At 74.3% G+C, this 86,135-nt stretch carries 76 protein-coding genes, 1 tRNA gene and 2 riboswitches (1 of these 79 only partly in view); of the genes, 32 read left to right on the top strand and 45 right to left on the bottom strand.

Annotation, left to right across the window (positions count from 1 at the left end; translation table 11 throughout):
• The first annotated feature begins 149 nt into the window (after positions 1-149).
• Positions 150-1,559 carry a M20/M25/M40 family metallo-hydrolase gene (locus tag NJC10_RS03350; protein ID WP_298712553.1) on the top strand — a complete coding sequence of 470 codons (1,410 nt, stop codon included), beginning with the start codon at positions 150-152 and terminating at the stop codon, positions 1,557-1,559.
• 135 nt (positions 1,560-1,694) lie between these two features.
• Here the strand turns inward: NJC10_RS03350 and clpB are convergent, their stop codons facing one another.
• A complete protein-coding gene (gene clpB, locus NJC10_RS03345; RefSeq protein ID WP_319074573.1) occupies positions 1,695-4,298 on the bottom strand; it encodes an ATP-dependent chaperone ClpB in 2,604 nt (867 codons plus the stop codon).
• A 150-nt stretch (positions 4,299-4,448) separates the two neighbouring features.
• On the opposite strand from clpB, the gene NJC10_RS03340 reads away from it, so the two are divergent.
• From NJC10_RS03340 to NJC10_RS03325, 4 genes are all read left to right on the top strand, one after another.
• Positions 4,449-5,648 (top strand): YihY/virulence factor BrkB family protein, encoded by a 1,200-nt coding sequence (locus NJC10_RS03340; protein ID WP_319074572.1) that lies wholly within the window; start codon positions 4,449-4,451, stop codon positions 5,646-5,648.
• 97 nt (positions 5,649-5,745) lie between these two features.
• On the top strand, positions 5,746-6,567 hold the full coding sequence (locus tag NJC10_RS03335) for an ABC transporter substrate-binding protein (RefSeq protein ID WP_319074571.1): 822 nt from the start codon (positions 5,746-5,748) through the stop codon (positions 6,565-6,567).
• Positions 6,564-7,406, top strand: coding sequence for an amino acid ABC transporter permease (locus tag NJC10_RS03330; protein ID WP_319074569.1), 843 nt, complete (start codon positions 6,564-6,566; stop codon positions 7,404-7,406). The genes NJC10_RS03335 and NJC10_RS03330 overlap by 4 nt, the downstream gene beginning before the upstream one ends.
• A gap of 1 nt (position 7,407) precedes the next feature.
• On the top strand, positions 7,408-8,274 hold the full coding sequence (locus NJC10_RS03325) for an amino acid ABC transporter ATP-binding protein (RefSeq protein ID WP_319074568.1): 867 nt from the start codon (positions 7,408-7,410) through the stop codon (positions 8,272-8,274).
• 100 nt (positions 8,275-8,374) lie between these two features.
• Here NJC10_RS03325 and NJC10_RS03320 read toward each other — a convergent pair whose 3' ends face one another.
• Positions 8,375-8,968, bottom strand: a complete 594-nt coding sequence (locus NJC10_RS03320; RefSeq protein WP_319074565.1) for a hypothetical protein — start codon at positions 8,966-8,968, stop codon at positions 8,375-8,377.
• A 146-nt stretch (positions 8,969-9,114) separates the two neighbouring features.
• Here NJC10_RS03320 and NJC10_RS03315 point away from each other — a divergent pair, with 146 nt between their 5' ends.
• The 4 genes from NJC10_RS03315 to trmB all read left to right on the top strand — a co-directional run bounded on the left by NJC10_RS03315 (position 9,115) and on the right by trmB (position 13,849).
• Complete coding sequence (locus NJC10_RS03315) at positions 9,115-9,870, top strand: DedA family protein (protein ID WP_413466374.1); 756 nt, start codon at positions 9,115-9,117, stop codon at positions 9,868-9,870.
• 5 nt (positions 9,871-9,875) lie between these two features.
• Positions 9,876-11,309, top strand: coding sequence for a hypothetical protein (locus NJC10_RS03310; RefSeq protein WP_319074563.1), 1,434 nt, complete (start codon positions 9,876-9,878; stop codon positions 11,307-11,309).
• Between the two features lie 124 nt (positions 11,310-11,433).
• On the top strand, positions 11,434-12,849 hold the full coding sequence (locus tag NJC10_RS03305; protein WP_319074561.1) for a polysaccharide deacetylase family protein: 1,416 nt from the start codon (positions 11,434-11,436) through the stop codon (positions 12,847-12,849).
• 25 nt (positions 12,850-12,874) lie between these two features.
• Positions 12,875-13,849, top strand: coding sequence for a tRNA (guanosine(46)-N7)-methyltransferase TrmB (gene trmB / locus NJC10_RS03300; protein WP_319074560.1), 975 nt, complete (start codon positions 12,875-12,877; stop codon positions 13,847-13,849).
• Here the strand turns inward: trmB and NJC10_RS03295 are convergent.
• From NJC10_RS03295 to dnaK, 5 genes are all read right to left on the bottom strand, one after another.
• The gene (locus tag NJC10_RS03295; RefSeq protein ID WP_319074559.1) at positions 13,834-14,856 is read right to left on the bottom strand and encodes an alpha/beta hydrolase; all 1,023 of its coding nucleotides are present in this window, start codon (positions 14,854-14,856) and stop codon (positions 13,834-13,836) included. The genes trmB and NJC10_RS03295 overlap by 16 nt on opposite strands.
• A complete protein-coding gene (locus NJC10_RS03290; RefSeq protein ID WP_319074558.1) occupies positions 14,835-15,425 on the bottom strand; it encodes a heat shock protein transcriptional repressor HspR in 591 nt (196 codons plus the stop codon). The genes NJC10_RS03295 and NJC10_RS03290 overlap by 22 nt, the downstream gene beginning before the upstream one ends.
• On the bottom strand, positions 15,422-16,402 hold the full coding sequence (locus NJC10_RS03285; RefSeq protein WP_248116332.1) for a DnaJ C-terminal domain-containing protein: 981 nt from the start codon (positions 16,400-16,402) through the stop codon (positions 15,422-15,424). The genes NJC10_RS03290 and NJC10_RS03285 overlap by 4 nt, the downstream gene beginning before the upstream one ends.
• A 53-nt stretch (positions 16,403-16,455) precedes the next feature.
• Complete coding sequence (locus NJC10_RS03280) at positions 16,456-17,130, bottom strand: nucleotide exchange factor GrpE (protein WP_319074557.1); 675 nt, start codon at positions 17,128-17,130, stop codon at positions 16,456-16,458.
• A gap of 172 nt (positions 17,131-17,302) precedes the next feature.
• Positions 17,303-19,159: a molecular chaperone DnaK gene (gene dnaK, locus NJC10_RS03275; RefSeq protein WP_319074556.1), complete on the bottom strand. Its 1,857-nt coding sequence runs from the start codon at positions 19,157-19,159 to the stop codon at positions 17,303-17,305.
• A 327-nt stretch (positions 19,160-19,486) separates the two neighbouring features.
• On the opposite strand from dnaK, the gene NJC10_RS03270 reads away from it, so the two are divergent.
• On the top strand, positions 19,487-20,149 hold the full coding sequence (locus NJC10_RS03270; RefSeq protein WP_319074555.1) for a Dps family protein: 663 nt from the start codon (positions 19,487-19,489) through the stop codon (positions 20,147-20,149).
• An 87-nt stretch (positions 20,150-20,236) separates the two neighbouring features.
• Here the strand turns inward: NJC10_RS03270 and NJC10_RS03265 are convergent, their stop codons facing one another.
• Positions 20,237-22,594: an MMPL family transporter gene (locus NJC10_RS03265; protein ID WP_319074554.1), complete on the bottom strand. Its 2,358-nt coding sequence runs from the start codon at positions 22,592-22,594 to the stop codon at positions 20,237-20,239.
• Positions 22,595-22,658: 64 nt separating this feature from the next.
• Here NJC10_RS03265 and NJC10_RS03260 point away from each other — a divergent pair, with 64 nt between their 5' ends.
• Positions 22,659-23,135, top strand: coding sequence for a MarR family winged helix-turn-helix transcriptional regulator (locus tag NJC10_RS03260; protein ID WP_248116322.1), 477 nt, complete (start codon positions 22,659-22,661; stop codon positions 23,133-23,135).
• Positions 23,132-23,659 carry a hypothetical protein gene (locus NJC10_RS03255; RefSeq protein WP_248116320.1) on the top strand — a complete coding sequence of 176 codons (528 nt, stop codon included), beginning with the start codon at positions 23,132-23,134 and terminating at the stop codon, positions 23,657-23,659. Before NJC10_RS03260 ends, NJC10_RS03255 begins: the two co-directional genes overlap by 4 nt.
• A gap of 36 nt (positions 23,660-23,695) precedes the next feature.
• On the opposite strand, the gene NJC10_RS03250 is transcribed toward NJC10_RS03255, so the two are convergent.
• Positions 23,696-24,340: a TetR/AcrR family transcriptional regulator gene (locus tag NJC10_RS03250; protein ID WP_248116318.1), complete on the bottom strand. Its 645-nt coding sequence runs from the start codon at positions 24,338-24,340 to the stop codon at positions 23,696-23,698.
• A gap of 207 nt (positions 24,341-24,547) precedes the next feature.
• On the opposite strand from NJC10_RS03250, the gene NJC10_RS03245 reads away from it, so the two are divergent.
• Genes NJC10_RS03245 through NJC10_RS03235 form a run of 3 tightly spaced genes read left to right on the top strand, consistent with a single transcriptional unit; the run spans position 24,548 to position 29,265 of the window.
• Positions 24,548-27,898, top strand: a complete 3,351-nt coding sequence (locus NJC10_RS03245) for an MMPL family transporter (protein WP_319074553.1) — start codon at positions 24,548-24,550, stop codon at positions 27,896-27,898.
• Between the two features lie 29 nt (positions 27,899-27,927).
• Entirely contained in the window at positions 27,928-28,932 is a 1,005-nt protein-coding gene (locus tag NJC10_RS03240) for an aminotransferase class IV (RefSeq protein ID WP_319074551.1), read from the top strand.
• A 54-nt stretch (positions 28,933-28,986) separates the two neighbouring features.
• Entirely contained in the window at positions 28,987-29,265 is a 279-nt protein-coding gene (locus tag NJC10_RS03235; RefSeq protein ID WP_248116311.1) for a DUF4235 domain-containing protein, read from the top strand.
• A gap of 17 nt (positions 29,266-29,282) precedes the next feature.
• Here NJC10_RS03235 and mnhG read toward each other — a convergent pair whose 3' ends face one another.
• The 8 genes from mnhG to dcd form a co-directional block, all read right to left on the bottom strand.
• A complete protein-coding gene (gene mnhG / locus NJC10_RS03230; RefSeq protein WP_319074549.1) occupies positions 29,283-29,741 on the bottom strand; it encodes a monovalent cation/H(+) antiporter subunit G in 459 nt (152 codons plus the stop codon).
• On the bottom strand, positions 29,738-30,097 hold the full coding sequence (locus NJC10_RS03225) for a monovalent cation/H+ antiporter complex subunit F (protein ID WP_298712486.1): 360 nt from the start codon (positions 30,095-30,097) through the stop codon (positions 29,738-29,740). The genes mnhG and NJC10_RS03225 overlap by 4 nt, the downstream gene beginning before the upstream one ends.
• A complete protein-coding gene (locus NJC10_RS03220; protein WP_319074547.1) occupies positions 30,094-30,846 on the bottom strand; it encodes a Na+/H+ antiporter subunit E in 753 nt (250 codons plus the stop codon). The genes NJC10_RS03225 and NJC10_RS03220 overlap by 4 nt, the downstream gene beginning before the upstream one ends.
• Positions 30,833-32,464, bottom strand: coding sequence for a Na+/H+ antiporter subunit D (locus tag NJC10_RS03215; protein WP_248116304.1), 1,632 nt, complete (start codon positions 32,462-32,464; stop codon positions 30,833-30,835). Before NJC10_RS03215 ends, NJC10_RS03220 begins: the two co-directional genes overlap by 14 nt.
• The gene (locus NJC10_RS03210; protein ID WP_248116302.1) at positions 32,461-33,036 is read right to left on the bottom strand and encodes a sodium:proton antiporter; all 576 of its coding nucleotides are present in this window, start codon (positions 33,034-33,036) and stop codon (positions 32,461-32,463) included. The genes NJC10_RS03215 and NJC10_RS03210 overlap by 4 nt, the downstream gene beginning before the upstream one ends.
• Entirely contained in the window at positions 33,033-36,149 is a 3,117-nt protein-coding gene (locus NJC10_RS03205; protein WP_319074544.1) for a Na+/H+ antiporter subunit A, read from the bottom strand. The genes NJC10_RS03210 and NJC10_RS03205 overlap by 4 nt, the downstream gene beginning before the upstream one ends.
• Positions 36,150-36,224: 75 nt before the next feature.
• A complete protein-coding gene (locus tag NJC10_RS03200) occupies positions 36,225-37,553 on the bottom strand; it encodes an MFS transporter (RefSeq protein ID WP_319074543.1) in 1,329 nt (442 codons plus the stop codon).
• 1 nt (position 37,554) lies between these two features.
• Positions 37,555-38,136, bottom strand: a complete 582-nt coding sequence (gene dcd, locus NJC10_RS03195; RefSeq protein ID WP_248116297.1) for a dCTP deaminase — start codon at positions 38,134-38,136, stop codon at positions 37,555-37,557.
• A gap of 33 nt (positions 38,137-38,169) precedes the next feature.
• On the opposite strand from dcd, the gene NJC10_RS03190 reads away from it, so the two are divergent.
• The 5 genes from NJC10_RS03190 to NJC10_RS03170 all read left to right on the top strand — a co-directional run bounded on the left by NJC10_RS03190 (position 38,170) and on the right by NJC10_RS03170 (position 42,993).
• A complete protein-coding gene (locus NJC10_RS03190; protein WP_248116295.1) occupies positions 38,170-38,649 on the top strand; it encodes a cation:proton antiporter regulatory subunit in 480 nt (159 codons plus the stop codon).
• Positions 38,650-38,717: 68 nt separating this feature from the next.
• Positions 38,718-39,959 (top strand): cation:proton antiporter, encoded by a 1,242-nt coding sequence (locus NJC10_RS03185; protein ID WP_319074541.1) that lies wholly within the window; start codon positions 38,718-38,720, stop codon positions 39,957-39,959.
• A gap of 56 nt (positions 39,960-40,015) precedes the next feature.
• Positions 40,016-40,089 (top strand) — tRNA-Gly (locus NJC10_RS03180).
• Between the two features lie 202 nt (positions 40,090-40,291).
• Positions 40,292-41,266: an AEC family transporter gene (locus tag NJC10_RS03175; RefSeq protein WP_319074540.1), complete on the top strand. Its 975-nt coding sequence runs from the start codon at positions 40,292-40,294 to the stop codon at positions 41,264-41,266.
• Between the two features lie 65 nt (positions 41,267-41,331).
• On the top strand, positions 41,332-42,993 hold the full coding sequence (locus NJC10_RS03170; protein WP_298712465.1) for a helicase HerA-like domain-containing protein: 1,662 nt from the start codon (positions 41,332-41,334) through the stop codon (positions 42,991-42,993).
• Between the two features lie 41 nt (positions 42,994-43,034).
• Here the strand turns inward: NJC10_RS03170 and NJC10_RS03165 are convergent, their stop codons facing one another.
• The 13 genes from NJC10_RS03165 to NJC10_RS03105 all read right to left on the bottom strand — a co-directional run bounded on the left by NJC10_RS03165 (position 43,035) and on the right by NJC10_RS03105 (position 55,094).
• Positions 43,035-43,514: a flavodoxin domain-containing protein gene (locus NJC10_RS03165; RefSeq protein ID WP_319074538.1), complete on the bottom strand. Its 480-nt coding sequence runs from the start codon at positions 43,512-43,514 to the stop codon at positions 43,035-43,037.
• Between the two features lie 40 nt (positions 43,515-43,554).
• A complete protein-coding gene (locus NJC10_RS03160; RefSeq protein ID WP_319074536.1) occupies positions 43,555-45,642 on the bottom strand; it encodes an NHL domain-containing thioredoxin family protein in 2,088 nt (695 codons plus the stop codon).
• A 131-nt stretch (positions 45,643-45,773) separates the two neighbouring features.
• Positions 45,774-46,616: a hypothetical protein gene (locus tag NJC10_RS03155; protein WP_319074534.1), complete on the bottom strand. Its 843-nt coding sequence runs from the start codon at positions 46,614-46,616 to the stop codon at positions 45,774-45,776.
• Positions 46,606-48,915 (bottom strand): cytochrome c oxidase assembly protein, encoded by a 2,310-nt coding sequence (locus NJC10_RS03150; protein ID WP_319074532.1) that lies wholly within the window; start codon positions 48,913-48,915, stop codon positions 46,606-46,608. The genes NJC10_RS03155 and NJC10_RS03150 overlap by 11 nt, the downstream gene beginning before the upstream one ends.
• A 30-nt stretch (positions 48,916-48,945) precedes the next feature.
• A complete protein-coding gene (locus NJC10_RS03145) occupies positions 48,946-50,277 on the bottom strand; it encodes a Dyp-type peroxidase (RefSeq protein ID WP_319074530.1) in 1,332 nt (443 codons plus the stop codon).
• Positions 50,264-50,995 (bottom strand): copper chaperone PCu(A)C, encoded by a 732-nt coding sequence (locus NJC10_RS03140; protein WP_319074529.1) that lies wholly within the window; start codon positions 50,993-50,995, stop codon positions 50,264-50,266. Before NJC10_RS03140 ends, NJC10_RS03145 begins: the two co-directional genes overlap by 14 nt.
• 118 nt (positions 50,996-51,113) lie before the next feature.
• Complete coding sequence (locus NJC10_RS03135; RefSeq protein ID WP_319074527.1) at positions 51,114-51,878, bottom strand: copper resistance protein CopC; 765 nt, start codon at positions 51,876-51,878, stop codon at positions 51,114-51,116.
• A gap of 98 nt (positions 51,879-51,976) precedes the next feature.
• Complete coding sequence (locus NJC10_RS03130; RefSeq protein ID WP_319074526.1) at positions 51,977-52,630, bottom strand: hypothetical protein; 654 nt, start codon at positions 52,628-52,630, stop codon at positions 51,977-51,979.
• A gap of 180 nt (positions 52,631-52,810) precedes the next feature.
• Positions 52,811-53,092 (bottom strand): HU family DNA-binding protein, encoded by a 282-nt coding sequence (locus NJC10_RS03125; RefSeq protein WP_248116273.1) that lies wholly within the window; start codon positions 53,090-53,092, stop codon positions 52,811-52,813.
• A gap of 262 nt (positions 53,093-53,354) precedes the next feature.
• Entirely contained in the window at positions 53,355-53,660 is a 306-nt protein-coding gene (rpsN, locus tag NJC10_RS03120; protein ID WP_248116271.1) for a 30S ribosomal protein S14, read from the bottom strand.
• 1 nt (position 53,661) lies between these two features.
• Positions 53,662-53,829: a 50S ribosomal protein L33 gene (gene rpmG / locus NJC10_RS03115; protein ID WP_017488899.1), complete on the bottom strand. Its 168-nt coding sequence runs from the start codon at positions 53,827-53,829 to the stop codon at positions 53,662-53,664.
• Between the two features lies 1 nt (position 53,830).
• Positions 53,831-54,067, bottom strand: coding sequence for a 50S ribosomal protein L28 (gene rpmB, locus NJC10_RS03110; RefSeq protein ID WP_248116269.1), 237 nt, complete (start codon positions 54,065-54,067; stop codon positions 53,831-53,833).
• Positions 54,068-54,464: 397 nt separating this feature from the next.
• Positions 54,465-55,094 (bottom strand): MarR family winged helix-turn-helix transcriptional regulator, encoded by a 630-nt coding sequence (locus NJC10_RS03105; RefSeq protein WP_319074523.1) that lies wholly within the window; start codon positions 55,092-55,094, stop codon positions 54,465-54,467.
• A gap of 205 nt (positions 55,095-55,299) precedes the next feature.
• On the opposite strand from NJC10_RS03105, the gene NJC10_RS03100 reads away from it, so the two are divergent.
• Complete coding sequence (locus NJC10_RS03100) at positions 55,300-56,568, top strand: NRAMP family divalent metal transporter (RefSeq protein ID WP_248116265.1); 1,269 nt, start codon at positions 55,300-55,302, stop codon at positions 56,566-56,568.
• 80 nt (positions 56,569-56,648) lie between these two features.
• Here NJC10_RS03100 and NJC10_RS03095 read toward each other — a convergent pair whose 3' ends face one another.
• The 8 genes from NJC10_RS03095 to NJC10_RS03060 form a co-directional block, all read right to left on the bottom strand.
• Positions 56,649-57,278, bottom strand: coding sequence for a GntR family transcriptional regulator (locus NJC10_RS03095; RefSeq protein ID WP_319074520.1), 630 nt, complete (start codon positions 57,276-57,278; stop codon positions 56,649-56,651).
• Positions 57,279-57,364: 86 nt separating this feature from the next.
• On the bottom strand, positions 57,365-59,116 hold the full coding sequence (locus NJC10_RS03090) for an acetyl/propionyl/methylcrotonyl-CoA carboxylase subunit alpha (RefSeq protein WP_319074518.1): 1,752 nt from the start codon (positions 59,114-59,116) through the stop codon (positions 57,365-57,367).
• Positions 59,117-59,119: 3 nt separating this feature from the next.
• Positions 59,120-60,916, bottom strand: coding sequence for a carboxyltransferase domain-containing protein (locus NJC10_RS03085; protein ID WP_319074516.1), 1,797 nt, complete (start codon positions 60,914-60,916; stop codon positions 59,120-59,122).
• Positions 60,913-61,668: a 5-oxoprolinase subunit PxpA gene (locus tag NJC10_RS03080; RefSeq protein ID WP_319074515.1), complete on the bottom strand. Its 756-nt coding sequence runs from the start codon at positions 61,666-61,668 to the stop codon at positions 60,913-60,915. The genes NJC10_RS03085 and NJC10_RS03080 overlap by 4 nt, the downstream gene beginning before the upstream one ends.
• 31 nt (positions 61,669-61,699) lie before the next feature.
• Entirely contained in the window at positions 61,700-61,864 is a 165-nt protein-coding gene (locus NJC10_RS03075; protein WP_248116255.1) for a hypothetical protein, read from the bottom strand.
• Positions 61,865-61,930: 66 nt separating this feature from the next.
• Positions 61,931-62,449 (bottom strand): DUF3253 domain-containing protein, encoded by a 519-nt coding sequence (locus NJC10_RS03070; RefSeq protein ID WP_248116253.1) that lies wholly within the window; start codon positions 62,447-62,449, stop codon positions 61,931-61,933.
• 16 nt (positions 62,450-62,465) lie between these two features.
• Positions 62,466-63,203 (bottom strand): VIT family protein, encoded by a 738-nt coding sequence (locus tag NJC10_RS03065; RefSeq protein ID WP_319074514.1) that lies wholly within the window; start codon positions 63,201-63,203, stop codon positions 62,466-62,468.
• Between the two features lie 64 nt (positions 63,204-63,267).
• The gene (locus tag NJC10_RS03060) at positions 63,268-64,398 is read right to left on the bottom strand and encodes a glutathione S-transferase family protein (protein ID WP_319074513.1); all 1,131 of its coding nucleotides are present in this window, start codon (positions 64,396-64,398) and stop codon (positions 63,268-63,270) included.
• 12 nt (positions 64,399-64,410) lie between these two features.
• Here NJC10_RS03060 and NJC10_RS03055 point away from each other — a divergent pair, with 12 nt between their 5' ends.
• Together NJC10_RS03055 and NJC10_RS03050 are read left to right on the top strand one after the other, a co-directional pair.
• Complete coding sequence (locus NJC10_RS03055) at positions 64,411-65,253, top strand: MBL fold metallo-hydrolase (protein ID WP_248116247.1); 843 nt, start codon at positions 64,411-64,413, stop codon at positions 65,251-65,253.
• Between the two features lie 39 nt (positions 65,254-65,292).
• Entirely contained in the window at positions 65,293-65,865 is a 573-nt protein-coding gene (locus tag NJC10_RS03050) for a universal stress protein (RefSeq protein WP_319074510.1), read from the top strand.
• Here the strand turns inward: NJC10_RS03050 and NJC10_RS03045 are convergent.
• Positions 65,814-67,340: a mechanosensitive ion channel family protein gene (locus NJC10_RS03045; RefSeq protein ID WP_319074508.1), complete on the bottom strand. Its 1,527-nt coding sequence runs from the start codon at positions 67,338-67,340 to the stop codon at positions 65,814-65,816. The two genes, NJC10_RS03050 and NJC10_RS03045, sit on opposite strands and share 52 nt — an antisense overlap.
• Positions 67,341-67,472: 132 nt before the next feature.
• Between NJC10_RS03045 and hisD the strand changes: the two genes are divergently transcribed.
• Together hisD and NJC10_RS03035 are read left to right on the top strand one after the other, a co-directional pair.
• Positions 67,473-68,792, top strand: a complete 1,320-nt coding sequence (hisD, locus tag NJC10_RS03040; protein ID WP_319074506.1) for a histidinol dehydrogenase — start codon at positions 67,473-67,475, stop codon at positions 68,790-68,792.
• A gap of 13 nt (positions 68,793-68,805) precedes the next feature.
• The gene (locus NJC10_RS03035; RefSeq protein WP_319074504.1) at positions 68,806-69,201 is read left to right on the top strand and encodes an RNA-binding S4 domain-containing protein; all 396 of its coding nucleotides are present in this window, start codon (positions 68,806-68,808) and stop codon (positions 69,199-69,201) included.
• A gap of 55 nt (positions 69,202-69,256) precedes the next feature.
• Here NJC10_RS03035 and NJC10_RS03030 read toward each other — a convergent pair whose 3' ends face one another.
• Positions 69,257-69,925: a hypothetical protein gene (locus NJC10_RS03030; protein ID WP_319074502.1), complete on the bottom strand. Its 669-nt coding sequence runs from the start codon at positions 69,923-69,925 to the stop codon at positions 69,257-69,259.
• A 272-nt stretch (positions 69,926-70,197) separates the two neighbouring features.
• Positions 70,198-70,317, top strand: a riboswitch (SAM riboswitch).
• Positions 70,318-70,394: 77 nt separating this feature from the next.
• Here NJC10_RS03030 and NJC10_RS03025 point away from each other — a divergent pair.
• Together NJC10_RS03025 and NJC10_RS03020 are read left to right on the top strand one after the other, a co-directional pair.
• Positions 70,395-70,946 carry a flavin reductase family protein gene (locus tag NJC10_RS03025; RefSeq protein ID WP_319074500.1) on the top strand — a complete coding sequence of 184 codons (552 nt, stop codon included), beginning with the start codon at positions 70,395-70,397 and terminating at the stop codon, positions 70,944-70,946.
• Positions 70,947-71,236: 290 nt separating this feature from the next.
• Positions 71,237-71,440 (top strand): cold-shock protein, encoded by a 204-nt coding sequence (locus NJC10_RS03020; RefSeq protein WP_319074499.1) that lies wholly within the window; start codon positions 71,237-71,239, stop codon positions 71,438-71,440.
• Positions 71,441-71,543: 103 nt separating this feature from the next.
• On the opposite strand, the gene NJC10_RS03015 is transcribed toward NJC10_RS03020, so the two are convergent.
• From NJC10_RS03015 to NJC10_RS03000, 4 genes are all read right to left on the bottom strand, one after another.
• On the bottom strand, positions 71,544-72,836 hold the full coding sequence (locus NJC10_RS03015; protein ID WP_319074498.1) for an MFS transporter: 1,293 nt from the start codon (positions 72,834-72,836) through the stop codon (positions 71,544-71,546).
• A 106-nt stretch (positions 72,837-72,942) separates the two neighbouring features.
• Positions 72,943-75,060 (bottom strand): FMN-binding glutamate synthase family protein, encoded by a 2,118-nt coding sequence (locus NJC10_RS03010; RefSeq protein WP_319074497.1) that lies wholly within the window; start codon positions 75,058-75,060, stop codon positions 72,943-72,945.
• 103 nt (positions 75,061-75,163) lie between these two features.
• Positions 75,164-78,823 carry a bifunctional proline dehydrogenase/L-glutamate gamma-semialdehyde dehydrogenase gene (locus NJC10_RS03005; RefSeq protein WP_319074496.1) on the bottom strand — a complete coding sequence of 1,220 codons (3,660 nt, stop codon included), beginning with the start codon at positions 78,821-78,823 and terminating at the stop codon, positions 75,164-75,166.
• Between the two features lie 101 nt (positions 78,824-78,924).
• Positions 78,925-79,503, bottom strand: a complete 579-nt coding sequence (locus NJC10_RS03000; RefSeq protein WP_248116221.1) for an acyl-CoA thioesterase — start codon at positions 79,501-79,503, stop codon at positions 78,925-78,927.
• Between the two features lie 55 nt (positions 79,504-79,558).
• Between NJC10_RS03000 and NJC10_RS02995 the strand changes: the two genes are divergently transcribed.
• The gene (locus NJC10_RS02995) at positions 79,559-80,632 is read left to right on the top strand and encodes an agmatine deiminase family protein (RefSeq protein WP_319074494.1); all 1,074 of its coding nucleotides are present in this window, start codon (positions 79,559-79,561) and stop codon (positions 80,630-80,632) included.
• On the opposite strand, the gene NJC10_RS02990 is transcribed toward NJC10_RS02995, so the two are convergent.
• Positions 80,526-81,923, bottom strand: coding sequence for an AI-2E family transporter (locus tag NJC10_RS02990; RefSeq protein WP_319074493.1), 1,398 nt, complete (start codon positions 81,921-81,923; stop codon positions 80,526-80,528). The genes NJC10_RS02995 and NJC10_RS02990 overlap by 107 nt on opposite strands.
• A gap of 45 nt (positions 81,924-81,968) precedes the next feature.
• Positions 81,969-82,074, top strand: a riboswitch (TPP riboswitch).
• A 60-nt stretch (positions 82,075-82,134) separates the two neighbouring features.
• On the opposite strand from NJC10_RS02990, the gene NJC10_RS02985 reads away from it, so the two are divergent.
• The 4 genes from NJC10_RS02985 to NJC10_RS02970 all read left to right on the top strand — a co-directional run.
• Positions 82,135-83,277, top strand: coding sequence for a thiamine ABC transporter substrate binding subunit (locus NJC10_RS02985; protein ID WP_319074491.1), 1,143 nt, complete (start codon positions 82,135-82,137; stop codon positions 83,275-83,277).
• The gene (locus NJC10_RS02980) at positions 83,274-85,028 is read left to right on the top strand and encodes an ABC transporter permease (RefSeq protein ID WP_413466373.1); all 1,755 of its coding nucleotides are present in this window, start codon (positions 83,274-83,276) and stop codon (positions 85,026-85,028) included. Before NJC10_RS02985 ends, NJC10_RS02980 begins: the two co-directional genes overlap by 4 nt.
• Before the next feature lie 104 nt (positions 85,029-85,132).
• On the top strand, positions 85,133-85,792 hold the full coding sequence (locus tag NJC10_RS02975) for an ABC transporter ATP-binding protein (RefSeq protein ID WP_319074490.1): 660 nt from the start codon (positions 85,133-85,135) through the stop codon (positions 85,790-85,792).
• Positions 85,793-85,802: 10 nt separating this feature from the next.
• Positions 85,803-86,135, top strand: partial view of a TetR family transcriptional regulator gene (locus tag NJC10_RS02970; protein ID WP_319074488.1) — the 5' portion only. Its footprint extends 186 nt past the window's final position; only the first 333 of its 519 coding nucleotides appear in the window; the start codon lies at positions 85,803-85,805; its stop codon lies off the right edge, out of view.

The following is an 86,135-nucleotide window of genomic DNA, read 5'->3' as shown; positions in this document are numbered from 1 at the left end:
GATCCCGCGGGCGACGTCGACTCGTCTCCCCCGCCGGAGCCGGTGGCCCGTCCGGCGGGACGGGCATGACGGAGCCCTCGCCCGCCTCCCCCGGGCCGCGCTATCTTGCGAGCGTCACACCCATCCGGACCGCTCGAACAGAGGACCCCATGCGCCGCACCCCCGCCCTGCTGGCCGCCGCCGCCCTGGCCGCCACGCTCGCCTCCGCCTCCGCCCCCGTCTCGCTCGCCGCCCCGGCTCACGTGCCTGCCGGCCACCCGGCCGCCGCGGGCCCCGCCGGCCTCGGCCCGGGCCTGAACCGCGCCGGCGGCAGCACGAACTCCCCGGAGAAGCTCGTGCGCGCGATCTCCGAGGAGAACCTGCGCCGCGACGTCGCGGCCTTCGCCGGCGTCGCGCAGGAGCACGGCAACCGCGCGGCCGGCACCCCTGGCTACCGCGCCTCCCTGGACCACGCCGTGGGCGAGCTGGAGAGGGCCGGCTACGACGTCGAGCTGCAGGAGTTCGAGATCACCTACACGGAGACCCTGGAGGACGTGCTGACCCAGTCAGGCCCCGTGGCCCGCGACCTCGAGCACACGGTCTTCACCTCCTCCCCCTCGGCCCACGTGGCCGCGGCCCCGCTGGCGGCCCCCGCGGGCGAGGCCACCGCCTGCACCCCGGCCGACTGGGCCGGGACGGACCTGACCGGGCAGGTCGCGCTCGTCTCGCGCGGCACGTGCTCCTTCGCCCAGAAGTCCCAGGCGGCCGCCGCGGCCGGCGCCGAGGCCGTGATCGTCTACAACAACGCCGACGGCGCGCTCAACGGCACGCTCGGGTCGGACGCGGCCGGCACGGTCGGGACGGTGGGCGTCACCCGCGAGCTCGGCCAGGAGCTGCTGGCCCAGGTCCGGGCCAGCGGCGCGAACGTCACTCTGGACCTCGAGCAGCTCGTGGAGCAGCGCCCCACCTGGAACGTGCTCGCCGAGACGCGCACGGGAAGCGACGACGACGTCGTCCTGGTGGGCGCGCACCTCGACGGCGTGCCGGCCGGCCCGGGCATCCACGACAACGCCTCGGGCGCCGCCACCGTGCTCGAGGTGGCCCGCCAGGCGGCCAAGGCCAACAAGGCCGAGTCGAAGGTGCGCTTCGCCCTGTGGGGCGCCGAGGAGATCGGCCTGCTGGGCTCGACGCACTACGTGGACTCGCTCTCCGCCGCCGAGCGCGAGGCGATCACCGTCTACACGAACCTGGACATGGTGGCCCCGCTGGACCACCAGAACGCCCTCGGGGTGCTGACCGCGGACTGGTCGATCGGCGCGGAGGCGCTGCTCGGCGCGCAGCTGGACCGGGACGGCCATCCGCATCAGGCGGAGGGGAGCAACGGCCGCTCCGACTACGCCCCGTTCGTGGAGGCCGGCATCCCGGCCACGGGCCTGCTGTCCCTCCACGACGACAACTACCACACGCCTCAGGACGACCTCGCCAACGTCTCGTTCACCACGCTGACCCACACGGCCCGCGCGGTGGCGCACCTGGTGGGCACGCTCCAGCAGGACGCCGACGCGCTCGGCGCCCGCTGACGCCGTCCCGGACACGGACACGGACACGGACACGGACACGGACGAGTCGACGCTTTTCGCGACCTCCCGCTCGGGGCAGCCGCAGAAAGCGTCGACTCGTCCGTCGGCGGAGGCGACGATGACGACGCCGGCACCTCAGCCCCGGCGCGCCTCCACGCTCAGCCCGTCGGCGTCCGCGCCCTCGGCACGGTCCACCAGCACCGTGTCGCCGTCGGCGATCGTGCCGCCCAGCAGGCCGCGGGCCAGCCGGTCGCCGATCTCCCGCTGCACGAGACGGCGCAGCGGGCGGGCGCCGTACGCCGGGTCGAACCCGGTCAGGGCAAGCCACTCGCGGGCCGCGTCCGTGACCTCGAGGTTCAGGCGGCGGCCGGTGAGCCGCTCCTGCATCGCGTCCACCTGCAGGTCCACGATCTTCGCGAGCTCGGCCACGCCGAGCGCGTCGAACAGGACGACCTCGTCCAGCCGGTTGAGGAACTCCGGCTTGAACGCCCCGCGGACCACGTTCATCACGGCGTCCTTGCGGGCCTGCTCCTGCATCGACGGGTCCACCAGGAACTGGCTGCCCAGGTTGGACGTGAGGATCAGGATCACATTGCGGAAGTCCACGGTGCGGCCCTGGCCGTCGGTGAGGCGGCCGTCGTCGAGCACCTGGAGCAGGATGTCGAAGACCTCGGGATGGGCCTTCTCCACCTCGTCCAGCAGCACCACGGAGTACGGGCGCCGCCGCACGGCCTCGGTGAGCTGGCCGCCCTCGTCGTAGCCGACGTACCCGGGAGGGGCGCCGACCAGGCGGGACACGGCGTGCTTCTCCGAGTACTCGGACATGTCGATGCGCACCATGGCGCGCTCGTCGTCGAAGAGGAACTCCGCGAGCGCCTTGGCGAGCTCGGTCTTGCCCACGCCCGTGGGGCCCAGGAAGAGGAACGAGCCGGTGGGGCGGTTGGGGTCCGAGATGCCGGCGCGGGCACGGCGCACCGCATCCGAGACGGCGACGACGGCGGCCCTCTGCCCGATCAGCCGCTCCCCGAGGTGCTCCTCCATGGTGAGCAGCTTCTCCGACTCGGAGGCCAGCATGCGCCCGGCGGGGATGCCGGTCCACGCGGAGATGACCTCGGCGATGTCGTCCGCGGTGACCTGCTCGGACACCATCGGCGAGACCTCGTCCTCGGGTGCCTCCTCGGCGCGGCGGTCGGCCTCCTCGAGCTGCTTCTCCAGCGCCGGGATCTCGCCGTACAGCAGGCGCGAGGCCTCGGCGAGGTCGCCGTCGCGCTGGGCCTTCTCGGCGAGCGAGCGCAGCTCGTCCACCTTGGCGCGCAGGTCGCCGGCCTCGTTGAGCGAGGCCTTCTCGGCCTCCCACCGGGCGGTGAGGGCGCGCAGCTCCTCCTCGCGGTCCGCCTTCTCGGCGCGCAGCCCCTCGAGGCGCTCCACCGAGCCCGGATCGGTCTCGCCGTCGAGGGCGAGCTCCTCCATGGTGATGCGGTCCACCTGGCGGCGCAGGACGTCGATCTCCACGGGGGCCGAGTCGATCTCCATGCGCAGGCGCGAGGCGGCCTCGTCCACGAGGTCGATGGCCTTGTCCGGCAGCTGGCGGCCCGTGATGTAGCGGTCCGAGAGGGTCGCGGCGGCCACGAGCGCCGAGTCCGCGATGGCCACCTTGTGGTGCGCCTCGTAGCGCTCCTTCAGGCCGCGCAGGATCGCGATCGAGTCGTCCACGGACGGCTCGCCCACGTACACCTGCTGGAAGCGGCGCTCCAGCGCGGGGTCCTTCTCGATGTTCTCGCGGTACTCGTCCAGCGTGGTGGCGCCGATGAGGCGCAGCTCGCCGCGGGCCAGCATGGGCTTGAGCATGTTGCCCGCGTCCATGGCGCCCTCGGAGGCACCCGCTCCCACCACGGTGTGGATCTCGTCGATGAACGTGACCACCTGGCCGTCCGACGCCTTGATCTCCTCGAGCACCGCCTTGAGCCGCTCCTCGAACTCGCCGCGGTACTTCGCGCCCGCGATCATCGCGCCGAGGTCCAGGCTGATGAGCCGCTTGCCGCGCAGCGACTCGGGCACGTCGCCCGCCACCATGCGCTGGGCCAGGCCCTCGACGACGGCGGTCTTGCCGACGCCCGGCTCGCCGATGAGCACGGGGTTGTTCTTGGTGCGGCGCGAGAGCACCTGCACGAGGCGGCGGATCTCCGAGTCGCGGCCGATCACGGGGTCGAGCTTGCCCGAGCGGGCGACCTCGGTGAGGTCCGTGCCGAACTTCTCCAGCGACTGGAAGGTGTTCTCCGGATCCGGGGAGGTCACACGGGTGTCCCCGCGGACGGCGGTGAGGGCAGCCGCGAGCGCCTCGGCGGTGGCTCCGGCGGAGCGCAGGGCCTCCCCGGCCTCGCCCGCGTCCCCGGCCAGGCCGAGGAGCAGGTGCTCGGTGGAGACGAAGTCGTCCTGACGCTGCTCGGCCTCGGTGCGCGCGTTCTGCACCACCTGCAGGCCGGCGCGGGAGAGCTGTGCCTGCGCCACGGTGGAGCCCTTGGAGGAGGGCAGGCGGCGGATGGCGGAGGACGCGGCCGTGGAGACGACGTCCGGGTCCGCGCCCGCGGCCTTCAGCACCGCGACGGCGACGGACTCCCGCTGGTCCATGAGGGCCTTGAGGAGATGGGCCGGCTCCACCTGCGGATTTCCGGCGGTGGAGGCGTTCATGGCCGCGGCCGAGAGCGCCTCCTGGCTCTTGGTGGTGAACTTGGCATCCATGTGCCTCGCTCCTTTCCTCCCCGACGACGGGGGTGTCTGGGCAACCGCCGCGCGGAGGCCTGATCCACCGCCCCGGCAAAGTTGAGTCTAATCAACTCAACCATGGGCGGCCAGGCTGTATTCCCGCCGGCGCCCACTACCGTTGACCCCATGGCCGGCTCCACCGCAGCGCTCCGCGATCCCCGCACGTACGAGCACCCGCGGCTCTCCCTCCTCTACGTCATCCGCCGCACCTTCCACCGCCTCATGGATCTCCAGGTGTGGGACGTGGCCGCCGCCATGAGCTTCTTCGGCGCGCTGTCCCTGCTCCCCATGGGCGTCGCCCTCCTCGCCCTCGTGTCGGTGCTGGGCGTGGAGGAGGAGACCGTGCGCACCGTCGCGACGCTCGCGGCCGACCTGTGGCCCACCCTCACGCAGGAGGACGTGCAGGCGTGGCTCCTCTCCCTCCACGCCTCGAACACGAGCGTCGTCGCCTTCACGCTGGGCCTGCTCGGCGCGGTCTTCTCCGCGTCCGGCGCCGTGGCCGCCTTCCACCGCGCGATGCACCGCATCCACGACACCCGGGAGGGTCGCCTCCTCCCCCATTTCCGGCTCGTCATCTTCCTCGAGACCCTCGCGGTCCTGGCCGGCACCGTCGTGGTCGTCGGCCTCGTGATCCTGGGCGGAGACCTCGCCGAGCTCCTCGGGGAGCTCATCGGCCTGCCGCGGGTGGCCGTGCAGGTCTGGAACATCGGGAAGTGGCCGGTCATCCTCGCGATCCTGGCCCTGGCCGTCACCCTCGCCTACCGGCTCGGCCCCAACGTCCGCTCCCCGCGCTACCGTCCCTTCTCCTCCGGCGGGGTGATCACGGTCTGCCTGCTCTTCGGCGCCACCCTCGCCCTCGGCTGGATCACGGCCACCTTCGGCCAGTTCGAGCTCGTGGGACGGATCAACTCCGTGATCGGCGTGCTCGGCCTCGCCTGGGCCGCCTGCATGGTCCTCGTGGCGGGGGCCGCGTACGACGCGGAGCGACTGCGCGCCCGCCAGGTCGCCGTCGGGGTGGACGCCTCCGCGGAGATCCAGCTGGCCACCCGCCACACCCGCGTGCTCGAGATGGCGGAGCGTCAGGAGGAGCGGGACCAGCAGCTCGCCGCGCTCGTGTGCGCCGCGGTCCTCTCCGGGGAGCCGCTGACGGCCGAGCGCACGCGGATGCTCACGGAGGCCGGCCACCCGTTCGCGGTGGAGGCACCGGGCCGCCGCCCCGAGGACCTCAGCTCCGGCCGCCCCTTCCACGCCTCGCCGCTCCGGGACGAGGCGCACCTGGGCGAGGACGTCGTCGTCCCTGAACCGCGCGGCCGCGGCTCCGCGTGACACACCGACAGGGAGGCGACCTCGGTCCGCCGGACGCCTAGGATGTGCTCCAGTTCACACGGCCTGCACCCCACGGCCCGCCCCGGAAGGCTCCCCCATGCTCCGCACCCCATCCCGCGCGGTCGGCGCGCTGACGCTCGGCGTCGGCGCCCTGGCCCTCAGCGGCTGCGCCGTGATCGGCGGCGACGCCGGAACGGCCGGCGTCGTCTCCGACGCCGACCTGTCCTCCACGTACGGACTCGTCTCCCCGGGGACGCTCACGGTCTGCTCGGACATCCCCTACCCACCGTTCGAGTTCGAGCAGGACGGCGAGCTCACCGGCTATGACATCGACCTCGTGGAGGCGGTCGCGGAGGAGCTCGGCCTCGGGCTGAACGTGATCGACTCCTCCTTCGAGGCCATCGAGTCCGGCGCCTCGCTCACCGGCTGCGACCTGAACACGTCCTCGATCTCCATCACCGAGCCTCGCCAGCGCGTCATGGCCTTCACCCTCCCCTACCTCGACGACGACCTCGTCCTCATGGCGCGGAAGGGCTCGGGCATCACGTCCGTGGAGTCGGCCCAGGGCAAGCGCGTGGGCGTGCAGGCCGCCACCACCGGCGAGGAGTACGCCCAGGAGAACGGCCTGAGCCCCGTCCAGTTCGAGGACGGCGGCGTGCAGATCCAGGCGCTGCAGGCCGGCACGGTGGACGCCCTGCTGGGCAACCAGTCCGTTCTCCTGTACACGCTCAAGGACGACGACCGCTTCGAGGTGGTCGAGTCCCTGCCCACCGGCGAACAGCTCGGCATGGCCGTCTCCCCGCAGAAGGCGCAGCTCAGCTCCGCCGTGAACCGCGCGCTCCTCACGCTGCGCAACGACGGCACGCTCGCCGAGCTCCAGGAACGCTGGTTCGGCCTCGCCCAGGAGGACTACCGATGAGCACGCAGACCCCCGTCCCGGCCACCGCCGCCCGCGAGGCGTCCCCGACGCCGGGGCGCGCGCGTCGGCGTCGCACCCGCTCCGTGGCGATCCAGGCCTCCGTCTTCGTCCTCGCGCTGGTGGCCCTCGCCCTGGCCATGGACTGGCAGGCGATCGGCGAGAACGTCCTGAACTTCGCCGCCGCGGCCCCCCTGTTCCCCAACGTGATCCTCGTCGGGCTGGGCAACACGCTCTTCTACACGGCGACGGCCTTCGTGGTCGGCCTCCTGGGCGGCATCCTGCTGGCCCTGATGCGGATGAGCTCGTTCGCCCCCTACCGCTGGCTCGCCACCGCGTACATCGAGTTCTTCCGCGGCGTGCCGGCCCTGCTCGTCTTCCTGGCGTTCGGCTACGGCGTCCCCTTCGCGTTCGGGATCACCTGGCCGATCCCCGTCGTCGTCATGCTGGCCCTGGGCATGGTGGCCGCCGCGTACATCGCGGAGACCCTGCGCGCGGGCCTGCAGGCCGTGCCGAAGGGCCAGATGGAGGCCGCCCGCTCGCTCGGCATGCCGCACTGGCGCGCCATGGTGACCATCGTCATCCCCCAGGCGTTCCGGATCGTGCTGCCGCCGCTCACCAACGAGGTCATCCTCCTCACGAAGGACTCCTCCCTCGTGTACGTGCTCGGCCTGGCCGCCCACGAGTACGAGCTCACGAAGTTCGGCCGCGACGGCATCTCGGCCCTCGACGCCGGCATGACCCCGATCCTCGTGGCGGGCCTGTGCTACCTCGTGATCACCGTCCCGCTCTCGATGCTGGCGCGCCGCTTCGAGTCCCGCTCTGCCCGGAAGGGGCGCTGAGATGAGCCACCCGTACCCCCACGACGACGCCCGCACCGCCGCGCCGACCGCCGCCGAGTCCTCTCCCTCGACGCCCGTGACGGCGGCCTCCCCCACCGATGACGGCCCCGCCGTCGACGCCGCGGGCGTGTGGATCGCGGGGCTGAACAAGTCCTACGGGAGCAACCACGTGTTGCGCGGGATCGACCTCGAGGTGGGCCCGGGCGAGGTGGTGTGCCTCATCGGCCCCTCGGGCTCGGGCAAGTCCACCCTGCTGCGCTGCGTCAACCTGCTCGAGACACCGGACTCGGGCACGGTGACGGTCGGCGAGTTCGACGTCACGGACCCGGACGTGGACCTGGACGTCCTGCGCCGCCATGTGGGCATGGTGTTCCAGCAGTTCAACCTCTTCCCCCACCTCTCCGTGCTGGAGAACTGCACCGTGGCCCAGGTCAAGGTCCTCAAGCGGAACAGGGCCGAGGCCGAGGCCGTGGCGCGCCGCCAGCTCGCGCGCGTGGGCCTGGCGGAGCTCGAGGCCCGCTACCCGGACCAGCTCTCCGGCGGCCAGCAGCAGCGCGTGGCGATCGCCCGGGCCCTGGCCATGGACCCGCAGCTCATGCTCTTCGACGAGCCCACCTCCGCGCTGGACCCGGAGACCGTGGGCGAGGTCCTGGCGATCATGCGCCAGCTCGCCCGCGAGGGCATGACCATGCTCGTGGTGACCCATGAGATGGGCTTCGCCCGCGAGGTCGCGGACCGGGTGGTGTTCATGGACGGCGGCGTCGTGGTGGAGTCCGGGCCCGCCTCCGCCGTGATCGCCGACCCGCAGCAGCCGCGCACCCAGGACTTCCTGCGTCGCGTGCTGCACCCCACCGAGATCGACCTCTGACGATGAGGGGCCGCTGAGGCACCGGGCACGGCGACGAGGGCCCCGGGCCCGGACCAGACGGTCCGGGCCCGGGGCCCTCGTTCTCGGCGTGCGGGAAGGATCAGGCCTTCTTGCGCAGCTTCTTCAGCTCCTCGCGGGCGTCGCGCAGCGCGGCGGTCTGCTCGTCGCGCGCGGCGAAGATGGCGGCCACCTTCTCGTCCTTGGCCTCGCGGATGGCCTGGACCTTGGCGTCACGGGCGGACTCGATGCGCGTCGCCCGCTTCTTGGCGGCCTTGCGGCGCTTGCCGGGGCGGTTGGCCACGGAGTCGGACATGATGGCGAGGCCGGAGCCCACCAGGAACACGTCCTTGGCCACGGAGGTGCCCTCCTGCGAGGGGCGGACGCCGTCGTCCTCGGTCATCTCCGGGGTGTTCAGGTACATGGACATCAGGCCGCCGGAGAAGGCGGTCAGCGCGGCGCCGGCGAGCCAGCCCGGGACGAGGGGCAGCAGCAGCGCGCCGCCCACGCCGACCTCGGAGGCCACGATGAAGTTCTTGAACTGGGCCGGGGAGAGCTGGGCCAGCGTGGGCACGCCCTTGGCGCCCATGTCACGGATGTAGGCGGCCTGCTCGTCGGAGAGCTGGCGCTTGCCGAGGCCGGAGTTGAGGATGAACGCGCCGGAGGCCAGGCGCAGCGGAATCTGGACGATGCTCATGGAGTCTTCCTTCCAGTGGGGCCCGCGGCACAGGGATGGGAATGTGGCGCGAACAGTCGAATAGAGCGGTCAGCACGCTCACCCTACCAACCCCTCCCCCCGCCGTCCGGGTCCCCTCTCCCCGCCGATGGGGGAGAATGTCTCCCATGCTCTCCTCCCTCACCCCCGCGCTCCTGGCCGTCGCCCCCGCCGAGGGGGCCGTGGACTACGGATGGCTCGGCAACGTCGTGGTCGGCATCATGGAGGCCATCGGCCCGGTCGGCGTGGGCGTGGCCGTGCTGGCGGAGAACATCTTCCCGCCCATCCCCTCCGAGGTGATCCTGCCCCTGGCCGGCTTCACCGCCGCCGGAGGCGCCTTCAGCCCGCACGCCGCCCTCCTGTGGGCCACCCTCGGCTCCGTCGTCGGCGCGCTCGCCCTCTACGGGATCGGCGCGTGGCTCGGACGACGCCGCCTGTACCGGATCGCGAACTGGATGCCCCTGGTGGACATCGAGGACGTCGAGCGCACCGAGCGCTGGTTCGGCCGGTTCGGGTACTGGTCCGTGTTCCTCGGCCGCATGATCCCCGTGTTCCGCTCGCTCATCTCCATCCCGGCGGGCATCGAGCGCATGCACCTCGGCCTCTTCACCCTCTACACGGCCCTGGGCTCGCTGCTCTGGAACGCCCTGTTCATCTACGGGGGCTACGTCCTGGGCGCCCAGTACCACGTGATCTCCGACTACGCGGACCTGTTCTCCACCGTGGTGATGGCGCTCATCGTCCTCGCCCTGGTGGTCTGGGTCCTGCTGCGCGTGCGGCGCGACCTGCGCCGCCGCCGCGATCCGAACTTCCGGGCCCCGAGCCCGGACGAGGCCGCCGCCCGCATGGACGCCGCCCTCAGCTCCACCGACCACCGGAAGTGATCTGCATGACCCACTCCACTCCCCGCCTCGCCGCCCGACGCCGGGCCGGCCTCGGCCTCGCCGCCGCGGCCCTGCTCGCCCTCACCGCATGCGGCGGGAACGACCCCTACGGGGCTCCCGCCCCCACCGCCGCGAGCGCCTCCGAGCTGCCGCCCATGGACATGGCGCCCTTCACGCTGGACATCCCGGACCTGGACCTCGCGCTCGTGCCCGGCGCCTCCATGTCCGCGATCGAGGGGCAGAGCCCCGAGTTCCACGGCGCCTGGCTCGAGGTGCCCGGCGCCCGTTCCTGGACCGACGCCATGGCCGCAGACGTGCGCGCCCAGGTCGAGGCCTATCAGCGGGACACGGACCTCTCCGCCGACCCCTCCCTCGAGGTGCAGCCGCGCCTCGCGGTGGCGGGGCAGGACATCGCCGCCGTCCGCCTGCTCTCCACCGAGAAGCGCGGGACGGAGTCCGTGTCCTCCTCCCAGGCCAGCTGGTACTCCGCCCGCGAGGACCGCGTGCTGGCCACGTCGGACCTCTTCACGGCCGAGGGCTGGACCGCGTTCCGCGCCGAGGTGCGCGACCGCATGGCGAACGACCCGGACATCGTGCAGGAGCGGCTGACCTCCGCCGTCGAGGCCCCGGACCAGGCCGAGAACCGCCGCATCTGGGACGCGGTGGTGCTCCTGCCGGACGGCAGCGCCCTCCTCGAGGTCGACCAGGCGGCGCTCGCACCCGCCGCGGCAGGCGTGCTCACCGCCCGCATCCCCTCCGAGACGGTGCGGCCCTGGCTCTCCGAGCTGGGCCGCACGGCCCAGGACGCGGCTCGGACGCCCGCCGCCGTCCGCCTCCCGCAGGCCTCGTCCTCCCCGGCGGGCTCCTCGGAGGCGCCCTCCACCACGGCCGTGCCCGTGCCCCCGCCGCTTCCCGCCACGAGCGAGGCCCCCCGGCCGCCGGCGGAGACCTCGAGCGACCCCACGGAGACCGCGCCGACCCGGCCGGACCCCACCCCCGCGGACACCGACGAGCCGACCTCGGCGGCCCCTGCCCCCGACCCGTCGTCCACAGGAACACCCGGCACCGGCGCCACGAGCACCACGCCGAGCGGCTCCTCTGCGCCGACGACGCAGCCGGGCAGCTCCCCCGCGCCGAGCAGCGACGTGCCTTCGTCGCCCTCCGGCCCCACGCGCCCGACGTCGGCGCCCACACCGGGCACCACGAGCGCACCCGGCACCCCCGAGCCCTCGACGTCGAGCTCCCCGACGCCGTCGGACACGCCCACGGACGCGCCGACGTCGGATCCCGGCACCCCCGAGCCGTCCGACTCCACGCTGCCGCCGGAGCCCACCTCCGACGTGACGCCGCTGCCCGAGCCGAGCGCGTCCGACGCGCCCGCGGACTCCGCCGCCCCGGCGACCGCCGAGACGTCGCCCACGATCGTGTCCACATCGTGACGTGAGGGAGGCCGGAGGCATCGCCCCCGGCCTGGCAGGATGGGGAGGTCGGCCGGGAGGCCGACCTCCCCTCGCGCTGAGCCCCGTCCTCGCGCGCTGATCCTCGAAGAGTGTGAGCCCGCCCATGACCTCGACGTCCCGCCCGCGCCTCTGTGCCGCCCTCCTCGCACTGACCCTGGCCCTCGGGGCGTGCGGCGGCCCCGACGGAGGCGACGCACCCGCTCCCCAGGCCGCCGCGGACTCCGCGGCCGCCACGAGCCCTGCGACCGGCACCCCGAGCCCGGAGTCCGCGTCGTCGTCCCCGTCCGCGTCAGGCAGCAGCACGTCCTCCGCGATGACCAGCAGCGCACCGTCCACGTCCGCCGCCGCCCCTCAGTCGGACGACACCGGCGCGGGCCAGGAGTCGACGTCGGCCGCGACGCATGCCGAGGAGGCCGAGGACGCACGCGGTGCCGCCGAGTCCTCCTCCGCCGGGTCGGCCGAGGGCCAGGACGAGCGCGGCTCCTCCGCCGAGGGACGGCAGGACGCCTCCGCACCCGCCTCGTCGGCGTCGCCGACGCGCCCCGGTGCGGACGCCCGCACCCAGGACCGCCCGGCACCCGTCGTCGCGCAGGACCGCGTGGTCCCCGCCGCACAGGACCTCGGCGGTCCGAAGCCCGGCGTCGCTCCCGAGGACACGCCGGTCGCCGTGGCCACCCCGAAGCCCGTGATCCCCGTCGAGCGGATCGCACCGCAGGACGTGCGCCCCGCGCCCGTGCAGCAGCCCGCCTCCCCTCGCCCGGCCGCGCCGAGCGCGTCCGCCGGCACGAGTGCGACCGCCCCCGGCTCCTCGGCGCCGAGCGCCTCGGCCCCTGCGAGCTCCACCTCGGCGGCGCCGCAGCCCTCCACGGCCCCGGCGCCCGCCGGCCCCGTGCGCCAGGCCCCGGTGGACTGCGCCGTCACCCGGTGCATCGCCCTCACCTTCGACGACGGCCCGAGCCGGCACACCGGCCGCCTCCTGGACGTCCTCTCCGCCGAGCAGGTCCCGGCCACCTTCTACGTGGTGGGGCAGAGCGCGAAGCTCAACCCCGCGATGATCGCCCGCATGGCGGCGGAGGGCCACCAGGTGGGCAACCACAGCTACACCCACCCCAACCTCACGACGCTGACGGCCGGGCAGGTGCGCCAGGAGATCGCGGCCACGGACGCCGCCGTCCGCGCGGCCGGCGTCAGCCCGAGCACCGTGCGCGCCCCCTACGGGGCGCTGAACGAGTCGGTGCTGGCCACCCTCGGCGGGCTGCCCCGCGCGGGATCGGTCACCTGGAGCGTGGACACCCGGGACTGGGAGCACCGCAGCCCCGCACAGACCCTCGCCGCCGTGAAGGCGGGGGCCCGCCCGGGCGGGATCGTGCTGATGCATGACATCCACTCCACCACCGTGGACGCCGTCCCCGTCGTCATCGCGCACCTGCGCTCGGAGGGCTACACGTTCGTGACCGTGGACCGCATCACGGGGGGCGTGGCCGCCGGTCACACGACGGGCTCCGGCCTGCACCCCTGAGCGCCGCCGTGGGAGGATCGTGCGGATGACTGAGCACACCGCCCCCGACGCCGCCCCCGCCCCGTCCGCCGACGCGGCCCACCCGCACGACCACAACACCGCGAAGGACCCCGCGCTGCACCGCACGGAGCCGGTCTCCTTCGTCCGCCGCGGCGCCCGCCTCACCTCCGGCAAGCAGGCCGTGTGGGACCGCCTCGCGGACACCGTGCTCGTGGACGTCCCCCGCCACCGGGCGGCCACCTCCGTGTCCCCGGACGCCCACCTGGACTGGGGGGCCGTGTTCGGGCGGGAGGCCCCGCTGCTCGTGGACGTCGGCTCGGGCCTGGGCGAGTCCACCGCCCAGGGCGCGGCGGACCGGCCGGACTGGAACGTGCTCTCGGTGGAGGTGTACGTGCCGGGGCTCGCGGCGCTCATGGCGCAGGTGGAGCACCGCGGGCTCACCAACGTGCGGGCCGTGGAGGCCAACGCCCCCGAGCTGCTGGACCAGCTGCTCGAGCCCGGCTCCGTGGGGGAGGTGTGGGTGTTCTTCCCGGACCCGTGGCACAAGAAGCGCCACCACAAGCGCCGCCTCGTCTCCCCCGCCTTCGCGGACCGCGTGGCCCGCGTGCTCGCCCCCGGCGGCGTGCTGCGCCTGGCCACCGACTGGTCCGGGTACGCCGTGCAGATGCGCGAGGTCCTGGAGGCCCACCCCGAGTTCGAGAACCTCTTCCCGGGCCGCGCGTCCGGGGAGGACTCCCCGCTGACCCGCGTGCGCCGCGAGGGCCTCGAGCTCGAGGTGGGCGCGCAGCCGCTGCCGGCCGGATGGGAGGACGCGGCCGCCGAGGAGCGCCCCCTGCGCGCGGGACTCGGGGAGGCCGTGGCCGCGAGCGAGGCGGAGGACCCGGTGGACCACGAGGGCGGGTGGGCTCCGCGGTTCGAGGGCCGCCCCGTCACGAGCTTCGAGGCCAAGTCCCAGCGCGCCGGCCGGCTCGTCTTCGACCTCGCCTACCGGAGGCGCTGAAGGCCGAGCGGCTGGCCCGCGGTGACGCGGGCGGCGGCCGCGAGCGTCACGGAGCCCGGATCGCGGTAGCCCCGCGGCGCGTCGTCGCCGGCCGCAGGCGTCCAGCGCGAGGTGTCGTGGCCGCGCACGGCGGCCCCGTCCATCCCCGGGACGGGTTCCACGGGCAGGGCGACGGCGCCGGGCCAGGCCTGCCGCAGCCCGCCGAGCCGGCCGAGGAGGGAGAGCACGTCTCCGGGCGCGCGGGCCTCGAACACCCGGCCGGTGGCCGCGCCGAGCGCACGGGCTCCCGAGAGGAGGGCGAGCGGCAGGCCCACCGCCCCGGACACCACGAGGGTCTCGACGGGGCGCTCCGCGCTGTGGGGCGTGGGATCGGTGGCCGCGGAGTCGGCCGGAAGGAGCCCCCGCTCGTCGAGCTCTCGCAGGGCGTGCCCCGCCACGAGGGAGCCGTACGAGTGGGCGTCCACGGCCCCGTGCACCGCGGTGCCCCGGGCGCGCAGCCCCGACGCGTGCAGGTGCGCCCACCACGCGGCGACGTCGTCGGCGAGCTGCCGGCCGGCCTCCCGCGCGGGGCGGTCGAGGACCACGCGCCACGGCGCGGGTGCAGGGTAGCGCAGCCACGCGACGACGACGGGGCGGGGCGCCCCCGCCGCGTGCTGGGCCGCGGCCAGCTGAGCGGCCTCGTGCGCCGCGCCCCACAGGGCGGTGTCCGGGCGGATGCCCATGCCGGAGACCATCCAGGTCAGATGGGTGGCGGTGGCGGGGTCTCCAGCGCACACGGCCGCGGTGGGCCCACCGCGGCCCTCGAGGTCGTGGGCCAGCAGCTCGCGCGCCGGCAGGGCACGGTCCATGGAGTCCGGGGCGAGCGCGTGGGCGAGGCCCTCCAGCGCGGCGCGGCGCCGCGGGTCGAACCGGTCCTTCCGGCCCAGGTCCTCCCGCAGCCGTTCCCGGCGGGCGGCGCGCTGCGGGGCCGTGAACGCCAGCGGCGTCAGGCCTGCGGCGGGTTCCACGCGAGGATCCGGCGGGAACGGGCGGTGCCCGCGGGCAGGGCGCGCACGGCCGCACCGCGCCGCGCGGCGCCGGACGGGGTGCCCGGCTCCGCGGCTCCGGACGCGGGGGCGACGCCGTCCGGGCGACCGGCGCCCGAGCGGCGGTCGGCGTAGCGCGCCGAGACGTCACCGGCGGCACCCACCGTGAACACGCGGGCCAGCCGCGAGACCTGGTGCAGTCGGTCCACCTGGGAGGCGAGCTCCACCACGGTGTCCTGCAGCTGCTCCACCTCGCGCTGCAGGGCGACGATCCGGCGGATCCCCTCGAGGGAGACGCCCTCGCGGCTCAGCGCCTGGATGGTCTGGAGGCGCTCGACGTCGGCGCGGGAGTAGCGGCGCTGCCGCCCGCCCTGGCGCTGGGGCACCACGAGGCCGAGGCGGTCGTACTGGCGCAGGGTCTGCGGGTGCATGTCCGTCATCGCCGCGGCGGTGGAGATGACGAACACGGGCGCGGTCCACTCGCCGCCGCGCTCCCGCGCGTCGCGGGCGGCCCGGTCGGCGGCCTCGGAGCGCCGGGGCCCGGCGCTCACCAGTCGGCCCTCCGGGCCAGCTCCCGCCTCGGATCGTCGCCGGCGGTGGCGGCAGCGAGGGCCTCGACGGCGGCGCGCGCCTCGTCGGTGAGCTCGGTGGGCACGGCCACCTGCAGCTCGACCAGGAGGTCCCCGGCGCCCTTCGAGGTCTCGACGCCGCGGCCCTTGAGGCGCAGGGTCCTGCCCGAGGCGGAGCCCGCCGGGACCTTGACCTTCACGGTCCTCTCGAGGGTGGGCACCTCGATGGTCGCGCCGAGCGCGGCCTCGGGGAAGGTGACGGGCACGGTGATGCGGAGGGTGTCGCCGTCGCGGTGGAAGAACTCGTGCTCGCGCACCTTCACGGTGACGATCAGGTCGCCGCGGCCCGCCGCGCCCGGCGAGCCCTTGCCGCGGGCACGGACCTTCTGGCCGTCCCGGATGCCCTTGGGCACCTTGACGTCCACGACCTCCCCGTCGGCCGCCCGCAGGGAGACCGTCGTGCCCTCGATCGAGCCCCGGAAGGAGATGGTGGTGGTGGCGGTGCGGTCCGCACCCTTGGCGGGTCGCTGCTGGCCGAAGCCGCCGCCGGCCGGCCCGAAGCCCGGCTGGCCGCCGAACCCGCCGAACATGTCTCCGAAGAGGTCGTTCAGGTCCGGGCCCGCCTGAGCGCCGCGGGGTCCGGCGCCGCCGCCGAACATCCCGCCGAAGACGTCCTCGAAGCCCCCGCCGGCCCCGCCGCCGGGGGCGGTGAAGCGGGCGCCGCCGCCCATCGCGCGGACGGCGTCGTACTCCTGGCGCTCCTTGGGGTCGCTGAGCACCGCGTAGGCCTCGGAGATCTCCTTGAACTTCTTCTCCGCGGCCTCATCGCCGGGGTTCTGGTCCGGGTGATGCGTGCGGGCCAGCTTGCGGTAGGCCTTCTTGACGTCGGCCTCGGAGGCGTCCTTGGACACCCCGAGGGACGCGTAGAAGTCCTTGTCCATCCAATCCTGCGAGGCCATGGCGCCTCCCTTCGTTCGTCGTGGTGCGGTGATCGGTGCGGTTCAGCCGTGGCTCACTCGTCCCCGGCGGAGACCATCACCTGGGCGGCGCGCAGCACGCGGCCGTCCCGGACGTAGCCGTTGCGGAACACCTGCACCACGTGGTCGGCGGGGATCTCGGGGTGGGGCTGGCGCATGACGGCCTCGTGGAGCGCGGGGTCGAACTCGACGCCCGCCAGCTCCTCCTGGTCGTGGCGCTGCACGCCGAGGCCCGCGAGGGCGGAGTCGAGCTTCTCGGCGATCTTGGCGAAGGGGCCCTCGGCCAGGTCGCCGGCGGACCGCGCCGCGTCGAGGTCGTCCAGCACGGGGATCAGCGCCAGAACGGCCTTCAGGACGCCCTGGTCCTTCGCGAGGTCCCGGTCGCGGTCGACGCGGCGCTTGTAGTTCACGTACTCGGCCTGCAGGCGGCGCAGGTCCGTCTCCAGCTCGGCCTCGCGGGAGGACCCGGACGGCGCCGCGCCGGCCTCGGCTCCGGCATCGTCGAGGATGCGCGCGGCCTGGGCCAAGGCGTCGCCCTCGTCCTGGGCCGGCGCGTCCTGCGGCTCGGCGTCGGGGGCGGCCTCGCCGCGCGGGCGGCCGGTCTCCGGGTCGATCCGGCGGCGATCCTGGAACGTGAAGGCCTGCTCCTCGGAGCCCTGCTCGCCCGGGGTCCGGTCGTCGTCCGGGCGGTCGGCGGTGTTCTCGCTCATGATGGGTCCTTTCGCTGCGTCGGCGCGCCGTGCGCGCCGGAAGTCTGGGGTGAGAGGCCGGTGGGCCGGTCACGGACGTGCGATCGCCGTGACCGGCCCACCGGTGCTGTCGCGGGCCCCGTCGGGCCGGCGGGCCGCAGGGCTCGCCGGCGCCGACGACGGCGCGGGTGCGTCAGTTCTTCTTCTCGTCGTCCTCGTCGACGACCTCGGCGTCGACGATGTCCTCGTCCTCGGCCTGGGGGGCCTCGGCGCCGGCGTCGGCCTGCTGCTCGGAGCCCTGCTGGGCGTAGAGCGCCTCGCCGATCTTCACCTGGGAGGCCTGGAGCTTCTCGAACGCGGCCTTGACCTCGTCGTCGTTGTCCTGCTTCTCCAGGGCGGCCTTGAGGGCGTCGACGTCGGCCTGGACCTCGGTCTTGACGTCCTCGGGCAGCTTGTCCGCGTTGTCGGCCAGGAGCTTGTCCACGGAGTACGCGGACTGCTCGGCCTGGTTGCGGCGCTCGGCGGCCTCGCGGCGCTTCTTGTCGTCGTCCGCGTGGGCCTCGGCGTCCTTGACCATGCGGTCGATGTCCTCCTTGGACAGCGAGGAGCCGCCCGTGATGGTCATCGACTGCTCGGTGCCGGTGCCCTTGTCCTTCGCGGAGACGTGCACGATGCCGTTCGCGTCGATGTCGAAGGTGACCTCGATCTGGGGCATGCCGCGGGGGGCCGGGGCGATGCCGGTCAGCTCGAAGGTGCCCAGTGCCTTGTTGTCCCGGGTGAACTCGCGCTCGCCCTGGAAGACCTGGATGGACACGGAGGGCTGGTTGTCCTCGGCCGTGGTGAAGGTCTCCGAGCGCTTCGTGGGGATGGCCGTGTTGCGCTCGATGAGCTTGGCCATCACGCCGCCCTTGGTCTCGATGCCCAGCGAGAGGGGGGTCACGTCGATCAGGAGGACGTCCTTGCGCTCGCCGGCGAGCACGCCGGCCTGCACGGAGGCGCCGATCGCGACGACCTCGTCCGGGTTCACGCTCTTGTTCGGCTCCTTGCCGCCCGTGAGCTCCTTCACGAGCTCGGAGACGGCCGGCATGCGGGTGGAGCCGCCCACGAGGACCACGTGGTCGATGTCGGAGACCTTGACGCCGGCCTCCTTGATCACGTCGTTGAAGGGCTTGCGGGTGCGCTCGAGCAGGTCCTTGGTGAGGTCCTGGAACTTGGCGCGGGAGAGGTGCTCGTCCAGGTGCACCGGGCCCTCGGGGGTCACGGAGAGGTACTGGAGCGAGATGTTGGTGGAGGTGGCCGAGGAGAGCTCCTTCTTGGCCTGCTCCGCCGCCTCCTTCAGGCGCTGCAGGGCGATCTTGTCCTTGGACAGGTCCGCGCCCTTGGACTTGGCCTGCTGGAGCAGCCAGTCCACGATCCGCTGGTCCCAGTCGTCGCCGCCGAGGCGGTTGTCGCCCGAGGTGGCGCGCACCTGGATGGTGGCGAAGTCGTCCTCGTCCTTGGCGACCTCGAGCAGGGACACGTCGAAGGTGCCGCCGCCCAGGTCGAAGACGAGGATGAGCTCGTCCTCCTTGCCCTTCTCGAGGCCGTAGGCCAGGGCCGCCGCGGTGGGCTCGTTGATGATGCGCTTGACGTTCAGGCCCGCGATCTCGCCGGCCTCCTTGGTGGCCTGGCGCTCGGCGTCGTTGAAGTACGCCGGGACGGTGATCACCGCGTCGGTGACCTTCTCGCCCAGGTACTCCTCGGCGTCGTGCTTGAGCTTCATTAGCGTGCGGGCCGAGATCTCCTGCGGGGTGTACTTCTTGCCGTCCACCTCGGTGGTCCAGTCCGTGCCCATGTGGCGCTTGACGGACGCGTAGGTGCGCTCGGGGTTGTTGACGGCCTGGCGCTTGGCGACCTCGCCGACCAGGACGTCGCCGCCCTTGGAGAACGCGACGACGGAGGGGGTGGTGCGGGCGCCCTCGGCGTTCGCGATGACGACGGGGTCGCCGCCCTCGAGGACGGCGACGACGGAGTTGGTGGTGCCCAGATCGATTCCGACTGCACGGGACATGGGGTGGTCCTTTCCTGTCTGCGAATGAGGCGGCCGCGTCGCCCTTGGGCCGGACCCGGGGGTCCGAACCGGCCGACGTGAGCCTTCCTGACTCAGGTTGCCACCGTCGGCGACGGCGTGTCAAGGGACGTGAGTCATCCTCACTCATGTTCTGCGGATGTCCGGTTCAACGCGCTCCACGGAGGATTCATTCCCGGGGAGGTCGGACGGGGCTCCTCGCCCTGCCGCGGGCGATCAGGGCTGGCGCCGCCCCCGCGCGGAGTGGTTGATTCAGGCGACGATGCGGCGCCCTCCGGCGCCGCCCGATCGAGACGAAGGAGCACCATCGTGGCCAACGCCAAGAAGAACGACGACGCCGCCTACACCGTTCCCGGCCTGCGCGTGGAGGACGGCCACCGCGTGGCCGAGGTCCTGCAGGGCCGGCTGCACGCCCTCAACGACCTCCAGCTCACCCTGAAGCACGCGCACTGGAACGTGGTGGGCCCGGGCTTCATCGGCGTCCACGAGATGCTCGACCCGCAGATCGAGAAGGTCCGCGCCATGGTGGACGTCGTCGCCGAGCGCATCGCGACCCTGGGCGTCTCCCCCGCCGGCACCCCCGGCGTCCTCGTGGCGGACCGCACGTGGGACGACTACTCGCTGGGCCGCGCGAGCACCCTCGAGCACCTGGCCGCGCTCGACCTGGTGTACGACGGCGTCGTCACCGACCACCGCACCGCCGTCGAGACCGTGGGCGACCTCGACCCGGTGTCCGAGGACATGCTGATCGCCCAGGTGGGCGAGCTCGAGCTGTTCCAGTGGTTCATGCGCTCGTTCCTCACCACCGGCGACGGCGTGCTCCGCCACTCCGGTGCCGCGAGCGAGACCCAGGCGGCCGCGCGCGTGGCCGGCGCCGAGAAGGCCCCCGCAGCGAAGAAGTCCAGCGCCAAGAAGTCCGACGCCAAGGCCTCGGACAATTCGGCCGCGAAGAAGAAGTCCGACAAGAAGTGACGCATCCCTGACCGGCCTGCGCCGGCAGCGCGAGGGCCCCGCCGGATCCGTTCCGGCGGGGCCCCTCCGCGTGCGGGGGCACACCCCTCAGGCGGCTCGTGCCGGCCACCACACGCGGGGGCCGATGTCCCTCACGAGGGCGGGGATCAGCAGCGAGCGCACCACGAGGGTGTCGAGCAGGACGCCGAACGCCACGATGAACGCCAGCTGCACCATGAACATGAGCGGGATGACGGCGAGCGCGGCGAACGTGGCCGCCAGGACGACGCCGGCCGAGGTGATCACGCCGCCCGTCACGGTGAGCGCGCGCAGCACGCCCGCCCGGGTGCCGACGCGCGGGGTCTCCTCGCGGGCGCGGGTCATGAGGAAGATCGTGTAGTCGATCCCCAGCGCCACGAGGAACACGAACCCGTAGAGCGGCACCGTGGGGTCGGCGTCGTCGAAGCCCATCAGGTGCTGGAACACGAGGGTGGAGACGCCCAGCGCCGAGCCGAAGCTGAGCGTCGTGGCGAGCACCAGCAGCACGGGCGCCACCACGGATCGCAGCAGCGCCATCAGGATCAGCAGCACCACGAGCAGCACGAGCGGGATGACGAGGCGGAGGTCCCGCTGGGCGGTCTCGTTGGCGTCGAGGGCCTGCGCGGCCGTCCCGCCCACGAGCACCTCGCCCTCGACGTCGGCCAGGCTCTCCCGCAGGGCGCCCACGGTGCGCTCGGCCTCGAGGGAGTCGGCCGGGTCCGCGAGCGTCGCCGAGACGAGGACGCGGCCGTCGACGACCTTCGGCTCCGCGGGGGCGTCGGGCTGTCCCGCACCGGCGGGCGGACCGGCAGGGGTGCCCGCCGGGGGTCCGGCGGACTGCTCGGCCTCCAGCTCCGCCGAGGCGACGCCCGTGGTCCCGCGCACGATCTCCAGCACGCGGTCCCGCTGCGCCTCAGGCGCGACGATCTCCGCGGGCGAGCCGGAGCCTGCCTCGAAGTGGCGGGAGAGCAGGCCCTGCGCGTCCCGCGCGTCGGACTGCCCGAGCAGCACGTCGGTCTGGGCCACGCCCGAGGCCTGCAGCTGCGTGACGCCGGCGGCGAGCGCGAGGAGGACGGCCGCCGTCGCGATCCAGACGGGGCGCGCGTTCCGGGCGACGAGCGCGGCCACCCGGGTCCACACGCCGTGGTCCTCCTCGAGGCCGGCGATCGGCGCGCCGTCGCGGTCCTCGGGCTGGACGAACCCGCGGCCGCGGGCGGCCCGCTTCTCCCGACGGCGGCGGGCGCTCTCGGGAGAGGGGACGGTGGGCCAGAACGCCGCGCGGCCCATGAGCTGCAGCAGGGCCGGGAGCAGGGTCAGCGCCGCGAGCCACGCGAAGACGATGCCGGACGCGGCGATCGGGCCGAGCGATCGGTTCGAGTTGAGGTCGGAGACCAGCAGGATGAGCAGCGCCGCGGCGACGGTGGCCGCCGAGGCGGTGATCGCCCCGAACGAGCCGCGCACGGCGGCCATCAGGGCTGGGCCGATGCCGTCCCTCTGCAGCAGCTCCTCCCGATGGCGGGCCACGAGGAGCAGGCAGTAGTCCGTCGTCGCGCCGATGACGAGGATGGACAGGATGCCCTGCGACTGCCCGTTGAGCTGGATCCAGTCCGCGCGCGCCATCCAGTACACCGCGAGGATCGCGGCGCACAGCGCGCCCATCGAGGTGAGCAGCACCAGGATCGGCAGGACCACGGAGCGGTAGACGGCCACCAGGATCACGAACACCACGACGAGGGCCACGAGCAGCAGCAGCCCGTCGATCCCGGCGAACGCGCCGCCGAGCTCGGAGGCGAGCCCCGCGGGGCCGCCCACGTGCCAGGTCGCGTCCGCGGCCGGCGTGCCGGCCACGGCGGGCACGCCGCCCGGGTCCGCGAGCACGGCCTCGAGGTCCTCGACGACGTCGGCGGCCTCCCGCGGCGCCTCCTGGCCCGTGCCGATCAGCGCGAGGAACTGCACGGCCTGGCCGTCCTCGCTGGGGATCGGCCCGACGACGCGCTCGACGCCCTCGACCTCGCCGAGCCGTTCCCCGAGCGCCGCGAGGGCGGGGAAGGCCACGGCCGGATCTGACGTGGAGGCCTCCCCCACGATGATCGCGGGGACCGCCGAGCCGTCCCGGAAGCCGGCGGCCGCCTCGGAGGCCAGCGTCGACTCGGCGGTGGCGGGCAGGAACGTGGACTGGTCGTTCGAGGAGACCTCGGAGATCTTCCCGAAGGTCGGGCCGCCGAGGCCCATCGCGGCGAACCACACGAGCGCCAGCGCCACCGCGAGGCCGATCCGCAGGAGCCGGGACGGACGGGCGGCCCGCTCGTCACGGGCGCCGGGGGCGGCGGCAGGGGCGCCCGCGGCGCGCGACGGCTCGGGGCCGGGAGCGTCGGGGGCCGCTGCGGCGGGGGTCCGGTAGGGAGAGAGGTCGGGGAGGCTGCTCACGCGGGACAGCCTAGCAAGATGGTTTGATCATCGAACGATTCGACCCCGCCGGTAGGATCCGGGGGTGACCACCCCCGCGGCCGACCGCCCTGAGCAGCCCCTCGCCCTCCTGGCGAGCCTGCGCGCCTTCTCCGAGGTGGCCGACCGGGCCGCCGACCAGGCGAGCCGCGCCCTCGGCCTGCACCGCACGGACCTGCGCGCCCTCTCGATCCTCATGCGCCGCACGAGCCGCGGCCTCGCGACCACCCCCACGGACCTCGGGCACGGACTGCACCTCACCCGTGCTGCCACGACCTCCGTGATCGACCGTCTCGTCGCCTCGGGGCACGCCCGCCGGGCCCGCTCGGCCACGGACGGACGCCGCGTCATCGTGGAGCCCACGCCCGCGGCCTCGGCGGACGGCTCGGCGGCGTTCGGCCCGATGGCCCGCCGCATCGCCGCCGCGCTCGAGGGCTTCGACGACGCCGAGCTCGCCACCGCCCTGCGCGTGGTGGACGCGGCCACCCGGAGCATCGCCCCGCTCGCCGAGGACGGACCGTGACCTCCCCCGCACCACCGGCAGGCCCCGTGCTCGTCGGCGTGGACGGCCGCTCCGGCGCCGGCAAGACCACCCTCGCGGCCGCCCTCGCGGCGCATCTGTCCCCGTACGCCCGCGTGGCGGTGCTGCACGTGGAGTCCTTCTACGCGGGATGGGACGGCCTGGAGGCGGTGCTCGACCCCGCAGGGCCGTACGTGACGGCGCTGCGGGACCTCGGCGCGGGCCGTGCTGCGCGGTGGCGGGCCTGGGACTGGCACCACGCCCGCCCGGGGGCCGGCCAGCGGCTCGAGCCGGCCGACGTCGTGGTGTGCGAGGGCGTGGGCGCCACGAGCGCCGCAGCCCGGCCCCACCTCACGCTGAGCGTCTGGCTCGAGCTGGACGAGCGGAGGCGCCGCGAGCGCGCCCTGGCCCGCGACGGCGGCGCGTACGCGCCGCACTGGGAGCGCTGGGCCGCGCAGGAGGAGCGCTACCTCGCGGCGCAGGACCCGGCCGGGGCGGCCGACGTGCGGACCTCGATCGGCCCCTGAACCGTGGACCGGGCCCACCGGACCGGCCCCTCGGCGTCACGCGTGGAGCCGCTCCTGCGCCACGAGCTCCACGAGCGCGGCGATCCACTCCTCGGTGATCGGCTCGGCGAACAGCACGCGCATGATCAGCTGCGCCCCCACGGTCTCGGCCAGCATCTCCCGGTCCACGCCCTCCGCGAGCACCGCGGTGCGGAACCGCTCGTGGAGGCTGTGCCGCAGCGGGGCCACGAGCACGCCGTGGATCTGCTGGCTCTGGCTGTCGGCCGTGGCGATCGCGCCCACCAGGGCCTGGGAGAGGTGAGTGGCGCCGCCGCCGTCGATCTCCACCGCCATCGCGCGCAGCCACGTGGCGAGGTCCGCGCGCAGGTCCCCGGTGTCCGGCGGCAGGGGCAGGGGGATGTCCAGGTACCCGGCGCCGACGGCCTCCACGAGCACGTCCACCTTCGTCCTCCACCAGCGGTAGACCGTCTGCTTGCTCACCCCCGCACGGGCCGCGATGCCCTCCATGGTGAGCTTCGCCTGGCCCGCGGGCTCCATGAGCTCGGCGGCGGCGCGCAGCACCGCCTCCCGGGACGCCTGGCTGCGGGGGCGGCCACGTCGGCGCGCGGCCGGGACCGTGGGGTCGTCAGACGTCTCCTGTGCTGCCGCGGCGGTGCCCGCCACGTCGCTGCTCTCCTCCATCCGAACGAGTGTAGTGACGGGTTCACGGGAACGCGGCGTCCTGTTGCGGACGTGCGAGGTCAGGCCGCCGGAGGAGAGCAATCGCACAGTCCCTCGATCACGATGAACGGAGCACGGCGCTCCGCTTACCTGTACGCTGAGCGCAACGCGGCGGCCCTCTGCCCCGCCTCCTCACGCCCCCTCTCGCTCCCTGGAGATCCCCGCCCCATGGCAAAGCTGCTCTACCGGCTCGGCCTCGGCGCCGCTCGCCGACCCATGATCGTGATCCTCGCCTGGGCCCTCGCCCTGGCCCTCGCCGTGGGCGGCTTCCTCGCCTTCGGCGGCACCCTCTCCTCCGCCGTCACCATCCCGGGCACCCCCACGGCCCAGGTCACGGACCGCCTCAAGGAGGAGTTCCCCGACGCCTCGCGCGGCACCGGCCAGGTGGTCTTCGCCACCGAGGACGGCTCCGCGTTCACCCCGGACCAGCGCGATCGGATCGAGCAGCTCCTGAGCACGGTCCGCGACCAGCAGGCCGTGGCCGACGTCGTGGACCCCTTCGACGTGCAGAGGCAGCAGGAGGACGCCCGCACCGCTCTCGAGGACGGTCGGCAGCAGATCGCCGACGGCGAGCAGGGGCTCGCGGACGGCCGCAGCCAGGTCGACGGCGGCCGGGCACGGATCGCCGAGGCGAAGGAGCAGGCCGAGGACGGGCAGGCGAAGCTCGAGGAGTCGGCCCGGCAGCTCGAGGAGGGGCAGGCGACGCTGGACGCCGCGCGCACCGACTTCCAGGAGCGCGGCCTGGCCGCCCTGCCGGAGGACGCCACCGCGCCCCTGCGCGAGGCCGAGCAGAAGCTCGAGGACGGCCGCGCCCGGCTCGAGCAGGGCCGGGCCCAGATCGAGGAGCAGGCGCCGAAGGTGGAGGCCGGCCAGGCCGAGGTCGACGCGAACCGCGAGAAGCTCGACGCCGGCCGTCAGCAGCTGGGCGAGGGCTGGGCCCAGTACGAGGAGGGCAAGGCCGAGCTCGAGGAGCAGCGGGCGCAGCTCGAGGCCGGCCAGGCCCGGCTGGACGCCGCCCGCGAGCAGGCCCTCGCGCAGGGCGAGGCCGCCGGCGTCCCTGCCGAGCAGGTCACTGGGCAGTTCGCCGCGCAGCAGGCCGAGCTGGACGCCGGCGCGGCCCGGATCGAGCGGGCCCAGGCCGAGCTCGACGCCGCCAACGCCGAGCTGAAGGCCCGCGAGGCGGAGGTCCAGTCCGGCCTCGAGCAGCTGAGCGCGGCACAGGCGCAGGTCGACGCCGGCCGTGAGCAGCTCGCCGAGGGCCGCGCCCGGCTGCAGGCGTCCGAGAAGGAGCTCGCCGAGGGTCAGGCCCAGCTCGAGGCCGGCCGCGAGCAGGCCCGCGAGGCCGCCCGCGCCGAGTTCGAGAAGCAGCAGGCCACGATCGACGAGGGCCGCGAGACGCTCGCGCAGGGCAGGGCTGACCTCGAGTCCGGCCGCGAGGAGATCGCGGCCAACGAGCGGAAGCTGGAGCAGGCCGAGGAGGATCTCGCCACGGGCCGTCAGGACCTCGCCGACGCCCGCACCCAGGCCGAGCGCGGCCAGCGCACCGTGGACCTCGTGGAGGGCTACCGCGCCGTCTCCGAGGACGGCTCGACCGCCGTCGGGATCGTCTCCTTCGACCAGCCGTCCATGGACGTGCCCGCGGAGGACAAGAAGGCCATCACGGGCGTCCTGACCGCGGCGGACATCGACGGGGTGCGGGTCCTGCCCTCCCAGCAGCTCAGCCAGACCGTCCCGCAGATCGTGGGGCCGGGCGAGGTCGTGGGCCTCGTGATCGCCGCGATCGTGCTCGTGCTCATGCTCGGCACCTTCGTGGGCGCGGGTCTGCCGCTCGTGAACGCCCTCGTGGGCGTGGGGGTGGGCGCCGCCGGCGCGCTCGCCTTCTCCGGCGTCGTGGAGATGATGTCCGTGACCCCCGTGCTGGGGCTCATGCTCGGCCTGGCGGTCGGGATCGACTACGCGCTGTTCATCGTCAACCGCCACCGGCAGGAGCTGCGCCGCGGCACCCCGCTGCGCGAGTCCATCGCCCTGGCCAACGGCACGTCCGGCAACGCCGTGGTGTTCGCCGGCCTCACCGTGATCATCGCGCTCGTGGCGCTCAACGTCACCGGCATCCCGTTCCTCGGCCTGATGGGCACCGTCGGCGCCGCGTGCGTGCTCGTGGCCGTGCTCGTGGCCATCACCCTGACGCCCGCGCTGCTCTCGCTGGCCGGCACGCGCGTGCTCTCCCGCAAGGAGCGCACCCGCCTGGAGGCCCTCACCCCGTCGGGCGATGGCTCCCACACGGCCCCCCTCACCGGTGCCGACCCCGCCGAGGCCGCCCATGCCGTGCGAGGCGCGCACCGCTCGCCGCAGATGTCCACCCCCGCCGCGGTGGCCACGACCCTGGGCGCGATCGCCCTGCTCGTGGCGGTCTCCATCCCCTTCTTCTCGATGCGCCTGGGCCTGCCGGACGGCGCGTCCGAGCCGGTCGGCTCCGACGCCCAGGTCTCCTACGAGCTCATGGCCGACAAGTTCGGCGAGGGCTACAACGGCCCCCTCGTGGTGACCACGGACCTGCCCGAGGGGCTCTCGGAGGAGCAGGCGACGGACGCCCAGCTCGCCGTCGGCGAGCAGCTCTCGGCACTGGACCACGTCGGCGCGGTGGTGCCGGCGGGCTTCAACGAGGACCGCACCCTGGGCATGCTGCAGCTGCTGCCCGAGGAGGGGCCCAACGCGGTCTCCACCGAGGACCTGGTGCACGAGCTGCGCACGGTGGAGCCCGCGGGCGAGGCCTCGAACCTGGCGGTGGCGGGCATGACCTCCGGGGCGATCGACGTCTCGGAGAAGCTCGCCTCGGCCCTGCCGCTCTACCTCGGCGTGGTGGTGGGGCTGTCCCTGCTCATCATGATCCTGGTGTTCCGCTCCATCCTGGTCCCGCTGATCGCCACCGGCGGCTTCGTCCTCTCGGTGTTCGCGGCCATGGGCGGCGTGGTGGCCATCTACCAGTGGGGCTGGTTGGGCTCGGTGTTCAACGTGCACCATGCGGGCCCGGTCCTGAGCTTCCTGCCGACGATCATGATCGGCGTGCTGTTCGGCCTGGCCATGGACTACCAGCTGTTCATCGCGTCCGGCATGCGTGAGGCCTACGCCCACGGCCAGCCGGCCCGCAGCGCCGTGATGAGCGGCCTGCGCGCCGGCCGGTCCGTGGTGATCGCCGCCGCGATCATCATGATCTCCGTCTTCGGCGGCTTCGTGTTCTCCCACGACGCGATGATCCGGCCCATCGGCTTCGGCCTCGCCTTCGGCGTGCTGCTGGACGCCTTCGTGGTGCGCCTGCTGCTGATGCCCGCGCTGATGCACCTGCTGGGCGAGTCCGCCTGGTGGCTGCCGAGGTGGCTCGAGCGCATCATGCCGGACGTGGACGTGGAGGGCGCCCAGCTCGAGCGCCACGGCAGCTCCCACAGTCCCGCCGACGCCGCGGAGGGCCTCCCTGCTGCGACCGGGGCCGGATCCGAGTCGGGCGGCCTGCACCGCGCCTGAGCCTGCGGGACCGGCACTATCCTGGGGCCATGCCCGCCGACTCGCCCTTCGTCCCTGCCGCCCACGAGCCCGTGCTCGTCCTGCTCGAGCAGGATGCGCACGGGCTCGTCCGTCCCCGGGTCGCGGACCCGGACGTGCCGCACCTGCGCGTCACAGACCAGGGCGTCACGCGGGGCGACGGCCTGTTCGAGACCGCGCTCGCCGTCGCGGACGAGGCCGGGACGCTGCGGATGCGCAAGCTGCGCGCCCACCTCGGCCGGCTCGCCTCCTCTGCCACGGCGCTGCGCCTGCCCGCGCCGGACGCCGCCGCGTGGGAGGCCGCCGTCGACGCCGGCCTGCGCGCCGTCGAGGCGGCGAGCCGCCCCGCGCCCGGCGCGCGGCTCTCCGTCCGGCTCACCGCGACGCGCGGCCCCGAGGCGGCGCCGGGCACGGCGCCGCACCCGACCGCGTGGGTGCTCCTGACCCCGGTGCCCGCCCCCGACGAGGCCGAGCGCCGCGCGGGCGTCCGCGTCCTCCTGCTGGACCGCGGCATCGACTCCACCGCCCCCGAGCACGCCCCCTGGCTGCTCACGGGCGCGAAGACCCTCAGCTACGCCGTGAACATGGCCGCCCTGCGCCACGCGCGCGCCCACGGGGCGGACGACGTGATCTTCACGAGCTCGGACGGCTTCCTCCTCGAAGGTCCCACCTCCACCGTGCTGATCGCGCGGCACGATCCGGACGGCCGGCGCCGCCTCCTCACCCCCCTGCGGCAGAAGGGCATCCTGGCGGGCACCTCCCAGGCGGTGGTCTTCGCGGCCGCGCACGCCGCGGGCTGGCGCCTCGGCTACGGCCCCCTCGTCCCGGCGGACCTCGAGGACGTGGACGGGATCTGGCTCGCCTCCTCCGTGCGGGGCGTGCTCCCCGTGCGCGCGGTGGACGGGCGCGAGACGCCCGTGGACCCCACCCTGACGGCCCGGCTCCAGGCCTGGCTGGACGCCGACGGCGATCCGGGACACCACGTCAGCGGGGACCCGGTCACCTCGGACGCCTGATCCCCCCGCGCTAGGCTGACTCCCGGACCGGTCCCACCCCACGGAAGGCGCACCATGAACACCATCGCCCAGAAGATCCTCTCCACCGGCATCACCCTGGCCGGCGGAGTCATCGGCTCCCGCCTCGTGGCCGGGGGCTGGAAGCTCGCCACCGGGCACGACGCACCGGACGACGCCGCGGACGAGACGCTGCCCCTCGTGGAGGCGCTCTCCTTCGCCTTCATCTCCGCCGGCGTGGCCGCGCTCATCAAGGTGGCCGGACAGCGCGGCGCGGGCACCGCGATCCGCAAGGCCTCCGAGAAGACCGCCCGCCGCGGCGCCAACGAGGTCTGAGACCCCGCGCGACGGGCTCAGCCCGTCGGGCTCCCGCCGCGGTCCGGGCCGTGCGGCGCGTCCTCGCCGCGCTGCGCCGCGGGCGGGCGGCGGGGGCGACGCCGCGGGGCGCCGCCGTCGGCGGCCTCCACGCGGCGGGCCGCCGCGGCCAGGTCGTCGCGGTGCAGCAGCCCGTGCTGGGCGTGCTTGGTGCGGTAGCCCGTGCGCCCCACCAGGTGGGAGGCCACGGGGGCCGTCACCATCTGGGCGACCCACGCCAGCAGCAGGATGGGCGCCCACGCCCACGAGCGCCAGAGCACCGCGAGCCCCAGGAGCATGAGCAGCAGGCCCAGCACCTGGGGCTTGGCGGCCGCGTGCATGCGGGAGAGCAGGTCGGGCAGCACGAACAGGCCCACGCCGGCCACCAGGGAGAAGAAGGCGCCGGCCACGATCAGCAGGGCGGCCAGCCAGTCCAGCAGCAGCAGCGGGTCCGTCATCGGTCTCCCCCCTCGGCGGGCGCGTCTTCCGAGCCCGGGATGTCGGTGGTGCCGGGCACGAGGGAGATCTCCTCCCGCATGTGCTCCGGGCGGCGGTCCTCCACGAAGCGGGCCACGGTCACCGAGCCCACGAAGCCCACCGTGGCGGCCAGCACCACGAGGACGATGTCATGGGTGTGGCGGTGCACGGCCATCTCCAGGACCAGGGCCGAGGAGAGCACCACGAGCAGCACGTCGATGGCGATCGCCCGGTCCAGCAGGGACGGGCCCCGCACGATCCGGTGCAGCGCGGCCACGGCGCCCACGAAGAGCATCGCGCCGCCCCCGTAGGCGGCCACGGTCATCGGGTCGATCATGCGCGCTCCTCCTCCGCCGCGGGCCCGTAGGCGGGATGCCGCCGGTTGCCCGCGATCTCGGCCCGCGGGGGCGCCGAGTCGGGGAAGCGGCGCAGCAGCTCCAGGTCCGTGCGCGAGCCGACCGCCTGGATGATCCCGGCCTCCACGCGCAGGGCCTTGGCGCGGACCGCGGCGATCTCCTCGTCCGTCGTCACGTTCAGGCAGTGCAGGTACAGGATGGCGTCGGCGCGGTCCACGTCCAGCACGATCGAGCCGGGCACCAGGGCCAGGGCGTGGCTGACGAGGGTGATCAGGAGGTCGTCGTGGCTGCGCAGCCGAACGCCCACGATCGAGCTGTGCACCCGCCTGCCCCGCGTGAGCACGACGGCGGACACCGAGAGCGAGGAGCGCACCACGTCCGCGAGGAAGCGGCCGGTGAACACGAGCGCGTGCCAGGGGCTGAACCGGCGGCTGAACGGGATCGCGGGCATGGGGAACACCACGATCACCAGCGCGGCGAAGAGGAGTCCCGGCAGCAGCACGTGCAGGCCGAAGTCCTGCCACAATGCTCCCCACACCAGGGTGAGGACGAGGGCGAGGGGCCACTGGCCCAGCACGGCACGGAAACTGCCGGGCCGGGGCGCCGCGCGGGCGGAGCCCCGGCCCGCGGGAACGGCCGGGTCCGCGGGAACGGCCGGGTCCGCGGTCTCCTCCCGGTCCCGCGACGGCGCCGTGCGCGGTGCCGGCGGGCGAGGGTCAGCGGTGGGCATCGTGCACCTCCGTCGGGTCGTTGCGCAGGCTCTCCGCGGCGCGCTCCGCGGCGTCCTCGCCCAGCACGGCGCCGATGTAGGGCGTGCGCTCCAACATGTCCGTGGCGGCGCGGTCCGCGAGGCCGTAGAGGGGTCCCGCGAGCACGGTGAACGCGACGCTGAGGGCCACGATCGCCGCGGTGGGGACGACGAGGCCGGCGCTGAGGCGCTTGGGCCGCTCCCCCCGCTCGAGGACGCGCTGGTACGCGGCCACGAGCTGGGCCGGCGGATGCTCCACGTCCTCCACCCTGCGCCAGAACGCGCGGGTCCACACGCGCACCATGACCAGCAGCGTGAGGAGCGAGGCCAGGACGGAGACGATCACGAGCGTGTACGCGAGCGGTGCGCCCTGCTCCACGCCGCCGCGCAGCAGGCCCACCTTGCCGAGGAACCCGGAGAACGGCGGGATGCCGCCCAGGTTGAGGGCGGGGATGAGGAAAAGCAGGCCCACGAGCGGGGAGACGCGGGCGAGGGAGCCGAGGCGGTCGATGTTGGCCGTGCCGGCCCGGTTCTCGATGAGCCCGGTGACGAGGAACAGCGCGCTCTGCACCGTGATGTGGTGCGCCACGTAGAACACGGTCGCCGCCAGGCCCAGCTGGGTGGCCAGCCCGAGGCCGAAGATCATGTAGCCGATGTGGGAGACCAGGATGAAGGAGAGGATGCGCTTGATGTCCGTCTGCGCGAGGGCCCCGAGGATGCCCACGATCATGGTCAGCCCCGCGACCACCAGCAGGAGATCGTTCACGTGCTCCCCGGGGAACAGGAGGGTCTCCGTGCGGATCATGGCGTACACGCCGACCTTGGTGAGCAGTCCCGCGAACACGGCGGTGACCGGTGCCGGAGCCGTGGGGTAGGAGTCCGGCAGCCAGAAGGAGAGGGGGAACACGGCGGCCTTGATCGCGAAGCCCACGAGGAGCATCACGTGGAGCACCATCTGCATGTCGCTCGGCAGCTCGCCGAGCTTCACCGCCAGGTCCGCCATGTTCACCGTCCCCGTGGCCGCGTAGATCATGGCGATCGCGATGAGGAACAGCACGGAGGAGACGACGGAGACCACCACGTAGGTGACGCCCGCGCGCATCCGCTGCGCCGTGCCGCCGAGCGTGAGCAGCACGTAGGACGCGGTCAGGAGGATCTCGAAGCCCACGTAGAGGTTGAAGAGGTCGCCGGCGAGGAACGCGTTGGACACGCCGGCCACGAGGATCAGGTACGTGGGGTGGAAGATCGAGACGGGCCCGCCCTCGTCGCGGCTGATGAGGCCCTGCGCCGAGGCGTACAGGAGCACCGCGAGGGTGATGATCGTGGAGACGAGGAGCATCAGCGCGGAGAGCCGGTCCACCACGAGCACGACGCCGAGCGGTGCGGGCCACCCGGCCAGCTCCACCACCGCCACGCCCGCCTCCCACACCGCGGCGAGCAGGGCCGCGTTCAGCACGAGCGTGAGGAAGAGCGCGAGGACGGTGACGCTCACCTGGGCCCGGGGCCGGCCCACGAGGGTGAACGTGACGGCGGCCCCGAGCACCGGCAGCATGACGGCCAGCGGGGCGAGGTCGGTGAGGGGCACGGAGCCGATCGTCATGGGCGCTCGCCCTCCTGGTCCTGGGGCCGGCCGCGACGCTTCCGTGCCGACGGGGCGGTGCGTGCCGCCGCGGCCGGGCGGACGGACCGCCGCTCCGGTGCGCGGGGCGCGTCCGGGGTCGCGTGCTCGTAGTGCGCGTTCGGGTCCGCGGCGTCGTCGATGAACTCGGAGGACTCCTCCACGAGCACCGAGTCGTCCTCGACGTCCCACGCGGGCTGGCTGGCGATCTTGACGTCCTCCGCGTCCACCTGGATCAGGTCCTCGCGGCTGATGAGCCAGGAGCGGTAGATCATGGCGGTGAGGAAGGCGCTCGTGGCGAAGCCGATGACGATCGCGGTGAGGATGAGGGCCTGCGGGAGGGTGTCCGCGTAGGCCCGGGGGTCCGTGCCCTCGATCCGCAGGGGCGCCTGCCCCACTCCGCCCGCGCTCGCGAAGAGCAGGAGGATCGCGGCGTTGTTGATGAGCATGATGCCCAGCAGGATGCGGGTGAGGTTGCGCTCCAGCACGAGGTAGATCCCGCACGTGAACATCACGCCCATCGCGGCCAGCAGGGCCAGGTCCACGGTCGTCATCGGGCGGCCTCCTGGCCGGTCGGAGTGGACGGAGTGGGCAGGCGGGGGTGCCGGCGGCGCTCCGCGGCGCGGCGGCGGGCCCGGCGGGCCGCCTCTCCGCGCCGGTCCACCTCGCCGCCGAGGGAGCGCAGCACGTCCATGACCAGGCCCACCACCACGAGGTAGACGCCCACGTCGAACGCGGTGGCCGAGACGAACTTGAGGTGGTCCCCGAACAGGGGCAGGCCGTGGAGCTCGAGGGCGTAGGACTGCAGGATCTGGCCGCCGAAGAAGACGGGGGCGATGCCGACGAGCGTGGCCAGGCCCAGGCCGAGGCCGAGCATCGCGCCGGCGGGGATCAGCGAGGCCTCCTGGAGCTCGAACCGCCCCCCCGCGAGGTACCGCAGGGTCAGCGCCAGCCCGGCCAGGAGGGCGCCGGCGAAGCCGCCGCCCGGGGTGTTGTGCCCCGCCAGGAGGAGGTAGAGGGACATGAGCATCATGATCGGGAACATGAAGCGCGTGACCACCTCGAGGATGATCGAGCGCCGCTCGGGCGCCATGGTGCGCCCCGCCACGAGCCACTGGTTGTTCGTGTCGTCCACCGCGAAGGCGCGGACCACGGTGAGCTCCCGGGCGCCGAGAGCGGAGTCGGCGCCGAAGTCGCCCACGCTCCCGGAGCGGACGTCGGCGATGTCCTTGCCGGGGCCGTCGCGGTGCTGCAGGAAGACGAGGGAGGCCACGCCCGTGGCGGCCGCGGCGAGCACGGTGATCTCCCCCCACGTGTCCCACGCGCGGATGTCCACCAGCGTCACGTTGACGGCGTTGGTGCCGTAGCCGAACTCGTAGGCGAGGTCCGGCATGGGCACGGAGATCCGCTCCGCGGTGCGGGCGGCCAGGGACGTGGCCGCGACCCACACCATGACCGCGGAGAAGGACAGGGCCAGCAGCAGGCGGGTCAGCCTGCGGTTGCCCTCGCGTCGGGCGAGCCACTCCGGCGGGAGGACGCGCAGGCCGAAGATGAGGGTGACGAGGACGACCGACTCCACGAGCACCTGCGTGATGGCCAGGTCCGGGGCGCCGCGCATGGCGAAGAGGGCGGCCGCCCCGTAGCCCGTGACGGACACGAGCATGACCGCCATGAAGCGGCGGTGGGCGCGGACGGTCGCCACGGCCGCCACGCACAGCAGGACCGCCACGCCCAGCTGGGCCGGCGACTCCGCGAGGACGATCCGGGCGTCGAGGAACGAGGTGGCCAGGACGCGATCGGAGTCCCCCACCGGCAGGAGCAGGAACCCCAGGGGCAGGACGGACGCGCACGCGAACATGATGGCCAGGTAGCGGCGCAGCGAGCCGGTCTGGGTGCGGCCGGTGACCCACACGGCGACCTCGTCGAGGACGCCGATGAGCCGGCCGTAGGTCCGGGCGGCGTCCACGGGGGACTGCAGGCGGGCCTGGAGGGCCTGGACGGGGCGGCGGGTCCACGCCAGCAGGGCGCCCAGAGCCCAGATGCCCGCCGAGACCGCCAGGATCGGGGTGAAGCCGTGCCACAGTGCGAGGTGCGCGGGCTTCTCACCGGGCGACGCCGGCGCCAGTCCGTGCGTGGCCGCCTCCACGAGCGGCGCCACGCTGCCCGGCACGAGCCCGAGGACCAGGCACGCCACCGCGAGCACGGCGGCGGGTCCGAGCTGCAGCGCCGTGACGGGCGAGTGGAACTCGGTGACGGGGCGGGGCCCGCCGACGCCGGGCTCCTTCGCGTCCCGTGGGTCGCGCCGCCCGAACGCGCCCCACACGAACCGCCACGTGTACGCGAACGTGAGCACGGAGCCGACCGCCATGAGCACGAACGGGGCCCAGGCCCAGGCCCCGGCCCCGTGCTCCCCGTGGGCGGCCAGGGTCTCCAGCACGGACTCCTTGGCCACGAAGCCGAACAGTGGCGGCAGGCCGGCCATGGAGGCCGCCGCCAGCACGGCGACGCCGGCCAGCACCGGGTGGCGGCGGCCGATGCCGGAGAGCTCGCGCAGGTCGCGGGTGCCGGCTTCGTGGTCGATCACGCCCACCACCATGAACAGCGGGGCCTTGAAGATCGCGTGGGCCAGGAGCATCGCCAGGCCCGCCATCGCGGCGTCGCGGGTGCCCAGGCCGTTGGCCACCATGAGGAAGCCGAGCTGCGAGACGGTGCCGTAGGCCAGGATGAGCTTGATGTCGTCCTGGCGCATCGCCCGCCAGCCGCCCAGGAGAAGGGTGGCCAGGCCCACGCCGAGCACGAGCGTCTGCCAGGAGACGAGGGTGGCGAAGGCGGGTGCCAGGCGGGCCACGAGGAAGACGCCGGCCTTCACCATGGCGGCCGCGTGCAGGTACGCGGACACGGGGGTCGGGGCGGCCATGGCGGCCGGCAGCCAGAAGTGGAACGGCGCCTGGGCCGACTTGGTGAGGGCACCGAGCAGCACGAGCGCGACGGCGGCCTCCAGCATCCCGCGCACCGCGGCGTCCGCCACGAGGGCCGGCGCCGCGGCCAGCACGCCGGAGACCCGCCACGAGCCGGAGAGGTGGGCGAGCATGACGAGGCCCACCAGCATGGCCAGGCCGCCGAAGGTGGTGACGATCAGGGCCTGGATGGCGGAGCGGCGGGCGAAGATCCGGTGGCCCGAGTAGCCGATCAGCAGGAAGGACAGGACGGAGGTGATCTCCCAGAAGGTGTAGAGCACCATGAGGTCGTCCGTGGTGACGAGGCCGAACATCGCGCCCGCGAACGCGAGCAGCTGCCCGCCGAAGACGCCGCTGCGCCGCTCGTCAGGGGCGAAGTAGCGGGCGCAGTACGCGAGCACGAGGGCGCCCACGCCCAGCACGATGAGCGACATGAAGGCGGCGAGCGCGTCCAGGCGGAAGGCCAGGTCGATGTCCAGGTAGGGCACCCACGGCACCGTGCGCTCCAGGTGCGCCGCCTCGGCGGGCGCGGGGGCGCCGGCGTCGAGGGCCTCCTGCAGGGCGAGCACGTGCGGCAGCTGCGCGAGGACCCAGAGGAATCCCGCGGCCGGGACGGCGGCGAGGAGGTAGAAGCCCTGCCGGCCCGTCCACCGGAAGATCGCGGGAGCACAGAGCGCAACGGCGAACAGGACGATGAGGGTCAGCAGCATGGGATCCCCGGGGCAGACGGGCGGTGGAGGGCTGTGGCCACTTTACGGGATCGGGCCGCGTCGGGCGGGACGGGCTCAGTCGGCGGCGGGGGCCGCGGCGCCCGACTCGGCCGCGCCCGGCTCTGCGACCCCGGCGAACAGGGCGGCGCCCGCCACGAGCACGATCCCGATCATGGGGATCACGGCGCGGTTGTCCGGCTGGACGGCGAGGGCCACGGAGACGAGCGCCGGGGTGATGAACCCGACGGCGCGGCCCGTCGTCGCGTAGAGGCCGAACACCTCCCCCGCCGTGCGCGGGGTGGTCACGCGGCCGAGGAACGCGCGCGAGGCGGACTGGACCGGGCCGACGAAGAGGCACAGCACGAGGCCGCCGATCCAGAACGCCGTGGTCCCCGAGGCGAGGAACAGCGCCGCCGCCGTGAGGACCATGGCGAGGAGGGAGCCCAGGATCACGCGGCGCGGGCCGATGCGGTCGTCGAGCCGCCCGCCCGCGAAGGCGCCGAGCGCGGCCACCACGTTCGCCACGATCGCGAACAGGATGACGTCCGCGGGGTCGAGCCCGTACACCGTGGTGCCCAGGATCGCGCCGTACACGAACACGGCGCCCACGCCGTCGCGGAACACCGCGGAGGCCACGAGGAACCGCAGCGTGTTGCGGTCCTCGCGCCACATGCGGGCCAGGGTGCGGCCCAGCCCGGCGTACGAGCCGAGGATCGTCTCCCGGCGCGGACGTCCGTCCGCGGCACGGGCCGGCGGCGGGTCCGGGACGACGACGAGCACCGGGACCGCGAAGACGAGGAACCATGCCGCGGCGACGAGCGCGACCACGCGGATGTTGAGCGCCTCGTCCTCGCCCACGCCGAACCAGTGGGCGTCCCCGGAGACGAAGCCGAGGTAGACGATCAGCAGCAGCACGATCCCGCCGAGGTAGCCCGCGCCCCAGCCGATGCCGGAGACCCGTCCGATCGTGGCGGGCGTGGAGATCTGCACGAGGATCGCGTTGATCTGCACCTCGGCGAACTCGAAGAACACGGTGCCCAGCGCGATCAGGGTGACGCCCAGCAGCAGGGAGGACTCGTGCGGGGTGACGAAGAAGCAGGCCGCGGTGCACGCGATCACCGCGGCGGTGGTGAGCCCCAGCCACAGGCGACGGCGGCCGGCGCCGTCCGCCTGCCGGCCCAGCACGGGCGCGGTGAGGGCGATCAGCACGCCCGCCAGCGCCATCGCGGCGGAGAGCCACGCCGTGCCCCGCTCGTCCGCCCCGAACGCGTCCGAGGCCAGGTACGTGCCGAACACGAAGGTGACCATGACGGCGTTGAAGGAGGCCGAGCCCCAGTCCCACGCCGCCCACGCGAGGACCTGGCCGCGCCGGGCGACGGGGGCGGGGGCCGGCGTCGTGGCCATCTCAGCGCTCGATGCGGGTGATGTGGAAGTTCTGGAAGGAGCGGGAGGCCGTGGGGCCGCGCTGTCCCTGGTACCGGTTCTGGTAGGCGCCCGCGCCGTACGGCGTCTGCGCCGGGGAGCTCATGCGGAAGAAGCACAGCTGGCCGATCTTCATGCCCGGCCACAGCGTGATGGGCAGGGTGGCCACGTTGGAGAGCTCGAGCGTGACGTGGCCCGTGAAGCCGGGGTCGATGAACCCGGCGGTCGAATGGGTCAGCAGGCCCAGCCGCCCGAGCGAGGACTTGCCCTCGAGGCGCGCGGCGACGTCGTCGGGGAGCGTGACCTGCTCATAGGTGGCACCGAGCACGAACTCGCCCGGGTGCAGGATGAAGGGCTCGTCCGGGGCCGTCTCCACGAGGCGGGTCAGCTCGTCCTGCTCCTGCGCGGGGTCGATGTGCGCGTAGCGGTGGTTGTCGAAGAGGCGGAAGAAGCGGTCCAGGCGGACGTCCACGGACGCAGGCTGGACCATCGAGGGGTCCAGCGGGTCCAGGCCGACCCGGCCGGCCTCGAGCTCGGCGCGGATGTCGCGGTCGGAGAGCAGCACGGCGCCAGTGTATCCGGCGCTACAGTGTGCGCCATGAGCATGCACGAGACCGCCCTGCCGGGCATCGGCGTCCGCCGCGAGCTCGACCTCGCGGACGGCCGGCGGATCGGCGTCGTGATCCACCGCGACGGCACCACCGACCTCTTCCTCGCCGACGCGGACGACCCGGACGCGTGCGCCGCGGCCGTCGCCCTCTCCTCGAGCGAGGCAGCGAGCCTCGGCGGGCTCCTGGCCGGGCCGCAGCTCGTCTCCCAGTTGGAGGGCGAGCACGCGGACCTGCCCGGCATCACCACGCGCCAGCTCATCCTCCCGGCTGACTCCCCCTACGCGGACGCCGAGCTCGGCGCCACGAAGATGCGCACCCGCACGGGCGTGTCCATCGTCGCCGTCGTGCGGGCCGGGCAGACCCACCCCTCCCCCGGCCCCGACTTCCTGCTCGAGGGCGGGGACCTGCTGATCGTCGTGGGGACGAGCGAGGGCACCCGGACGGCCGAACGCCTGCTCGACGCCTGACCCGCCCCGCCGGACGAGCCCCCGAACGGGGCCCGCCCCGCGCACGCCGACCCCGGAGAGGAGCGCCCATGGACACCACCGTCCTCGCGCTCATCGAGCTCGGCGCGGTCCTGCTGCTGCTGGGCATGCTCGGGCGCCTGGCCGGGCGGATCGGCATGTCCCCCGTGCCGCTCTACCTGCTCGGCGGGCTGCTCATCGGCGTCGCCGGGCTGCTGTTCCCCACCGTGGACGAGGCCGGGGTGGTGCACGGCCCCATGGAGCCGATCGCCGAGTTCAGCCACCTGGCCAGCGAGATCGGCGTGGTGCTCCTCCTGCTCATGCTGGGCCTGGAGTACTCCGCCCGCGAGCTCGTGGGGGGGCTGCGCGGCTCCTGGAAGGCCGGCGTGCTCGACGTGGTCCTCAACGTCACCCCCGGCGCGCTCGCCGGCCTCCTGCTCGGCTGGGGTGCCGTGGGCGCGGTGGTGCTGGGCGGCATCACGTTCATCTCCTCCTCCGGCATCATCGCGAAGGTGCTCGGCGACCTGGGGCGTGTGGGCAACCGCGAGACCCCCGTGATGCTCTCCATCCTCGTGTTCGAGGACCTCGCCATGGCCGTCTACCTGCCGCTCATGACGGCCCTCGTGGCCGGCAGCGCCCTCATGGCCGGGCTCACGGCGGTGGGCGTCGCCCTGGTGGTGGTCACCGTGGTCCTGCTCGCCGCCCTGCGGTTCGGCCCGCAGATCTCCCGGCTCGTCCAGTCCCCGGACCAGGAGGCGTTCCTGCTCAAGCTCCTCGGTCTCGCCCTGCTCGTGGCCGGCCTCGCGGGGGCGCTCCAGGTGTCCGCCGGCGTGGGCGCGTTCCTGTTGGGCATCGCGATCTCCGGGGCCGCGGCCAAGCAGGCCCGCTCCGTGCTCGAGCCGCTGCGGGACCTCTTCGCCGCCCTCTTCTTCGTGCTCTTCGGGATGAACACGGACCCGCGCGCCCTGCCGCCCGTGCTGCTGGGCGCGCTCGCCCTCGCCGTCGTCACGGCCGCCACGAAGGTGGCCACGGGCTACCTCGCGGCGCGCGCGGCGGGCATCGGCGTCGCCGGCCGCTGGCGGGCGGGCGCCACGCTGACCATCCGCGGCGAGTTCTCCATCGTCATCGCGGGCCTGGCCGTGGCCTCCGGGTCCATGCCGCCCGAGGTGTCGGCGTTCGCCACGGCCTACGTGCTCCTCCTCGCCGTGGCAGGGCCCGTGCTGGCCCGCTACGCGGACGGCTTCGGCCGCTCCCGCGCGAAGCGGGCGAGGGAGCGGGCCGCCGCTGCCGGCCGGGGGCACGCGACGGCCTGAGTGCGGGCGCTGGTGTAGGGTGGTGTCCGCGCCGCAGGCGAGAGCCGAGCGGTTGCGCGGGCGTAGCTCAATGGTAGAGCGCTTGCTTCCCAAGCAAGATACGCGGGTTCGATTCCCGTCGCCCGCTCCACCGAAGGGGCCGGATCCACCAGGATCCGGCCCCTTCCTCGTGCGCACGGCCCCTCACGACGCCGGCACCCGTCTCGAGCGCCCCGCCCGGGGTACCCTGTGCGGGCCGTGTGCGCGCGGCCCGCCGCGAGGCCCCGGCATCCCCGGCGCGAGCCCTGGTCTCATGACACCGTCCCCCGCGACTCCCCGGAAGGAGGCCCGACGTGCAGCAGGTCCTCTCCGGCTTCGCCGTGGTGTGGGTGATCATCGCCGTCGGCTTCCTCGTGGGGCGCACGGGCGTGCTCGGCGAGGACGCCCGCACGGTGCTCTCGCGCACCGCGTTCTTCGTGGGCAACCCCGCCCTGCTCTTCGTCACCCTCTCCCGCGCGGACGTCGCCGCCGTGCTGGGCCCCCAGCTGTGGGTGGCCGCGATCTCCGCGCTCGCCGCCGCGGGCGTGTACCTGGCCGTCACGGTGCCCCTGCTCCAGGGCCGGCCACCCTCGGAGCGCGTCATGGCCGCCCTGAGCTCGTCCCTCGTCAACTCGGCCAACCTGGGCATCCCGATCGCCACGTACGTGCTCGGCGACGCGGCCCTCGCCGCGCCGGCGCTCATCTTCCAGCTGGCGGTCTACACGCCGCTGTACGTGGCCGCCATGGACGCCACGACGGCACGGGAGGCCGAGGAGCGGGCCACCGGCCGGCGGGCCGTGCGCCGCTCCCCCGGACGGGCGGCGCTCGCCCAGCTCGGCCAGACCGCCCGCAACCCCATGGTCGTGGGCGCGATGCTCGGCCTGCTCTTCTCCGTCACCGGCTGGGCGCTTCCGAGGCCGCTCATGCAGTCCGTCGAGCTGATCGGCGGGCTGTCCATCCCGGCCATGCTCCTCGCGTTCGGCATGTCGCTCGTGGGCTCGCGTCCGCTCGCCCGGGCCGGCGGCCGTCGGGCGGACGTGCTGATCGCCTCGGCCGTGAAGCTGCTCGTCCACCCGCTGCTGGCCTGGGTGCTGGCCCAGTTCGTGTTCGGGCTCGACGCCCGGCACGTGTTCGTCGCCGTCGTGCTGGCCTCCCTGCCCACGGCGCAGAACGTGTACGTCTCCGCCGTGCGCTACGACGCCGGCCTGCGCGTCTCGAAGGACACCATCCTGGTGACCACGGTCGTCGCGATCCCGGCGATGATCGGTGTGGCGCTCGTGCTGGCCTGACCGTGCCGAGCCCGCCCGCCGGCGGCGCACGTGCCACGGCCGGGGTGCGCCCTAGGATGAGCCGCATGAGCGAGAACACCGCGGGCGACGGCCTGCTCGAGTCCATCCGCCAGGGCTACACCTTCGAGGACCCCACACTCACGCTGGGGGCCGCCGTCGTGGACGGCGAGGTGCACCCCGAGGTGCCCGTGCGCCTGCCGCTGCGCATGATGAACCGCCACGGCCTCGTGGCCGGCGCCACCGGCACGGGCAAGACGAAGACGCTGCAGATGATGGCCGAGCAGCTCTCGAAGGCCGGCGTCCCCGTGTTCCTCGCGGACGTGAAGGGCGACCTCTCCGGCCTGGCCACCGCCGGGACGGCCTCGGACAAGCTCTCCGAGCGCACCGCCGCCACCGGCATGCCGTGGGAGCCGCGCGCCTACCCGGTCGAGTTCCTCGCCCTGGGCGGCGACGGCGTCGGGGTGCCGGTACGCGCCACCGTGGACGCCTTCGGCCCTCTGCTGCTCTCCCGCGTGATGGACCTCAACGAGACCCAGGAGTCCTGCCTGCAGCTCATGGTCCACTGGGCGAACGAGCGTGACCTGCCGCTGGACGACCTCACGGACCTCAAGGCCGTGGTCACCCACCTGACCAGCGACGAGGGCAAGGACGACCTCAAGGGCCTGGGCGGCGTCGCGAAGGCCACCGCCAACGTGATCCTGCGCGAGGTCACGGGCCTGGAGGCCGCGGGCATGGACCGCTTCTTCGGCGTGCCCGAGTTCGAGACCGCCGAGCTGCTGCGCGTGGCCCCGGACGGCCGCGGCGTGATCTCGGCCCTCGAGCTGCCCACCCTGGCCACCAAGCCGCAGCTGTTCTCCACCTTCATGATCTGGCTGCTGGCCGACCTCTTCGCCGAGCTCCCCGAGGCGGGCGACCTGGACAAGCCCAAGCTCGTGTTCTTCCTCGATGAGGCGCACCTGATCTTCAAGGGCGCCTCGGACGCGTTCCTGGACTCCATCACGACCACCGTGCGGCTCATCCGCTCGAAGGGCGTGGGCCTGTTCTTCGTCACCCAGACGCCGCAGGACGTGCCCGCCGAGGTGCTCGGCCAGCTGGCCAACCGCGTCCAGCACGCGCTGCGCGCCTTCACCCCGCAGGACGCCAAGGCGCTCAAGCAGACCGTCCAGACCTTCCCGACGACGGACTACGACCTCGCCGAGGTCCTCACCTCCGCGAAGGTCGGCGAGGCCGTGGTCACGGTGATGGATCCGGACGGGGCCCCGACGCCCGTGGCGCTGACCCGCATGTGGTCCCCCGAGTCGGCCATGGAGCCCGCCGCGGCCGAGGCCATGCAGGCGATCGTGGCGGCCTCCCCGCTCATGGCGGAGTACGGCACGGCCGTGGACCGGGAGTCCGCGGCGGAGAAGCTGGCGGCCGAGGCCGCGGAGGCTCCCGCCACCGGCGGCAGCGCCCGCGGGGAGGACGCCCGCCTGGCGGACGGGCGCGCCGACGGCGGCACGGTGGTCTCCGGCGTCGACCTCGGCGACCTCGAGAAGATGCGCCGCGAGGAGGAGAAGGCCGCCGAGCGCGCGCGGCGGGAGGCCGAGAAGCCCAGCGAGTTCGAGAGGGCCATGGGCAACTTCGTGAAGTCGGCCGGCACACAGCTGGGCCGCGAGGTGGTGCGCGGCGTGTTCGGCACGCGCAGCCGCCGCGGCGGCGGGCTGCTGGGCGGGCTGTTCGGCCGCTGACCCGCGCCGGGGCCGACGTCGTCGGTGGAGGCGCCGCGGGGTCAGCGCACGCCGTGGTGCGTGAGGGACGTGGCCCAGCGCTCGATGGCGTCCCAGTCGCGGAAGTCGCCGTAGTGCTCGTTCTTGGAGACCTTCAGCTTCATGCGCTCGATCCAGCTGAGCCGCTCCTCCACGAGGGCCCCGCGGAAGTAGGCCACGTCCCGGGCACCGTAGGTCTCGAGCTGCGCGGCGACCTTGGGCAGCGGCTCCGGGGCGCCGCCGGAGGCCAGGATGACCAGCGGGCGCAGGGACAGCTCGGCGCGGCGAGAGTCCAGGAAGTGCTTGGCCTCCGCGTCGAGGGAGCCGGTGTACACGGGCGCGGCGACGATGACGGCGTCCGCGGTGTCCAGCCAGGCGCCGGCGCCGGCGGGATCCTCCACGACGGTCTCCACGGACTGGCTGGTCCGCAGCACCTCGGCGACGCGCTCGGCGATCTCGCGGGTGGAGCCGTGGTGGGACGAGGCGACGATGAGCGTGGTCATGGGACTGCGCACCCTTCGGGTCGGCGGTGGGACGTCGGGCTCAGTGTATCCCGCGCAGGTCCAGGTCCAGGCGGGACTCCGCACCCTCCGGGGCCTGCCCGGGGGCGTGCACGCTCACGGGGATCCCCCAGTCCTGCTGGTACAGGTGGCAGGCCGCGTGGTCCGGGATCGGCTGGCCCTTCTCGCCGTCGCACGCCGCGGCGCGCGCGGTGATGTGCAGGACGCCCTCGGGGACGTCCGGGTTCAGGCGCAGCGTGCGGCTCAGCCCCGTGGACGTGCCCGCGCCCTCGAGGAGCAGCTCCTCCGGCGAGGAGGAGACCTTGAGCTGCGTGGGGTCGCCCCAGCGGTCGTCGAGCTTCTGCCCGGAGGGCGCCGCGAAGCCGATCCCCAGGGTCACCTCGCCCGCCACCATCGGCGTGCGGGGCCGCTGCGTCTGACGCGCGCCCTCGTCCACGCTCAGGTACTCCTCGGGCACGCCGATCCGCACGAGCCGGTGCGCGTTGGTCTCCACGACGACGATCGCGCTCGCGTTCCCCTCCGCGTCCTCCTCCACGAGCACGTCGGAGGGCTCCTGGAGACCCCGCGCCAGGGTGGAGACCACGGCCGGCGTCGGGCGGCCGGCGGCGTCCTCGCCGGCGGGCGCGTACCGGCGGATCGCCCCGTTGTACGTGTCCGCCACGAGCACGGAGCCGTCCGGCAGCGCGGTCACCCCGAGCGGGTGCTGGAGCCGGGCCTGGGCGGCCTCGCCGTCCACGAAGCCGAAGTCGAACAGGCCCGTCCCGACGGCGGTGCCCACCGTGCGCTCCCCGTCCGCCTCGCGCACCCAGCGGATCGCGGAGGTCTCGGAGTCGGCGGCCCACAGGGTGGCGTCCGGGCCGTAGGAGAGGCCGGAGGTCTGCGCGAACCACGCGGTGGCGGCGGCGCCGTCGGTGAGACCCTCGAGGCCGGTGCCCGCGAAGACCGCGAGGCGACGCGCCTCGGGGTCGAAGGAGAAGAGCTGGTGCGTGCCGGCCATCGCCACGACCACGCGCCCGGCCGCGCCGTCCCACGCGAGGTCCCACGGCGAGGAGAGGGAGACGGTCAGCGGGTCCGCCTCGATCACGCCCAGGTCGACGGCGGGGCCGTCCGCGGGGTCCGCCCCGTCGGCGCCGGCCGCGGCCTTGGCCCGCTCGGAGTCGATCAGGCGCTGCACGCCGTTGCCGGCCAGGGTGGTGACCTCGCCCGTGGTGAGCGAGAGACCGCGCAGGCGGTGGTTCACGGTGTCGGCCACCAGCACGTCGCACCCGAGCCGGGCCGCCACGTCCTCGGGCAGCACGAGCAGGCCGTTGGGCTCGTTGAAGAGGGCGGTCTCCGGGCCGCCGTCGCGGTGCCCGCGCGTGCCCGGCGTCGGGAGGGCGAGCCCGGCCGCCTCCGCCGAGGCCTGCGCCGGGTCCCCGCCGCCCCACGCGCGCAGCACGGTGGTGAGGTCCTCGGCGACCTCGACGATCCGGTGGTGTCCCGTGTCCGCCACGAGGAACGCGCCCGGCTGCGAGCCGCGCCCGCCGAGCGAGACGGCCTTGCCGGGGAACTTCAGGTCCCGCGCCACCGGGGCCGGCGGCACGTACGGCCCGCTGCCCCGGTGCAGGGTGCCCTTGGCCTCGTGCTCCGCCACGAGCTCCTGCACGAGGGAGTGCAGGCCCGCCACGTGGCCCTCACCGGAGAGGGTGGCGGCGATGCACCCCTCGGGGTCCACCACCACGAGGGTGGGCCACGCGCGCGCCGAGTAGGCCTGCCACGTGGTCAGCTCGGGGTCGTCCAGCACGGGGTGGGCGATCGCGTAGCGCTCGACGGCGGCCGCGAGCGCCGCCGGGTCCGCCTCGTGCTCGAACTTGGGCGAGTGCACGCCCACGGTCACCACCACGTCCGAGAACTCCTCCTCCAGGGGGCGCAGCTCGTCCAGCACGTGGAGGCAGTTGATGCAGCAGAACGTCCAGAAGTCGAGGATCACGATCTTGCCGCGCAGGTCCGCGAGGGTGACGGTCTCCCCGCCGGTGTTGAGCCAGCCGCGGCCCACGAGCTCGGAGGCCCGCACGCGGGCGCTCGTGCGCGGCACGGGGAGGGTGGGCGAGGCGGCATTCTGCGACGTCATGGCGTCCATTGTGGTCCCCCGCCCCGCGGGTCACGACATGCCGCGTCGCAAAGCCGGGGCCGCGGGCCGCGGCGGCTCCGGCCACCGCGGCCGCCCGGCCGGCCGCACCTCGCTGCCCGAGAGCGCGGCGGTCAGCCCGCGCGCAGCGCCGCGGCCAGGATCTCCTCGGCCATCAGGGTGAACTGCCGCTCCCCGGCCTGGTCCTGCCCCGAGAAGGACACCATCACCACGTGGTCGCCGGCGACGGCGGTGAGCACCTGCGCGGTCAGCTGCGGGGACTCCTCCGAGGCCAGCGAGCGCTGCCACACGAGGCCGGACTGGGCAGGCGAGCCGTCCGAGAGCTCGGCGGGCCGGGTGAGGAGTCGGTAGTCCTCGGTGCCGCCGCCCTCGCGCACCGTCACGTCCATCTGCCGGCAGTCGGCCAGCAGGCTGTTCGCGGTCTGCAGATGCTGCTCCACCTGCTGGCGCCCCGGGCCGTCGAGCGTGGCCACCTCCACCGTTCCGGTGCCGGAGAAGGAGTCCGCGCCCACGTCGACGCGCGTCACCTCCTCCTGGTCGAGCAGGATCGGCGAGAAGTCGAGAGCCGCGAGGGGCGGCTTGCAGGAGGCGGGCTCCACCGTGGTGCGGCCGCCGTCGGCCTGCCGCTGGCGGCTGTCCTCGCGCGCCGCGGCGATCTCCTGCTCCGAGGCGGCCTGCTGCCGGATGAAGCCGAAGGTCGCGGCCCGCAGCGCGGCGGCCTCGGCCATGCGCTGGTCCGGCCGGTCCCCCAGGTCCAGCCCGGCGGCGGCGGAGCTGGCCTCGGCAGCGGGCACGGACGCGCCGGGGGACGGACCGGCGCCCGCGTCGCCCCCGTCGCCGGCGTCGCCGGCGCCGCAGCCCGCGAGGACGAGCGCGGACGCCGCCGCGATCCCGGCGAGGCCGCGGCGCCGCGGGGCCCGGGACGAGGGACGGTGGGGACGCGGGTCAGCGGCCATGCTGGGGCTCCTGGAGGTGGTCGGCGGGGCTCGCCGCGCCGGCGCTCTCGGCGGCGGGGGTCTCGGCGGCGGACGCGCGGACGGGCGGGGCTCCCACGGAGGGTGACCCGTGCGCCGGGGCCGGCGCGTGGTTCAGGTTCGCGTACATGGCGTTCCACGCGTTCAGCTCGGCGTCGCCGTCCCGGTCGGCCTTGCGGTCCAGGCGCACGGCGTTCTTCGTGTCGCTGCGGTACCAGAGCACCGCCACGGTCACGGCCATGGCCACGGTGGGGAACTCGCCGATGCCCCACATGATGCCGCCGCCGATGCGCTGGTCCTCGAGGGCGGGCGGACCCCAGTCCCGGCCGAGGTTGCCGAACCACGAGGCCTGGAGCAGGCCCGTGGAGGAGGTCATGGCCACGCCGATGAACGCGTGGAACACCATGGTGGCCAGCAGCAGCACGAGGCGCAGCGGGTACGCCGGGCGGTCGGGCAGCGGGTCCGAGCCCACCATGACCAGGGCGAAGATGAACCCGGTGAGAAGGAAGTGCACGTTCATGAACTCGTGCCCCACGTGCTCCTCGAGGGCGAACCGGAAGAAGTCCGTGTAGTAGAAGACGAGGATCGACCCGGCGAAGTTCACCCCCGCCACGATCGGGTTCGTGATGAACCGGCCCCACGGCGAGTGCACGATCCACAGGATCCACTCGCGCGGCCCGCGCGTGCCGTCCGTGCGCGAGGGCAGGGCGCGCAGCGCGAGCGTGATGGGGGCGCCCATCACGAGGAACAGGGGCACGATCATGGTCAGCGTCATGTGGCCCACCATGTGCGCGCTGAACAGCACCATGCCGTACACCGCGGGAGCGCCGGACGTCGCCCACAGGAGCACGGCGAGGCCCGTGAGCCAGGAGAGGGTGCGCAGCACGGGCCAGCGGTCGCCGCGCCGGTGCAGCTGGAGGGTGGAGCGGACGTACCACACGGCCAGGAACGCGATGATGGCCACCCACAGCCAGTCGACGCGCCACAGGGTGAACCAGCGCTCGGGCGTGAGCTCGGGGGGCATCTCGTACCCGGTGAGGATGCGGGCCGGGGTGGCGTCCGGGGCCAGCTCCTCCGGCTTGGGCGGCGCGGTGCGGGCGAGGACGGCGGAGACGCCCATGACGGCCGCCATGATCACCGCCTCCACCGCGATCAGCTGCCACAGCAGTCGGCGGGCCGCGGCCGGGCTCTCCGCCTCCCCGTCCGCGCCCAGGCGGGGGATGATGCTGCGCCGGTGCACGAGCCCGATGGCGCCGAGCACCACGGCGGCCACGGCCTTGGCGACGACGACGAGGCCGTACGGGCTGGCCAGCTGGGAGAGGTGCTCCATGCGCAGCGCGGCGTTCACGATGCCGGACAGCACCACGGTCGCCAGGCCCAGCCCGGCGAGGAGGGAGTAGCGGGAGACCACGGTGTGCAGCAGGGGCGCGGGGCCTTGGCGGCGGGTGCTCGCGCCGTGGCCCTGCGCCCCGTTCGGCCCGGTCAGCGTGCTCGAGATCGCGGCGAGCGCGAGCAGGCCGCCCACCCACGTGACGACGCCGATCAGGTGCAGGCCGATCGAGTTCACGGCGCCGTAGTGGTCGTCGCCGCCGGCCGCGTGGCCGATCAGCGCGAGCGGGACGATCGCCAGCATCGCGAGGATGCCGGTCCAGAACAGCCCGGAGTGGGAGCGCACCGCGATCACGAGGGTGGTCACCACGGCGGCGATCACCGTGACCCAGAACCACGCGCGGCCCACGGAGATGGAGGCCGCGTAGGCCAGGAGCCCGTCCGTGAACCCCTGCCCCGCGGTCACCGGGATGCCGGCCAGGTCCGAGTAGGAGAGGATCCCGACGGCGAGCGCCGCCACCGTCCACGTCCCCGCCGCCCACGCGGCCACCTGCATCACCCGCGCGAAGGCCGGGTGCTCCGGCAGCGGCCCCGCGGCGGCGTCGGCACGGCGCTGGGCGCCCGAGCGGTGCCGCCGTTCCGCGCCGGCCGCGTGCGGGGGAAGGATCCCGGCCGCCAGGATGGTCGCACCGATGGTGAGGGCCATGGCGGTGTGGGAGACCGCCGTCGCGAGCGGCACGCCCCACCGCGTGATCGGGCCGGGGTCCGAGAGCGCGCGGGCCGCGGAGACGCCGGTCAACCACGCGGTCAGCACGAGCGCGAGCACGCCGGCGGCCGCGGCCACGGGCCACACCCACGCGGGCACGCCGACGCGGCCGACGGTCCTGGGATCCGTGGAGCGCGGTGCGGCCGACGCGGGCGCGTCGGCGGGGGAAGCGGGAGCGGAGGGCATGGGATCCATTCAATCAGCAGGGGCGGAGGATCAGGCGAACAGGACGTCGCCCACGAAGCCGCCCTCGGCGCAGCCGGGCGGGATCGCGAACACGGCGGAGCCGACCGGGCGCGTCCAGATGTTGAGCCGGTCGGACTCGGCGAGCCGCCGCTGCACCGGGACGAACTGCCGCTCCACGTCCGCCTGGTAGGCGGCGAAGAGGAGTCCGGCACCGGTCGGGCCGTCGTCGTAGTTGTAGCCGCGCCGGAGCATCCCGTACTCGGGGACGTCCATCCGGGCGCGGGCCAGGTGGGAGTCCTCCGGGATGACGGGGAACCCGGCCGGGCCGAGCGCCGCGAAGTCCGGCGCATCCCCCTCCGCCTCCCCGGTGAGCGGGGCGCCCGTGCCGAGGGTGCGGCCGATCGTCTTCTCCTTCGCCGGGCGGTCCAGCTCGTCCCACGTGTCCATGAGCATGTCGATCCGCCGCAGCACCAGGGACGTGCCGTCCGTGATCCACGGGCTGATGCCCACCTGCTCGGCCCCGACGCCCCAGACCACGCGGTCGAGGTGCGGCGTCTCGGCGGCGGGGTTCGCCGTCCCGTCCACCTGGCCGAAGAGGTTGCGCATCGTGGTGCCGGTGGGGTGCGCGCCGCGGGCGGAGCGGAACCCCTCCTGCGACCAGCGCAGTCCCGCGAACGGTCGCGCGACCTTGAGGAGCATCCGGCGGGCGTGCGCCACCGAGATGCGGTCGTCGCCGCAGATCTGCAGCAGCAGGTCACCGCCGCTGAAGCGTGCCTCGAGCCGATCGATCTCGGGGAAGGCCGGCAGCGGCCCCAGCCACTCCGAGACGGCCGTCGGCTTCACCCGCCGCACCAGCTCCGGCCCGAAGCCGAACGTCACCGTCAGCCGTGCGGGCGCGGCGGCGAGCTCGGGCTCGGTGTCGGCCAGGGTCGCCCGCCCCTGTGTGAGGCGGGCGGCGTCATCGCTCAGGAGGCGCAGCAGTCGGCCGATCCGCTCACGGTCCGTCCCCGGCTCGAGGTCGAGCGCGAGGAACAGGGCATGCGTCTGGGCGGGGGTGTCGACGCCGGCCTGGCGCGGTCCGTGGAACGGCACGGTGTCCGTGCCCACAGGCGAGCTGACCGCGACGCGCGCGGCCTCGCCGCCCGGCTCGGCCCAGCCGGAGCCGGGCTCGGCGCCCTCGAGGCCGGTGTCGCCCATGACGTCGGAGGGCGAGGCGGACGGGGTCCCCGGAGCGGGGGCCGCCGACCCGGGGGCGCCGGCCGCGTGGCCGGCGCCGAACCCCAGGGCGGATCCGAGCATGCCCCCGCCGAGCGCTCCGGCGCCGAAGAGGAGCCCGCGTCGGGTGGGGTCAGTGGTCTCCATGGCCGGCCGATCCCGGCGCCGCGGCGGACGAGGTGCCGTGCTCCATCCCCGAGTGGTCCAGGGAGGAGGGGGCCGCCGCCCCCGCCTCACCGCCGTGGTAGGACTCGTTCGCCCCCGTGAACGGGCGGGCGAGAGACCGCACGTCGAGCGTGGAGCCGTCCTCGAGGGCCAGCGTGTAGGCGACCTCCTCGCCCGGCTCCACGGGGTCCGTGAGGCCCATGAGCATGACGTGACGGCCACCGGGCACGAGCTCCAGCGAGCCCCCGGCCGGCACGGTGAGGCCGTCCTCGGTCTCGCGCATGACCTTCTGGCCGTTCGGGCCGTCGGCCATCTCGTGCAGCTCCGCGCGGGGAGCGGACGGCGAGGTCACGGAGACGATGTGGAGCGGGGCGTCGGACGCGTTCTCGAGCGTGCCGAACGAGCCGGTCATGGCGCCGTCGACGGCCTTGGTCCACGGGTCCACGACGCGCAGGGACGCGGCCTGGGCGCCCTCGGAGGCGGCGGTGCCGGAGCCGGACGCGGCCGGCGACGACGACGCGGCACCGGGGGCGGAGGAGGCGGAGACCGTGGCCGCCGAGCCGGCCGCAGCGCTGGACGTCGGAGCGGGCTCGGCGCCGCCGGTGCACGCGCTCAGGGTGAGGGCCGAGGCGGCGAGGACGGCGGCGAGGCCGAGGCGGGAGGAGGGACGGGAGGAGGGATGGGTGGTGTTCGAGGGCATGTCGGTGTCTTTCAGAAGGAAGGGCGCGTGGACGCGCCGGAGATGCGGGGACGACGTCGCGGCCGCGCGCCCCGGGTGTCCGGGGGCGGCTGGCGTCGGTGAGGCGGTGGGAGAGCGCTCAGCGGTCGGCGTCGAGGTGGCCGAGCGCCGTGGCCTTGCGGTGCAGCGCGAGCGCGCCGAGGCCCAGCACCAGCAGGCCGCCGATGCCGAGAGGCCACACCCAGCCGGGCAGCCCCTCGTCCTCGGCCGAGGCCGGTGCGTTCGCGGCCGCGGCGGACGACGCCGCCGGGTCGGACGCGGTGGAGCCGGCTGTGGTGGACTCGGACGGCGCCGAGGACTCCCCGGCGGCCGGAGACGTCGATGCGGGGGTGGAGGTGCCGGCGGCGGCCACGCCGCAGCCCTCGGGCGCGGTGCCCTCGGCCGGGGCGGCGGGGTCCTCCACGGTGAACGCGTAGGTCTGCTCCTCGGAGTGGCCGTCCGAGTAGACCACGCGGTAGGCGACGTCGTACGCGCCGTTCGGCAGGCCCTCGCACAGGGGCACGCTCAGGGTGGGCCCGTCGACGGTGCCGGGGCCGGCCTGCCACTGACTGCCGTGCGCGTCGCGCACCTGCGCCAGGTTCTTGATGCCCTGGCCGTCGATCAGGTCGCCGCTGAAAGTCAGCGAGACCTCGGACGGCGCGTCGGTTGCGGACGCCCCCTGCGCGGGGACGGCCTTGACCAGCTCGTCGTGCGCGGCCGCCGGCGTCGCCCCGGCCAGGGCCAGGGCGGGGAGCAGCGCGAGCCCGGCGGCGGCGCGCAGGGCGCGACGCGGGGCGATGCGGGAGTGGCGGGGGATGGAGACGGGGGTCGAGTCGGGGCTTGAGACGGGGGTGTGGGGGTGCATGGTGTCCTCCCCGGCCCTCGGGGGCGCGGACGTGCCGCGGCCGGGGCCGAGATGCAGAGCGGGTGGGGGCGCGTGCGGCCCGCGCCCACGGGGCGCCATCAGGCCGCGAGGGCGAAGGGCGGCCCGCGCAGACCCGGCGTGCTGAAGACGAGGAGGGACTCCACGGGGCCCGCGGCGCGCGGGGCCGGGCGGCCCGCGGGGCGGGCCGGGGCGGGGGCGGGGGCGCTGGCCCACAGGATCAGGGTGGTCTCCAGGACGCGCTCCGCGAGCGCCACGACGGCGCGCTCGCCCCAGCGCAGCACCGCCACGGTGAGGACGGCGGCGACGAGGTGCGCCGCGAGCATGGCCGCCCCGGCGTCCGTCGGCGCCCCGGCCGACGCCGGTCCGGGCACCACCGCGAGCAGCGGCGCTCCCCCGGCCGTGGCGCGGCCGAGGTGGCCGGCGTGCTCGGCGGAGGCGGCGGCCACAGAGTGCCCGCCGTGGGAGAGGCCGTACAGCGCGTGGAAGAGGCCCTGCGCCCCGATCACGGCCGCCACGGTGCGCCACAGGCTCAGCGCGCGGCCGGCGAGAGCGGTGCACAGCGGGGCGGCGAGGACGGTGCTCGCGAGCAGCAGGCCCGGCCCCGGAGCGCCGTGGCCCGGGGAGGCGGCCGCGTGGAACAGGGCGGCGAGCAGGGTCATCGCGGAGGCGCCGGCCCAGCCTCGCAGCAGGCGGGCGGGGCCGCGGACGACACGCGGGGACGCGTGTTCCATGGCGGGCTCCTCCCCCCCTATCGTCGCGGGACCGGCGGTGCCCTCGATTCTACGCCTCGTGGACGCGGACGCAGTCCGGAGATCGCCCGCCGAGACGACGACGGGCGCCCCACGCGTGCGGGGCGCCCGTCTGGGCCGTGCCGGCCGCCTCGTCACGAGGCGCTCAGGCACCGGGACCGATCACTCGGAGGCGGCGGCCTTGAGCTTGGAGCCGGCGGTGACCTTCACGGAGTGACCGGCCGGGATGGTGATCTCCTCGCCGGTGCGGGGGTTGCGGCCGGTGCGCTCCTTGCGCTCGGTGCGCTCGACGGCGAGCCAGCCGGGGATCGAGACCTTCTCGCCCTTCTTCACCTGAGCGGAGAGCACCTCGAAGAGCGCATCCACGGTGTCGCTGACGGCGGACTGGGTGGTGCCGGCGCGCTCAGCGACGGCGGCGACGAGATCCTTGCGGTTCATGGCCATGGGGTCCTCCCTGTGGGACGTTGATGTCGGACCCGGGCCGATCGACCCGGGCTGCCAGTTGCGAACGTACCACCTGCGTCCGGCCTCCGCCCCATCTGAGCGGCGTGATTCCGCGAATTCCGGGCCGGAACGCCCCCAGGTGCACGAACGCCGACGGCGGTGGGGCCATCGCAGGGATGGCTCCCACCGCCGTCGGCGGGGTGGCGACGGCCGTCGAGGGCCGGTCTCCGACGCACCGGGCCGAGGGGCCCGGCGCCTCAGGTCACCAGGAGGACTTGGTCACGCCGGGCAGCTCGCCACGGTGCGCCATGTCGCGGAAGCGCACGCGGGAGATGCCGAAGCGCTGGAAGGTGCCACGGGGGCGGCCGTCGATGACGTCGCGGTTGCGCACGCGCACCGGCGAGGCGTCGCGGGGCATCTTCTGCAGGCCGATGCGGGCGGCCTCGCGGGCCTCGTCCGAGGCGTCGGGGTCGACCAGGGTCTTGCGCATCTCGGCGCGCTTCTCGGCCCAGCGGGCGACGATGGCCTTGCGCTGCTCGTTCTTGGCGATCATGGACTTCTTGGCCATCTCAGCGCTCCTCTCGGAAGTCGACGTGCTTGCGGACCACCGGGTCGTACTTCTTCAGGGTGATGCGATCCGGGTTGTTGCGGCGGTTCTTGCGCGTCACGTAGGTGTAGCCCGTGCCGGCGGTGGACTTCAGCTTGATGATCGGACGAACGTCCTTGTCCTTGGCCATGTCAGAACTTCACTCCCTTCGCGATGAGATCCGCGATGACGGCGTCGATGCCGCGCACGTCGATGGTCTTGATGCCCTTGGCCGACAGCGTCAGCGTGACGTTGCGGCGCAGGGACGGGACCCAGTAGGTCTTCTTCTGGATGTTCGGGTCGAACCGACGCTTGTTGCGGCGATGCGAGTGGGAGATGCTGTGGCCGAATCCCGGCCCAGCCCCGGTTACCTGGCAGTGTGCTGCCATGATCACTCCTCGTGGCAAGTAGTAGTAAAAGGACGGGCGGAACCCGCAGTGCGCTGCGCCCCGGACTCGTCGTCCAGGGACAACCTGTGAGCCCCGCCCCGGGTGTGGACACCGCACTCTTACTGCGACTTCTCGAAAAGGTGGACCAGGCTGGGTGAGAGCCAACCGAAGTGCCTTATGGGATCGCTGGTGTGAACGGTGAGCCCCGGCTCGCCCCACGGGAGGGGACGTCACCGGGATCCGGTCTGCGGGAGCGCGTTGCTTTTCCGACCCAGCCCCCACGCCCGAGGGCAGGGAGAATGAGAACAACGCGGCGTGCGCCGTCCCATCTTACGGGGAGCACCCCATGCGGACCAAACTCGGTCCTAGGGCGCGCGGCGACGTGCCGGAGCACGGATCAGGAGCCGGCGCGCGGACCCGGCCCGGCGGACCTGCGCGCGTCGGCGTCGGCGGACGCCTCGGACGCGAGCGGGAGGATCCAGTGGTCCTCACGCAGGCCCGCGAGGACCTTCGAGGACACCCGCACGGCGTCACGGACGTCCGTCTCGTCCAGGTGCTGCACCCATATCTCACCCACCAGGCGGGTGTAGACCGCCGAGCACCGCACGGCACGCTCGAGGCCCTCGGACGTGAGGCGCACCAGGGTGACGCGGGCGTCGGTGGCGGAGGGGCGTCTGGCCAGCCAGCCGCGCGCCTCGAGCCGGCGCACCACGTGTGACAGACGGGAGAGGGAGGAGCTCACGCGGGTGGCCGCCACGCTCATGGCCACCTCGCCGGACTCGGGATCGCCGTCCTCGCCGAGGAGCACCACCAGGAGGTGGTACTCGAAGGGCGTGACGCCGCACTCCCGGTGCAGGGAGGCCTCGAGCCTGGACTGGGCGGCCAGCATCGCGGCCACCGTCACGCCCCACGCGAGTCGTTCGTCCCGGCTGGTCTCACTCGTCTGGAGCGGATCCTCCAGAAGGCGGGCCAGGCCGGCCCGCTCCTCCTCCGAGGCGGGCTGGGGGGCCGGGGACGACGATGCCATGCAGAAGACTCTCCCATGTCAGACCTCCGTGGCAGCCCCGACGCGCGGCGGCGGAACGTCACGTCCACGCCGGGACACTCCTCCGGCACCGCCGGATGACTGGCCAGATTGTTGAACAACATGTACCGTCACCTTCGCGCCACGTGACAGGAATCACCCCTGCCGGGACCCCCCGCGCGCTCCCCACTCCTCCGGAAGGCCCCCCATGGCACATCCCGCTCCCGCCCCGCAGGGGACGACGCAGAGCACGCCCGCCCAGGGCTCCACCGCCCTCTCCTCCCCCCAGCGCCGCACGGCCCTGCTCGGCGCCATGTTCCTCATGGCCACGAGCGCGATCGGCCCCGGGTTCATCACCCAGACCTCCACGTTCACGGTGCAGCTCGGCGCCGCGTTCGCCCTGGCGATCCTGGTCTCGATCCTCATCGACATCGCCGTTCAGATGAACGTGTGGCGCGTCATCGGCGTCGCCGGCCTGCGTGCGCAGGAGCTGGCCAACCGCGTGCTCCCCGGCCTCGGCTGGCTGCTCTCCGCCCTCGTGTTCATCGGCGGCATGGTCTTCAACATCGGCAACATCGCCGGCACCGGCCTCGGCCTCAACGCCATGCTCGGCGCGGACGCCCTGATCGGCGGCGCCGTCTCCGCCCTGATCGCCATCGCGATCTTCCTCTCGAAGCGCGCCGGCGCCGCACTGGACCGCATCGTCGTCATCCTGGGCGCCCTCATGATCGCCCTGATGCTCTACGTGGCGATCGTCTCGAACCCGCCGGTGGGCGAGGCGCTGACCCAGTCCGTGAACGTCGGCAACCTGGACCAGGGCATGTTCCTCGCGCTGGCCACCCTCGTCGGCGGCACCGTGGGCGGCTACATCACGTACGCCGGCGCGCACCGCATGATCGACTCGGGCGTCTCCGGCGTGGACAGCGTCAAGTCCATCACCAACAGCTCCGTGCTCTCGATCATCATCACCGGCCTGATGCGCGTGCTGCTCTTCCTCGCCGTCCTCGGCGTGGTGGCCTCCGGCGCGGACCTGGGCACCACGAACCAGGCCGCCCACGCCTTCCAGGCCGCCGCCGGCGAGGTCGGCCTGCGCATGTTCGGCGTGATCTTCTGGGCCGCCGCCCTCACCTCGGTGATCGGTGCCTCCTACACCTCGGTCTCCTTCATCACGAAGTCCACCACCTCGGACCGGACCCGCAACCTGCTGACGGTGGGGTTCATCGTGGTGTGCGCGGTGCTGTACCTGGTGCTGCGCCAGGCGCCCACCACGCTGCTGGTGTTCGCCGGCGCGTTCAACGCCCTGATCCTGCCGGTGGGCTTCGCCGTGCTGCTCATCGTCGCCGCCTTCCGCCGCGACCTCATGGGCGGATACCGCTACCCGGTGTGGCTCATCGCGGTGGGCGTGCTCGCGTGGCTGCTCTCGGTGTTCATCGCCGTGCGCGCCTTCCAGCCCATGCTCCAGCTCTTCGCGGGCTGACCGCTCGCACCCCGCGCGAACGACGAGACGCCCTCCCGGTCCACAGCGGACCGGGAGGGCGTCTGGTCGTCCGTGGGCCGTCAGTCGCTGGCGGGGAGCTGCGGGCCCGGCCGTCCGCCGCGGGAGCCGAGGTGCTCGAGCACCGTGTGCTCGGCCTCGTCGAGGTAGGGGCCCAGGATCTCGGCCGCGGACTCGAGCTCCCCGTCCGCGATGAGCTCGGCCAGCCGGCGGTTGCGCGCGGCGAAGCGCGGGTGGAGGTCGGTCAGGACGTCCATCGGCTGGAACGCGAGGCGCAGGCGGGCGAGGACGCCGTCCATGACGGCCTCGAGGTCGCGGGAGTCCAGCAGCCGGACGATCGCCGCGTGGAGCCGGTGGTTCACGTCGCCGAGCAGGCGGGGCTCCCGGTCCGCGTCGGCGGCCAGGCGGGCGATCTCGGCCAGCTCCTCCACGGCGATGCGATCCGGGCTGCCCCAGCGGAGCGCGCTCAGCTCGATCACGCGGCGGGTGCGGAAGATCTCGGAGACGTCGGCCTCCGTGGGGTGAGCCACGAACACGCCGCGGTGCGGGATGCGCACCAGCAGGCGCTCTGCGGCGAGCGCCGCGAAGGCCTCTCGGAGGCTGTTGCGGCTCACGCCCAGCTCCGCGGCGAGGGCCACCTCCCCCAGCCGCGTGCCCGGGGCCAGCTGCGCGGCGGCGATGCGCTCGCGCACGCGCCGGGCGGCCCCGACGGCGGCGGGCTCCAGGGAGGGCGGGCTCCCGGCGCCATCGGGACGCCGGGGACCGCGGCTGCCGAGCCTCATCCGCCCACGACGCCCAGCCGCTGGCCTCGGGTGAGGGCGGTGCCGGGCTCGAGCGACTCGCGGCGGAAGACGCCGGCGGACGGAGCCTTCACGGTGGTCTCCATCTTCATGGCCTCCATCACAGCCACGACGTCGCCCGCGGCGATCTGCGCGCCGTCGTCGGCCTTCCACGCCACGAGCGAGCCGGTGATGGGGGCCGTGACGGCACCGGCGTCCTCCGCCGCGGGGGCGGCGGCGAGCGCCGCGCGGCCCCGGGAGCCGCCCCCGCCCAGGAGCGCGGCGTGGACGGCGGACGGCAGCCCCAGGCGGACGGCCCGGCCGTCGATGTCCACGGTCATCTGGGTGCGCGTGTTCTCCGGCGCGGCGGCGCCGAGGTACGGCGAGGACTCGAGCTCGGCGGCGAAGGCCGACTCGATCCACGTGGTGTACACGCCCATCCGGTCCGCGCGGGTGAAGTCCTCGTCGTCCAGGACGGCGCGGTGGAACGGCAGCACGGAGGGCAGGCCCTCGATGCGCAGCTCGGCGAGGGCGTCCTTCGCGCGGGCGATGGCCTGGGGGCGGTCCGCACCCCACACGATGAGCTTGGCCATGAGCGAGTCGTAGTGCCCGGGCACCACGGAGCCGGAGCGCACGCCCGAGTCCACGCGGATGCCGGGTCCGGTCGGGGACTCGAACACCTCCACCGGGCCGGGCGAGGGCAGGAAGCCCATGGCCGGGTCCTCGGCGTTGAGCCGGAACTCGAGGGCGTGGCCGCGCGGCCTCGGGTCCTCGGTGAGGGAGAGCCGCTCCCCCGCCGCGATGCGGAACTGCTCGCCCACGAGGTCCACGCCGGTGGTCTCCTCGGTGACGGGGTGCTCCACCTGCAGGCGGGTGTTCACCTCGAGGAAGCTGATCAGCCCGTCCGGGGCGACGAGGTACTCCACGGTGCCGGCGCCGGTGTAGCCGGCCTCGGCGCAGATGCGGCGGGCGGACTCGTGGATGCGGGTGCGCTGCTCGTCCGTGAGGAACGGGGCGGGGGCCTCCTCCACGAGCTTCTGGTTGCGGCGCTGCAGGGAGCAGTCACGCGTGCCCACCACCACGACGGTGCCGTGCGTGTCCGCCAGGACCTGGGCCTCCACGTGGCGCGGCCTGTCCAGGAAGCGCTCCACGAAGCACTCGCCGCGGCCGAAGGCGGTCACGGCCTCGCGCGTGGCGGAGGCGAAGGCGTCCTCCACGTCGTCGAGCTCGCGGACCACCTTGATGCCGCGGCCGCCGCCGCCGAAGGCCGCCTTGATGGCGATCGGCAGGCCGTGCTCCTCCGCGAAGGCGCGCGCCTCGGCGGGGGACTCCACAGGGCCGTCGGAGCCGGGCACGAGCGGGGCGCCGGCACGCTGGGCGATCGCGCGGGCGGTGATCTTGTCGCCCAGGTCGCGGATCGCCTGCGGGGTGGGGCCGATCCAGGTCAGGCCGGCGTCCATGACCTTCTGGGCGAAGTCCGCGTTCTCGGAGAGGAAGCCGTAGCCCGGGTGCACGCCGTCGGCGCCCGCGCGGCGGGCGACGTCGATGAGCGCATCCATGTCCAGGTACGTCTCGGCGGAGGAGGTGCCGGGCAGGTGGAAGGCCTCGTCGGCGACGGCCACGTGCAGGGCGTCCGCGTCCGGGTCCGAGTACACGGCGACGGAGGCCAGGCCGTGGTCACGGCAGGCGCGCGCGACGCGCACGGCGATCTCGCCTCGGTTGGCGATCAGGATCTTGGTGAGCTGCGGCATGGCTCAGGCCTCCTCGGCGGGGTCGGTGACAGCGGGGTCGACGGGCGCGGGGTCCGTCACGGAGATGGGGGTGAGGCGCACGCGGGCGCCCGGGGGGAGCTGGGCTGCGGCGCCGAGGTCCTCGGGGGCGACGACGGCGATCACCGGATAGCCGCCCGTCACCGGGTGGTCGGCCAGGAACAGGACGGGCTGCCCCGAGGGCGGCACCTGCAGCGAGCCCGTGAACACGCCCTCGCTCGCGAGCTCGCCCTCGCGGGAGCGCACGAGCGGGGCGCCGTCCTCGGGGGCGGCCAGGCGCACGCCGATCCGGTTGGACTCGGCGGTGACGAGCCACTCCTGCGTGGTGAGGCGGTCGATCGAGGCGGCGTCGAACCAGTCGTCGCGGGGGCCCAGCACGATGCGCAGCTCCGTGACGGAGCCGGCGGTCGGGGTGACGCGCACGGGCGGCTCGGGATCGCCCACGAGGGCGTGGCCCGGGTCCAGACGGCGGTCAACGCGGGTGCCCGCGGCCAGCGGCTTCGGGCCGATCCCGGACATCACGTCCGTGGCGCGACTGCCGAGCACGAGCGGCACGTCGATCCCGCCGCGCAGGCCCACATAGGTGCGCAGGCCCGCGGCCGGCTCCTCGAGGGTGAGGGTCTCGCCGTCCAGGAGGGCGAACGGGACGCCCACGGGGGCGGGGCGCGTCGCGGGGCCGAGGTCGGCGGGCTCGGCGTCGAACTCGTCGACCTCGGCGAGGTCCGCGTCGGCGGGCTCCGGCTCGACGGCGGCCTCAGGGGCGGCGTCGGATGCGGAGGCCTCGGCGACGCCGGCGAGCGCGTCGTCGTCGCCCTCCTCGGGCACGGCGGTGATGGTGCCGCGCGCCTCCGCGCCGGTCAGCGCGAGCACCTGCGTCCCGCGGGCCGTGAGGGTGAGCCCGCCCAGGAGCGTCTCGATGACGGCCTCGCCGGAGGTGTTGCCGACGATCCGGTTGGCCTGGCGCGCCGCCGTGCGGTCGGCGGCGCCGGACGGCGTGACGCCGAGATCGCCCCAGCCGTGGCGGGCGAGGTCCTGGATGAGCGACTGCATGCCGGGCTCCACCACCGTCAGGCCGGGGCGGTCGGCGGCGGGCGCCGCGTCGTCGGCCTGGGCCGGATCGGGGGCGGGGGCCGCGGTGAGCGTGGCGAGCTCGCGGACGGCGCGGTAGCGCACACGGTCGCCGGGGCGGATCAGGGCCGGCTCGGCGCGCTCGAGGTCCCAGAGGACGGCGTCGGTGCGGCCGAGGAGCTGCCAGCCGCCGGGCGAGACGCGCGGGTACACGGCGGAGAACTCCCCGGCCACGGCCACGGAGCCGGCCGGCACCGCGGTGCGCGGGCTCGTGCGGCGGGGGACCTCGAACGGGGCGGGGTCCGCGGCGCAGTAGGTGAAGCCGGGGGCGAAGCCGCCGAAGGCGCCGAACCAGTCGGCGCTCGTGTGCGCCGCGATCACGGCGTCCACGCTCATCCCGGTGAGCTCGGCGACGTCGGCGAGGTCCTCGCCGTCGTAGAGGACGTCGACGGTGACGGTGCGTGCCTCGTCGGCCACATGGTCGTCCGGGACGATGCGCATGACCTCTCGGGAGGCGTCCAGGGCCTCGCCGCGCGTGCGGAAGACGAGGAGGACGGTCTCGGCCGCGGCGATCGCCTCGCGCTGGCCGTGGAAGGGGTGAGCGGTGACGTGCGCATGCAGGCGCATCACGTCGCCCAGGTTCGCGCACTCGAGCAGCAGCGCGGTGGGTCCTGCCCAGCGCAGGGTCGGCGCGCGGAACGCGGGGCGGCTCACGCGAAGGGCCGGATCTCGACGCCCGCGGACTCCAGGCCCGCCCGGACGGCGGCGGCCATCGCGACGGCGCCGGGGGTGTCCCCGTGGAGGCAGATGCTCTCCGCCTCGACGCGGACATCCGTGCCGTCCACGGCGCGGAGGACGCCGTCGGTGGCCAGGCGCACCATGCGCTCGGCCACCTCGGCCTCGTCGTGGAGGACTGCACCGGGCTCGCGGCGCGAGACGAGCGTGCCGTCGGGGGTGTAGCCGCGGTCCGCGAACGCCTCGGCGACGCCGCGCAGTCCGGCCTTCTCGGCCTTGTCCAGGGCGATCGAGCCCGGCAGGAGCAGCAGCGGGAGGTCGCCGCCGAAGGCCTTGACGGCGTCGACGACGGCCTGGGCGTGCGCCTGGTGGTGGACGATCGTGTTGTAGAGGGCGCCGTGCGGCTTCACGTAGCGGATGGTGCCGCCGGCGGAGCGGGCCAGGGCCTCGAGGGCGCCCAGCTGGTAGAGCACGTCGTCGGCGAGCTCGGTGGGCGAGCAGTCCAGGAAGCGGCGGCCGAAGCCGGCGAGGTCGCGGTAGCCCACGTGGGCGCCGATCGTGATGCCGCCCGCGACGGCGTCGCGGCACGTCTGCGCGATGCCCGAGGGGTCGCCGGCATGGAAGCCGCAGGCCACGTTCGCGGAGGAGACGCTCTGGAAGATGGCGGCGTCGTCGCCCATGGTCCAGTTGCCGAACGACTCGCCGACGTCGCTGTTCAGGTCGATGTGCATGGAAGGGTCCTCTCGCGCGGTGTCGCCCAGATCACTCCATGATGGACCAGCGGGGCGGATTGTTCAACAATCCCTCGGGGTGGGCGACGCCGTGGAGTGGAGACGCGCGCGGAGGTCGGTGCTCCCGACGCAGGGCCTCGTCCGTCTCCGGGTCCTTGGCCTGCGGGGCGCCGGACTCGTCCTCCCCCTCACCCATGGACCCGGTGTGCGAGCGGCCGCGGGGGCCGGGGAAGCCCCGGCCGGCCTCAGCAGAGTCCGGCTCTCACCCCAGCTCCGGTCCTGCCGCGAGCCGGATCGGCCCGCGCGCGGCGCGCGGGTCCTCCACCCGCTCGCCCTTCTGCCGCACCTCCGCGACGCCGTCCGCGTGCAGCTCGGCGGCCACCTCGCGCGCGGCGTCCATCAGGTCACGCCAGTCCTCGCCTCCGGCCACGCGCGCGGCGTCGGAGGGACAGATGGTCGTGCCCTGGCCACGGGCGCGCAGCAGGGTGCGCATCGCCGCGGCCAGCCTCGTCCGCGTCCCCTCCGGCGTGGGCTCCCACCACGGCTCGCCCCGCTCCCCCAGCGCCACCTTCGCGTCCTGCACGCGGGGGCGCGCCCTCGTCGGGTCCGTCGTCACGAGCCGACGCGCGGCCATGAGCCCCTTCACGAGCTCGGCCCCGAGGGCCTCGGGGATGTGCGGGTCCTGCGCTCGCCACGTCCGCCCGTCCACGACGATGTGGTGCCCGTCGGGGGTCCGTTCCGGCCCTGTTCGTCCGGGCACCGTGCGCGTCGGCCCGGTCATGCCGCCACCACCCCGGTCACACCACGTTCGTGCCGAGCCACGCGCCCACGGCGAACGTGAGCGCGAGGGCGAGCGCGCCGCCGAGGACCACGCGCAGCATCGCGGGGATCGGCCGGGCGCCGCCGAGCCACGCGCCCACGGCGCCGGTCACGGCGAGCGCGAGCAGCGTCGTCGCGAAGGTGAGCGGCACGCGGATGTCCACGGGCGCCAGGATGACGGTGAGGAACGGGAGCAGCGCACCCAGCAGGAACGCGATGAAGGAGGCGCCCGCCGCGGCCCACGGGCTGACGACGTCGTCCTCGCGCATCCCGAGCTCCATGCGCAGGTGCGCGGTGAGGGCGTCCTTCTCCGTGAGCTCGCGGGCCACGGACTCCGCGGTCGGCCGGCTCAGCCCCTCGGCCTCGTAGAGCTCCACGAGCTCCTCGAACTCCCCCTCCGGGTCCGCCGCGAGCTCGCGGCGCTCCTTCTGGATCAGCGCCTTCTGCGAGTCCGAGGAGGAGGAGACGGACACGTACTCCCCGAGCGCCATGGACACCGCCCCGCCGACGACGGCGGCCGCGCCCGCGAGCATGACGGGAGCCACCGCGGTGGTCGCCCCGGCCACGCCGACGACGGTCGCGGCGACGGAGACGATGCCGTCGTTCGCGCCGAGGACGCCCGCGCGCAGCCAGTTCAGTCGCTGCTGCAGGCCGTTCTGCGCGTGGGGCTCGGCGGCGTCGTGGGCGGCGGAGACGGAGGGGAGGTCGGTGCTCATGCGAGCATCCTCGTCCCGGATCGGGGCGCCCGCCACGCAGGGAAGGCGATCCTGACCCCGCCCCTCAGCGCAGCGGCGTGTGCTCCGGGTCCACGGCCTCGCCCTCGCGGACGGGCCCGGGCGCGGTGCCGTCGCCGAAGGGGCGGCCGCCCAGCTCCTCACGGCGGTGCGCGCTCATCCAACCGGTCAGGTCCGGGCCCTTCGGCACGATCCCGGTGGGGTTCACGTCCCGGTGCACCTCGTAGTAGTGGTGCTTGATCTGGTCGAAGTCGATCGTGTCGCCGAAGCCGGGCGTCTGGAAGAGGTCCCGCGCGTAGGCCCACAGCGCGGGCATCTCGGCGAGCTTCTGCCGGTTCGCCTTGAAGTGGCCGTGGTAGACGGGGTCGAAGCGGGCGAGCGTGGTGAACAGGCGCACGTCCGCCTCGGTGATGGTCGCGCCCATGAGGAACCGGCGCGTGGTGAGGCGCTCCTCGAGCCAGTCCATCGCGGTCCAGAGCCGGTCGTAGGCCTCGTCGTAGGACTCCTGCTCCCCCGCGAAGCCGCAGCGGTACACCCCGTTGTTGACCTCGGTGAACACGCGCTCGATGACCTCGAACATCTCGTCGCGCTCGGGCCCGGCGTCGGGGATCAGCTGCGGGGCGCCGTCGCGGTGGAACGCGGTCCACTCGGTGCTGAAGTCCAGGGTGATCTGCGGGTAGTCGTTGGTCACCACGCCGCCGGTGGGCACGTCCACGAGGGCGGGCACCGTGATGCCGCGCGAGTAGTCCGGGAAGCGCTCGACGTAGTTCTCCTGGAGCCAGTGCGTGCCGAGCACGGGGTCCGTGCCGCCTTCGTCGAGGTCGAACGTCCACGAGCGCTCGTCGTGGACGGGTCCCGGCGTGCCGAGCGAGATCGCGTCCTCGAGCCCCAGCAGGCGCCGGACGATGATGGCGCGGTTGGCCCACGGGCAGGCCCGCGCCGCCACGAGGCGGTAGCGGCCGGCCTCCACGGGCCAGGCCTCCGCGCCCTCGGCGAGGCCGCCGCCCACGCGCCCCACCCGCGCGGGCTCCTCCGTGGGCCGCGCCCGGACGGCGCCCGGGTCGGCGACGATGCGGTCGCCGATGTAGTTCGTGTCGCGGTCGTAGCCGCCCTCCTCGATGTAGCCCGTCGGCGAGGCGGCGGCGTCCGATCCCTGTCCAGTCGAATCCTTGTCCATACACTCGACCCTATGACCGAGGCCGTCGAAACTCCCGGGCTGACGCCCGCCCCCTCCGTGCGCTGCGTGACCGCGCACAACCCCTCTCCCATGACCCTCGCGGGCACCAACACGTACGTCGTGGGCGCGCCGGAGGCGAGCGCCGTCGTCGTGGTGGACCCGGGGCCGGAGGAGGGCGCGCACGAGCATCTCGACGCGGTCCTGGGGGCGGCCGGGGGACGGCCGATCGGCCTGATCCTGGTGACGCACCGCCACGCGGACCATACGGGCGGCACGGACGTGTTCCACGAGGCCACCGGCGCGCCCGTGCGCGCCGCGCTCCCGGAGCACTGCCGGGGCGGGGGCGAGCCGCTCCTCGACGGCGAGCGTCTCGCCGACGACGGCGGCGCCCTCGCCGGGGTGGAGATCCTCGCGTGGCACACGCCGGGGCACACCTCGGACTCGTGCTGCTTCGTGCTCCCGGGTGCGGGCGAGGCGGGTGCCGTCCTCACGGGCGACACGATCCTGGGCGCGGGCACCACGATGCTCGACCACCCGGACGGCACCCTGGCCGACTACCTGGACAGCCTGCGCCGCCTCGAGGCCGCGGGCCCCCTGACGGTCCTGCCGGCGCACGGCCCCGTCCCCGCCCCGCTGGACGTCGTGGCGAGGGACTACCGCCACCATCGGGAGGGCCGCCTCGCGCAGATCGAGGCCGCGCTCGAGGAGCTGGAGGAGGACGTGCTCGCCCGGATCACCCCCGAGGAGCTGACCCCGATGATCTACCCGGGCGTCGGGGGCACGGTCGGCCGCGTCGCCGAGCAGACCGTGGCCGCGCACCTGGAGTACCTGCGCCACCACGCCGTGGGGCGCTGAACCGCCCTGTCCCCCACCCCGCGAACCAAGGAGAGCCCCATGACCATCCTCATCGGCTACAAGCCCAGCGACTCGGGCGACGCCGCCCTCGACAAGGCCCTCGACATCGCCCGCTCCACCCGCGAGCGCGTCGTCGTGGTCAACGCGGGCCCGGGCGGAGAGCACCGCACCGACTCCCTCGTCACGGAGGCGCAGCAGCGGGGCGTGCAGGCCCGCCTCGACGCCTCGGGCGTGGACGCCGAGTTCCGCCAGTACGCGCGCGGCCGCTCCACGGTGCAGGAGATGAAGGACGTGGCGGCCGAGCTGGACGCCACCCTCGTGGTGATCGGCCTGCGCCGCCGCGGCGGGTTCGGCCGCTTCGTGATGGGCTCGGTCTCAGACGAGCTCCTCCAGCAGCTCGACCAGCCCGTGCTGTGCGTGAAGGCCTCGGCGGGCACCACGCCGGACGCCCCGAGCCACGTGGCCGAGACGGACCCGGACTTCCAGCGCAGCCTGCCCCGCTCCGAGCCGCTGCGCGAGCAGCACCCGTTCGCGCCGGACGCGCACGGGGAGGGCTCGGGTCAGGCCTTCTCGGAGGAGCCGCCGTCCTCGTCGGGGTCCAGCGTCCGCTGATCCGGGCGGGCGGCGTGGGCTCCGGCCTGGCCCCCGCCGTCCGCCTCGCGCTGCGCGTCGCGCTGGGCCCGGCGTTCGGCGAACGCGTCCTCGCCGGGCCCGGCCATCTCCGCATTGCGCTGCACCGCGGTGATCGATCCCGTGTACAGGGCCGAATGCTCGTCCACGCGGGTGAGCGGCGCGGTGGTGGGCCGCACGGCGGGGATCCGCATCGTCTGGGCGGCCGGCTCCCGGCCGCGTCCCGGCGACGCGGGCGCCGGAGCGCTCCCGTGGGCCGCGCCGGGGGCGGCGTCCTGGGGGGCGGCGGGCTCGTGCGCGGCGAGCTGCGGGGCCGACTGCCCCTCCGCGTGCCGCTGCGTGAGGATGCCCTCCGGGTGCTCCTGACGCAGGAAGGCCACGAGGTCCTCGCGGACGAGGCAGCGCAGGTCCCACAGCTCGCCGGAGTTCTTGGCGGAGACCACCGCGCGGATCCGCACCATGCCGCCCACGGCGTCCGTGACCTGCATGGCGTTCTCCTTGCCGTCCCAGAGCTCGGTGGACGCGAGCAGGGCGGCGAGCCGCGCCCGCAGGTCCTCCATCGGCACGCGCCAGTCCACGTCCAGCTCGACGACGCCGGCCACCGCCGAGCCCACGCGCGTCCAGTTCTCGAAGGGCTCGGTGGTGAAGTGGGAGGACGGGTAGACCATCCGCCGACCGTCCCAGATCTTCACGACCACGTTGGAGAGCGTGATCTCCTCGACCGTGCCGAACACGCCCTCCATGGTCACCACGTCCCCCACACGGATGGAGTCGGTGAAGGCCAGCTGCACGCCCGCGAACACGTTGGTCAGCGTGGACTGCACGGCGAGGCCGGCGATCACGGAGATCAGGCCGGCGGACGCCAGGAGGCCGGCGCCGAGCGAGCGGACCTCCGGGATGGAGATGAGCACCGCGGCGATCGCGATCACCACGATCACGACACTGAGGATGCGCCGGATCAGCATGGTCTGCGTGCGGATGCGCCGCTCGCGGCGGTCGTTGACCCCGACCTCGCGGTAGCGCCAGAGGATGCGCTTCTCCACGAGGTCCACGATCCGCCACGCCGCCCACGCCAGCGCGGCCACGAGCACCACCATGAGCACGAACGCGGCGCCGCGGTACCAGGTCTCCGCGCGCGCCGTGACGCCGAGCGCCAGGCGGGCGGCGAGGGAGGCGCCGGCGAGGGAGAGCGGCAGGCTCAGCGGGGCCATCTGGCGGCGCAGCTCGGCGCGGCGGAGCATGAGCAGCCGCACCGCCTGGAACGCGAGCCACACCCCCACCCAGCCGAGCACGAACGCGATGGCCGCTGTGAACAGGGCGCCGCCGGTCACCCCGAGGGCCTCGGCCGCGGCGTCCGAGGTGCCCTGGACGCCATCCTGCACCTCGTCGGGGACCTCGGCGGCGGCAGCCAGGCGCACGAGGCCGGGGAACAGGGCGGAGGAGGCGAGGCTGAGCATGGCGCCAGTCTGGCATCCGCGGCCGAACGCCGCCCGGATCGGAGCACAATGGAGCCTGACCGCCCGCCCGCCCCGTGGCCGAGCGCTCCCTCCGGAGCGGCGCCGCCCACCTGCACCCCCTGGAGGATCCCCGTGCTCTCCGTGACCGATCTCCGCGCCGTGGACACCGCCACGGCGGACCTGTCCAGCATCATCCCCCGCGCGGACGTGGACGTGGCCTCGATGGTCCCCACGATCACGCCGATCATCGACGAGGTCCGCGAGCGCGGTGCCGCCGCCCTGCTGGACCTGGCCGAGCGCTTCGACGGCGTCCGCCCGGCGTCCCTGCGCGTGCCCGTCGAGGCGCTCGCGGAGGCGCTCGCGACGCTGGACCCCCGGGTCCGCGCCGCGCTCGAGGAGTCGATCCGCCGCGCCCGTCTCGTCCACGCCGCGCAGGTGCCCGCCGGATCCAGGGTGGAGCTGGGCGAGGGCGCCGTCGTCGAGAACCGCTGGGTGCCCGTGGGCCGCGTGGGCCTCTACGTGCCCGGCGGGCGCGCGGTGTACCCCTCCTCCGTGGTGATGAACGTGGTGCCCGCGCAGGCGGCCGGTGTGGGCGCGCTCGCCGTGACCTCGCCCCCGCAGCGGGAGCACGGCGGCCTGCCCCACCCCACGGTGCTCGCGGCCTGCGCACTGCTGGGGGTGGACGAGGTCTACGCGGCGGGCGGCGCCCAGGCCGTGGCCATGCTCGCGCTCGGCGTCCGGGACGACGACGGCGACGGCTGGCTGTGCGCGCCCGTGGACCTGGTGACCGGGCCGGGCAACGTGTACGTGGCCGCGGCGAAGCGCGCCCTGCAGGGGACCATCGGCGTGGACGCCGAGGCCGGCCCCTCCGAGATCGCGGTGATCGCGGACGGCACGGCGCGGGCGGACTGGGTGGCCGCGGACCTGATCAGCCAGTCCGAGCACGACCCCCTGGCCGCCTCCGTGCTCATCACGGACTCCGAGGACCTCGCGCGGGACGTGCTCGCCGCGATCGAGGCACAGGTGCCCGGCACGCTGCACGAGGAGCAGGTCCGCGTCGCGCTGACCGGGCCGCAGTCCGGCGTGCTGCTCGTGCGGGACATGGACCAGGCCGTGGAGGTCTCGGACCGCTACGCCACCGAGCACCTCGAGATCCAGACGCGCGACCCCGACGCCGTCGCGGCCCGGGTGCGCAACGCCGGCGCCGTGTTCGTGGGGCCGCACTCCCCCGTGCCGCTCGGGGACTACTCCGCCGGGTCCAACCACGTGCTGCCCACCTCCGGCACCGCGCGGCACTCCTCCGGGCTGAACACCGTGACGTTCCTGCGCTCCCAGCAGGTGATCCGCTACACGGCCGAGGGGCTGGCCGGGGTGGCCGGGGGCATCGAGGCGCTCGCGGCCGACGAGGGCCTGCCCGCGCACGGCGCCGCCATCGCCCTGCGCTCCGAGTGAGCGGGGCGGCGGAATGAGCGGGCCTGCAGGCGGGGGGACGGTCCGGATCGACGCGTGGCTCTGGGCCGTGCGCCTCTACAAGACCCGCTCCGCCGCGACGGCGGCCGTGCGGGCCGGCCACGTCCGCGTGGACGGCGAGCCGGTGAAGGCGGCGGCGTCCGTCGTCGTCGGGAACCGGATCCGGGTGCGGCAGGACGGCCGCGAGCGGATCCTCGAGGTGACCGGCCTGATCTCCAAGCGCGTGGGCGCGCCGGTGGCGGTCAAGCAGTACGTGGACCACTCGCCGCCGCCCGTGCCGCGCGAGCTGCTGTCCATCCCCTACCGCGAGCGCGGCGCGGGTCGGCCCACCAAGCGGGACCGCCGGCAGCTGGACGCGCTGCGCGGGCGGGACGGGGCCGGGCGGGGCTGAGGCGGTGTGTCGGGCCCGGCCTCGCGCGCTCGGGACCGGGCGCGGACAGGCCGGGTCAGGCGCCGTCGTTCTGCCGCATCACCACCATGCGGAACGGCTCGCTGTTCGCCACCGTGGCGGTCAGCGTCACGGGTCCGTTCTCGACGATCGGGGGCAACCCCGCGGACCAGCCGCCGCAGCCGGCGTCCGAGCCCGCCCGCCAGTCGGTGACGCCCTTGATCGTGGTGTGCAGGTCCGTCTTCCCCACGGCGTCCATGGGGCACTCGAACGCCACCGTGAGGACGTCTCCCGCCTGGGCGTCCACGGTGGCCGACTGCGTCCCCGTGCCCATGCCCTCCCAGACGATCCAACGCGTCCCCGCGGCCGTCGGCAGGTGCTTCTCGGCGTACTCGGCGTACGTGATCCCGTCGTCCTTGAACATCCGGGCGTGGTCGGCCTCCGCGGCGGCGCGCGCGGAGGCGTCGGCCGCCTCGATCACGGCCGACGCGGAGGCCTGCACGCTCGGATCCGTCGTCGTGGCGAGCACCTGACGGGCCGCCTCGACGTCGGCGGCCAGCGCTTGGCCCATGGGGGCGGCGGAGGATGAGGAAGCTGCGGTGGCGGGCGTGGACGGGGATGCGGGCGCGGGCGTCTCCGCGGGTTCCGCCGCACCGCAGCCCGTGAGGCCGGCCGCGAGCGCCAGAGCGCTCAGGCCGGCCAGGCCGATGGAAGGAAGGCGGTCCATGCGGTTCTCCTCTGTGCATGCGCCGCGGCTGCGGCGATTCCCTGCGGCGCAGGATGCGCTCATGCTGTGATATGGATCACCCTCTGTCAAGCGAATCCGGTGCGCCGAGACGGGATCGTGACCGGCGGCCCCGAGGCGCTGGGCCGACGGCGGGGCGGGGCAGGCCGGGCGCAGCAGCGGGCGCGGATGTGTCCTCCCGTGACCGCGCGGGCGCCCCGCCTGGCGGACGGCTTTGACGCGGCAGGCCAGGCGCTCCTACCGTTGCCTCACAGAATCACGAGTCCCCGTCATCACGGCCCTGGCCGGCGGGGCGGCAACCCTCTCACGCAGTAGTGGGGTGCTCCAGGTGAGGATTCGGCCCGGCGGAGGACCCCGACGGGCAAGTACTCGCGTCTCCGCGGATCACGCCGATCCGCTCAGGTGAACCGCCCTTCGCGGAGCCGCGTCCGTCACGAAGAGGACCCGCGCCATGACCTTGACCCTGACCGACCACCACGCCCCTTGCCGGCCTGCCGGCGCCCACCCCGCCTGGCAGGCAGACGTCTCCCGCGACCGCCTGCGCCCCGGCCTGGCGGCGTTCCCGACCGGCGTCGTCGCCGTCGCCGGCCTCGTGGACGGGCACCCCGAGGTGATGGTCTCCTCCTCCTTCAGCGTGGGCGTCTCGTGGGAGCCGGCGCTCGTCTCCTTCTCCGCACAGCTGACCTCGCGCACGTGGCCCCGACTGCGCCGGGCCGAGTCGATCGGCGTGTCGCTGCTCGCGGAGGACCAGGCGCACCTGTGCGGGCAGCTGGCCTCCCGCACCGGGGACCGCCTCGCGGGGATCGACGTGCACGTCAGCCCGAACGGCGCGCTCCTGCTCGAGGGGTCCTCCCTGTGGCTCGAGACACGCCTGCACACCGAGGTGCCCGCCGGGGACCACGTCGTCGCCCTGCTGGAGGTCTCCGGCTTCGCGGACCACACGGACGCCCGCCCGCCCGCGGCGCTGCACCGCAACCTCTTCCACGGGCTCACCGCGCTCTGAGGAGCACCCCGGAGCAGGGATCCGCACGGACTGCAACGGCCCCAGATTGCGCTCACAGGTGAACATCCGATGAACATCGACCCCGTGGTCGCCAGACGGTCGAATCCGTGGCAGTATGAACCTTGAAGTTGATCCAAGCTGTATCCCGTAACATCACTGCTTGTCAGTCCCGGCCCCGGTCGGAACGATGAGTGTGGGCACGCGGTTCAGTTCTGCCGCTTCACCCGGAGGCCACAATGGCCACCGGTTCCCACACCGCCCCTCCGGGGGCACATCGAAAGGACACCATCATGGCTGTCGGTACCGTCAAGTGGTTCAACGCTGAAAAGGGCTTCGGCTTCATCGCTCCCGAGGATCAGTCCGCGGACGTCTTCGTGCACTTCTCCGCCATCACCGGCGCGGGCTTCAAGGAGCTCCAGGAGAACGACCGCGTCGAGTTCGAGACCCAGCAGGGCCCCAAGGGCCTGCAGGCCGCGAACGTGACCAAGATCTGATCTTCCTCCTCTGAGGATTCCGTCCCCGGCGCCTGAGGCGCTGACGGACGATCACCGAAGGCCCCGATCCCCACGGATCGGGGCCTTCGTCGTGCGCCGCGGCTCACACGCCGGACCGGCCCCGATCCACACGGCGGCGCAGCAGCCACGTGACCCCGAGTCCCAGCAGGTATGCCCCGCCCACCGCGAGCAGGCCGAGGCGGAAGTCCCCGGTGTGGTCCCGGAGCAGGCCCATCACGAGCGGTCCGCACGCGAAGCCGGCGTACATGCCCATGGCGTTCGTCCCCGAGGCGTCGCCGAGCTGCCCGGCCGGGACGCCGTCCATGATCCCGGCGTTGATCACCACGTTCGCGCCCAGCACGGTGAGCCCGTGCAGCACGGCGGCCGCCCACAGGAGGGCGGGCGCGTGGCTCACGTCGGCGGCCAGGAGGGCGGCCACCACCAGCAGCGAGCCGGCGCAGATCGCCGCGAGCAGGGTGGTGGGCCGATGCCCGGCGGCCATGCGGCGGCCCCACCAGATGCGGGAGAAGACCCCGATCACCCCCGAGACGGCGGCGGCCGCCCCGCCGACGACGAGGGACTGGCCGAGCGTCTCCACCGCGAACAGCGGCAGGTACGCGTTCACGGCCTGCATGCCGAGGCCCGTGAGGAACGCGATCGCCGCGAAGAACCACACGCTCGCCGGCAGCCGCTCACGCCCACCACGTCGGCCGGTCGTCGGCGCTCCGGCACCCGCGGGACCCTCAGCGGCCCGCGGCGCGCCGTCGTCGTGCCGGATGTGCGCCGCGGCCGCGGAAGAGCCCGCCGGGAGCGGCGGCACCGTGGCCCACGCGACGACGCCCAGCACGCCCGCCACGAGCGCCGCCCCCAGCGCCGCGCCCGTCCAGCCGAGGGTCAGTGCCGCGGCGGGGAAGAACAGGCCGCCGAAGAGCTGCGCGAGCTGCACGCCGGACTGCTTCAGCCCGATCCACCCGATGCGCCGCTCAGGCGGGGCGACCTCGCGGATGATGCGGTTCGTCGTCGGGTTCGAGATCGCCTGGGTGACCCCCGCGAGCGCCGCCGCCGCGTAGAGCGCGAAGAGCGTGGTGGAGAACGCGCCCACCACGAGCGCCAGGGCCGCACCGCCGAAGATGATGCCCATCTGTGCGCGCGAGGAGAGGCTGTCCGCGAGGCGTCCCAGCCACACGGACGTGACCGCGGCGGCGCCGAACACCACGGTGAGCACGGTGCCGAGCTGGCCGGAGGTGACGCCCAGGCGCTCGATCACCAGCGCGGAGGAGCTGGCCACCCCGTAGTTGAACAGCGGGCCGGCGGCCATGGCGGCGAGCAGCACCGTCAGCAGCAGGACGTCCCCGGGGCGGCCGGGCTGGCGGGCGGGTACGGAGGGCGGGGTCACGGCCCCAGGGTATGCCCCCTCCTGCGACGAGCCCTGCGCTGCTGCTCCTGTCCGGGGCGGACAGGGGCAGCAGCGCAGGGCTCGTCGAGGGGGACGGCGGGTCGGGTCAGACGACGCGGCCCTCGCCGCGCGGCTCATCCTCGACGCGACCGGTGGTGTCGCCGTCGGAGACCTCTTCGCCGTCCTGGCGCTCGGGGCGTGCCCCGGCCTCGGGCGGCAGCTCGCTCGCGTCGTCCGCATGGCCGCGGCGCGGGGACTGGTCGGACCAGTCGGCGTCGGTCTTGGCGGCCGCCGCCGAGTCCCCGGACGGGCCCGGGACGGGGCTGGCGGAGGCGTCGTCGTCCTTGCCGAGGCCCACGGCCTGGGCCAGGCGGCCCACCGTGCGCCCGTAGAGGGTCTCGCCCTCCTTGAGGGAGGCGACGCTGGGCATGGGGGAGGTGCTCAGCGAGACCCCGTTCGCATCCCGCGGCTCGACGGCGATCCGGTCCTTCGTGGCGAGGGAGGAGCCGGCGCGGGACAGGGCCGAGGGCGCCTGGCCCTGCTCGCCGTCGCGGCCCGGGGCGGCCAGCTCGGAGCGCCACTCGGGGTTGCGGTCCGTGAGGTAGTCGATCCGGGCGTGCTCACCGAAGTGGTCGGCGTCCGCCTCCTCCCAGTCGAGGTCCCAGCCGGCTGGCGGGTCGTTGAGCAGCTCGTCCGTGCGCAGCCAGTGGTAGATGGACGCGTAGGAACGGGTGCTCAGGTGGTCCACGCGGCGGCGCATCATGCGGGTGTTCAGCTGAGACGGGTGGGAGACGCCCATGGACGCCATGATCTGCACCGCCTCGCGGACGGTGAGGCGGTGGTAGTTGAACACGCGGTTCGACTTGTCCTCCACGTCGACGGCGCGGGCCAGGCGCGGGTCCTGCGTGGCCACGCCCACCGGGCACTCGTTCGTGTGGCACTTCTGCGCCTGGATGCAGCCGGTGGCCATCATCATGGCGCGCGCGGACATGGTGAAGTCGGCGCCCTGGATCAGGCGCTTGACGATGTCCGAGCCGGTGGCCACCTTGCCGGCGGCGCCGAGCTTGATCATGTGGCGCAGGCCGGTGCCCACGAGGGCGTTGTGCACGAGCATGAGCCCCTCGGTGAGCGGGGTGCCCACGCGGTCCGAGTACTCCAGCGGGGCGGCGCCGGTTCCTCCCTCGGAGCCGTCCACGATGATGAAGTCCGGAGCGATGCGCTCCTCCCACATGGCCTTGCACATGGCGAGCACGTCCACGCGGGAGCCCACGCAGAACTTGATGCCGATCGGCTTGCCGCCCGAGAGCTCGCGCAGCCGCCCGATGAAGCGGACCATCTCGCGGGGGGTGCGGAACGCGGAGTGCGAGGCCGGGGACAGGCAGTCGCGGTCCATGGGGATCTCGCGGGCCTCGGCGATCTCCCTGGAGATCTTCTCCTTGGGCAGCATGCCGCCCAGACCGGGCTTGGCGCCCTGCGAGAGCTTGACGGTGATGCCCTTGACCTCGGGGAGCACGGCCTTGGCGGCGAAGCGCTCAGCGCTGAACGTGCCGTCCTCGTTGCGGCAGCCGAAGTAGCCGGAGCCGATCTCCCAGAACAGGTCCGCGCCGTTGCCGCGGTGGTACTTGGTGAGGCCGCCCTCGCCGGTCTCGTGGATGAAGCCGCCCATGCCGGCGCCCTTGTTCATGGCCACCACCGCGTTGGCGGAGAGCGAGCCGAAGGACATCGAGGAGATGTTCATCAGCGAGATGTCCGCGGGCTGCGTGCAGTCCGGGCCGCCGATGCGCACCGTGGGGGGCTCCTCCGGCGCGTTCACGGGCGCGGAGGAGTGGAGGAGGAACTCGTAGCCGATCTCCGAGGTGTCCCGCTCGGTGCCGAACGCCTTGTGCGCGTCCAGGCCCTTGGCGCGGGCGTACACGAGGGAGCGGGTGTCGCGGTCGAAGGGCTTGCCGTCGAAGTTGCGCTCGATGAAGTACTGCTGGATCTCGGGTCGGATGGACTCGAGCAGGTACCGCATCCGCCCGATGACCGGGTAGTTGCGGAGGATGGCGTGGCGCTTCTGCGTCACGTCGTAGATGGCCAGGATCAGGAGCGCGATCATGATCGCGGCCAACACCCACCAGGCGCCATTGCCGATGACTGCGACCAGGACCAGGACCGCGGCGCCGAGCGAGAGTGCGGCGACGATCAGAAGTCTGTTGTTCACCCGACCAATGGTGCCCCACATCCCACGGTTCCGACACCCGCCCCGCCGGGATCCGACGCGGTGTCCCGGGCCCCTGCCGGACCTCGGCCCCGCCCCTCACCGGGACGGGGCCGACGCCGAGCCGTCAGAGCACCTCGTCCGTGAGGTGGTCGGGGGTGCCGAAGCGGTGCGCGGTGACGGAGACGGCCTGCTCGTGGAGGAAGGGCAGCAGCTCCACCTCGCCCGCCGAGACCACGGGACCGGCGTAGACCGCCACGTCCGGGGAGTCACCGAGCGCCTCGTTCAGCGCGGCGCGGGCGGCGACGGCGCCGTCGCGGTCGCCCGTCCAGTCCGCGATGAGGCGGATGCGGGCGTCCCCGCCGCCCTCCGCGGTGGCCGGCACCTCGGCCATCCGCCGAGCGCGCTCGTGGAACGCGGCGGCGTCCTCCACGACGACGGCCACGGGCGTGACGCCGCCGTCGGCGTGGTCCTTGCGGACGGAGCGGGCGAGCTCCTCCACCTGGCCGCGGACGGCGGCGGCCGAGAGGTCGGCGGCGCTGCCGGGCTCGGTGGAGGGCACGTGGTTCAGGCTCACGGTCAGCGGCGCTCCGGCACGCAGGCCCGCCGACACCACGCGGAGGAGGTGCTCCGCCGGGCCGGACGCCCAGCGCACCAGCACGGGGGTGGGCACATGGCGCAGCACGTTGCGCTCGGCGGCGAGGGCGGAGATGTCCCGGTCGGCGCCGAACACGGTGGTCCAGGCCTTCTCGTCCAGCTTCCGCGCGGTCTGCAGCCACGAGGGGTCCACGCCGCCCGCGGTGCCCTCGGCGGTCTCCGTCGAGGAGGACTCGGGGCTCGTGAGCCACGTGGGCACGTCCTCCCAGTCCACCAGGCCGTGCAGGTAGTGCGGGCCGCCCGCCTTGGTGGTGGGCCCGACGACGGAGCGCTTCCAGCCGCCGAACGGCTGGCGGCGCACGATGGCGCCGGTGATGCCGCGGTTGACGTAGAGGTTGCCCGCCTGGATGTGCTTGAGCCAGTAGTCGATCTCCTCCGGGTCCAGCGAGTGCAGGCCGGAGGTGAGGCCGAAGTCCACCGCGTTGGCGAGCTCGACGGCCTCCTCGAGGGTGGCGGCCGTCATCACGGAGAGCACGGGGCCGAAGTACTCGGTGAGGTGCGCGTCCGCGCCGGGGCGCACGTTCGCGCGCACGCCGGGGCTGAAGAGCCGGCCCGTGTCGTCGAGGGAGCGCGGCTCGAGCGCCCAGGACTCCCCCTCGCCGAGCTCGGTGAGGCCGCGGCGCAGCTTCTCGCCGGGTTCCTCGATCACGGGGCCCATCTGCGCGCGGGGGTCGTCCGGGTGCGCCACGTGGATGGACGAGGCGGCGTCCAGCAGCTGGCGGCGGAAGCGCTCGGATGAGCCCACGGAGCCCACCAGGATCACGAGCGAGGCGGCGGAGCACTTCTGCCCGGCGTGGCCGAACGCGGAGGTGACCACGTCGCGGGTGGCGAGGTCCAGGTCCGCGGAGGGCGTGACGATCAGCGCGTTCTTGCCGGAGGTCTCGGCCAGCAGGTGCAGGTCCGGGCGCATGCCCTTGAACAGCGTGGCGGTCTCGTAGCCGCCGGTGAGGATGAGGCGCTCGACGGCGGGGTCCGTCACCAGCGCGGTGCCCACCTCCTCCTCGTCCTCGTCGGCCATCGTCACGAGCCGCACCAGGTCGGCCGGGTCAACGCCGGCGAGCGCGCCGTCGCCCTCGAACAGGCCGGAGTCCCGCAGGCCCTGCACGATGAGCTCCCACGCCACGGCGCCCGTGCGCTCGGACTGCGGGGCGGGCTTGAACACCACGGGCGAGCCGGCGCCGAGCGCCGCGAGGACGCCGCCCACGGGGATGGCCACGGGGAAGTTCCACGGCGGGATCACGAGCGTCAGGCGCACGGGCACGGCGCGCGCGCCCTCCACCTCGTCCAGGCCGCGGGACAGGCGTGCGTAGTAGTGGGCGAAGTCCACAGCCTCGGAGACCTCGGGGTCGCCCTGGTCCAGGGTCTTGCCGGTCTCGGACGCGGCCACCTCGAGCAGGCGGGCTCGGCCGGCGTGCAGGGCCCGCCCGACGGCGTCGAGGGCGTCCGCGCGCTGGTGGCCGGTCAGTGCGCCCCAGCGGGCGCCGGGCTCCTCGGTCGCGGCGATCGCGGCGCGGGCCTGCTCGGCGCTCGTGGCGGCGTGCTCCCGGGCCGTGTCCGTGCCCAGGGTGGAGCGCGGGATCGCCTCGAGGATCTGCCGGGCCCACGCGCGGTTGCCGGGCAGCGAGGGGTCGGTGTCCGGGGTGTTGGCGAAGCCGTCCACGGGGGCAGGGGTCTCCCCGTCCACGCCGCGCGAGCGGTCCTGGCCGCGGGCCGGGCGGGGCACGGCGGTGTCCAGCCGGCGCAGGGAGGCGAGGAAGCGCTCGCGCTCCCGGTCGAAGAGCGCCGGGTCCGCGTCCAGGTCGAAGACGGCGGACATGAAGTTCTCGTGGGAGGCCCCCTCTTCGAGACGGCGCACCAGGTAGGAGATCGCCACGTCGAACTCGGAGGGCTTCACCACGGGGGTGTAGAGCAGCAGCGAGCCGACGCTCCTCTTCACGGCGGCGGCCTGGCCGGTGGCCATGCCGAGCAGCATCTCGAACTCCACCGCGTCCTTCGGCAGCCCGCGGCGCTCCATGAGGCGGTGGGCGAGCGCGACGTCGAAGAGGTTGTGGCCTGCCACGCCGATGCGCACGTTCGCGAGGTGCTCGGGGGTGAACGCGAAGTTGAGCACGCGCTTGTAGTTGGTGTCCGCCTCCTGCTTGGAGGCGACGGTGGCCAGCGGCCAGCCCATGAGGGAGGCCTGCATCTGCTCCATGGGCAGGTTCGCGCCCTTGACCACGCGCACCTTGATCGGCGCCCCGCCGCTGGCGACGCGACGCGCGGACCACTCCTGCAGGCGGATCATGGCGCCCAGGGCGTCCGGCAGGTAGGCCTGCAGCACGATCCCCGCCTCGTAGTCGCGCAGCTGCGGCTTCTCCAGGAGGCCCATGAACACGTCGAGCGTCAGGTCGAGGTCGTGGTACTCCTCCATGTCCAGGTTGACGAAGGTGCGCTTCTCGCGCGCCAGCTCGTAGAGCGGCGTGAGGCGGGCGGTGATGTCCTCCACGGCCTCGTCGTACGCGTAGGGCGCGTGCGGGGCGGTGGCCGCGGAGACCTTCACGGACACGTAGTCCACGTCGTCGCGGCGGATGAGCTCGGCGATGCCCTCGAGCCGGCGGTCGGCCTCGCCCTTGCCGAGGATGGCCTCGCCGAGGAGGTTGATGTTCAGGCGCGTGTCCTCGTCGCGCAGCGTCTCGAGGGCCTTGCCCAGCTGCTTGTCACGGGCGTCCACGATCAGGTGGGAGACCATCTGGCGCAATACGCGGCGTGCCACCGGCACGGCGATGCGCGGCACCAGCGGGGCGGCGCGGCCGCCGACGTCGAAGACGGCGCGCAGGGCCGGCGGCAGGAAGCCCGGGCGCTGCTGGGCGAGCTCGCGCAGCGCGCGGGCCGCGATGGCGGGGTCCTCGGGGCGGATCACGTGGTCCACGAAGCGCACGATGAAGTCCAGGCCGCCCGGCTCCTTGAGCGCGGCGGCCAGCTGCTGGGCGGCGAAGTCGGCCTCGTGGCCGCGCGCGTCCTCGAGCCAGGCGCGCACCTGCTCGACCGCCTCGTCGGCGAGGCCCTGCAGGTCGGCGGGGTCGGGGATGCCGCCCGTCGCCTCGAGGAGTGCATCGGTCTCGTGCGGGGCGGCGGCGCGGCTCTCTTCCATGCCTCCACCCTGTCTGTCCGGGGGGCTCCGGCGCAAACGCGGGGACGCCGGGTGACCCGGGCCCCGGAGGCGGGCCCGAGGCGGCAGGCGCGGCCGCGGGCTCAGCGGTGGTCCGCGCCGGCCCGCCAGGCGTGGGGCAGGGGGGTGCGCGCGGAGGGCAGCGCGACGTCGGCACGCCAGCCGTGGAGCCACTCGGGAACCGTGGGCTCGGCGCTCAGGTCGTGGCCCGCCTCGGCGAGGGCGGCGCGGACGACGTCGTTGGTCACCGGCGTGCCGTCCTTCGCGCGCAGGCGCGTGCAGATGAAGGCGCGCACCGCCACGTCCCCGTCCACGACGACGCGCTGCTCGAACCACACGGCCCGCTCGTCCAGGCCGATGCACTTCGTCTCGATGCTGAAGGCCTGGCCCAGCGTCACGGAGCGGCGGAAGGCGACCTGCTCGGCCTGGACCACGGGCGTCCATCCCCGGCGCTGGAATGCGCTCATGACGCCGGCGCGGGCCATGAGGTCGAAGCGGCCGAGGTCGAAGAGGCCGAAGTACTGGCCGTTGTTGATGTGCCACGCGATGTCCACGTCCGTGGGCAGGGCGCGCAGGGGCAGCGAGGCCGCGTCCCACACGCCGAGGCGGGGGCGGCGGCGGGCCCGGGCGAGGACCCAGAGGGTGCGCAGGAGCAGGTGCATGGGCACACCCTATGCTCGGTGGGGACCGCCCCCCACCCCCAGGAGACGCCCCGGCATGGCCCAGCACCCCGACGCCCTCGATCGGCCGGAGCGCGTCTGGCTCGCCCTGCCGCCCCGCCACCCCTCGGCCGCGCTGCTGGAGGAGACCCGCGACGCGATCGCCGGGCTCGCGGAGACCCTCACCGAGGCGGCCGACGTCGCCGTCCTCGTGGACCCCGAGGACCGTGCGGCGGCCGCGCGCCTGCTCCCCGGCGCGGTCGAGCAGCTCCCGGTCCCCCTCGACACCCCCCTGGTCGGCCGCACCGGCCCCACGTTCCTGCCCGCCGGCGAGGCCGTGCACTGGCGCCTGGACCCGCGCTCCCGGCACCCCGACGTCGGCATGCACCGCGACGCCGCGGTGGGCGGCGCGATCGCCCGCGCCGCCGGGCTCCCCGTGCGCACCCCGCTGCTGGCCGCCTCCCGCGACTCGTGGGTGACGGACGGGGCGGGCACCGCCGTGGTCGACGCCGGCGCCGTGCTGGCCCCGGAGGTCAACCCGGGCTGGAGCGCCGCCCAGGCGGAGGCCGAGCTCGCGGGCCTGCTGGGCGTCACGCGCGTGGTCTGGACCGCCCTGCCCCGGCGTCCGGGGAGCGGGCCTTTCGGCGGACCGGGCCACCTCGGCGGCTGGATGCGCTTCGTCGAGCCGGGGCGGCTGGCGGTGCACTGGCGTGCCGACCGGTTCCACCCCGAGCACGCGGTCGGAGCGGCCGCGCTGCGCGGACTCGAGGGCACGCCGGACGCGGCAGGCCGTGCGCTGCGCGTGCGCACCGTGCCCGGGGGCGCGCTGCCCGAGGCCTACGACCCCGCCGAGCAGGGGGTGCGCTCGCTCGTGGACGCCGTCCCGATGGGCGGGCACGTGCTGCGGCCGGCGTTCGAGGACGCGCCGACGGAGGAGGCGGCCACGGCGCTCACGGCCGAGCTGCACCCGGGACGGCGTCAGCTGCGCTTCCCGGCGCCTCCCCTGCTGCGCCTGGCCGGCTCCCTCACCGACCTGGTGCTGGTGCAGCCCCGTCCGCAGGACCGGCCACGGGATCCGGGGCCGGACTCAGCGGCGGCCCCGCATCCTCCGGCCGCTCCCCCATGCCGCTGACCCCGGCGGGGGGCTGCCCCCGCTTGGCGCGCCGGGCCTCCGCGGGGCTCAGGCCCACGCTCACCCCGCGCGCCTCCTTGCGCGTGTGGCTGCCCTCCTCCGCGGAGGAGCCGCCGCGCAGCCGGGCCAGAAGGGTGGACTGCCTCCGCTCCATGCCCTTCAGGTCCGAGGCGATCAGCGAGTTGATCCACCGTGCGTTCGGATCGGCGTCGATCAGGATGGCCTTGGCCAGCAGGGTGCAGGGGAGCGCGAGGATCGCACCGAGCGGGCCGAGGACCCACGCCCAGAACAGCAGGGAGAGGAAGCTGACGGTGGGGATCACGCCGATCGCGTCCCCGGCCACCTTGGGCTGGATGATGGACTGCAGCACGAAGTTGAGCACCGAGTAGCTGATGACGACGCCGAGGAAGGCGGGCCAACCGCCCTCCGCGAGGCCCAGGATGGCCGGCGGGATCAGGCCGATGATGAAGCCGATGTTGGGCACGTAGTTGGTGAGGAAGCTCAGCACGCCCCACACGAGGGCCATCGGCACGCCGATCACCAGGAGCGCCACGACGTCCAGGACGGCCACGATCAGCCCGAACACGGTGGTCACCACCCAGTACCGGCGCACGCCGCCCGCGAAGTCCATGAGCGCCTGGCCGAACTCCCGGCGGGCCGAGCTCAGCAGCTGGACGCGGCGCTCCACGGCCATGGAGTCCATGGCCAGGAAGAACATCCCCATGACCACGGTGATCAGCAGGCCCACCACCGCGTAGACGTTGGACGCGATGGCGGTCAGCGCGGTGACGGCGGCGCCCGTGACCTGCTTGATGTCCACGGCCTGCAGCTGCGCGTTCACCATGTCCGGGGTGAGCCCCTGGGAGGACAGCCACGCCGAGACGTCCTGCATGATCGCCTGGAACCGCCCCGCGTACTCGGGCAGGGAGCTCACCAGCTCGAGCCCGGACCAGAAGATCAGCCCCACGAACACGGCCAGCACGGTGACCACGAGGAGCACCGTGGCCGTGGCCCCGAGGACGGGGTGCACGCCGCGCTCGATCAGCCAGCGCTGCAGGGGGTAGGCCACGATCACGAGGTTCAGCCCGAGGAAGACGGGCGCGATGATGGAGGAGATGCCCTGCAGGAACTGCACGAGCACCACGAGGCCCGCGAGCGTCAGCACGATCACGAGCATGCGCGGCCACATCCGGTGCGGCCGGCGGATGTCCCAGTCGGAGGCCGGCGTCGCCGGGGCGACCTGGGGGGCGGGGGCGGGTCCGGCCGGCGCGGCCTCGTCGGGGGTGCTCACGCGTGCAGTCTAAGGTCGGCGCGGACGCGATAGGCTCGCCCCAGTCCACATCGACAGGGGAGCGCCGCAGCGGCGCTGAGAGTGCGGTCCGCCGCAGACCCTCGAACCTGCTCCGGCTCGCACCGGCGAAGGAAGTCGAGACCCTTTCCCGGGGCGTCCGCATGCCGCGGGCCCGCCCCCGGCCCCTCCCGCCGCGCAGGAGGAGACCCGCATGACCCGCACCGCCACCGAGCACGCCCGCCGCCCGCGCACCGCCGCGCTGGCAGCCCTCTCCGGCGCCGCCCTCGCCCTCACGGGCTGCTCGCTCTCCGGCCAGGGGGGCTCCGGCTCCTCCTCCGCGGCGGGCTCCGCGGACGCCGCGGCCGCGGCCACCACGTCCGGCTCCGCCGCCTCCGGCTCCGACTCCGCGGGCGGTGGCAAGACCGTCACGATCATGACCCATGACTCCTTCGCGCTGCCCGAGGAGCTCATCGCCCGGTTCGAGCAGGAGTCGGGCCACCAGCTCTCCACCACCGCCCCGGGCGACGCCGGCTCCGTGGTCAACCAGCTGCTGCTCGCCAAGGACCACCCCACGGTGGACGGCGTGTACGGCATCGAGGACCACTCCACGCACCGGCTCATCGACGAGGGCGTGGTGGCCGAGTACACCCCCGCGAACCTGCCCGAGTCCGCGAAGGACCGCGTGGTCGAGGGCCGGATGATCCCCGTGGACCAGGGGCAGGTGTGCCTCAACGTGGACACCCCGTGGTTCGAGGCGGAGGGGGTGGAGGTCCCCGACTCCCTTGAGGACGTCACCGACCCCCAGTACGCGACGCTGACGGTGCTCACCAGCCCCGTGACCTCCTCCCCCGGCCTCGCCCTCCTGGCCGCCACCAAGGAGGAGTTCGGCGACGATTGGAGGGGCTGGTGGGAGAAGGCCCTCGACGGCGGCGCCAAGGTGGACGCCTCGTGGTCGGACGCGTACTACACCGACTTCTCCGGCGGCGAGGGCAAGGGCGAGTACCCGATCGTGCTCTCCTACTCCTCCTCCCCCGCGTTCGCCCCGGCCACGGACGTCCTGGAGGCCTCCTGCACCCCGCAGACGGAGTACGCCGGCGTCGTCGAGGGCGCGAAGAACCCCGAGGGCGCGCAGGCGTTCATCGACTTCCTCCTCTCCGAGGACGTGCAGAAGGCGCTGCCGGAGTCCATGTACATGTACCCGATCGACGAGTCCGTGGAGCTGCCCGCCGAGTGGGCCGAGAACGCCCCCCTCGCCGAGGACCCCATTTCCCCGGATCCGAAGGCCGTGGACGCCGAGCGCGAGGAGCTGCTCAAGGAGTGGACCGCGCTGCACGAGGAGCACGCCGGGAAGTGACCTCTCAGGTCCCCGGCCCGCCCGCGCTCGCCGAGCCCGTCCTCGCGCCCCCGGGTCGCCCCGCGGGCGGACGGCGACGGCGCCGCACGCGGGCCGGCGGGGACGGGATCGGCGCGTGGTGGCTGCTCGCCGCCGTCGTGCCGCTCGCGTTCCTGGCGGTGTTCTTCGCGTGGCCCGTGGCGGCCATGCTGTGGCGCGGCGTGTCCGCGGACGGCGCACTGGACCTCACCGCGTTCGGCGAGGTCCTCGCCCGCGAGCGCACATGGCGGATCCTCGGGCAGACCCTGGGGATGGCGGCGGCCGGCACGGTGGCCGCCCTCCTGCTCGGGCTGCCGGCCGCACTCGTGCTGCACCGCCGGGCGTTCCCGGGCCGCGCGCTGCTGCGCGCGGTGGTGACGGTCCCGTTCGTGCTGCCCACCGTCGTCGTGGGCGTGGCGTTCCGCGCCGTGCTGGCCCCCGGCGGGCCGCTGGGGTGGACGGGCCTGGACCAGTCCACCGCCGCCGTCGTGCTGGCCCTCGTGTTCTTCAACGTCTCCGTGGTGGTGCGCCAGGTGGGCGCGCTGTGGGGGTCGCTGGACCCGCGGCAGGAGGAGGCCGCGCGCACCCTCGGGGCCTCGCCCTGGCGCGCGTTCCGCACCGTGACCCTCCCGCAGCTGGCGCCCGCCGTGGCCAGCTCGGCCGCGCTCGTGTTCCTCTTCTGCTCCTCGGCGTTCGGGATCGTCCAGACCCTGGGCCGGCCGGGCTACGGCACCCTCGAGTCCGAGATCTGGGTGCAGACCTCGGTGTACCTGGACCTGCGGGTGGCCGCGGTGTTCTCCACGCTGCAGTTCCTGGTGGTCATGGCCGCCGTCGGGATCTCCGGGGCCACCGCGGCGCGGAGCGTGCGCGCCCTGCGCCTGCGGGACGCCCCGCTGCGCCGCCTCACCCGCGCGGACGCGCTGCCCGTGGCCGCCACGCTGGCCACCGCGGCGCTCGTGCTGCTGCCGCTGGGCACCCTCGTGCTCCGCTCCTTCCACTCGAGCCAGGGGTGGGGGCTGCGCAACTACACCCTGCTGGCCACGAGCTCGGGGGCCGGCTTCGCCGGCGGCACCACGCCCCTGGAGGCGCTGGACCACTCGTGGCGCACCGCCGTGGACGCCACGCTCCTCACCCTGCTCGCCGGCGTGCCGCTCGCGCTCCTGCTCACGCGGCCCGTGCGCTCGGCGCTCGCCCGGCGGGCCCAGCGCTGGCTCGACGGCGCCGTCCTGCTGCCCCTCGGCGTCTCCGCCGTGACGGTGGGCTTCGGGTTCGTCGTCTCCCTGCGGGCGCAGGCCCCGGACCTGGCCGCCTCGGGACTGCTCGTGCCGCTCGCGCAGGCGGTGGTGGCGCTGCCCCTCGTGGTGCGCTCGCTCGTGCCCGTGCTGGCCTCCGTCGACCCGCGGCTGCGGGAGGCCGCCCGCACACTCGGGGCGGGGCCGCTGCGCGTGCTGGCCACGGTGGACGGGCCGTTCCTGGCGCGTGGGCTGGGGCTGGCGGCGGGGTTCGCGTTCGCGGTGTCCCTCGGTGAGTTCGGGGCCACGAGCTTCCTCGCCAGCCCGGACCGACCCACGCTGCCCGTGCTGATCGTGCGGCTGCTCGGCCGGCCGGGCGCGGACAACTACGGGATGGCGCTCGCCGCGGCCACGGTACTGGCCGTGCTGAGCGCCGCGATCATGCTGGTGTGCGAGAGGCTGCGTCCCCGGGGCGCGGCGGGAGCGGGAGGCGCGTGGTGAGCACGGCGGAGGGGCGCACGCCCCACCCAGGGAAAGCCAGCGGTGCGGCGGTCTGCCACGACGGCGGCGGCACGCCAGGCGCGCCCGCCGGGGCGGGGGTGCGCGTGAGCGGCCTGAGCGTGGCCTACCCCGACGGTGCGGTGCCGGTGCGCGGCGTGGACCTCACGCTCGCGCCCGGCGAGATCGTGGCCCTCGTGGGCGCCTCCGGCTCGGGCAAGTCCACGGTGCTGCGCGGCATCGCGGGCCTGGAGGACGTGGTGGCCGGGTCCGTGGAGATCGGGGGGCAGGACGTGACCTCCGTGCCCACCCACCGGCGCGGCGTGGGCATGGTGTTCCAGGACGGACAGCTCTTCCCCCACCGCACCGTGGCCCGCAACGTGGGCTACGGGCTCGGGGCAGCCGGGTGGGACCGGGCGCACCGGCGCGCCCGGGTGGCGGAGCTGCTGGCACTCGTCGGGCTCGCGGAACTGGCGGACCGGCCGGTGCAGAGCCTCTCCGGCGGCCAGGCGCAGCGCGTGGCCCTGGCCCGCTCGCTGGCCCCCTCCCCCCGCGTCCTCCTGCTGGACGAGCCGCTCTCCGCCCTGGACGCGGACCTGCGCGAACGCCTCGCCGTGCAGATCCGCGAGGTGCTGCGGGCGGCCGGGGTGACCGCCGTCGTGGTGACCCACGACCTCTCGGAGGCCGCCGTCATGGCCGACCGCACCGTGCGCCTGGGGGTGTCCGGGACCCACGACGACGGGCGCCCCGGCACGGGTCCGGGGTAGCCTCGGGCGCATGACCCCGCCCCCTGCCGCCGCCTCCGCCCGGGGTCGGCTGACCGCCGAGGACGTGGTGGACGCCGCCGTCGGCATCCTGCAGGACTTCGGCATGGGCGACCTCTCCATGCGCCGTGTGGCCGCCGTGCTCGGCGTGCAGGCCTCCGCCCTGTACTGGCACGTGCCGGACAAGCAGACCCTGCTCGCCCGGGTCGCGGACCGGATCGTCGCCGAGATCGGTGACACGGTGCGCGCCCGGCGGATCGGCGACGTCGCCGGGCGGGCCGCCGTGGCGGAGCAGGTGCTGCTGCGCCACCGGGACGGCACGGACGTGGTGCTCTCGGCGCTCGCG

Origin of the sequence: Micrococcus sp. M4NT (genome assembly GCF_033790745.1) — a bacterium.
Classification (GTDB): domain Bacteria; phylum Actinomycetota; class Actinomycetes; order Actinomycetales; family Micrococcaceae; genus Micrococcus.
Note: the sequence above shows the minus strand (reverse complement) of the source record. Positions and strands in the feature narration are given on the sequence as shown.

Bases quoted from the DNA above. Each gene is read 5' to 3' on its own strand.
- NJC10_RS03350 (WP_298712553.1), top strand. From the start codon at position 150: ATGCGCCGCACCCCCGCCCTGCTGGCCGCCGCCGCCCTGGCCGCCACG.
- clpB (WP_319074573.1), bottom strand. From the start codon at position 4,298: ATGGATGCCAAGTTCACCACCAAGAGCCAGGAGGCGCTCTCGGCCGCG.
- NJC10_RS03340 (WP_319074572.1), top strand. From the start codon at position 4,449: ATGGCCGGCTCCACCGCAGCGCTCCGCGATCCCCGCACGTACGAGCAC.
- NJC10_RS03335 (WP_319074571.1), top strand. From the start codon at position 5,746: ATGCTCCGCACCCCATCCCGCGCGGTCGGCGCGCTGACGCTCGGCGTC.
- NJC10_RS03330 (WP_319074569.1), top strand. From the start codon at position 6,564: ATGAGCACGCAGACCCCCGTCCCGGCCACCGCCGCCCGCGAGGCGTCC.
- NJC10_RS03325 (WP_319074568.1), top strand. From the start codon at position 7,408: ATGAGCCACCCGTACCCCCACGACGACGCCCGCACCGCCGCGCCGACC.
- NJC10_RS03320 (WP_319074565.1), bottom strand. From the start codon at position 8,968: ATGAGCATCGTCCAGATTCCGCTGCGCCTGGCCTCCGGCGCGTTCATC.
- NJC10_RS03315 (WP_413466374.1), top strand. From the start codon at position 9,115: ATGCTCTCCTCCCTCACCCCCGCGCTCCTGGCCGTCGCCCCCGCCGAG.
- NJC10_RS03310 (WP_319074563.1), top strand. From the start codon at position 9,876: ATGACCCACTCCACTCCCCGCCTCGCCGCCCGACGCCGGGCCGGCCTC.
- NJC10_RS03305 (WP_319074561.1), top strand. From the start codon at position 11,434: ATGACCTCGACGTCCCGCCCGCGCCTCTGTGCCGCCCTCCTCGCACTG.
- trmB (WP_319074560.1), top strand. From the start codon at position 12,875: ATGACTGAGCACACCGCCCCCGACGCCGCCCCCGCCCCGTCCGCCGAC.
- NJC10_RS03285 (WP_248116332.1), bottom strand. From the start codon at position 16,402: ATGGCCTCGCAGGATTGGATGGACAAGGACTTCTACGCGTCCCTCGGG.
- NJC10_RS03280 (WP_319074557.1), bottom strand. From the start codon at position 17,130: ATGAGCGAGAACACCGCCGACCGCCCGGACGACGACCGGACCCCGGGC.
- dnaK (WP_319074556.1), bottom strand. From the start codon at position 19,159: ATGTCCCGTGCAGTCGGAATCGATCTGGGCACCACCAACTCCGTCGTC.
- NJC10_RS03250 (WP_248116318.1), bottom strand. From the start codon at position 24,340: ATGGAGGAGAGCAGCGACGTGGCGGGCACCGCCGCGGCAGCACAGGAG.
- NJC10_RS03245 (WP_319074553.1), top strand. From the start codon at position 24,548: ATGGCAAAGCTGCTCTACCGGCTCGGCCTCGGCGCCGCTCGCCGACCC.
- NJC10_RS03240 (WP_319074551.1), top strand. From the start codon at position 27,928: ATGCCCGCCGACTCGCCCTTCGTCCCTGCCGCCCACGAGCCCGTGCTC.
- NJC10_RS03235 (WP_248116311.1), top strand. From the start codon at position 28,987: ATGAACACCATCGCCCAGAAGATCCTCTCCACCGGCATCACCCTGGCC.
- mnhG (WP_319074549.1), bottom strand. From the start codon at position 29,741: ATGACGGACCCGCTGCTGCTGCTGGACTGGCTGGCCGCCCTGCTGATC.
- NJC10_RS03225 (WP_298712486.1), bottom strand. From the start codon at position 30,097: ATGATCGACCCGATGACCGTGGCCGCCTACGGGGGCGGCGCGATGCTC.
- NJC10_RS03220 (WP_319074547.1), bottom strand. From the start codon at position 30,846: ATGCCCACCGCTGACCCTCGCCCGCCGGCACCGCGCACGGCGCCGTCG.
- NJC10_RS03215 (WP_248116304.1), bottom strand. From the start codon at position 32,464: ATGACGATCGGCTCCGTGCCCCTCACCGACCTCGCCCCGCTGGCCGTC.
- NJC10_RS03210 (WP_248116302.1), bottom strand. From the start codon at position 33,036: ATGACGACCGTGGACCTGGCCCTGCTGGCCGCGATGGGCGTGATGTTC.
- NJC10_RS03205 (WP_319074544.1), bottom strand. From the start codon at position 36,149: ATGCTGCTGACCCTCATCGTCCTGTTCGCCGTTGCGCTCTGTGCTCCC.
- NJC10_RS03200 (WP_319074543.1), bottom strand. From the start codon at position 37,553: ATGGCCACGACGCCGGCCCCCGCCCCCGTCGCCCGGCGCGGCCAGGTC.
- NJC10_RS03190 (WP_248116295.1), top strand. From the start codon at position 38,170: ATGAGCATGCACGAGACCGCCCTGCCGGGCATCGGCGTCCGCCGCGAG.
- NJC10_RS03185 (WP_319074541.1), top strand. From the start codon at position 38,718: ATGGACACCACCGTCCTCGCGCTCATCGAGCTCGGCGCGGTCCTGCTG.
- NJC10_RS03170 (WP_298712465.1), top strand. From the start codon at position 41,332: ATGAGCGAGAACACCGCGGGCGACGGCCTGCTCGAGTCCATCCGCCAG.
- NJC10_RS03165 (WP_319074538.1), bottom strand. From the start codon at position 43,514: ATGACCACGCTCATCGTCGCCTCGTCCCACCACGGCTCCACCCGCGAG.
- NJC10_RS03160 (WP_319074536.1), bottom strand. From the start codon at position 45,642: ATGACGTCGCAGAATGCCGCCTCGCCCACCCTCCCCGTGCCGCGCACG.
- NJC10_RS03155 (WP_319074534.1), bottom strand. From the start codon at position 46,616: ATGGCCGCTGACCCGCGTCCCCACCGTCCCTCGTCCCGGGCCCCGCGG.
- NJC10_RS03150 (WP_319074532.1), bottom strand. From the start codon at position 48,915: ATGCCCTCCGCTCCCGCTTCCCCCGCCGACGCGCCCGCGTCGGCCGCA.
- NJC10_RS03145 (WP_319074530.1), bottom strand. From the start codon at position 50,277: ATGGAGACCACTGACCCCACCCGACGCGGGCTCCTCTTCGGCGCCGGA.
- NJC10_RS03140 (WP_319074529.1), bottom strand. From the start codon at position 50,995: ATGCCCTCGAACACCACCCATCCCTCCTCCCGTCCCTCCTCCCGCCTC.
- NJC10_RS03135 (WP_319074527.1), bottom strand. From the start codon at position 51,878: ATGCACCCCCACACCCCCGTCTCAAGCCCCGACTCGACCCCCGTCTCC.
- NJC10_RS03130 (WP_319074526.1), bottom strand. From the start codon at position 52,630: ATGGAACACGCGTCCCCGCGTGTCGTCCGCGGCCCCGCCCGCCTGCTG.
- NJC10_RS03125 (WP_248116273.1), bottom strand. From the start codon at position 53,092: ATGGCCATGAACCGCAAGGATCTCGTCGCCGCCGTCGCTGAGCGCGCC.
- rpsN (WP_248116271.1), bottom strand. From the start codon at position 53,660: ATGGCCAAGAAGTCCATGATCGCCAAGAACGAGCAGCGCAAGGCCATC.
- rpmG (WP_017488899.1), bottom strand. From the start codon at position 53,829: ATGGCCAAGGACAAGGACGTTCGTCCGATCATCAAGCTGAAGTCCACC.
- rpmB (WP_248116269.1), bottom strand. From the start codon at position 54,067: ATGGCAGCACACTGCCAGGTAACCGGGGCTGGGCCGGGATTCGGCCAC.
- NJC10_RS03105 (WP_319074523.1), bottom strand. From the start codon at position 55,094: ATGGCATCGTCGTCCCCGGCCCCCCAGCCCGCCTCGGAGGAGGAGCGG.
- NJC10_RS03100 (WP_248116265.1), top strand. From the start codon at position 55,300: ATGGCACATCCCGCTCCCGCCCCGCAGGGGACGACGCAGAGCACGCCC.
- NJC10_RS03090 (WP_319074518.1), bottom strand. From the start codon at position 59,116: ATGCCGCAGCTCACCAAGATCCTGATCGCCAACCGAGGCGAGATCGCC.
- NJC10_RS03080 (WP_319074515.1), bottom strand. From the start codon at position 61,668: ATGCACATCGACCTGAACAGCGACGTCGGCGAGTCGTTCGGCAACTGG.
- NJC10_RS03075 (WP_248116255.1), bottom strand. From the start codon at position 61,864: ATGGGTGAGGGGGAGGACGAGTCCGGCGCCCCGCAGGCCAAGGACCCG.
- NJC10_RS03070 (WP_248116253.1), bottom strand. From the start codon at position 62,449: ATGACCGGGCCGACGCGCACGGTGCCCGGACGAACAGGGCCGGAACGG.
- NJC10_RS03065 (WP_319074514.1), bottom strand. From the start codon at position 63,203: ATGAGCACCGACCTCCCCTCCGTCTCCGCCGCCCACGACGCCGCCGAG.
- NJC10_RS03060 (WP_319074513.1), bottom strand. From the start codon at position 64,398: ATGGACAAGGATTCGACTGGACAGGGATCGGACGCCGCCGCCTCGCCG.
- NJC10_RS03055 (WP_248116247.1), top strand. From the start codon at position 64,411: ATGACCGAGGCCGTCGAAACTCCCGGGCTGACGCCCGCCCCCTCCGTG.
- NJC10_RS03050 (WP_319074510.1), top strand. From the start codon at position 65,293: ATGACCATCCTCATCGGCTACAAGCCCAGCGACTCGGGCGACGCCGCC.
- NJC10_RS03045 (WP_319074508.1), bottom strand. From the start codon at position 67,340: ATGCTCAGCCTCGCCTCCTCCGCCCTGTTCCCCGGCCTCGTGCGCCTG.
- NJC10_RS03035 (WP_319074504.1), top strand. From the start codon at position 68,806: ATGAGCGGGCCTGCAGGCGGGGGGACGGTCCGGATCGACGCGTGGCTC.
- NJC10_RS03030 (WP_319074502.1), bottom strand. From the start codon at position 69,925: ATGGACCGCCTTCCTTCCATCGGCCTGGCCGGCCTGAGCGCTCTGGCG.
- NJC10_RS03025 (WP_319074500.1), top strand. From the start codon at position 70,395: ATGACCTTGACCCTGACCGACCACCACGCCCCTTGCCGGCCTGCCGGC.
- NJC10_RS03020 (WP_319074499.1), top strand. From the start codon at position 71,237: ATGGCTGTCGGTACCGTCAAGTGGTTCAACGCTGAAAAGGGCTTCGGC.
- NJC10_RS03010 (WP_319074497.1), bottom strand. From the start codon at position 75,060: ATGTGGGGCACCATTGGTCGGGTGAACAACAGACTTCTGATCGTCGCC.
- NJC10_RS03005 (WP_319074496.1), bottom strand. From the start codon at position 78,823: ATGGAAGAGAGCCGCGCCGCCGCCCCGCACGAGACCGATGCACTCCTC.
- NJC10_RS03000 (WP_248116221.1), bottom strand. From the start codon at position 79,503: ATGCACCTGCTCCTGCGCACCCTCTGGGTCCTCGCCCGGGCCCGCCGC.
- NJC10_RS02995 (WP_319074494.1), top strand. From the start codon at position 79,559: ATGGCCCAGCACCCCGACGCCCTCGATCGGCCGGAGCGCGTCTGGCTC.
- NJC10_RS02985 (WP_319074491.1), top strand. From the start codon at position 82,135: ATGACCCGCACCGCCACCGAGCACGCCCGCCGCCCGCGCACCGCCGCG.